Origin of the sequence: Halobacillus hunanensis (genome assembly GCF_900166655.1) — a bacterium.
Classification (GTDB): Bacteria; Bacillota; Bacilli; order Bacillales; family Halobacillaceae; genus Halobacillus_A; species Halobacillus_A hunanensis.
Window position 1 is genome coordinate 1,266,265 of sequence record NZ_FVZB01000007.1, and the last position, 115,343, is coordinate 1,381,607.

The following is a 115,343-nucleotide window of genomic DNA, read 5'->3' on the forward strand; positions in this document are numbered from 1 at the left end:
TTAAGCATTGTATTCACAGTCGGACTATTCATGCTCTCACCGCTTGTAGCTAACTACTTTTTAACCGATGAAAGAGCACTAGCTCCACTGCTCGCTATTACTCCGATTCTTCCGATTGTTGCGATTTCATCTGTATTAAGAGGCTACTTTCAGGGGCGGCAAAACATGAAGCCGCAAGCTATATCACAAGTTATTGAACAAGTCGTCCGAATTTCAGCTGTTTTTATTTTAACAAAACTTTTCTACCCATATGGAATTGAGTATGCAGCAGCCGGAGCTATGATTGCCGTCATCTTAGGTGAATTTGTTTCACTGATTTATATGACGAGACGATTTAACATTCATAAAAAATTCAAATTACGTAAAACGTGGAAAAAGCATGTCCAAGAAGGTAAAAACACACTGAATCAGCTCATGACAATTGCATTACCAACTACCGGAAGCCGCTTCATCGGTTCCATCACACACTTCTTTGAACCTATCTTAGTCGCTCAAAGTCTTGCTTTTGCAGGGTTAACAGCCATTGAATCAACAAAACAATACGGGGAGCTTACGGGATATATTTTGCCATTACTCTTCCTGCCGACATTTTTAACGCATGCTCTTTCTGCTGCATTAGTTCCTTCCATTAGTGAAGCAGCTGCTATGAGTAAAGGGAATACCATTCAATATCGGATTTTACAATCGATTCGTCTCTCTCTAGCTTCTGGTGGGCTCGTCACTATTATTTTCATGATATTTCCATCTATTATTTTAATGACGATTTACGGTACAAGCAATGCAGCATTCCTGCTGCAGTTTATGGCCCCGTTCTTTTTACTTCATTACATTCAAACACCATTGCAGGCAAGCTTGCAAGCGCTCGATCTGGCAAAGTCCGCCATGTGGAATACCCTGATTGGTGCATTGATAAAATTCGTAGTGCTCGTGGGCTTAGCGTCTAAACCTGAATTTGGTATTCACGGTGTAGCCATAGCCATGGTGGTAGGTGTAGTTGTAGTTACAATTCTGCATTTATCGGTCTTAATTCGCCATGCAAATTTCAGGTTGCCTCCTTTATTAGTACTTCGTTTCTCTACTGTGATTATTGCGACAGGCTGGATTGGTTACCAGCTTAAGGCACACTGGCTGGCCGCTAGTCAGCCTTTAACGCAGCTCATGGCGATGGGGATCGTATTAACCATTGTTTATCTCATTCTTTTATTTGTCTGCAGAATGCTCTATGTAAGTGAATGGAAACTTATCCCCTGGGGGAGAATATTCAAACAAAAGTAACCCGCATAAGTGCTTTGCGGGTTACTTTTTTAAGTATATTCGTCTTTCTCATCAATCCAGATTTCACCTTGGTCATTAATCGAACATAACGAAATGTCTTCGAACGATGTGTATCCTTGTTTTTTCACTTCATTCATTAACCATGCTTTGTTTTTTCTAGTTTGTTTTAAACCACTATACTGGACTTTACCATCTGCAATCAAGATGACGGCATACCCCGAATTTCCATCTTTTTCTCTCTCAAAAACTGATAATTTACCAGATGGTTCAAGAATGGCATAGGCCACCCTGTCAATTTGTTGTATTCCTTGTTCACGGAGCTGCAGAAGTAAATCCGAGAAATTGTACCGCTGCTTTCTCATTTCCCTTTCATCAATTCTTCCATGCTTTATTAGCATAGATGGCTTACCATCAAACCACGTTCTAAAGCGCTGGCTTTTTAAAGAAAAAAAGGCGCTTCCCCACTGAATTAATAAAAGAATCAGCATAGGAACTAATGCTTGCATTACAGAGGCTTCCGGCTTTTCAATTAGAGAAACTGCAATTTCTGCAAGCATGATAAAGACAACTAGATCCATAACACTCAACTCGCCAATTTCGCGCTTCCCCATCAAACGAAAGACAACCAGAATGATAACGTACGTAAATACGGTCCGAATAATCATCGCACTTAGAAACATACCACCATCAACCCTTCAATATCACCTGCTTCTTATAACATGACCTAAAATAAGCATATTTATGATAAAAAAGGGACCAAATAACGTAAGACCACATAAACCGTGCAAATCACTAGCGAAAGCAGCATAACAGGAATACCATAAAGCGCAAATTTCACGAAAGAAATAGGATGTTTATGACTCGCCGCTATGCCAGCCACTACAACATTCGCTGAAGCCCCTATGAGGGTAGCGTTACCTCCTAAGCAGGCCCCTAAAGCAAGAGACCACCACACCGGATCGACATTCATCATTCCATAACCTTGAAGTTCTTGAACAACAGGGATCATGGCTGCCACAAAAGGGATATTATCGACGATCCCCGATAACAAACCAGATGCCCAAAGCATCATAAGTGAGGTGACGGGCATATCACCGCCGGAAACGACCATCATACCCCGGGCAATTTCATCTATAATACCCACCTTTTCAAGTCCACCCACTAATATAAATAAGCCGATAAAGAAAAACAGAGTAACCCATTCAACTTCTTGGAAAACGCGTTCCGCTGCAAGCTGCTTGTCTGATAAAAATAATAATAGAAGAGCACCACTTACAGCTATGGTCGTAATGTCCATATGGATAAAAGGATGAAGCATAAAACCTGCAATTGTCAGTATCATCACAAGGACAGAATGAAACAGCAATTTATCCACGACTACATGCTCTCGGGCATTCATATCAAGTAATTGGTTTGCAAGTCGTTGGTTATAAGCCAGTTGGTTTTTAAAAAGAAACAGGACGAGTCCTAATACAACTACAAAAATAATCAGGACGACAGGCCCAAGATGATAAAGGAAGGAAAGGAAGGAAAAATGCTCCACCGCCTGTCCGATCATAATATTGGGCGGGTCGCCAATCAGTGTGGCAGTGCCTCCTATATTAGAGCAAAGAATCGTTGTCAGCAAATAAGGAAACGCTGGCAGATGAAGGCGTTCGATTAAGGTTAACAGCACTGGAACAAATAGCATCACTGTCGTCACATTATCTAAAAAGGCGGAACCAATTGCTGTAAACATTGCAGTAACGACAAGTAAAGGAATAGGTTTTCCTTGAACTGCCTGGGCCAGTTTTATAGCGGCAAATGTAAAAATCCCAGTCTTTTTTGTAATCGAAACAAGTACCATCATGGAGAACAGGAGAGCGACGGTTTCCCAGTCAATAAAGCCTAGCGCCTCTTCCCAATCCAATACTTGAGTAATAAGGAGCAACACTCCCCCAGCTAAAGCTATAAGTGCCCTATTCCACTTCTCCGTCATAATTAAGCAATAGCTAATCACAAAGATCAATAAAGCAAGTATTGTTGTCATACACATACTCCTTTTAAACGGTACTTTTCTTATACCTATTCAAAAGGTCAGTAAAATATCTACTTCTATCTATAGGGGATTTATGCATATAGTTTAGAAGACAAGCTAATAAAAGGGGATGATGTTCTTGAAGAAACTCCTGCAAGGTGTTCTTGGCTATGGCATAGGTTCGATACTGTTATTGATGGTAGTGGTTGCTGCTGTTCTAGCTATCCTACTGCGTTTTACAACTATTGATATCGATACCCTCAATCAAATTTCATTAGTAGCCGGCTTAACCATCCTGGCCTTTGGCGGCCTTATTGCCGCCTATAAAGCTGAACAGAAAGGATGGTTGTCTGGTATTTTAACAGGACTGATTTTCGCATTAGCTATGATTGGATTTCAATTAATATTTGAGAATTCGTGGGTTTCTCTCACACAGTTGAGCTATTTTGGAGGACTGGTAATTGCTGCATTATTAGGAGGGATGATCGGGGTCAATATGCCAAGAAGAACAACCGAGAAAAAATAGCTAGTGGCTAGTGAAGTGATTACTAATTTCCTTGAAAATACTAAAAAAAATCCCGCTGTTTGCGGGATTTTTCCATTAATCTTGATTAAGCTTTTCACGTACAGAGGAACGGTCAAACTTCATTTGTGTACCATCCTGTGAACTAATAATTAATGTAGCTTCGTCCAATGCATGGATTGTCCCATGTAGACCTCCAATGGTAATGATTCTATCTCCCTTTTGAAGTTCCGTCTGCATTTGCTGCACTTTCTTTTGCTTCTTCTGTTGTGGACGGATTAACAGGAAATAAAATATAACAAACATCAGAATAATCGGCAATAACCCAACTAATGTATCCATTCATATTCCCCCTTTCTAAAAGTTCTTTGCATTTGGTTTGTTGAAACCATACTGTTCAAAGAATTCTTCTCTAAAGTCACCGAGTCGATCTTCTCTAATGGCCTCACGAACTTGCCTCATTAATTTTAACAAAAAATACAGATTATGATAAGTAGTAAGCCTGAAGCCAAACGTTTCATTTGCTTTCACAAGATGACGGATGTAGGCACGGCTATAATTCCTGCATGTATGGCAATCACATTGTTCATCAATTGGACGAAAATCTCGGGCAAACTTTGCGTTTCTTACAACAAGACGCCCCTGTGAAGTCATACAGGTGCCATTCCTTGCAATTCGTGTAGGAAGTACACAGTCAAACATATCAATACCCCGAATAGAGCCATCAATAAGAGAATCTGGAGAGCCTACTCCCATAAGATAACGTGGTTTATGATCAGGTAAGAGCGGTGTGGTGAAATCAAGCACCTTGTTCATAACATCCTTTGGTTCACCAACAGATAATCCCCCAATGGCATAACCGGGGAAATCAAGGGAGGTAAGGTCTTTTGCACTTTGTTGACGCAAGTCCTCATATTCCCCTCCTTGTACAATGCCAAACAAGCCCTGGGTGTCAGGTTTTTGATGACCTTCTAAACAACGTTCTGCCCATCGGCTTGTACGCTCTACTGACTTTTTCATATAATCATGCTCAGCAGGATAGGGAGGACATTCATCAAAAGCCATCATAATATCGGCCCCGAGAGAGTTTTGAATGTGCATCGCTTTTTCAGGAGATAAGAATAATTTCTCACCGCTAATATGATTTCGGAAATGAACTCCTTCTTCTTCTATTTGGCGCAAGTCACTTAAACTAAAGACTTGAAAGCCGCCAGAATCAGTAAGGATGGAACCATTCCAATTCATAAATTTATGCAGCCCGCCTGCTTCCTCAACGATATCTTCTCCAGGTCTAAGCCATAGATGATACGTATTGGAGAGAATGATCGATGCCCCCATTCTCTCCAGTTCCTCAGGACTCATCGTTTTTACCGTAGCAAGTGTTCCTACTGGCATAAACATAGGCGTTTCAAACGAACCATGCGGTGTGTGTACACGACCAAGTCTCGCCCCTGTTTGTTTACATGTTTTAAGTAATTCATATCTAATTGCCATGATTTCGTTCCTTTCCTTCCTCGACTTATAAAATGAGCATGGCATCGCCAAAGCTAAAGAACCGATATTTTTCTTCCACCGCTTTATGATAAGCTTCTAAAATAAAGTCCCTTCCTGCTAAGGCACTGACGAGCATAATAAGTGTAGATTGCGGTAAATGAAAGTTTGTGATCAGGCCGTCGACGGCTTTTAACTGATAAGGTGGATAAATAAAAATATTCGTCCAGCCGCTTGCCTCTTTAAAACTTTCATGGTCACGTATAATGGTTTCCAATGTGCGGGTTGAAGTCGTCCCCACTGAGATTATCCTTCCGCCTGTCTCCTTTACACGTTGAAGCTGTTCAGCAGTTTCATGACTGAGTTGATAAAATTCGGCATGCATTTCATGTTCTTCAACATTTTCAACGCTGACAGGACGAAACGTCCCTAACCCTACGTGCAGCGTTAAATAGGCAATCTCAACACCGCTCTGCTCAATTTCTTCAAGCAGCTCCTTTGTAAAATGCAACCCCGCTGTTGGGGCAGCTGCTGATCCTTCTTCTCTCGCGTACACGGTTTGATAACGCTCCTGGTCCGGAAGCTGTTCCTTGATATATGGAGGAAGGGGCATCTCTCCTAGCGATTCAAGTACTTCAAGGAATATCCCTTCATAACTGAATCGTACTTTTCTCCCCCCATGTTCCTGAAGTCCAATACACTCTGCTACAAGTTTACCATCACCAAAAACAATTTTCGTCCCCAGTTTAACCTTTTTTGCAGGCTTAACTAGAACCTCCCATTCATCTTCATGATCCTGGTGTAAAAGCAGGACCTCTACCTTACCGCCCGTATCCTCTTTCGAACCATAGAGGCGGGCGGGCAGCACCCGGGTATCATTCAACACAAGGCAATCTCCAGGCTGTAAAAACTGTTTAATATCAGAAAAATGATGATGGCTGATTTCATGTTTGTCCCGATTCAGAACCATTAATCTAGAAGCTGACCGATCTAATAGTGGTACTTGCGCTATGAGTTCTTCCGGTAAATTAAAATCATATTGCTTAACGTCCATGTAAATCCCCTATTCTAATCTTAACGAATTTTGCCGATGATATAAAAAATGAGTGATAACACTATACTGACTACGATTGAAGTCATAATTGGAAAATAGAAAGTGACATTGCCTTTTTTAAAACTAATATCACCTGGCAGTTTACCAATCAGGCTCCAAATTATTCCGATAACGATAAACACAATCCCTATTACAATAAAGATTTTTCCAAACCCAGTCAAGCTTCTGGCACCTCTTTATTAAAATGGTTGTACGCTTTCGTCGTCACCATTCTGCCTCTTGGTGTCCGCTGAATAAAGCCCATTTGTAATAAAAATGGTTCGTAGACATCTTCAATCGTTTGCGATTCCTCCCCAATCGTAGCCGCAATCGTATCTAATCCTACAGGTCCTCCTTTGAAGCTGTCCATAATAGCCGTTAACAATTTATGGTCAATATGGTCAAGTCCCTCTCCGTCGACTTGCAGCATTTTCAACGCGGTCTTAGTCGTTTCCTCATTGATCATATCTTCCCCTTTTACTTGAGCAATATCACGTACCCGCTTCAATAAGCGGTTTGCAATTCGCGGCGTCCCCCGGGATCTGCGCGCAACTTCGACAGCAGCATCTCTTGCGATCCCTACGTGAAAGATGTCTGCTGTCCGTTCCACGATGTCACATAACGCACCTGGGTCATAAAAATCAAGGCGGCTATGCACGCCAAACCGGTCACGCAACGGGGCTGACAATAAGCCTGCTCGCGTCGTAGCACCAACAAGGGTGAATGGCGGAAGGTCCAGCCGAACGGACCTGGCGCTAGGACCACTCCCGACAACGATATCTAGACAGAAGTCCTCCATAGCGGGATAAAGAATTTCTTCTACAGAACGGGGCAGCCGATGAATTTCATCAATAAATAAAATATCCCCAGCTTCTAATGAGGATAAGATGGCTGCTAAATCCCCAGCACGTTCAATAGCCGGACCAGATGTGGAGCGAAATTGACCTTCCATTTCATTTGCAATAATTGAAGCAAGTGTTGTTTTACCAAGGCCAGGAGGACCATACAACAGAACGTGATCAAGTGGTTCATGACGCATCTTTGCAGCTTCGATAAAAATACGCAGGTTCTCCTTTGTTTTCTCTTGGCCAATATATTGATTGAGACTTTCTGGACGGAGGCTTAGCTCAATTTGCCGTTCTTCTCCTTGTAATTCTCCTGATATCATGCGTTCTTCCATAGATTTACCTCCTTCCCTCTATGATTTCATGAGCATCTGAAGTCCTTTTCTAACCAGATCATCAACCTGTCCCTGTTTTGACTTGAGCAGTTCACTGTGAACCGTTTTAAGCTCGCGATCAGAATAACCCAGTGCCTTCAAAGCTTCAAGCGCTTCTTCTATATGTACTCGTTTATCCTTCACAGCAGGATCTTCCTGATAGAAAAGCGAGTCTTCATTTTCTTCTTCTGGAAGCCAGACAATCAGTTTACCTTTCAAATCCAAAATCATCTGTCGGGCTGTCTTCTTGCCTACCCCGGGAAAACGGGTTAAGTATTTTTCATCTTCTTGTTCAATAGCCGAGACAAATTCTGGTACACTTACGGATCCCAATATGGCGAGTGCACCCTTTGGACCGATTCCAGAAACATTCAGAAGCTTTGCAAATAAAAGCTTGTCTTCTTTCTTTTTAAAGCCAAACAGTAACTGCTGATCTTCTCTTATATAATGAAAAGTATGGATTTTAACTTCCCGGTGCTTTTCGCTTTGAAAATGAAGGGGATTAGCGCAAAGAATTTCATACCCAACCCCTTGAGTTTCAACCGTAATTGAATCGTCCTCTACTGATGTCAGGAGGCCTTTTACATAAGCAATCATTCATCTATTTCCCTTCTGAACCTAAATTATCGTCACTCTGTTTATTGTAACACACAAGCACACGTTCGTATAAAAGAAAAACCGGACAGCAAAGTGGGAAATGAGAATAATTCTTAACGAAAAAGGATGTTCAGAAAACCTCTCCTGAACATCCTTTCGTCTATAGCATGGCCATGAATAGTTTCTATTCAGCAACACGGCCGGAAATTTAGTAGATCTATCAATTGTGTTACATATCTTCGGCCTCAGTATATTGACTGATGACTTGCTGAAAATGCTCAGAACTGGTTATTTTGATTCCATCCGCCAATATTAGTTTACTTTTTGCCTCAAGGGGCTTAAGTGGAATAGGATTAAATGACTCCATTACATTTCCTTCATTAGGTGTTCCTTGAAAGACTGCCAATTCTCCATCCTCTGTCACGCCAAAGTATCCCTGTTGTTCTGTAATCGGAGAAATTTTATTAACATGTTTAGAAAAAACCATATTCTCCAGCTCATGTTCTTCGATCGTCCAGTCGCTGTACTTGGCCCAGAAGTCTTCCATTGACCAAATGACCTCTTGTTCCTCAGTAATCTCTGTAACCCCGTCTATATAGTGCTTTTTAGTAATAACATGAAAGGTGACCGGCTCTTTGTGACTAGGTGCAGAAGATACCATTTCTGCTTTTCTCTCTACCGATCTTTGTTTAGGCACATCCTCCCCTGTTAACGTCTCATCGGTCCCGGAAAGCTGCCATATAGTAAACGAAAGAATAAGCATAACTCCATAAATCCATCGGAACATGTTGATCCTCCTCACAAATAAAATAGCTTCTGTTTCTAGTATGTACAGAAACAAAAGCTATTATTAGGAGGATTTCATCTTACGAGAGCTGTTCGAGTATTTCATCATCCGCATCTAGATTGTGATAGATGTCCTGCACGTCATCATGATCTTCAAGCATATCGATCAGCTTCAACATTTTTTCAACGCCTTCTTTATCCAGGGGCGTATAAGTGCTCGGGAACATCGTCACTTCTGAAGTTTGAAAGGTATATCCATCTTTTTCAAGGGATGCCTTAACTTCCGTAAAATCTTCAGGTGCTGTGAAAATTTCAAACTGCTCTTCACCAGTTTCCATTTCCTCTGCACCTGCTTCGATTACTTCCAGCATCAAGTCATCTTCACCTGCATCAGTTGATTGTCTATCGATGGCTAGATAACCTTTTCGGTCAAACATGAAGCTGACACAGCCATTTTCACCAAGATTCCCATCATTTTTATTAAAGGCATGACGAACATCGGCAGCAGTTCTGTTTTTATTATCGGTGAGTACTTTAACCATTACTGCTACACCGCCTGGTCCATAGCCTTCGTATGTGAACTCTTCATAATTTACGCCATCGAGATCGCCTGTAGCTTTTTTAATAGCCCGGTCTATATTATCGTTCGGCATATTGTTGGATTTCGCTTTTTCTACCGCTAAACGAAGGTTTGAATTCATTTCCTGATCTCCGCCGCCTTCTTTAGCAGCCATGAAGATTTCACGAGCGAGCTTCATAAACAGCTTACCACGCTTGGCATCCTGCGCCCCTTTTCGACGTTTAATATTGTTCCATTTTGAATGTCCAGCCATAGGTATTTCTCCTCTCTTGGAGCAAGTTTTCCCTATAACAATATATCACATTTGAAAACAGATATTAAACAATCAGGATTAATCGTTCTGCTGAAAAAAATGTTTGATTTTGTCTCTTAGGTTCTCTGGCAGTTGTTGAGCCTTCGACCTTGCATTCAAGTCTTTTACATCTTCCCACTGACTATTGTTTGAGTAAATCGTAACGGGAAGATCAGTCATGGGTTCTACCTTTTGACGTATCTTCCTAATCACCTTGCCGTTCCTGCGATCATGTGGGTTAATCATAACCGCTACATACACTCGTTCACCGTTTGTAAAAGTTTGGGTTTGAGTAACTTCTCTAAATTCATTAACGGCCTGGGTGATTTCCATGGAATCTTCATTATTGAAATCGTTATCGTGGGACCTGTTTGTTTCGCTATATTTTGTATCCCGCATTTCCTCATCTGCCCGTCGCTTAAAGTAGTTTTCCTCACCTGTTGGAATTTTCCCTTCTTGCTTCGGGGCATCTTCTTTTCCATATTCAACCGGTTCGTAAAAGTAACTTTCATTGCCTGTCTCAGCAGGTTCATCAGCTTGACAAGCAACGAGAAACATACTACTCAACAGAGAAACAGCAATTATTTTCCACATAAAAAACATTCTCCTTTTTCCATTACTATGGACTAAGAAGAATGTTTTACTCAGTTAATATTAGGTAATTGTTGGAGACGGTGCAGCCGGAAGCTGTCGTTTATGCTCCGAGCGTTTATGCAGGCGGTCAATAATGTCCTGATCTTTCTTAGGGATTTGTTCGCCTTTTAAGTATTTATCAATCATTTCATAACTTGTTCCCATCTCATTCTCATCCGTTTGCCCTTCCCACAGTCCGGCACTTGGCTGTTTATGAATTACTTCATCAGGGACCCCTAAGTGTTTAGCCATTTCTTTTACCTCGCCTTTAGTGAAATGAACAAGCGGAACAAGATCTACACCGCCATCACCAAATTTGGTGAAGTAGCCTGTATGCCATTCGGCAGCATTATCGGTTCCCACAACAAGGTAACGGTAATTTGTCGCAATTGTGTAAAGGGTGCTCATTCTGAGACGCGCACGTAAATTTGCATCAGCCAGCTGTTGCTGGACTTCATGTAATGTACCCGAGTCCCTTATCTGTTGCTGGATAGAGGGAAACAGCACACCGTGTGTTTCTGTTAGATCAATGGTGAGCGAAGATATACCGCACGACTCAATAACTTTATGAGCATGCTCTTGATCACTGGACCGGCTTTTACAAGGCATGATGACTCCTAGAGACTGCTCGGGACAAGCTTGTTTGATTAAGTGAGCAACAACTGCCGAATCAATTCCTCCGCTAATCCCTACAAGTAAGCCATCGACATTTGCTTCTTTAACCTTTTTGCGTAACCAGCTAACCAGCTGTTCTATATTTTCCTGCACGAGTTTGTTCATCCTTTCACACTAATAATGTTCAATAAGTTGACAAATGAGAACGTCGACAAAAAGCGTCACATTCTGTGACAAAGTCGACACTAGCACGTCCTGTGCGTCGCAAGAAGTTCGAGGCGTGAAAGTTTTGAGGACCACAGCGTATGCCATTAATACGTGAGGACCGGAAAAACCGAGCAACGAAGAAATTCGCCTTTTATCATTTAGTAACTTATTGAATATCCTCTAATAATGCTTTATTTTAGCATATATTCAGTGTAACGAACAAACTTCTTACGTCTCTGCCATGCATGATCTAATTTGTTTATGTGGGCAGATACAGAAGTCCCTTCTTCCAGACACTTCCGATATCCATAAAGCCATTCTCTCAATAAATCGGCAGGAACTAATACGCCTTGTAACCACAAACGAGGGTATTCCACTTTCTTGAAAAGTTTTAAAAAGTCGGATTTACACGCTTCCATATGGGGAAGAAACCTTTGGGCTAATTGGATATCATCATAGATCTTTGGGCCATTGTATAAGAGGTCAAAATCAATAATTTTAATATTATAATGAGCATCTATTATAAAATTATGATGAGCGACATCACCATGGAGCCATAAATGTTTCCTCCATGACCTTTCTTCCAGTTCCCCCCAGGGATGATCGGTAAAACGAGCAAGTTGTTTTGTCATTGTAATATGAATTTCATCATACAATGTTTTTTTGCGGTGGGTCATAAACACATCTTTCGTGTCTTCAAATTGTTTTAAGCGATGGCCCCACTTGATATATAAAGGGTCTCTAGGAATAGACACCATGGAAATTCCTTGTGTGCTTCTATGAAATTGTCTCATTATAGAGTATGTTTTATGCCGATCTTCCTCCAATTTAAAATCTGCATGTCTTCCTTCAATCCATTTAAATATTCCCCACTCCCAGCCGAAATTGTTTTTCGTATAGCTTCCATCTGGAAAAGGAACAGGTATAGCAGCCATCTCTTCAGCATCATACCAGCTGTTGAAAAACCGGATTTGTTGAGTTAGTACTCTCGATCGTCGATAGCCCTTAATAAGGACTGGTTTCCCATTATAATAAGCTTTATATATTTTAGGTTTAATCGTTGAATGATAGGAAACATTCATCGCTGCGACCGTATAAAGCCAATTAAAAAGGCGATCCGTAAAAGAATCGCCCTTTCTATCTCTACTCGTCATCTTCATCATCATCTCGCCATGACTGGTTTTCATTCCAATTTTCCATAGGACCACCAGAAAATGGAGCTCCCCCCATATTATTCGGATTCATTGGCGGCTGATGCCATCCCCCTACTTGCGGATTTTCATGACAAGGTTGATGTGGCCATCCTCCCATTTGCGGATCAGCAAACATCGGCTGGTGTGACCAACCACCCACTTGCGGATTCATAAATGGATCCGGGTAACCACCATTCATGTGTGGCTGAGGATATCCATGCATCATCGGATCGTTGTGTTCACTACAACCACACCCCGGATCCGGCATATGTTGTGCAGGCATGTTCATATGAGGCTGCGGAGGGAATCCCATTTCATTTCCCTGCCAGGGCATCATTTGCTGCGGATGGTAAGGCTGCTGCATCATTGGATGGGGCGGACAGCAATAACAATCACTGTAAACCAACTGACCTTGAGGCATCATTTGACCCTCAGGCATCATAGGGTATGTCGGCATTTGCTGCATCGGCATATAATATTCTTCTTGGTCCGGTGAATTCATCCCATTTTCTTGTTCATTAGCCTTTGCTGCTGGTTTTTGCTGGGGTGCATTCGGCATAGATGCTGGCTGTTGTTGAGGTTCATTCGGCATAGGTGCTTTTGATTCAGGCTTCTTCTGAAAATCTTTTGATGCCGGTTTTTGATCAGGTGCGTTAGGTGCAGGCATCTGTGGTAAGTGGAATGTTGTATAGTAATTATGCATTGGCTTCTCCTGGATAGGCATATTCATCGGCATCATGGGCTTTTCCTTAATTGGCTGAGATTTAGGCTCGTATTTAGGCTTAGACTTAGGCATTTTTTCATCTTCTTTTATAACAGGAATTGGTTTAGGAGATTGATCCTTGTAAGGGTGTTTGGCAGCGTTTTCTTTCTTCGCTGGAGCTTCTTTCTTCTTCTGGGCCTCTTTTTTTGGTGCTTCTTTCTTTTGAGCTTCCTTCTTTGGTGCTTCTTTCTTTTGAGCTTCCTTCTTTGGCGCTTCCTTCTTCACCGACTTTGTCCCTTGGGGAACCTTGATCTTCATTCCTGGCATAATCATATCAGGATTAGAAAGTTGAGAATTTAAAGCTTTGAGCTGTTCAAAATTAACTCCATACTTTTTTGATATTTTCCAAAGTGTATCACCTTTTTGTACAATGTGAATTCTCACAGTTGCAACTCCTTTCCTGTGATCTATAATCGAAAAGACAATAATAGCTTCATAACACTCTATGCAACTAAACAGGAAAGGTTGATGAAATTGCCTATATTTATTTTTGGAGATTCAAAACAAAAGCGTAGGCGTCCCCTTTTTCCTATACAAAAAAACCCACATTCCTCTTTAAAGAGAATAATGCGGGTTATCTGTTATTAATTCGCCACTGAATCCATTTCTAATAAATAGCTAGGGTAGGTTCCAAGCAGTTTAAACGTACATCCTAACATCTCAAGCTCAGCTTTTACTCCAGGAAACAATACTTCATCATAGGGTTGATCGACGTCTATTAAGAAGAAATAGTTGCCAAGCCCTGTTTTCATTGGTCTGGATTCAATTTTAGATAGGTTCATCTTTCGCCAGGAAAATGCTGAAAGCACTTGATGAAGGGCCCCTACATAATCCTTAGGCAACGTAATCATAACGGTAGTTTTCTGTTTTATCGGTTGATGGGCTCTCGTCTCAAGCGGCAGGGGTGTATTCTGAACCACAGCAAACCGTGTATGATTATTATCGTAATCATGAATATTATGGGTTAAAATGTTCAAACCGTTTTGCTCTGCAGCTAAATGATTTCCAATTGCAGCCGAATGGACTCCCTGTTCTACAACCACCTCGGCGGCTTTAGCTGTGGAGGCCGTATAGGCTATTTCAGCTTCAGGATAATTTCTATAAAGAAATTGTTGACATTGAGCAATCGCCTGGTTGTGTGAATAAATGTGTGTTAGTTCTTCGCCATTATAATCCGGATGAACTAGGAAATGCTGGCGGATTGGTACGGTTAACTCCGTAACTACAGCTTGGTTCACTTCATGAATCAAATAATCAATCGTTAAATGCACCGAACCTTCGATAGAGTTCTCAATTGGTACGACCCCTAAGTCCACATCCCCGCGCTCAACCGCTTCCAGGCATGCTGGAATGCTTTCATAGCCAATAAATGGTCCTTCTTCAAAGAAGGCGTCAACAGCCATTTTAGTGAATGTCCCTTTTGGTCCAAGGTATCCTACTCGTTGCATAAAGCCTTCACTTCTCCTCACCTTAAGCTCCTGAACTTAAAATCTCCACTCGATCTACGAAGTCCAATTTATGAAGCTTTTGTAATAATTTCTCGATAGTATAAGTCATACCCGTTGTGTTTAAAGACAACGTTACATTCGCTTTCCCTTGCAATGGAATTGTTTGATGAATGGTCAAGATATTACATCCTGAATCTGCAACCGTTAATAATAGGTTTGAAAGTGTTCCGGTACGATCTTCTAAATGAAAGAATAATGTAATCATCTGTTCCTTTACCATCGCTTGGAACGGAAAAACAGCATCCCTATACTTATAAAAAGCACTGCGGGAAAGACCGACATGTTGAACAGCTTCAAAAATGGATTCCGCTTTGCTGCGTTCCAGTAATTCTTTTGCTTCGATCGTTTTCCTCATAGCATCAGGGAGAATATCACTACGGACTAAATAAAATTGCTCATTGTAATCCGCCATTACACTACCCCCTTAATCAACAAATTCGAATTCATAATCAAGAAGTCTAACCGTATCTCCATCTTTAGCTCCTCGTTTTCTAAGTTCTTCATCCACACCCATGCCGCGCATCTGTCTGGCAAATCTATTTATGGACTGATCTCGAGAAAAATCAGTACGCCTGAACACAGACTCAATTTTCTCACCATAAAGCACGTAGGCTCCATCATCGGCACGAGTAACTTTAAATGGGGCTTCTTCTTTTTCAAATTTATAAACAACTCGTTCGTCTACTTCTTCAATGGGCTGTTCTTCATACTTTGGAATTTCCTCAAGACGATCAGCTACCGCATACAAGAGTTCATCCAACCCATCTCCTGTCACTGTAGAAATCGGGAAAATAGGTACATCGCCGACTTTTTCCTTGAAGGATGCTAAATTTTCTTCCGCTTCAGGGATATCCATTTTATTAGCAATAATGATTTGAGGGCGCTTGGCTAACCGTTGATCATAGGAGGATAATTCATGATTAATCGTCACGTAGTCCTCATAAGGATCACGTCCTTCAAGTGATGCCATATCGATGATGTGTAAGATTAAACGCGTCCTCTCAATATGTCTTAAAAACTGATGTCCCAGACCAACCCCTTCATGGGCCCCTTCGATCAACCCTGGTAAATCCGCTAACACGAAACTACGGTGATCCTGACTTTCAACTACCCCTAAATTTGGAGCTAGAGTAGTGAAATGGTAATCAGCAATCTTTGGCTTGGCTGCTGTGACGACCGATAGAAACGTTGATTTACCAACACTTGGAAAACCTACAAGCCCAACATCAGCGAGCAGCTTCAGTTCAACTTGTACGTCCAACGCTTCTCCAGGTTCCCCGTTTTCTGCTATTTCAGGCGCAGGGTTCCTCGGCGTTGCAAACCGGGCATTTCCGCGCCCTCCTCGACCGCCTTTAGCTATAACAGCTGTCTGTTTATGCTCTGTTAAATCTGCGATTACTCTTTCAGTCTCAACATCCTTTACTGTAGTGCCGGGTGGAACACTGACCACCAAGGGTTGAGCATTTTTTCCATGCTGCTTCTGATTCATTCCATTTTCCCCGCGTTTGGCTTTAAAATGATGTTGATAACGAAAGTCCATGAGCGTGTTTAAGCCTTCATCCACTTCAAAAACGACGTCGCCTCCGTTCCCCCCATCACCTCCGGCAGGACCGCCCATCGGAACATATTTTTCACGACGATAGGCAACTAACCCATTTCCACCATCGCCGCCTTTAACAAATACCTTGACCTGATCTACAAACATAGTGATCACCTCTTATTCTATCTTCATTTCAACGGAAAGTTCATCCTCTTCGCAATAAGCGATAAAACCTTCCTCTTCCAGTTTTCTATTTAATCGTTCGGGATCTGAAAAGGTTCCCTTCCATTCCCAGCTTATACCAAACTGACCACTATTTATCCCCTGATAAACTTGTACACTACCTTCATAAAGTTCATCTTTTATACTGAATTCATCCAACAAAGTAAGTAAACGTTTCGCATAAGCCGTCACCTTTTGGTCATGACGGGGTAAATCAACATTTTCATGGATCGAATATACTAAACGGTATTGCTCTTGATTCCAATTAAATGTAAGCAGCCAAACAGAGAATTCATAAGCCCCACTATTTAACAGTCTGCGTTCCTGTTCCGACTCCTGGGAGATCCTATTGAGTTGCATTTGGAGCTTATCCATCTTTCCCATAGAAGCATATCCTTGGATTAATTGGATTTGATTCATCCAGTCATGACGCTTATGCCTTAGTATGGCAATTATCTCTTCTTTACTCAAATAAAACAGCCCCTCTACCCTGCATATTATTAAAAAGTATAGCAAAGTTCGACGAGAAACTGAATGATTATTAACAATGAAAAGCCACTCTTTCGGTGGAACTGCCATATTTTTCACAAATTACAAGAAAAAGCCGCGCTTATGCAATAGGCATAGGCGCGACTTACATGACGTATGAAACCATACTATATCGAATTAAGCTTCCTGTGCTACAGGATAAACGCTGACTTTCTTGCGGTTACGTCCGTAACGTTCGAACTTAACAACACCGTCCACTTTTGCGAAGAGTGTGTCATCTCCTCCGCGTCCAACGTTTTCACCAGGATATACCTTTGTTCCACGTTGACGGTAAAGAATGGATCCACCCGTTACAGATTGTCCGTCAGCACGTTTCGCTCCAAGACGTTTAGACTCAGAGTCACGGCCGTTTTTTGTACTACTTACACCTTTTTTAGAGGCAAAAAACTGCAAATCTAGACGTAGCATGGCTTTGCACCTCCTTACATTTGTGTGATTTTAATATATTGGCTGTATTCATATTCTATCGTTTCAAGTGAAACCTGCATGCCTTCAAGTAAGGTCTGGGCCTTGGAATGGGCAACTCCATCCAAATTTCCCGGCAAAGTTATTTTTAAATAACCGCCTTCCCCGCCCTGTGTAACATCAGGATCAATTTCACAAAGACTTTCAATGGCATTCACTGCACCAAAGGTTACAGCAGAAACTGCAGCACACACTAAGTCATGGCCATAAGGTCCGCTCTCCGCATGTCCGGTAATTTCAAAACCTGTGATGTCTCCATGAGTGCGAAACATAGATACATTAATCATCGTCAGTGTCCCTTACGCCTTGATGCTCTCAACAACAAGTTTCGTGTACGGTTGACGGTGACCTTGTTTGCGTTTGTAGTTCTTTTTCGGCTTGTATTTAAAGACAGTCAATTTCTTCTGACGACCTTGTTTTTCAACTTTCGCCGTTACAGAAGCACCATCTACGAAAGGAGCTCCGACTTTTGTGTCGTCACCGCCTACGAAAAGAACTTTATCAAAAGTAACAGTTTCACCAGCTTCTCCGTTTACTTTCTCAACGTAGATTTCCTGGCCTTCCTGAACTTTGATTTGCTTACCACCAGTTTCAATAATTGCGTACATACTTGCACCTCCTTAAATTCACTCAGACTCGCCATTCAGGTACCGCTATACGGTTTCAAAACCTGTTCTGTGCGGTTGTAGCATGAAGTGCTACTTAAATAACATATCGATGTTACCACAGATCAAAACAAGTTGTCAACATAATACCCGCGCCGTTTGATGGCTTCGCGTATCATAGTTAATGACCCTTCAAGCTCTATTTGCCATCCCGGCACCTCAGATGCCTTTCTAACAAATAGCTCCTGTGGAATTTTACTAGAAATATCGTTAGAAAGCAATTGTTTTTTCCGTTCGTAAAGACTAGGGGAAATGGCTATAAGCACAGCTTCGCTCTGTATATTCTCGATCAGCTCACGTTCTAAACGAAAGAGAAGTGTATCCTCTGAAAAAGAAGGACTCTGCGAAGCCCTTAATTCACCAATTATGTTCGTCCACGTGCGTTTTCTGGTCATTTCCATTAATCCAAGTTTTGTCATCCCTAAAACCGTCACAACTACAGGATCTTTTTTGACAACCGTTTTCATGTAACGAAGCAGTTCTTTCTCATGTTTTGTTTCCCGCATAGAGATAAAGTCAATTAAAATCATACCTGAAATATTCCGCAATTGAATTTGCTTAGCCACTTCTTTCGCTGCTTCCTTATTCATTTCCAGCTTTTGAAAAGAAGACAGTGATTTCTGTTTATATTTGGAGCTGTTAACATCTATAACAGTCATGGCTTCTGTATGTTCAATAATCAATTCCATGCCCTGTTCAGTCCGAACAACAGGCTGAATAAGTTGAGACTGTACTTCATTAATTGATTTTCCAGTATAACTAGAAACAGTTTTAACCCACTTCACTTTTTCTGCAAGCAATGGATAACGATTTTTAATCGACTGACTTAATTGACTATTATCCACAACAATTTCTTTCACCTTGGATAGCGGGTGCTTGCGAATCAGTTGATCAGGTAATATTGGATCGTCAACCATTTTTCTTATTTTAGCAGTGGACTCCCGAAGCATAAGTGACTCCCATTGACTTCTCAACTGATTGATTTCATTCAAAATGATCGTGTCTGATACGTTCGCAGCGGCCGTACGTACGATCACTCCTTCTTCTGACCGAAGCTGTTCATTGACCAGTGACGTTAACTTTCCTGCCTGCACTGAATCCATTTTCTTTGATACTGATATTCTTTTTCCAAAAGGCTGATAAATGACTAACATTCCGGGAACAGTGATATCGGCACTTAGCTGAGCACCTTTCACCCCAATGGGTTCTTTAGTCACTTGTACGATTAGTGATTGTCCCTCAGTTAACGTACTTTCGATCGGGGCATGTGCCCATGGAATAGACTCCCTTCTTAAGAACCCCTTTCGTTCTTCCCCGATATCAATAAATGCTGCTTGCAGATCTTTGTTGACTTGACCGACTTTTCCTAAATAAATCGAACCCGAAAGTATTTTAACCTTCGGGTGAGTTGATATATATTCAATGATCTCGTTATTTTCGATCACAATACCTACTTGCTCGCTCGTCTGTGTTTGTACGGCAATTGTCCTCATCTGACCCCTCTTTTAGTGTAAAATTTTCGGAAGATCCCCCATTCGGAGGCTTGTCTTCTTCTGATCCATAAACATTCGAAGACATTCTTGTTCATCTACTATATATAAACCTGGTTTTCGTTTCAATATATAAAGATGCCTGCGATTCGCATGAACATTTTTTAAAACCCTGCGGATAGGGGTATTTGGGTCAATGGACAGGTACTCAATCTTTAATTTCTCTGGGTCTCTTTGAACACTGTACATTAGAAATCTCATGAATGTAAATGTTCGCCTCTTCCATTCCAAGCTGTTTTCTACAAGTAAAAAAACGGCTAATAGCATTCCGGCAAGAGTCATCCTTTCTTCTATCAGCAGGATGCCAATGGCGGATAGGATACAGGAAAAAGAGATCCATAAGGTTACCTTTATGCTTCTTTGGAAGGAGATCAATTGTGTTAGTACATAAAACAATAACTTGCCCCCATCAAGGGGCCAAATAGGTAATAAATTTAATAATAAGATGATCCGATTATAATGGACAGCGGTTTCTATGAGTGGGTGAGGGCCGATGAAAGATTGGAGTACGAAAAGCAGAACGGCTATCCATACGTGTTGAAATGGACCTGCCAAGATAACATGAACCTGCTCCTTAAATGGTTTGGCTGAATGTTCTTCGCTTACCACGGCACCGCCAAACAGCCAGAACTCAATATGGGAAACGCGCCAGCCATAGTAACGCGCTGCGGTAAAATGCCCCCATTCATGAAGGGCGACGATCGAAAATAAGACGATGAACTCATAAAACGCACCAGTAAGAAAGGCAGAAAAGGCCAGAAGGAAGAATAAAGGATGAATGCGCACTCTATTTATGATTAGTCAGACCCTTCATCCACTTTCATGGCTTGAATCGGATCTAGATATTGCTCGTCCCTTTTAACCGCAAAGAAAAACTCTTTGGTTTCCCCTTCTGCCGGGTCTAACTGCGCAATTGCCTCTTGTGCTTCTATATGCTCGTATAAGTGAACATTGATGGAAGATAAAAACCCATAAATCGTGTTTGTTCCATCTTTGTGCTGGACAATAATGGTTTTATTTGTTTGGTCATCATTCCCAGCAAATATGACAGTTCCTGACTTAACTGCCTTTACAGCTGACCCGCCATCTGTTGTCATGACAATTCCTCGACCATGATTTTGAAAGGGTTTTGTAACTGTTCCATTCACTGGTAAAGCTAACTCCTTGCTCTGGTTTCCATCTTTAGACTGAACTAGTTGCAATGGATCGCCGAACCGTTCGTTATACCAAGCAGTTACACTCGCAAATGGGAACTCCTCTTCAAGCTGATTTACCACCCATGTTTCAGGTGCTGCGGTAATGGCCAAATTCGTTTTTTGACTAACGAACATCCCTGTAAATAACAAAACTGAACACATAACTTGTACACCTAAATAAGAAGAGCGTTTTTTACTAGGAGTCTTTCCTCTAAACCCTCCCGTTACGATGGGAGGGAATCCATGCATCTCTTCATCTTGTGGAGGTGCAATTCTTCTGCTGGTTGGGTCATGCCCCGCTGACTTCACTTTATGTTTTTTGCGTTGAGCTATACTTTTACGTACATAGTCAATGTTTCGATTCACTCTAACCCCTTCTCTCTTCCATCTTTTCTATCATTCTATGGGGAGGAAATCGTGAATATGAGTCGTTTGATTTCAACAAACGTATAATTTCTTTCAGGAAGGTCAAGGGGTACTATAAATTCTCTTAAAAAAACGGCTTTCCAACACATTGCTGGAAAGCCGTTAATGTAACTGATGCTAAGCCCGTAAACCGAAGAAGCGTTTAACTTTGGCCATAAGAGTTAAATCTTCCTCTAGGCTTAGCAGCGGGACAGATTCCCCTAAGATTCGTCTCGCAATATTTCGATAAGCAAGCGAGGATTTTGTATTAGGCTGGAGCGCGACAGGTTCCCCTTTATTGGAGCCTGTTATGACCGCATCATCATCGATCACAATACCTAATAAGTCAATAGAAAGAATATTGACAATTTCATCTACATCCAGCATATCGCCATTCTTCATTAAATGATTTCGAATTCGATTGATTACGAGCTTTGGAGGTTCAATATCCTCCTGCTCCAATAACCCAATGATACGATCGGCATCGCGCACACTAGACTTCTCAGGCGTTGAAATGACGATGGCACGATCTGCACCAGATACCGCGTTTTTGTACCCCTGTTCGATTCCAGCAGGACAATCGATAATCACATAGTCATAATCTTGTTTTAATTCATCAACAATGGCTTTGATACCTTCTGGCGTAACTGCGGATTTGTCGGATGTCTGAGCGGCCGGCAATAGATGAAGACAGTCAAAACGTTTATCGGTAATTAAAGCTTGTTTCGTTTTACAGCGTTCCTCTACTACATCTACAATATCGTAAATGATGCGATTCTCAAGCCCCATCACTACATCTAAGTTTCTAAGCCCAATGTCGGTGTCCACAAGGCATACTTTCTTATTCTGAAGAGCCAGAGCGGTTCCCAAGTTAGCCGTAGTTGTCGTTTTACCAACTCCACCCTTTCCAGAAGTAATTACAATAGCCTCACCCATTAAGCATTCTCCTTTCAAAACTAGCCAAGTCCGGTCTTCTTCTCGTAACTTCCTGGAGGGAGTCGATTCGAATGCAGCCTTTCACTTCATCAATAAAGCCGCACTCCATGTAAACTCCCTCTGACTCATAATCAGGGGCGCGAGATAATTGATCCGCGATCCGAAGCTGATTAGGCTTCATGTAGGACGCTGCAATAATCGCCTCTTCATCACCTTCAGTCCCAGCATGAGCCACCCCTCTTAAACGCCCCATAATAAAGATATTACCTGTAGCCATCACTTGTCCTCCAGGATTTACATCCCCGATTAATAACATGTCGCCACGGACTTCAACGACTTGACCTGAGCGAATCGTTTTCAAAATAGGAGTGACTTCGGTATTTTCTTTCCATGCCAGCGCTTCTTTTTTTGTCATAACTTCCGATTCGATAGCTTCTACAACCAGCCTCTGTTTCTCACGAACAATTTCTTTTAAAGTTTCCTGTTGCTGCGTACTTAAATACCGTTTACCCAGCCGGATCGTAACACGGATCATGGGTTCATCATGATCCACTCCGTTAACGGAAAGCTTCTGTTCTAGTTCATGTATAATTGACTCAAATGAACATTGATCATTTAAGTTAAGAATTAATCCATCTCTTGTCCCTTTTATCGTTACTATTTGACCGTTCACTGCCACAAGCCCTCACCTCAAAGTCTTAAACAATTCTCTTTCTCTTTTCTACGCACTGGTTAACTCTTCTGACCATTGCTCTAAACGATTTTTCACACATGGATATAAAATGATGAAAAATATCATATTACCCGCCACTGTCGGAAGCAGACGCGATGTCGCGTAATTCCCCCATGAAATCGTCGTGACTTGTACGAAAGAATAGATCATGTACAGCATTGTGTCAGCTAGAGCCACGCTAAGTATCGCTAACAATGAAGCCACGATAAAATTCGCATGAACTAATTCCTTTAGCCCATGCAAAACATAGGCTGTCATCGCATATGTCGCCATATAAACTCCAAGCACTCCTGTATATACAACGTCAATTAACAGGCCAAAGATCATTCCATACCAAATGGCATGATATGTATGATCTTTATCGTAGAAAATAGCAATGATGACAATGAAGCACAGTACCCAGTGAGGAGTAACAAGTAAATCTGAATATACAATATTGGCTGGTAATAAACTCATGGCCATCCCCTGTATAGCGAGGAGGATGAACAGTACTGCAGGGATTATATAACGCCTCATTGTTGTTCTCCCCCACCTTGTTCTTCCTCCATAATAGTTTGCATGTCCCGATCAACGACCATGACGTGATTGATATCAAACAAGTCTGCAAAAGGTTCAACATATGCAGTTTTAGTTAAACCAAATTGATCGTTGACTACTTCATCGATCTTACCGATTCTAAGATTTTCAGGAAAAACACCGCCAAGGCCAGAGGATATCACTACATCACCTTTTTTAAGCTCAACATCCTGTTTAATCCCCTCTAAGAGAAGACGCCCGCTTTCCCTGTCATATCCTTCAATTAAACCAAACACATTATCTTCACCTTCTCGAACAACCCATGAAGAAATTTTGTTCGAACGGTCAAAACCACTTAACAGCTGGACAGTGGAGTGGAAAGCACCTACAGACTTGATTTTACCTACCATGCCCTCACTCGTAATGACAGCCATATCTTTAGCCACTCCGTGTTCTTCTCCTCTATTGATAGTCATTTGTTCAAACCATCGCTCAGAACTGCGGGCGATGACAGTAGCTTGAATAGGGGTGTAACCACTTAATGATTCTGTTTTATCAATTGTTGCTCTTAATTCTTCATTTTCTTTTTTCAACTGCTGATTTTTTTGAATAAGTCCCTTATATTCAGCAAGACGCGATTTCAGAACTTCATTTTGTTCATAAACATGGAACATATCTTGAATATTGTTTGTGGTATTTGTTACTAATTGGATCGGCGAGTGAAAAATAGATTGAGCCCAGCCCACCGTATCCTGGATAAACTTTTCCGGAACAGTTAATTCAGTACGATCTCTCATTGAAAAACCTATAAGTACTACTAAGATGACGAAACCGATTAATACGGTCATTAGTCTTTTTTTGCGAATAAAAGAAGGCATAAAAGCGTCTCCTTATTCCGGTTTCGGGCGAGACGCTACATTAGGTTGAGATCTAAAATGCTGAATGTATTCCAGAGATTTCCCTGTACCTATTGCTACACAGTCTAGGGGCTCATCCGCTATGAAGACAGGCATATTCGTTTCCTCGCTAATAATAGAGTCCATGTTATTTAGCAGAGCCCCGCCGCCCGTCAGGACGATTCCACGCTCCATAATATCTGAAGCCAGCTCTGGTGGTGTTTTCTCCAGGGTATTCTTCACAGTTTCCACAATGGATTCTACTGTATCCTGAAGAGCGACAACGATTTCCTCAGATTTAACGGTAATCGTTTTCGGTAAACCACTTAACAGATCACGCCCGCGAATATCCATTTCTTCATAACTCTTAAAATTACCTGCACCGCCAATTTCCATTTTTACTTCTTCCGCCGTTCTTTCTCCAATCATGAGGTTATACGTTTTACGGACATACTGAATAATCGCATCATCCATTTCATCACCAGCCACCCGGATGGATTGGCTCGTTACAATTCCACCTAAAGAAATGATGGCTACTTCAGTCGTACCTCCCCCGATATCGACGACCATACTACCCGTTGGCTCCCATACAGGCATGCCTGCTCCAATTGCTGCAGCAAATGGCTCCGCAATGGGAAAAGCATCTTTTGCACCTGCTTGCTTTGTTGCATCAATAACAGCTCGTTCTTCTACCATAGTAATGCCAGAGGGTACACAGACCATTACATTTGGCTTACTGGCAAACGTAGAACGTGTTTTTAAAGCCTGCTTAATATAATGCTTCATCATTTGAGCTGTTGTTTCATAGTCGGCAATAACCCCGTCTTTCATTGGTCGAACGACAGATATGTATCCGGGTGTGCGCCCAATCATATTTCTTGCGTCATTTCCTACCGCTTCAATATCTCCTGTATGAGCATTCTTCGCCACTACAGAAGGTTCTCGTAAAATAATACCTTTATTTTTTAAAAAAACTAATGTATTTGCAGTTCCCAGGTCAATTCCTAGATCTTGAGAAAATCCAAATAAACCCAATCTTATCTTCCTTTCTAAAACCCGTTTTACCAAACAGGAAGAACATCTATTTTTTATGAGAAGAAGCGCCAATTATAAGTTTATCCTTATAAATGGCGCTCATATAGTTCATCAATTTAATTATACGAAAAATCATAGAAAATAGATAGTGTTACAAGTATCCTTTTTCTTTTAATGAAATGAACTTTCTGTCACCAATGACAAGATGATCTAATAATTCTATCCCAATCATCTTACCACATTCCTGTAATCTCCTGGTAACTTGAATGTCTTCCTGGGATGGGGTAGGGTCGCCGGAAGGATGGTTATGAGCGCAAATAATTGAAGCAGCCGAACGTTTGACTGCTTCCTTAAAGACTTCACGCGGGTGTACGATCGAGGCGTTTAAACTTCCGATGAAAATCGTCTGACGGTGGAGAACCTGGTTTTTCGTGTTCAAAAATAAAACAATAAAATGTTCCTGCTTTAATTCACGCATTTCTTCCATTACAAAATCGGCCCCATCTTCTGGACTGCGAATCATATACCTTTGCACAGGTTTCATCTGCTGAATCCTTCGGCCAAGCTCAATTGCCGAAAGAATAAGAACTGCCTTAGCGGCTCCAATCCCTCGAATAGCCGTTAATTCTTCAATGGTCGCATCCTTTAAGAGTATGACTCCTTCGAAATGAATCAACAGCCTCTGAGCAAGTGAGGTGACGGATTCTTGTTTCGTACCACTTCCTAGTAAAATAGCCAGCAGTTCTTGGTTCGATAACTGACCTGCTCCAAGTTCTATTAATCTTTCTCTCGGCCGATCCTCTCTGGGTATATCCTTAATCATGATACTCGTTTCAGCCATTGATACTTCGCACCCCTTCTTATCCATTCCTCAAAAGAAAGGTGCTCAGCCAGGCGTGATCTTAAAGGCGGCCACCTCCCTCGTTAATCTGGAAAGTGGTAACCCGACAATATTAAAATAATCTCCTTCAATTTTTTCTACTAGAAGTGCTCCTGAACCTTGAATACCATATCCTCCGGCTTTGTCCAACGATTCCTGCTTGCTTAAATACCACTCAATCTGATCATACGACAATGTCCAAAAATATACGTTTGTACTCGCTACGAAGGAAACCCAGAGACGGCTGTCCCTAATCGAAACACCTGTATAGACTTTATGACATTTCCCACTCAATTGCTTCAACATAGAATAGGCCTCATCTTCGTTCATAGGTTTGCCCATCAATTGGCCACCCATATAAACAATTGTGTCGGCCGTCACCACCACTTCGTTTGGCGATCGTGAAATGGCTTCATTCTTCTGTTCTGCAAGGTTCTGTACAACATCTTCTGGCTTCAAATCTTCTGAAATCACTTCATTTACTGAACTTGAGCGAACTTCAAAAGAAAAACCAGCTTGTAACATAAGGTCTTTCCTTCGAGGTGAAGCCGAGCCTAATATAAGGTTAGGCAAAGAGGCACATCCTTTCTTTTGAGGTACTCATAGTTTACACAAAAACAAGTCTTCATAAGATAGCCTGCTTTCAATTTATGACAGCTCATATCTAAGGAGAAATAGTCAATTTCATAGGTGAAGGTTGATTTTTTAAACAGCTAAAGGAATCACTGTTTTGATTATTACTATTTTTTCATTTGCTCAAGGGCCTGTGCAAACCTAAGCCAGACAACCCCATTTTCTCCTTCATTTGCCCACGCTTTTAAAGCATTAGAGAAATCTCCATCTGCATGTTCTGTTTCTTGCCACGCCGTCAGGAGCTGCTCCCTTTCCTCCACAGGCACATCAGCAAAAGACTTTCCTTCCAGATGTTGTACGATCGTATTCACCACCGAAGACTGCGCCTCAGAAACTTCCACACTTCCCGCTGAAATGGACCATGTTTTCGTGTATGTTGGGATGTCATCAGCTGAAAGTTCGGCTGCAATCAGTTCAACTTCTGCTTGATTCGCTCCACTCCCTGCAAGTAAATAAAATTGTGAATCGCGTTCCCATATAACAGACGGCAAAGATTGTTCTGTTAAATTTGCTTGCCACTCATTGGCTTTACCTTCAGTTGAAAAAACACCAGCTTGGACAATTAGTTTATCTAATTCAGGAAAATCAACAGGGACGGTGTCTGCAGGTGCGGGTTGCACAGCCTTTGTATCTGCATTGGCCGCTCCGCTAGTTGTACTTGTATCATCTGTAACAGATACAAACATTCGCAATAATAAAAAACCAAGCGCTAAACTAATCACTAATGCTGTAACAATAGATAGTCCTATATTTTTCATAAACGGCGGACCGCTGGATTTCTTTCCCTTATACGGCATTTCATGTACATGCATCTGCGTCGGTTCTCCCCAATAATCATAGGAGTCTTTGGCATTGGTGGAAGCTGCCTGTTCTTTTTTAGCTTGAACAATTTCCTGTTTAATTGGATCTTCCTTTTTTCGTAACGAAATAGAGATTTTATTATTTCGGCTCATTCTATATCACTCCTGCTAGGGTTTCTACCAACCCTATCACAGGGATTATAAAAAACTAGCTGAATTTTGTCATGTGTCTTTCGACAAGTTCCCCTGTTAGAGAAAGAATCGATTTATATACCATTCCGTCATTTTTGTACCGTAGAAAAATGAAATAATCGTGCCGGCAGCGATAAAAGGGCCGAAAGGAAAGGGCTGATGTCTGGATATCAAACCAGAGCGAAGAAGAACGGAGCAAACAATTGCGCCCATTACAATGGCTGAAAAGAAAGCGACGAGTAACAGCTTTGTTCCTAAAGCGAATCCAACTAAGCCGAGCAGTTTCATATCTCCGCCTCCCATCCCTCCGCGGCTTAACATGATAATCATAGCAGTACCAAATAGACCAACTGAAGCGCCCAATAGAAAACCCCACCATAAACCTGATGGTACGAATATTCGATAAATCATGAGCAATACGAAAAAAAACACAAGGATGTTATCCGGGATAATCATATAATTTAAGTCACTCACAATAATGATATGAAGCAACGAGAGCAGTAATAGAGCTAAAACTAACCTTGGTTGAAATCCTAACAGTATAAAACTAAACATAAATGATATTCCGCTGGTACATTCCATTAGCGGATAAAGAAGAGGAATTTTCTGTTTACAGTAACGGCAGCGGGCGCCAAGGAGGAGGTAAGAAATGAGGGGAATGAGATCGAACCAGGACAATGAGTGAAGACACTTTGGACAATACGAGCGCTTTCGTTTGAGAAATTCTCTTTTCGGAACACGCAAACCGACAACATTGAAAAAAGAACCAAACAATAGGCCAAGTAATAAAAAGTAAAAGCTAAAAACAATAGTCATTATGCTTACACCTTTTTCTATTTAATTTTTATTAGAAGTACAAACGGTTGAACAATGTTATTCAACCGTCTGTCTCATGTTTTCATAGCCAGCCACACGATTACGACCGCTCTGTTTTGCTCCAACATACATTGCCCTGTCTGCCAATCTCGTTATTTCAATAAGTTCCTCACAGTGATCCGGATATGTCGCTACTCCTATACTTGCAGTAATATGTATTTTCTTTGGAGTTTGTCCGCTCAACATATGAGCGTAAGAAAGAAAAGATTCTCCACTGATAGCCTGACGAATTTTCTCAGCAAGACGAAGCGCTCTCTCTGTGGAGCACTGAGGAAGCAATATAACAAACTCTTCTCCGCCATAACGGGCCACGATGCCTTGAGAGCTAACTGCGTTTATTAATCGCTCGCCTAACTGACAAAGAATTTCATTGCCGCTTTCATGCCCATATGTATCATTGACGGATTTAAAATGATCAATATCAAGTAAGATCATTGAAGCCGGTTCTTTGATTTGAGCCTCCGCAAATTGATTAGACATTTCTGCAACATATTTTTCAAAAAAACGATAGTTGTAGAGTCCAGTTAGAGGACAGCGTTCGTTTTCGGATTTTGCTTTTTCATGATGACGTGCATTCTCTATAGCTACAGTCAGATAACTTCCAAGTATAGTTAGAATCATATACTGATACTTCATAAATGCTCGTTTTTTATTAGAATATAAAGTTATAATGCTTACGATCTCACTGTTCCGTGAAATAGGTATAGAAAGCACTGATTCTCCACCTTCAGGGGTGTACTCACTCTGTAGATGCTTCCAGTCCTTTTTAGCATGGTAATGTCTGCCTTTCTCCATTGCCCATGTATCTCCGCTAATGCTTTCACCAGGACCCAGCTCAATATTGGGGAAATTCATACGTCCTGAACGGTCATAGAATCTAATTAATTTAATACAGCGTCCAGGAACTACATCAAACACGTAAATATAGTCCAAAGGAAGCATACTGCTCACTCTATCGATGAATATGTCTAATATTTCTTTGACGCTATAATTGCCTGTTAACTCATGCCCAATGTCTCCTGTTTTTTGTAAGTACTCATTGACTCGTTTACTGTTGTGATACAACAGAAGCATGATAGAAATGAAAATAAAAGGTAAGCCAATAACATAAATTGCTGCAGCGCCAATTTGAGCATAAAGAATGTAGAGCATAAGGCCTACTGGGGCAACAAGCATAGTTGTAAGCAACTCCCAAATAACACCTTGATCGAACCATTTTGTCTCTTTTCCGTGTACATGTCTGCTTACTGAACTAATAAGCAATTGATTGATAATAATTTGAACAATCGGATAAGCAAGAATAGGTATAATATCTGAAAATGAATTCAATGCTTCTCTGCCATGATCCCCACCGAGTATGTAATAAATCAATGCTGAACAAACAGACACAACGAAGAACAGAAGTTGGTTAAGCGGAACACGATACAATCCAGCTAACCCGACTCTTACCTTAATCATTAAGATAATTAAGGCTATTTGAGTTACGAGCACTTCTACAAATAATCCAAAATATAAAAACACAGCAAAACTGATTCCGTGAGTGAAAAATACAGGGTGATCTCCAATTAGCAGAGGAAATAATGCAATAATGGAAGCAAGTACAATAAAAGAAATAATATCCAATTCATAACCAGAGTAGGTGAAGGAAGAATTTGTGTAGAGCGTGTACATCCCTATCGGCCATGTCATAAACCAAATTATGATGATCGAAAGCTTTTTACTAGAAGAAACCATTCATCCCCCACCCTCCGTAAGTCCTTTTTCCTATATGTAACTTTTCAGATCATTAATATAGTACCACACAAGGCCTTATTATTCAAAATTTTTCCTTATTTCGGAAATAAAGTACAAAGATCCCGTGATAAGCAGGACGTCTGATTCATTCATCGTTTGCCTGATTTCCTCCAGGGCTCGTTTATAATTCATACGAACGTACAGTCGATTATGTGAGATAAGTTGGGAGATTTCTTCCGCCTTCATTGCTTTAGGAAAATCAAATTGGGTCACCCATAACTCATCGGCTATTCCCTTTAGCTGTGTTAACATCTCCTCTACTGGCTTATCTCTTAAAGCAGCATACATAATGATAATCCTGTTATCATTATAATGTTTCATCATGGTCTTTATTAATGCTGTTGTTCCTTCCTGATTGTGAGCTCCATCCAGAATAATTTGAGGCTGCTCAGAAACTTTCTCAAAACGAGCTGGCCAAAAGGTCGACTCAATGCCCGTTTCATAATAGTCGCGATCCATTATAAAATCTGCAGCTTTAAGCAATTCCATAGCATAAAGAGCTAAGGAGGCATTTTTAATTTGATGTTCTCCCTTTAACCGTGAAAAGAGAGTAGATACTTCGTAATCAGAGGTGGTAAATGAAAAACACTCTCCATTTTGCACACTTTTTAGATGAGTGCTCGTAAAGCTTTTACCAAACATAAATACAGGAGCTTGCTGTTTCGCTGCCTTCTGATTTATAACCTGCATCACATCGTCTCTTTCTGCTCCAGTAATAACAGGAGTTTCCTCTTTTATAATCCCGGCCTTTTCATAAGCTATCTGTTCATAGCTGTCGCCCAGGATCCCCATATGATCTAACCCTATATTCGTAATAATGGATAAAACGGGCTGAATGATATTCGTTGAATCTAATCTTCCTCCAAGTCCTGCTTCAAACAGAGCAAAATCTAAAGAATGACGTGAGAAGTATAGAATAGCCATTGCTGTGATCACTTCAAACTCTGTAGGCTCTCCCCAAACTGTATCAGCTAATTGTTCTGCAAGTGGTTTAATATCGAGGACAAGTTCCGCGAGTTCTTCATCATCAATCTGAATTCCATTGATGCTAATCCTCTCATTAAAACGCGTGATATAAGGTGACGTAAAACTCCCCACAGCATACCCTTGTTTCTGTAACAGATTCCGTAAAAATGTCAATGTTGAACCTTTTCCATTCGTTCCTGCAATATGGATAGAAGTTATCTTTTTCTCCGGATGGCCCAACCTCTCCATCATCCATTTCATTCGGTTTAAACCAGGCTTAACTTTAAATTTTTCACGTGAATGAATCCATTGTAGGGCTTCATAATAATTCATCTATACAACCTTCCTTCAAAAAAGAGGAGAGCATTCGCTTGAATACCCTCCAATAACTTTATGCTTTAAGTTCTTTGATTCGAGCTTCTACTTTACCACGTTTATCCAGGTAATCCTGTTCTTTCTTACGTTCTTCTTCGACAACGTGCTCAGGAGCTTTATTCACAAATCCTTCATTTGAAAGTTTTTTCTGAACACGATCTACTTCTTTATCCCACTTGTGCCATTCGTTTTCTAAGCGTTTAATTTCGTCATCAATATTAATTAAGCCAGCAAGAGGAAGGTAAAGTTCCGCACCTGTTATTACCGCAGACATTGCTTTTCCAGGCGCTTTAAGATCAGTACCAATAGTAAGTTCACTAGGGTTACAGAAACGCTCCAAATAGCTTCGGTTTTTCTCGAGTTCTTCAGCCACAGTCTCGTCTTTGGCCTGAATCAACAATTGAATTTCCTTGGACATTGGTGTATCAACTTCAGCTCGGATATTACGGACAGAACGAATGATCGCTACTAAACGTTCCATTTCCGCAACGGCCGTTTTGTTGTGATGTTCCTTTTTCACCTGCGGCCAGGCAGCCTGCGTGATCGATTCTCCTTTATGAGGCAAGTGCTGCCAGATTTCTTCCGTAATAAACGGCATAAACGGATGGAGCATACGCATAATTTGATCTAAGGTGTATGCTAAGATCGAACGTGTTGTATGAATGCGGGCTTCATCTTCCCCGTAGAGTGGAAGTTTGGCCATTTCGATATACCAGTCACAAAACTCATCCCATATGAAGTTGTATAAGTGACGGCCTGCTTCTCCAAATTCATATTTGTCGATATTGCGCGTTACCTGATCAATTGTTTCATTTAAACGAGTGAGAATCCAATCATCAGCCACTGATTTTTCACCGGATAAATCAATGTCTTCATAGGTTAAATCACCCATATTCATTAAAGCAAACCGTGAAGCATTCCAAATCTTATTAGCAAAATTCCACGTGGACTCAACTTTCTCCCACTGGAAGCGCAGGTCCTGACCTGGAGCGGAGCCGGTGGAAAGGAAGTAACGCAATGAATCAGCCCCGTATTTCTCGATTACATCCATTGGGTCTACTCCGTTACCAAGCGACTTACTCATCTTGCGACCTTCTGCATCACGAACGAGTCCATGAATGAGCACATCTTCAAATGGACGACGGTCAGTAAATTCAATCGACTGAAAAATCATCCGGCTGACCCAGAAGAATATAATATCGTACCCTGTAACAAGCGCATTGGTAGGGAAGTATCGCTGGAAATCTGCATTATCTTCTGCAGGCCACCCCATCGTAGAGAACGGCCATAAAGCGGACGAAAACCAAGTATCAAGTACATCTTCATCCTGTTTCCAATTCTCAGGATCCGCAGGAGCTTTCTTTCCCACATAAATTTCGCCAGTTTCTTTATGGTACCAGGCAGGAATTCTATGTCCCCACCAAAGCTGACGGGAAATACACCAATCACGAATGTTCTCCATCCAGCGCAAGTATGTTTTCTCAAAACGGTCCGGGACGAAATGAACTTTATCATTACTGTTTTGTAAGTTTATGGCTTGTTTTGCGAGCGGCTCCATATTAACAAACCATTGTGTGGATAAATACGGTTCCACCACAGCTCCACTTCGCTCAGAATGACCAACAGAGTGCAGATGGTCTTCAATTTCAAAAAGAACGCCTTCTGCTTGCAAGTCCTTGACAATTTGTTTACGACACTCAAATCGATCCATACCCTGATATTGCGCAGCCTGATCATTCATCGTCCCATCTTCATTCATAACCAGGACACGTTTCAAATTATGGCGGTTACCAATTTCAAAATCATTAGGATCATGCGCTGGGGTAATTTTAACCGCTCCCGATCCAAATTCCATTTCCACATAGTCATCCGCCACGATTTCCAGTTCCCGCCCAATGATTGGCAGAATTGCTTTCTTACCAATGAGGTGTTTGTATCGATCATCCTCAGGGTGAACAGCAATTGCGGTATCTCCAAGCATTGTCTCCGGACGGGTTGTAGCAATCTCTATCGTACCTTCTCCATCCTTTAAAGGATAGCGCATGTGATAAAAAGCACCCTGGACATCCTTGTATTCCACCTCTATATCTGAGAGTGCTGTTTTTGTCGCTGGGTCCCAGTTGATTATATATTCTCCACGGTAAATCAAATCTTTTTCATAAAGTTTTACAAACACTTCCTTAACAGCATCTGATAATCCATCATCAAGTGTAAAGCGCTCACGTGAGTAATCGAGCCCTAGACCCAATTTTTCCCATTGGGTTCGAATAAATTGGGCGTATTCCTTCTTCCATTCCCATGACTTCTCTAGAAAGTCCTCTCGCCCAAGATCATAGCGAGTGGTGCCCTGTTCTTTAAGTTTCGCTTCCACCTTTGCCTGTGTAGCAATGCCGGCATGATCCATCCCAGGGAGCCAAAGCACGTCATATCCTTGCATGCGTTTAACGCGTGTCAAAATATCTTGTAATGTCGTATCCCAGGCATGACCTAAGTGCAGTTTACCGGTAACATTCGGCGGCGGAATAACAATAGTATAAGGTTCTTTATTTTTATCACCTGTCGCTTCAAAAAATTTGCCGTCTACCCAGTATTGGTAGCGATCCTTTTCGACTGCAGCCGGATCATATTTTGTTGGCATGGTTACATCATTTTGCTCCATGAATCTGTTCCTCCTTTAATACTTTCGTGAAATAAAAAAATCCCCTTCATCCTCAAAAAGGACGAAAGAGATTACTATCCGTGGTACCACCTTTATTCACAGGGAATTCCCTGCACACTTCATAAATTCTTAACGGCTTTGAACCGGCTTCTTCTACTTAACATTCAAAGAAACTGCATCCAGGGCGACCTTCCATCAATAAACTGACTAGGAAACTTCCAGCATATGTTTCCCTCTCTGAAGCGCTTATTCATGTACTCTTCCCTATCACGGCATTTCACATATAGGTATTCTTTTTCATATTGTATATAGAATTCACTGATAAAGTCAACTTTTTTTATTCTTTTAGGCTTTATTCTTTGTTTGATCAGCAAACCTGTGATTTAAATAACTGGTGCTATGCAAATTCATGAACGTTTAATTTTGACTAAGGAGGAACTCTCATGAGTCGATTTTATCGCTACCGGCTCCCGCCATGGTGCAGACATTGGCTGTTTATTATTGAAAGAGCTATTCTGCCCATTATGATTTATCAGCTGTTTCGAACCATATTTTGGCCAACTACACTTGATGTCTTCTTAACAGGTATTTTCATCGGTTTATATATAGCTTTCCATTTAAAATGGATTTAATGCGGAATATAAACGATTTGTCCTGGGCTTACATCTTCTTCGAGGTTATTAATCTTCTCGATTTGTTTAACAGGAACTTCATATCTTTCCGCAATCATTTCAACAGTTTCATTATCTTGTGCGATATACATTTTCATTTTCGTATAGGAATCTTCTCGGTTAGGAAAGAGATGTTTAAAAATTTGTTTAATCCCGTTCACACCAGCTGAGGGGGAGGTTTCTTCCCCGTTTTCATTTTCTTCCCCTTCTTGATATGAAGTGAAATTGGAATGGGGAGGGGCTTCACTCGCATGTACATGATTTGTGGTCCCTTCCCATTCACTAGTGCTTTCAGAGGAAATCTCCTGAATATGCTCGATTTTATTTTCTTTAAAATAATCCGATAAACTTTGTGACTTCTTATAAGTCCATCTTCCCTCTTCATTCTCCTGCTCTTCTACATCCTCTAATTGCTCAGGTTCCTGTAACTTGCGATGTTCCTGAATATCAAAAACCGGGGTATCAGGCCTCTCGGGTTCTTCTTGGTTAAAGTCCATTGGCCCAACCGTCAATGATTCATCAAATACTTCTTGCTCAGGAGCTGGCGAGGCCTGCTCTTGTCTCAAACCATTTATATTAAGTTGGGCTTCTAGTCTAAGATGGTGTTCAGCAGGAATTTCATAGTCAAAGCTTTCAATGTTAATATGAACATCGTCCGCGTCGTCTACCCTATCTGCAGGAATGGTCACTTCAACCGGAAAGGAATGAGAAAACTCGTAAACCCCTTCCTCCCCCCTCTCTACTAAATCTACTACCCGACCTGATTGAATCGGAGCCGTATCTGCATACTTATCCTCTTCTTGCCCTGGCATATATTCACCTGCCAGAATGACGGTTCCTTTTAACCGAACTTCATCCCCTAAATCTTCAAGCGTGATTTCCGGTTCTAAAGATATGCCGAGCAGTTCACGAACACCCTGTCCTCCCTTAAATTGTAAGGATTCATTTAAATAAAATGAAAAGACCTGTTCTTCTTGATTACCCACTCTATCGTCCCCTCCCTATTTAAAATCAACATAGTTGTTTAATACACCATATGCACAACTCTGTCTTATATACATCATTTAGCGAGAGAACAGCATTTTCGTTGCACAAAAAAAGAACACCATCTTTTACGATGATGTCCCTTTTGAGCAACTCTATAATGAGGCGAAAACTTTCTCAGCCGCTTTAATTGTATATTCAATATCTTCCTCTGTATGAGCAGCCGATAAGAAAATCCCTTCGAATTGAGATGGTGGCAGAAAGATTCCTTCTTCAATCATGCCACGATAGTAGGTAGAGAACATTTCCAAATCTGATGCATTAGCACTTTCAAAATTCGTGACTGGTTGATTTGTAAAAAAGAATCCAACCATAGAGCCTGCACGATTCACAGTTAAAGGAACCTGATGCTCTGTTGCTGCGGCAGTGAACCCTTCAATTAGACGATCCACTTTTTTACTGATTTGCTCGTATGCTTCCTCGTCCATTGCCTTCAAGGTCTCGTACCCAGCTGTCATAGCTAATGGGTTCCCCGATAGAGTCCCAGCCTGATAAATCTCTCCAACAGGTGCTACACTTTCCATGATTGCACGCTTTCCGCCGTAAGCACCTACAGGTAGCCCCCCGCCGATCACCTTACCTAGACAAGTCATATCAGGAGTAACGCCAAAATGTCCCTGGGCACTATTGTAACCTACGCGAAATCCTGTCATGACTTCGTCAAAAATAAGTACAGTTTCATGCTCTTGTGTTATTGACCGCAAGCCTGTTAGAAACTCTTCAGTAGGGGGCACAACACCCATATTACCTGAGACGGGCTCCACAATGACAGCTGCCAAGTCATCACCGTACTGTTCAAATACATAACGTACACTTTCCAGGTCATTATAAGGGACAGTAATCGTATTTTTAGCAATCGATTCCGGTACACCAGGTGAATCCGGCAGCCCTAGCGTAGCCACACCAGAACCTGCCTTAATCAACAAGGAATCACCGTGTCCATGGTAATTTCCTTCAAACTTAAGTATTTTGTTACGACCGGTATAACCTCTTGCCACCCGCAATGCACTCATCGTAGCCTCTGTTCCTGAGTTCACCATCCGGAGCATTTCGATCGATGGCACTCGGTCAATCACAAGCTGCGCTAACTTATTCTCAATTAAAGTTGGTGTACCAAAGCTTGTCCCAAGCTCTGTCGCTTTCTTAAGCGACTCTACAACCCGGTCATCCGCATGACCAAGAATTAAGGGGCCCCAGCTTAATACATAATCAATATACTCTTGCCCGTCGATGTCATTGATTTTAGACCCTTTTCCTCGCTCCATAAAAATTGGATTCATATTTACTGATTTAAAGGCACGGACGGGGGAGTTTACCCCTCCCGGCATTAAATCAACTGCCTCTTTATACGCATCTGTAGATCGATCAAAGTTCATCCTCAACACCCTTTCCTTCCAACAAAATTATTGATCTAAATAGCGAGCAACATCTTTTGCAAAATAAGTCACAATTAAATCGGCTCCTGCTCTCTTCATGGAGGTCAGTTTCTCAAGCACGATTTCTTGTTCGTTCACCCAGCCATTTTGAGCTGCAGCTTTTATCATGGAATACTCCCCGCTTACGTTGTAAGCCACCAATGGTAAATGATATCGGTCTTTCAATTCTCTCATAATATCCAGGTAAGACAAAGCTGGCTTCACAATTAAAAAGTCAGCACCTTCCTCAATATCTGATTCTGCTTCACGCAGGGCCTCTAAGCGATTGGCCGGATCCATCTGATAGGAGCGGCGGTCGCCAAATTGCGGAGAACTATGAGCTGCATCACGGAATGGTCCGTAGAATGCTGAAGCATATTTAACAGCATAAGACATGACAGGAATCTGGCTGTAACCGGCTTCATCTAATCCCTTGCGAATAGCAGCAACGAAGCCATCCATCATATTTGATGGTGCGATCACATCCGCACCTGCCTCCGCCTGGCTTACAGCAGTCCTCGTTATCAATTCAAGTGATTCATCATTAGCAATGTCACCATTTCTAATAACACCACAGTGACCATGGTCCGTATACTGACATAAACAAGTGTCAGCAATAACAGTTAGCGAGGTATGTTCTTTTTTAATATAACGAATCGCTTGTTGCACAATTCCTTCATGGTGATAAGCCTGTGTCCCAACCGCATCCTTCTCGTTCGGGACTCCAAAGACGATCACTGATCGCACACCCAGTTGCTCCAGTTCCGTCATTTCCTCTCCTAAGTAATCAAGAGAGACTTGATGTACTCCAGGCATAGAAGCAACGGCATTTTTAATCCTATCCCCTTCTACCACAAAGATCGGATAAATTAAGTCTTCTTTATGAAGATATGTTTCTCTAACAAGGGAGCGCATGGATTCTGTTTTTCTTAGCCTGCGATGACGTTTAAATTGTAATTGATTCATTAAGTATTATCCTTTCTTAGCAAAATGGTCTGCCATATTATCGACCATAGATTTAATTGTGTAGGTTTCGGGAACATACACCGTCTTAAAACCAGAGGATTTTGCAGCATCCCCGGTAGTAGGCCCAATGCAAAAGCAGGGGATATGCAAAGTACGTTCCTTCTGGTCCTTTGTCAGCTGCATAAATGCTTCTACAGTAGATGGACTTGTAAAACTCAACGCATCCAGCTTCTCTAGCTGAGCAGCCAGTAAATCATTTTCCTTTACTAATAGCGTATCATATACGGTAACTGTTTTGAAAAACACCCCTTGCTTTCTGAAGGCACGAGGCAATACTTCTCGAGACCGATTCCCCCGTACAAATAGAATCTTTCCGGGTTTCTCTACCTGCTCAAAAAATTGCTTGATCATAGATGACGCTTGATAATCAGACGGGATAAAATCTGGTGTTACACCGTACATTTCAAGCATATGAGCAGTTTTATCACCAACCACAGCCCACTTACAATGTTCAGGGATCTTAATCTTATATCGATTAATCAACTCGAAAAAAAACTTCACGCCATTAGAGCTTGTAAGAAAAACCCAGCTGAAATCGTGAAGTTTGGATAGAATGTGTTGATTGTCTAAAGAATCATTCAACTTAAACTGAAGGAGAGGTGCATGAAGCACCTTTCCTCCTAATCGTTCAACTTCTCTTGTTATAGATGAGGATTGAGAAGACGCCCTTGTTACTAGGATATTCTTCCCCGCTAGCGGTAACATTACTTGTCATACTCCTCGATGGCATCATCAACAATTTCCTGAGCTCCTTGACTCTTCAAACGTTGAGCCGCTTCTGTTCCTACAGCAATAGGATCTGTGCCTGATACTGTTTCGTGAAGAATTGTTGTACCATCGGGTTTACCTACCAGCGCTGTCAATGTTATCGTTTCTCCATCAAGATTGGCGTATCCCCCGATAGGCACCTGACAACCGCCATTTAAGTCGTGGAGAAATTTCCGCTCTGCAGCGACGGTAGTTTCAGTAGTTTGATGATTAATTTTCTGCAAGAAATCCAATAATTCCTTGTCATCTTCACGACATTGGATAGCCAGTGCACCTTGTCCCACAGCAGGAACGCAAATATCAGGCTCTAAAAACTCGGTAACAAGATCTTCACTCCAGCCCATTCGCTTCAGACCCGCTGCTGCCAGTACGATGGCATCATACTCCCCATCATTAAGCTTTTGAAGACGTGTATCGATATTTCCGCGAATCCATTTAATTTCCAGGTCAGGTCGGACCGCTTTAATCTGTGAGCCGCGTCGTAAACTGCTTGTGCCAACAATAGCACCTTCTTGCAGATCCTTTAAAGCTACGTGTCCATTCGACACAAATGCATCACGGTGGTCTTCACGTACCGGCACCGAAGCAACCGTTAACCCTTCAGCTACAACGGCAGGCATATCTTTCATACTGTGAACAGCTATATCAATTTCCTTATCATACATGGCTTGTTCAATTTCTTTAATAAACAAGCCTTTCCCGCCTACTTTATTTAGAGTAACGTCTAAAACACGATCACCCTTCGTAGATATCCTTTTAATTTCAAATTCATAAGAAGGATCTATTTTTTTTAACTGATCAATGACCCATTCTGTTTGCGTAATTGCTAAATTACTCTTTCGAGACCCTATTACTATTTTTCTCACAGTCACCCTCCTAGAAGAATTTTAGAAATGGAAATTCGACAACGAGCCGAATAAAAAGAAATTTATTAAAAGAATCAGAAATGACGCTGTATTAAACAACGAAATTGCCCGACCTTGATATCCTTTTACCACCCGTAAAAATAAATAGATGATATATACAAGGAGAACAATGAATGATCCGAGAGTTTTTGAATCGTACCAGTAAAACACATCTTCTGAAACATACCCCCATGTTACCCCAAGAATTACCGCAATTAGAAGCAATGGCACCCCAAGAATCACCGAAATATATGAAAAATGGTCCAGCTTGGTTAAATCACCGAGCCGAAGCAGCTTAGTATTCCATTTCTTCTGTTTAAGTAATCGGTACTGAAACAGGTACATGAGAGAAAAAATAAACGAGAATGTGAAAAAGCCATACGAAATGATGGCCAGTGTTATATGAGCTACAAGCATTTCATGAACTAATTCAATCCCCTGGTCATCAAGCACACTTTGGGCTCTCGTCGAGATATGGAGCAACATCACGAGAAACCCTACAACATTTGTAAAAAACACAAGGAAATCCACACGAAATAACCGATTAATAATTAAAGAAAAGGTTACTAAGATCCAGGCATAAAAGTAAAGACCATCATAAACAGTCATAACTGGAAAATTTTCTTCTACAAAAATCTGCCTTAACAAAAAAAGGGTTTGAAGCCCCCAAACCATACTAAGTAACCAGAAGGCTGCTCTATTAGCCTTCCGGTTATTTTGAATGAAATCAATAAAATATCCAATTAAGCTGCAACCATACAGGAAGAGAATTAACTCATAGACCCACTTAAACTCGAACATAGTAAACCTCCACCATTAAGAATTTACAGTCTGAGTAAGTGTGGGGAAGGAAATAGGATCATCAGAATCATTTACTGACTTTTTACTTTTCTTCTCCTGTTCCTTCACTTCCTCCTCAACCTCTTCTTGAATCCCGAAGATTTGAGTAAAGAGACGCAGAGATGCTTCAGCATCTGGCTGTGCAGCGAGTTCTTTTGCCTGAAGTATGGGATCTTTAAGCATCTGGTTGATAATACTCTTTGTATGCTTTCGCAATACTTTCTTTTCCCGTTCTGTTAACTCAGGCATTTTTCTTTCAATACTGCTCATAGTTTCTGACTGGATCCCCAATGCTTTAGCACGTAGTGCAGAAATCACAGGGATAACTCCAATTGTTTGAAGCCATTCTTTAAATTCTACAATTTCAGCTTCAATCATAAGTTCGATTTTTTCCGCAGCTTGTTTCCGTACAGCTAAGTTCGCATCTACGATTCCTTGTAAGTCATCAATATCATAAAGAAAGACGCTCTCAAGTTCTTCTAAACGCGGATCAAGATCCCTTGGAACAGCTATATCCACAAAGAAAAGCGGTTTGCCTTTTCTGGTACGGAGAATTGGTTCTACCTGTTCATGTGTAAGTACATATTCAGTTGAGCCGGTAGAACTGATCACGATATCAGCATCCATTAACACAGATTCTAAATCATCAATTGTGGAAGCTTGTCCATTAAACTGTTCAGCCACTACTTTAGCCTTGGACAACGTCCGGTTAAGCACCGTGACCTTTCTGACACCGAAACCGTGGAGGTTCTTGGCAGCCAGTTCTCCCATTTTCCCTGCCCCGATAATCACGATGTGTTTATGAACTAGATCACCAAAGATTTTACGCGCCAATTCTACGGCTGCATAACTAACAGACACAGCATTATCCCCAATACTTGTGTCTTTGTGAGCTTTCTTCGCCATAGTCACGGCTTGCTTAAATAGTTGATTAAAAATAGTCCCTGTGGTATTTGCCTCTTGAGCTTTCATGAAGACCTGCTTGACTTGACCCAGGATTTGCGTTTCACCCAGCACCATTGAATCAAGTCCAGACGTCACACGCATTAAATGGTCCATAGCTCCATCCGCTTCATAAATAGAAAGAAATGAAGAAAATTCTTCCTTATCAATATTAAACCAGTCAGCCAAAAACTGTTTAACATAATAGCGTCCAGTATGGAGTTGATCCACAACAGCAAAAATCTCTGTTCGATTGCATGTAGAAATGATTACATTTTCGAGTACGCTTTTTTGTGAATTAAGCTTTTGCATCGCTTCCGTTAAATGCTCATCTGAAAATGTAAGATTTTCTCGTATTTCCACAGGGGCTGTTTTATAATTAAGACCTACTGCTAAAATGTGCATTTCATCTACCCCCATATAACGTTCAAAACTATCTCATATAAATTGATTATAACATGAAACCTAATAATTTTTTTGTGAAAATATGAACAGATTTTGAATCCCTTGTGATAGGATACATTTAGGTCCATTGATCACGTCAGGTTCTTAGATTAGAAACACTCTAAATTAATAACTCGTCTGTAATATACCAGAACGCACAGGTAATCGCAAGAAATCAATTTTATAAAAGCTCACTGGACTTGAAATACTATGTTTTTCAAACCTAATTGCTATAGTTAAATTCTAGAACTAAGTATCTTTGGAGGTGTAATCATTTGAAAAACACTGACTCCTTTGCCGGTTTTTTACTAATCGGGCTCGGACTGTACTTTCTTCTTCGACAGTTTAATATACCCTTTTTAAACCCTTTTTACTCATGGCCCACAATACTTATGATCATTGGAGTTGCCTTTCTTTTACATAGTTACATAGCGCATGATTTTGCGAATATCTTCACAGGAGTTCTGCTCCTCGGTTTAGGCGTGCATTTTCACGGCCAGGCTCACTACTCTTTTTGGATTGACCACTGGGGTGTGTATCCCTTTATTATAGGAATCGCTTTACTGCTAAGATCTTTTAAAACTAAATCAGGTCTTTTGCCAGGTCTTATTTTAATGGCGATAGCGATCTTTGCGTTAGTCACCACTTCCAACCCCATTTGGTTTCGTGTTATTAACATACTGTTTGATTGGATTGAAAGCTTCTGGCCTATAGTATTGATCGGATTTGGTGCTTATTTAATTTATAAAAAGAGGTAGCTATTGACATACTTACCGGCTGGAAGCTACTTAAAAATCCCCGCTTCCGCAAGCGGGGATTTGACATTATAAAATAGAACTTAAAAAAGCCTGAGTTCGTTTTTCCTTAGGATTATCAAAAATTTCATTTGGCTGGCCTGCTTCAACAATTCTTCCATCGTGCATGTAGACGACGCGATCTGCCACCTCACGGGCAAACCCCATCTCGTGTGTCACCACAACCATCGTCATCCCTTCCCGAGCTAAGTCTTTCATTGTTTGTAACACTTCACCCACAAGCTCCGGGTCCAGAGCGGAGGTGGGCTCATCAAACAACATAATTTCTGGTTTCATAGCAAGAGCCCGTGCGATCGCAACTCGTTGCTTTTGGCCTCCAGACAAGCGGGATGGGTAGTCATTTGCTTTATCTTCCAGACCTACCTTGAGAAGCAATTCTTTACCTTCTTCCACTGCCTTAGCTTTCGGAATACTCTTAACCTGGATCGGTGCTTCGATAACGTTTTCCAACACTGTTTTATGAGGAAACAAATTAAAATGCTGAAATACCATACCTACTTTTTGCCTGACTTCATTTAAATTATCTTTCTTTGGGTCTACATCTTCTCCCCTGATAATAACTTCACCGCTGTTCTTCATTTCAAGGAAATTCAGACAGCGAAGCATGGTACTTTTCCCAGAGCCGCTAGCTCCAATTAAAACAACCACTTCACTTTCATTTACATTAAAGTCAATGTCTTTAAGAACATGTAAATCACCAAAATATTTATTTAATTGCTCTACACGAATCATTTCTTTAGTTTTAAGCAAAATACTCAACCTCCCCATTAATCACTTACTGCTAACTTCTTCTCGATTAAGCTTACTAAAATCGTAAGCAAGAATACAAGAATTAAATAATATACAGCACTAACAAGCAGCCATGTCATATAATCAAATGTATTAGCTCCCTGAGTTGTAGCGACAGCGAAAATTTCCGCAACACCCACAAACGCAGCTAAGGAGGAGTCCTTTAAGCCAATAATAAACTGGTTTCCAAGCGGAGGCAATGCGCGTCTAAAGGCCTGTGGTAAAATAATTCGACGCATCGTTAATGAACGACTCATTCCAAGTGAACGACCAGCCTCAGTTTGTCCCTTGCCAATCGATTGAATAGAACCTCGAAATATTTCCGCAATATAGGCCCCATTGTGAAACGCAAGTCCTAGAGATACAGCCCAGAAACCACTCATCATCCAAATTTCAGTAAGACCGTAGTAGAAAACAAAGATTTGCACAATAAGCGGAGTACCTCGAACAATGTAAATATATATATTTGCTACCCACACTAAGGGTCTAATTGCTGAAATCTTTAATAGGGCAAAAAGTAATCCAATAAAGACAGCTAAAAAAATGGAGACTGCTGTCAGCTTTAACGTCATAAAAGCAGCTTCGATAAAAATTCCACGACTTTCTACCAACGCTCCGAAGAAACCACTATATTCCATAACTCCACTCCCTTTCAAGTGAAAAAAGAGTACGCAAAGCGCACTCTTTATTCAGGTCTTATCCATAATTAAATAGTTCACTCAGGCACAGTTGTAATATCGTCATTAAAGTATTTTTCGCTAATCTCTTTTAACGTACCATTTTCGCGTAGGGTGTCTAAGGCAGCATTGATGTCCTCAAGTAGCTTATCCTTACCTTTGGCAACAGCAATTGCCTGGTCACTGCGTTCAATAATCTTTTTACCCTCAATTTCGAGTCCCTGGCCTATAGCTTCCTTCCCTGTTAAGAAATCAGTGATCACAGCATCATGTCTGCCTTTAGCTAAAGCTTGTAATGCTACAACATCACTATCATAAACTTTTACATTTTTCGTTACGTCTTCTGCAAACTTAACGTAAGTCGAACCTTTTGATACGGCTATTTCGAGACCTTCCAAATCTTTTAGTGTTTCATAATCACTACCTGGCCTCGTAAAGATTTGAGCCCCCGAATAATAATATGGAGTTGAAAAATTCACTTCTTTGGCACGTTCTTCTGTTATTGTATGACTGGCCACCGCAATGTCATATCGGCCCGTTTTAACCCCTTCAACAATAGCAGCAAATTTAGACTTCTCTTGGGCAGGCTCTAATCCCAGTTCTTTTGCTACTGCATTTCCGACATCAATGTCAAAACCTGTCATCTCTCCTCCAGTGGTCATGCTAAATGGACGAAATTCTCCAGAGGCAGCAAAAGTTAATTTCCCCTCTTCCACAAGATCATACCCAGAAGAAGATTCACCTGAACCATCTGAACTAGAAGCTGCTTCTTCTTCACCATTACTACCGCAAGCAGCAAGTGTGAAGATCATTAGACTTCCAAGCAAAATAGTAAATAATAATTTTTTCATAAGTTCTAAAATCTCCCCCCATTTTTATTGCGACACCTTTATAGTATATACTAAATTCTGATTTTTCACAAAATTTGAATTATACTAAAATCCTTTATAATGAGAAAAAATACATAGGTTCTTTTCCAATACCTGGACAATCCTCCTAAATCCCGCTGTATCCTTAAAATAACAAGTTTGAGTTAATCTCATAATAGATTCTTCCATAAATACAAAGGCTTGCAGAGGCTGGGACAAAAGCATTTTCACCAAATGAAAATCCGAACCAAGTAGAAACTATAATAACTGCACTCACTGGGAAAATAAAAAAGGAATCACCTACAAGGTGATCCCAGTTATCGATTAATTATTGCTATTTAAATATTCAAGCATTGTTGTCCAGGCCAAGTCCTTCCCTTCTCCTGTTTCAGAAGAGAAGGGAATAAGAACATCGTCCGATTCCATCTCAAGCGTTTCGTTTATTATTTTTAATTGTTTATTACGCTGTCCCTTTTTTATTTTATCCAGTTTAGTTGCGATGACCATAACCGGAAGCTCAAAATGCTTCAAATAATCATACATTAGGCAATCGTCTTCAGTAGGTTTGTGCCGGCTATCAATTACAAGAGCAGCGGCACGAAGCTGATCTCTTTCGGCAAAGTACTCCTCCATCATTTTGCCCCATTTGGCACGCTCTTTTTTTGATACTTTAGCATACCCATAGCCTGGGACATCTACAAAATGAAATTTTTCATTAATTCTATAGAAATTTAATGTTTGCGTTTTTCCTGGCTTGGAAGAGGTTCTTGCCAGGTTCTTTCTTTGTATCATCTTATTAATAAAAGAGGATTTCCCCACGTTAGAGCGGCCTGCTAATGCAATCTCTGGTATAGGTTCTTTTGGATATTGCTTCTTGCTCGCCGCACTAATTATTATTTCAGCTTGATTAACTTTCATGATTTTCAGCCGCCAATGCCTCATCAAGGACTTCATCTAAATGCTTCACAGGAATAAAGGTCAACCCTTCTCTTACACTCTCAGGGATATCCTCCAGGTCTTTCTCATTTTCAGAAGGGATAATTATAGTTGAGAGCCCTGCACGATGGGCACTTAAGGATTTTTGTTTTAGTCCACCTATAGGCAGAACTCGACCTCTTAGTGTTATTTCCCCAGTCATTCCTACTTCTTTTCGAACGGGACGACCTGTAAGAGCCGAAACGAGGGCAGTAGCCATCGTTATCCCCGCAGAAGGGCCATCTTTCGGAGTTGCTCCTTCAGGGACATGAATATGAATATCATTCTTCTCTACAAACTCGGGATCAATATGCAGGTCATCTGCCCTGGAGCGAATATAGCTAAAAGCAGCTTGTGCTGACTCTTTCATAACATCCCCAAGTTTACCTGTTAGCGTCAAGTTTCCTTTACCAGGATAAATGGATACTTCAATGGATAATGTATCTCCACCCGCTGTAGTGTAGGCTAAACCTGTTGCTGCGCCAACTTGGTCTTCCAATTCAGCTTGTCCATAACGAAATGGAGGACGGCCAAGAAGTTCTTCAAGTTGATTCTCCGTAACAATTACACGTTTTTTCTCTTTGGCCACAATAATCTTAGCAGCCTTTCGGCAGACACTAGCCAGTTGTCTTTCAAGATTACGGACACCTGCCTCACGCGTATATCTCCGGATCAGCTTTAAGATGGCTTGTTCCTTAAATTGAATCTGACTTTTAGTCAGTCCATTTTCTTTTACTTGTTTAGGAAGCAAATGTTCTTTAGCGATGTGGAGCTTTTCAACTTCAGTATAACCAGCAATCGAAATAACTTCCATGCGGTCAAGCAATGGCCCTGGAATAGAGGTCATCGTATTTGCAGTCGCCACAAACATCACTTTCGATAAATCATAATGCTCCTCGATAAAGTGATCACTAAAGGTGCTGTTTTGTTCTGGATCCAGTACTTCTAGCATAGCTGAGGAAGGATCTCCTCGAAAGTCACTGGCCATTTTATCAATTTCATCTAACAGGAACACGGGATTAACCGTTTCAGCACGCTTCATCCCCTGGATAATTCGTCCCGGCATCGCTCCAATATAGGTTCTTCTATGACCGCGGATTTCAGCTTCATCACGGATGCCGCCTAAAGATATTCTGACAAAATGGCGGTTAATCGCACGACTAATGGACTTGGCCAGGGACGTTTTGCCGACTCCCGGCGGCCCTACTAAACAAAGGATCGGGCCCTTAATGGATTGTGTAAGCTGTTGAACAGCCAAGTACTCCAAAACACGTTCTTTAACTTTCTCCAATCCATAATGGTCTTCATCGAGAATCTTCTCAGCATGAGTCACATCGAGGTTATCCTCCGTCTCCTCAGTCCAAGGCAGGGCTACTAGCCATTCGATATAATTTCGAATGACTGAACTTTCCGCAGAACTTTGCGGAACCTTTTCATACCTTCCTAATTCCTTTTCCGCAATCGCTTCTACTCTTTCCGGCATTTGAGCTTCTTCAATCTTTTCACGAAGCTGAGCTACTTCTCCGGTTTTACCGTCCTTGTCGCCCAGCTCACTCTGAATGGCTTTCATTTGTTCCCGTAAGTAATATTCTTTTTGTGTTTTCTCCATTGACTTTTTAACATGCTGGCCAATTTTTTGTTCAATCTGAAGAACATCACGTTCATTTCCGATGATCTCAATTAAATGTTTTAAACGTGCTTTCACATTTTCGATTTCTAAAACACTTTGCTTGTCTTTAATCTTAATAGGCAAGTGTGAGGAGATTAGATCTGCTAAATGGCTGGAGTCATCAATATCAGAAACTGTGTTATAGGTTTCCTGGCTGACTTTTTTAGAAACTTTTACATATTGTTCAAACTGACTAAGTAATGTTCTCATTAATGCTTCTTCTTCATTAGCATCTTCATGAACGTCATTCAGTTTTATAATATCTGCCTTATAAAGCTCTTCCCCTTCAGTAATATGTTCTATGGAAGCCCGATACAACCCTTCCACCAATACGCGGTTGGTACCGTTAGGAAGTTTCACCATTTGTTTCACAGTGGCTACCGTGCCTACGTTATAAAGATCTTCAGCAGTTGGTTCATCAATATTCATTTCTTTTTGTGAAACAAGAAACACTTCATTGTCATCCATCATTGCCTGTTCTAGAGCTTGAACAGATTTATCTCTGCCTACGTCAAGGTGCAATACCATCGATGGGTACACCAGTAATCCTCTTAAAGGTAGGAGGGGAATTTGCGTTCTCATTTGTTCTGTCAAAGCTTGCACCTCCGATTAATGCGAATTCGTATATTTATCATATAGAAATCTAATTAGAATGTAAAACGTTAGCCTTAGGGAAAAAGCCCTTAGACAAACGTGTTTTTAACACTTATTCTATGCCTATTATGAGCCAACAACTTGCAAATCATGCCTGTATGTACGAATACCTCTTCTGTAATATAGAAGCCGCGCTACATGCAAAACGTAGCGCGGCTTCTAGCTAAGAAGAGATGATGTTTAAAGTTTAGGCACTTTCTTTCGGTGTTTCCTTATTCTCATCCTCAACTGAACCATCTGTCAAAATCAATTTAGGATGACTTTTTTCAGCTGTTACCGTATCTTTTGTAATAATACATTTTTCAATATCATCTCGAGAAGGCAAATCATACATGACATCCAGCATGATCCCTTCAATAATTGAACGAAGTCCACGGGCTCCGGTTTTCCGCTCGATTGCCAACTTGGCAATTTCACGAAGAGCTTCTTCTTCAAATTCAAGTTCAACATGATCAATTTGCAGAAGCTTCTGATATTGTTTGACGAGAGCATTTTTTGGTTTTGTTAAAATTTCTACTAACGCGTCCTCATCGAGTTGCTCAAGACTTCCAATTACCGGCAAACGGCCAATGAATTCAGGAATAAGACCGTAACTTAACAGATCTTCTGGAAGAACTTTAGTCAATAATTCACTCTTCTCATCATCAACTTCCACCTGACCTGAACCAAAACCGATAACTTTCTTTCCTAAGCGGCGTTTAATGATTTGTTCAATTCCGTCAAATGCTCCACCCACAACAAACAATACGTTAGTCGTATCAATTTGAATAAATTCTTGATGAGGATGCTTTCTTCCGCCTTGAGGAGGCACGCTTGCCTGTGTACCTTCCAAAATTTTAAGCAAGGCTTGCTGTACACCTTCCCCTGAAACATCCCTTGTAATAGATGGATTTTCAGACTTACGGGCCACTTTGTCTATTTCATCGATATATATAATTCCTTTTTCGGCTTTCTCAACATCATAGTCAGCTGCCTGAATTAGTTTGAGTAAAATGTTCTCAACATCCTCCCCAACGTAACCAGCTTCTGTTAATGATGTGGCGTCAGCAATGGCAAATGGTACATTCAAGATCCGTGCAAGTGTCTGAGCAAGTAAAGTCTTACCGCTTCCCGTCGGGCCAAGCATAAGTATGTTACTTTTTGCCAGCTCAACTTCATCGTTCTTAACCCCGGCATTAATTCTCTTGTAATGGTTATAGACGGCTACAGACAAATTCTTTTTAGCCTGGTCCTGCCCGATCACATAATCATTAAGAATGCCGCGAATTTCTTGAGGTTTAGGAACTTCTTTAAACTCCACTTCCTCTTCATTACCCAGTTCTTCCTCAACGATTTCTGTACAAAGTTCAATACATTCATCACATATATAAACACCAGGCCCGGCTACAAGCTTACGGACTTGTTCCTGACTCTTACCGCAGAAAGAGCATTTAAGCTGACCTTTTTCTTCATTAAATTTAAACATTTCATTCACCCCTTAGTAAAATGACGCAATATGCGCCTGGTAATTATCCTAGGCATTCGAGCATCAGTTTCTTTTGCTCATCATACCAGATTCATGTAAAACAAAAAAGCAATACCTTTTCAGAGGTGTGCAAATCCCGATGCATCATCCTCATTATGTAGATTTGTAATCAATAAGTCAAACATTAGCCGCTCTACTATTATATGTAAAAAAACAGGTGATTCATTCATGTTTTAACTAATTTTTTATTCCTTTATGTAACAGGAATATATGAGAAGACAAGGAACAATCTGCCCCTTGTCTTCCCAGCTTACTATTCAGATTTACTGTTATCAACTAAAACCTCAATCGCTTTACGTACCTTAAGATCTTCTTTGATCATGTCAGTGTTTCCACCAAGCATTTGAGTGAGTTGTTCTACATCAGTCTGATACATAGAAGCCATGTTTTCAAGCTCTGACTTCACGTCTTCTTCAGAAGCTTCCACATTCTCTTCGATAGCAATAGCTTCTAGAGTAAGGTTTGTTTTCACGCGTTTGCCGGCATCTTCTGCCATTTGCTCACGTAGTGCATCTTCATCTTGACCTGTGAACTGGAAGTACATGTCTTTAGTCATGCCCTGCATTTGCAGACGCTGTTCAAATTCGCTAACCATGCGATCGAGTTCAGTATCAACCATGGCTTGAGGAATTTCAACTTCTGCATTTTCACTGGCTTTTTGTACAAGTGTATCACGCTTGTGATTGTCAGCTTCTGTTTTCTTTTGCTCCTCAAGACGCTCACGTGTTTTCTTCTTAAGTTCTTCTAAGGATTCTACTTCTTCATCGACATCTTTCGCTAATTCATCATCAAGTTCAGGAAGTTCTTTTCCTTTTACTTCATGAATTTTCACTTTGAAAGTAGCCTCTTTCCCAGCTAGCTCTTCAGCATGATATTCCTCTGGGAACGTGACTTCAACTTCTGTCTCTTCTCCAGATTTCTTACCTGAAAGCTGTTCTTCGAAGCCTGGAATAAAGGAACCGGAGCCGATTTCCAGTGAATAGTTATCAGCTTGTCCTCCTTCAAAAGCTTCTCCATCAACAAAGCCTTCAAAGTCCATCACGACAGTATCTCCGTCCTCTACTTCACCGTCTTCTTTCACAACTAGTTCAGCTTGTTTCTCCTGAAGTTGTTTCAGTTCATTCTCAACATCTTCATCCGTTACTTCTGTGCTAAGCTCTTCAACTTCAAGACCTTTATAGTCACCTAGTTTAACTTCAGGCTTAACTGTAACTTCTGCAGAGAAAACTAATGGTTCATTCTTCTCGATTTGTTTCACGTCAACTTCTGGACGATCAACTGGCTCAATTCCTGTTTCTTCCACAGCATCTGAGTATGCCTTCGGAAGAACAATGTCGAGAGCATCTTGATAAAGTGATTCTACTCCGAAGCGTTGTTCGAACAGTTTACGTGGTACTTTCCCTTTACGGAATCCAGGAACCTGTACCTGTTTTGCTACTTTTTTAAAAGCTTCATCAAGAGCCTTGTTGAAATCCTCTACAGGTACTTCAACTGTAAGTGTCCCCTGATTCCCTTCTTGCTTTTCCCATTTTGCTGACATAAAATTCCCTCCAACATCTATAAATTCCTTTTTTCGTCCAAAGACGACCATTAGGCGATTCTATGATTCTATATACACACGAATCTCATTTGCAACCCCTACATTATAACACAAACATATACGCTTTCAACATTTGAAATTGTTCATGCCTAAAATAGGGTAAACATCAATTACTCCCCCACCAGTAATACATAGTGCTGTTCACTTAATTCAATTTCCTCTTTATATTGCTGTATTTTCTCATCATTGCCGGACTGTGACTGATAAGGAATTTGCAAATAATCGTGGCCAAGCTGTTTTAAGGCTTCAACGATATGACCGACTTCCTCCTCACCAGGGTAAAAGGGATAGCGTACATAACAATAATGTTTCAATAGACGGTTGATCATCTCATACATGGTTGGATTGCTTTGCTCAACTGCCCCAAGCCTTAGCTGAATTTGCTGAATAATGTATTCAGACTCAAATGTATTTAACTCTGAAGGAATGATGAACATATCATTCGAAAATTTACGGACATGAACCGTGTGGTCAACTTTGTTATCTCTAAACCACTGGATTATTGCTGTTTTAATGATTGGGTGAGTTGACGTTTCAGTTAACAGGTTTTCAAACGGTGTTGTATCTGCTGAAACGGGTTGCTTATTTAACTGTTGGATAGATTTCCATTGATTATGTAAATCTTGACTATCGATAGCGGCGAAAAAAGATTGAAAATATTTCTCCTCGTCTTTCTTATGAGTGTCCTGAAGCAGTTTGTTACTGACTTCGTATATTTGCCATAATTGCGTACGACTTTGATGAGGAATAGATTCAGTCTCAAAAACTTCGTCTAATAAATCAATAAGTTCCTGGTAGCGATTATCTTGAAAAAGAATGGTTATGTAGATATGTAAGTAATGATAATAATGATCTTCATCAGTCTTCATCTGCTCTTGGCATAAATCTTCCGCTTGGCTGAAGTTTCCAAGTTCAATCCAGCTCATGAGCAATCCCGTAGTGACTTCATGAGAGGCAACCTCATAATTCACGAGGGGTAGAAGAAATTCTACAGCCTCTTGATAGTTTTTCTCTTCGACCGCTTTGAGACCTTTACTCTCTAACATTGTTTTCCACTTTGGGAACATTACGATATCCCCTGTTCGTTTTTCCATAGGACACCCTTCCTCTTTTTATTTTTATTACCCGTCTATTTTTACCTTTTTCAGTCGAAAATAAACCTACACATTTAAATGGACTATTTGCTGCTTTCTAAAAAAATTATTCAGGAACACCCTAAAGCTTTAAAGGATAAACGAAACTTGTGGATGTACCTCCCCTTAATAAAATATAGAAGAGAGACGTCCAAGGGACGTCTCTTTTCATGTCACATCCAACGCAGTATAGCGAAACTATATGTATATATATGAAACAATAATAAAATTATATCACAATGAAACGCTTATTTACCCCATCTCGATTCTCGCTCATCGTTTTTCACCTAGTTCCTTCATTAATATTGCAACCCATAATTGGGAAAACCACTTTTCTCCGATCACCCCTTTAACTAGTATTATAAGTTAGATTGAACTACAATATATGGTGGAGATTCTTCTTTACTATTTGAATTTCCATTCAAGATGTTAATGAATTTTTTAAGATTGAACTTGAAAGTGAAGATGTGGATACGATCTCCGGTTGGGTGTCCAACGAATTAATTGATGTACAGAAAGTGTCTCAATTATCTCATAATCCTTATCATTTAAAAGTGGTGGAAATCGAAGATCAGCAGATTGTAGCTATTACTGTCTGGGAAGAGTAAAACACAGAGGATATATCAGTAATAAAGAAACATGATTAAACAAAACAAAGCCCCCTTTTATGAGTAAAAGAGGGTTTCCTAAATTGTTCGTTCTGTTCCATTTGTAGCATCCAATAATATAAGCAGGGAAGGAGAAACTGTACTAACATCTATCAGGCCATCATCCTCTTCCTTTACCTTATCAAGCTGCTGAATAATATAATCATCTCTACATTTAAACTTTAACTGACCCGAACAGATTTTTCCTTTCAAGGAGAGTACTTCTTCATGCAGTGTAACTCTGTCCAAACCATCCACTCCTTTGTATTTTAGTGCCTAACCATTACCATGTCAGCATTCTACTCCTTCTTGCACAATATGACTGGCTGTTATTTACTTAGTATAGTCAGGACAATAACAATACATACATGTCATGAATCGTATGGACCTATCATATAAGCAGACTCTTTTAAAAATGTATAAATTCGTTATCTAAGCGAGGTGTAAAAAAAGCTGGACCAGTTATCTGACTAGCTAGCTATTATGAAATTAAGAAAAGTAACGTTCTTACTCATCATGTTCACCGGTTTTTCTATTGGTATTTATCAATCATTTCCCAGTACAATCACTCTGATTACACTCATTTTGTTTACCACTTCTACAATTATATTGATGATACGTGACCTGCTGAAGAATAACAGAAATTAGAACTAAGGAGTCGTTACCTATGTCGCTCATCCCGATCATGTTAAGTTTAAAAGGAAAAAAAGTAGTTGTAGTAGGCGGAGGGAAAGTGGCGAAAAGAAAAATCGATAGTCTTCTCATGAGCAAAGCTCAGCTTACAGTCGTCAGTCCAAAACTGACCGATGAGCTCAACTCCTACTATGAAACTGGGAGAATAGAATGGAAGCAAAAGAATTTCACGCCCGCTGATATAGAAGAGGCATTCCTGATTGTCGCAGCTACCAATAGTGAATCCGTCAATCATGACGTCATCAAGGCTGCCCCGGACGGTCGTTTACTCAATGCAGCTTCCAAAGTTCAGGACGGGAATATCAGTTTTCCCGCCCATTTCTCACGCGGAAGGTTGACCATTGCCATTTCAACAGCAGGTGCAAGTCCTTTGTTTGCAAAAAAAGTAAAAAAAGAATTATCTTGTCAATATGATGAAAAGTATGAACAATACCTGGATTTTTTATTTGATATTAGACACTTGCTTAAGAAAACTAATTTCTCTTCAGAAGAAAAAAACAACTGTTTACGTGAAGTTCTTTCAAATACTTACTTAGATACACAAAAACAAAAAGATATGCTCTATTGCATGGAGCACCATAAAACTTCGAAATGATTGATACAATAATTTCTTATGCTTTAAACACCTGACCTTGAAACTTCACCTTTATGATTTCGTACGAAAATGCGCATTTAATTGACCACGGATCATCTTCCTGCGCATTTGGGGCTCTCCCTCTCTCTTAGTTCTTTCCTTTTTCATACCTTGGCTTATTTCATATGACTGAACTCCTTCTTCTCGTTTTTCAGCTATCTTTACCAATGTTTCCACATCTGAAAATGAATATTTACGAGTCCCATTTTCGGTTCGCTCTGGGAAAATAAGCTTTCGCTCTTCATTGTATCTTATTTGCCGTTCAGAGAGGCCAGTTAATTCCTTAACCACCCCTATAGAAATTACCTTTTTACTCTTATAGTCATCGGTCAAAGCGCCCCCCACCTCTCCCTTATGCTCCGTCAGTCTTAAACAAAAGTTTAATACTTCAATTTTGATTAATTTTTAATAAAACTTTAAAACTATCATATTCATTTCTTCCTTATAATCGAGGCGATGGTCTATGCCCCTGTCTTCGTAGTTGGAGTTGACAAATATTCTGGATATCCGTAACCACCATGTTCACTCAAGTCAAGTCCCATGATTTCTTCTTCTTCCGTGACACGTATCCCCCCCATAACTTTTTCCATTAGCTTCAAAATAATAAAAGCTACAACAAATGCATAAAGACCACAAGTAACAACACCTAACAGTTGAACACCAAGCTGTTCAAAGCCACCACCATAAAATAAACCTGCCTGCCCCACAGTCGCTAATTCAGGCGTTGCAAATAATCCATTAGAAAGGGTCCCCCATACGCCAACTGTACCATGAACTGATAATGCGAAAATCGGGTCATCTATTTTCTTTTTATCAAAGAACCTCATACTGAAGAAAACAATAATTCCTCCAATCAGACCAATAAAGACCGCTGCCCATGGTTCAACAAATGCACAAGAAGCTGTAATGGCAACAAGTCCCGCTAAAGCTCCGTTCAAGGTTGTCGGTACATCCGCTTTACCTGTAGTTGCCCAGACGACAAGCATGGCTCCTACCGCCCCTGCACCTGCAGCTAATTGAGTGTTTAGTGCTACATAACCAAAGAAGGCATCAGCTACCCCAAATGTACTTCCCGCGTTAAATCCAAACCAGCCTACCCAGAGGATGAGTACACCTAATGCAGTAAATACTTGATTATGTCCAGCAATATCATTGGATGTTCCATCTTTATTATATTTACCGATACGCGGCTTTAAAATAATCGTAGCAGCTAAGGCAGCCATCGCTCCTGTTAAATGAACCACAGTTGAACCGGCAAAGTCTTGCTTTCCATGTTCTGCTAACCAGCCCCCTCCCCAAATCCAGTGAGCTATAACAGGATACACCATAACTGAAAATAATACCGCAAAAATTACATATGCTGATAATTTTGCCCGCTCAGCAAACCCGCCGAAGGCAATCGTCATAGCAATCGCAGCAAATGCCAGTTGAAAAAAGAAGTCTACAGACCCTGCCAATGCTTCTCCCATAGCGAATGCATCACTATAAAAGAAATTTGAAAAACCGATAAAAGTATTCCCTTCTCCATAAATTAATCCATATCCTGCAATCCAAAAAACAAGTGATACAATGCCGATTGTAAACACTGTCTTACCAGCAATGTGTCCAGCATTCTTCATTCTAGTTGAACCAGCCTCCAGCAAAATAAAACCAGCTTGCATGAATAAAACGAGTACGGTGCAGACAACAATCCAAACATTATTCATTAGAAAAATAGCATCCATTAATACTTATCCCCTTTGTGTAAAGTTTACTAACATAATCTGTTAAGTATTAATGTACCAGTATCGAAATATTCTAACAATAAAGCTGTAAGATAATCTAACAAGGTTTTGTAAACTAAAGACCCTATACCACCATAATTTTTAGACGACGGTATAAGGTCTTGGATCTAATGAGAAAGCAGTTCTTCTGCTATAAGCTTGTAGGATTGTATGCGTTCTTCATAATGGTGCGTAATCGTAACGATGATTATTTCATCTGCGTAATATAATCTTTGTATGTCTATTAGTTTTTGTTTTACTGCCTTAGGATTACCAATTATCATTTTCTTTCTCATCTTCTCAACCTTTTGTTGATCTTCTACACTGAAAGTATATCGTTTGGCTTCCTCCACAGAAGGAACGCCTTTTTCTCCTTCTCCTGTACTTCGCTGGATACTCCACAATATACTACTTAAAGCTATTTCCTCTGCTCGTTCGGTTGTTTCCGCACACACAACAGTTACCGCGAGAATAAACTGAGGCTGCTGCACTAAACCAGTTCGACTGAAATTTCGTTTATAAGTGTGCACAATCTCAGGGTCATTGTTATTACTCATGAAGTGTCCAAATGCATAGGCTGTTCCTTTTTGTGCTGCGAGTAAAGCACTTTTTTCACTCGTCCCCAACATCCAAACCTCTGGTAAAACTTCGGGTTGGGGTGATGCAGATACTTTAGAAAACAAATGATCTGAGGGGAAATCACTTTGCAGGAAATGAAGCAGATCATCAAAGGATTCAGGCATCCTTCTGACTTGATCCAAAAAGTTATCGGACAGAGCCATTGTTGCTTCGGCCGAGCCACCCGGAGCTCTCCCAATTCCAATATCAATACGCTCTGGGAACATAGTGGCTAGTAAATTATAAGTTTCAGCGATTCTGTATGGTTTGTAATGAGGGAGCAAGACTGCTCCGGCCCCAATTCGAATGGATTCTGTATGGGCTCCAATGTAACCTAACATGACTTCAGGAGCCGGACAAGATAATCCCGCAATATCATGGTGCTCCGCAATCCAATAGCGACTATACCCTAAGTTCTCACCTGTTTTTGCAAGTTTCATGGATTCTATAAGCGCCTGATGAGCTGTTGTCCCCGATGATACAGGTGATTGATCCAGTATACTCAGTTTCACATTTATCTTCCTCCATTCTCTGATCAGGGCTGCCGGGGCATCACTTCTTATTTAAATGTTAAATTCGATTACATTACCATCTGGGTCGCTCACGAATACTTGATGCCATTCCGTTTGATTATTAGGTTTATCCAATATCTCAACCTGGTGACTGTGCATTCTTTTAATAAAACCCTCCATATCCTGCACACGGATGGCAAAGTGGCCGTCTCTTGAGTCAATAGAGGTCACGCCTCTTAAAGTTTTCCCCTCTTTATGTACAATAAGGTGAATTTGTGTTTCCCCGACTTGATACCATGCCCCGGGAAAACCAAAATCAGGACGTTCATTACTTTCCTGAAATCCAAGCACCTCTCCATAAAACCTCTTTGCCCTCTCTATGTCTGTTACGAGCAACGATACGTGATGAATACCTTTGTACATATTACCAATTCCCTTCGTTTCATAATTTTAGCTAATAATCCCATTCTAACACCTTTCTGATTAATTCATGGTTTCTAGCTGTCTTTAGTGTTAATGAAAGGAAACAAATCTAGAAAAAACGCTGCCCTCTTTAATACAAGAGGGTGTCAGCGTTCTTCTAACAGCTTTTTAAAATTTCGCTATTCATACAAGTTAAGTAGTCAATTTGGATATCCATCCCATAATAAAAACAATAATATCATTAAAAGAAGGGGCAGCTGCGATAATACTATTCCACTTATACAGTGGCTTTTATGAAAGATATCTTTTTTGTTTCAAATAGTTAACGATCACTTGCACAGATTCTTCTAGTGTTTGATGATCTGTTTCTATAGTGATCTCGGGGTTAATAGGTTCTTCATACGGTGCATCAATTCCGGTAAAACCTTTAATTTCACCAGTACGCGCTTTCTTATATAAACCTTTAGGATCACGTTCTTCGCATTCTTCTACACGGCATTTCACATATACTTCGATAAACTCTTTTTCACCTAACAATTCTCTAACACTATCTCGATCCTCACGATATGGAGAAATAAACGCCGTCAAGGTTACTAGTCCTGCATCAACCATCAGATGAGCTACTTCTCCAATACGGCGAATATTCTCTTGCCGATCTTCGGGACTAAAACCTAAATTCTTATTTAAACCATGGCGAACGTTATCTCCATCCAAGCGATAGGTGTGGATTCCCAATTCATGCAGTTCTTTTTCTAATGCTGTTGATACCGTAGATTTCCCTGATCCGGATAAGCCCGTGAACCATAAGGCAGCACTCTTATGATTGTTCAACTTTCGCCGGTCCAGCTTGGTTACTTCTGAATCATGCCATACGATGTTTGTTGATTCAGTCATCTTCACCCTCCTAAGTAAACATTATTTTTTTCTCATCCCTTTAATAAGAACCTCTGCAACTTCGGGGCGCGAGAATTCTTTCGGTGGTTTTTCCCCATTACGAAGTTTTTCACGTACCTTCGTACCACTAAGGTGCACATGATCTTCTTTTTGGTGCGGACACGTTTTGGCCGTTCCCATGTTTTCACATTTCGTACAATAAAACGCATGCTCAAACTTGAATACTTGGATGCCCAATTCTCTTTCAAATTTAGCAATGAAATCTTGAGCTTCGTATGTTCCATAATAGTCCCCTACACCTGCGTGATCACGACCTACAATAAAGTGTGTACAACCATAATTTTTGCGGACAATTGCATGTAAAATAGCTTCTTTAGGTCCCGCGTACCGCATCGCTGCAGGATAGATTACAAGACGCGTACGATCTGCCGGGTAGTAATGGTTTAAGATGACTTGATAACTTTCCATACGGATGTCTGCTGGTATATCATCTGATTTGGTCTCACCAACCAGTGGATTTAATAACAATCCATCCACAGCTTCGAGGGCACATTTTTGAATATATTCATGGGCACGATGAACTGGATTACGTGTCTGAAATCCGACAACTGTATTCCAGCCTAGATCGGAAAATATCTTCCGTGTTTGCGAGGGATCAAAATAAAAATCCTCAAATTCACCATGACTGGGACGATTTATTAGGTAAATCGGGCCTGCAAGATGAACTTCACCTTTATTAAATACATTTTTCACGCCAGGATGAGCTTCATCCGTCGTCCCATAAACATGACGTGCCTCTTTTTCTTTATCATAGGTGTACTTTTCTTCCAATTCCAGTACACCATAAACAACATCATCGTCCCCCACTAGGGCAATTTCAGAACCAATTTCATATTCATCCGCTTGCTCCTGAGTGACGTGTAAGGTAATCGGAATACTCCAAACTGTTCCGTCTTTAAGTCGCATCTCCTCAACAACTCGATTGTAGTCCGCTTTCCCCATAAAACCGCTTAACGGACTGAATCCTCCGATAGCAATAAGTTCTAAATCTGAAAGGCTCCAAGCATTTAAGGTTAAAGATTTCAATGAATCTGCTTTGTTTAAGTAACCTTCACGTTGTGAACCAGTCAATTCCCGTATAACCAGTTCACCTCCGTGAGGCGAAATGGTAGTGTGTTCTGTTTGAGTTGTTGTCATAATCGAACCTCCCTGTAATTAATCGAATTGCTTAAATTTGCAGCTTGATATCAAATTATGAATGAAAGTTAAGGCCGGAAGTGACTTCTTCCACATAACCAGCTCGAACAACATAGTCTCCAAAGTGTTCATTTTCTTGGCGTCTTTTTCCATATTGCAAAAGGATAGGCTTCAACGTTTCTAAAATCTCTTCTTCTCCAATATTTTCTCGATATAGCTTGTTTAGTCGATCTCCGGTGAATCCAGCACCCAAATACATATTGTATTTTCCAGGAGCTTTGCCGATAAAAGCAATTTCGCCTAGGCCCGGGCGTGAACAACCATTAGGGCACCCTGACATCCGAATGATAATATCCTCATCTCTGATTCCTGCCTCATCAAGGATGTTCTCAATCTTGTCTAAAAGTTCCGGAAGATAACGCTCTGATTCAGCCATTGCCAGCCCACAAGTTGGAAAGGCGACACAAGCCATAGAATTTCTTCGTAAGGCTGAATTTTGTTTGCCATCTGTTAGTCCATACTTGGTGACTAATTCCACGATCGCAGGCTTCATTTCTTCCGTGACATTGGCAATGATTAGATTTTGATTCGGTGTGAGCCTGAAATCTCCAGTATGAATTTTAGCAATCTCCCTTATTCCAGTCATTAATGGATAATCTTCAGAATCTTTAATGCGTCCATTCTGGATAAATAGATTCAAATGCCATTTTCCACTGCCTTTGATCCAGCCATAGCGGTCGCCATTATTCTCAAAGTGGTATGGTTTTGCTTCACCAAGATCCCAGCCCAGTCTAGCTTGCAGTTCTTGCAAAAACCACTCGACCCCATATCTATCAATTGTATACTTGAAGCGTGCGTTTTTTCGGTCTGAGCGGTTGCCATAATCACGTTGAATCGTGATGACCTTCTCTGCTACCTCAACAATTTGATCAACTGAACAGAAGCCAATTACTCGAGACAATTGAGGATAGGTATTGGTATCCCCATGAGTCATCCCCATGCCTCCTCCTACAGCAACATTGAACCCTATTAACTTACCCTCCTCCATGATCGCAATGAAACCGAGATCATGAGAGAAAATATCCACATCATTGGAAGGAGGCACAGCAATACCGATTTTGAATTTTCTCGGCAAATATAAAGGTCCATACATTGGCTCTCTATCACCTTCTGAGTCGCGGCTGTCCAGCACTTTCTCTTCATCAAGCCAAATTTCATGGTAGGCTTTGGTTTTTGGTAAAAGTTCTTCACTCAATTTTTGTGCCCACCCATAGACTTCAGCGTGGAAGTCTGATTGATCTGGATTAACATTGCACATTACATTTCTGTTCACATCCCCACAAGCAGCAATAGTATCTAACAGAGCTGCATTGATTTTCTGCATACTTTTTTTCATGTTCCATTTTAATACGCCGTGCAGTTGGAACGTCTGGCGGGTAGTCAGTTTTAATGTACCGTTCCCGTAATTATTGGCTAGATTATCCATTGTCAGCCACTGATCAGGTGTCGCTACCCCTCCTGGTAAACGAACACGAACCATATATTGATACGCTGGTTCTAGCTTTTGCTGCTTTCGCTCATTTCGCAGGTCTCTGTCATCTTGCTGATAGCTTCCGTGGAACTTTAATAACTTAGTGTCTTCATCTGGAATTCCTGCCGTAATACGATCTGCAAAGTTTTCTGCAATGGAACCACGCAGATAATTACTCTCATCCTTGATCTTCTCCATGTCACTCGGTGGTCCGTGCAGGTGGGTATGTGCTTTGTTTGTCATAATTAACTCCTTCCCTATGAAACTGCAATTCTACTGGTTCACGGCTGAACAAAGCCGCTGAATGATATTCGATGCCTATGAGCTGGTTAGTATACGTCACGCTGGTAACGTTTCTGCTTACGCAGTTCGGTGAGATATGTTTCGGCTTCCTCTTTATTCATATTCCCTTCTTGCTGCAAAATGGTTAACAAAACAGCTTCTACGTCTTTAGCCATATATTTTTCATCCCCACATACATAAATAACAGCTCCAGCTTGCAGCCATTGATACAAGTCGTGGCTCTTCTCCCGCATACGATGCTGTACGTACACCTTCTCAGAAGTATCACGAGAAAAGGCAACATCCATTCTGGTTAGGACACCTTCACTGAGCCACTTTTGCCATTCAACTTGATAAAGGAAATCGGTAACAAAGTGCTGATCCCCAAAGAATAACCATGCTTCCCCTCCTGCACCCGTCTCCTCTCGTTCTTCCAGAAAAGCACGATAAGGAGCAATCCCTGTGCCAGCCCCGATCATAATGACAGGAGTATCTGGGTTTTCAGGAAGCTTAAAGTTTGAATTGTGCTGAATAAAAACCGGCAGTGCGTCTCCAGGCTGTGATCGTTCAGCACACTGACCAGAACAGACCCCCGTTCGTTTACGTCCATGTGCATCATACCTTAATGCACCGATCGTAAGGTGAACTTCATCGGGATTAGCCTTTAAGCTGCTAGCAATTGAATAAAGACGAGGTGGAATTTTGCGTAAGATCCCCGTAAATTCTTCTGCTGTAACATTCCATGGACCAAAATCCTGAACTAAGTCAATTAAATCCCGCCCGTATAAGTAGGCTTTCAGTTCTTCCTGTTGCTCTGAGATGATCAGCTTATTCAGTTCTTTATTAGCAGTAAGCTGTGCTGCTTTTTCCAGCAACGGTTTCGTTAATCCGGTAATATCGAAGATTGAAGTTAAGGCATCGCGCAATGGCCGCAATTCCCCCTGCTTATTTACAGGAACATGCTCTTCTGGATTCCATTCCATTTCTTCGATTAGTTTAGCTACTAGAGAAGGATCATTTTCCGGAAAAATCCCAAGACTGTCTCCCGGTTCAAACTCTAGATTCGCTCCTTCTAAATCTAATTCAAGGTGGCGATTCTCTTTGTTTGAGCCCCGTCCATTTAAATTCAAGTTCTCCAATATTTCTGCCTTAAAAGGATTTGTTCTGGAATACATCGGTTTATTCATGACCTTATCTGTTTGATCTTGCTGAACGTCATTTCTCCCCTCAACACTCACCTGTTTTGCATTATTTAATGTAGCTAGGACTCCGTCAAACCATTCTTCTGCTGGCTCCTCAAAGTCCAGGTCACAGTCTATACGAGGGTAGATCCTTTTTCCTCCTAATTCCTCCAGTCTTTCATCAAACTCCTTACCCGTTTGACAAAAGAACTCATAAGAGCTATCACCCAATGAAAGGACGGAGTATCTGAGATCATCTAAAGCTGGTGCCCTTTTGCTATGTATAAAGTCATAAAAAGCCATCGCATTGTCTGGTGGATCTCCATCACCGTGGGTGCTCGTCAAGATAAGTAAATCCTGAACCTTTTTTATGGCCTTTGGTTTAAAGTCGTCCATCACCGATAGTGTGACTTTGTAATCTTGCTGTTTCAGCTTTTCAGAGATTTCCCCAGCCAGCGCTTCACAATTTCCCGTGTGCGAGCCGAAAAGGATTGTCACTTCTCTTGTTGCATTTTGAACGCCAGCTTGAGTTGATGCTTCGGTCTGCAAAACATTTTCTATAACTGGATCGGCTGTTGCTGTAGTCGACGATACCTGAGAATTAGCTAAATACCCGCTTAGCCAAATTTTTTGATTCTCTGTCATTGACGGTAGGACCTGATTTAACAAGTCTGCCTGTTCTTGTTTAAAAGGACTATTCATTACCTGGAACTGCAAAAATACCCACCTCACTATTTATCCGTATATTTTTTAACCTTTAATCTAGCGCTCACGTTCTAACATGAACGTCCACCCTCGAATCCAATCAATAGTTGTGCGTGTTCATTTTTTGGTAGTAACGTTCAAGAGTTTGCACCATTGGTCCCATTTTAGGTTGATCAGGCTGAAGAACGTATAATATCCCGTTCTCCTTTAACTCGTTTGCCGTAACTTTTCCAACAGCCACAGCCAACACATGGTTATTGAAAGCCTGAATGATTTCATGGTTGTCACGTTGATTCTTAACTAAATTTTTGACCTGTGTTTTACTTGTAAAGACAACAGCATGCAGTAGTTGAGTCTTAATAGCTTTTCCCAGATTGTCCAGCACCTGAGTATCTGGTTCTTCATAGGAGTAGGGCTGAGACAGATAAACCTGACAGCCAGCTTTCTTTAATTCCTTTTTCAGCTTTGCATCATTATGACTATAAGCTTGCAGAAAAACACGTTGGAAATTGCGATCTATTTGTTCTTCTGAAAAAGTCTTTACGAGATGTTCCATTGTTCCATCTTCAGATATTATGCTTGCTCTAACACCGTTTTTCTGGCACCAATTCAATGTCTTTTTCCCGCGAATTGCCACTCGCGTATTGTTTAATTTTTCAATAAAAGCCCTATAGAGTTCCGATTTTATGGAGGTGTCCTCCAACGTTTGAGCGCCTATTCCTGTTGTGAAAATTGCCCAATCAAAAGATTTAGAAAGAAAATCTTCAATATTATCTTGACTGGTTTGTTCATTTAAAATTTGCTTCCCTTGAATCGAATAGACTGCTGGTGTGCCACCTTTTTTCTGGATCAAGCTACTGAGTGAAGTTGCACTTCGATCAGCCGCTACTCCAATAACCTTTCCTGTTAATCCATTCATGGGCCACCCTTCCTTTTCACGAAAGCTCCGTTTATTGCAGTGCTGGCTTATACATTCAGTTCTTTGTATCCTACTCTATTTGCTCAAACTGCTTTCATTATGCAAGGTTTCATAAACTCGATCAGTCAAAGCGTCCACCATTGCCCTATGGCTGCCAAGGTATTGACACAGCACGACCTGCCGATCTGTCTGTTCTATCTCATTAATTTTTTCTTGCATTGAACGGATAAGCACTCCGGTGAACCAGAGATAAGGTACGACGAAGGTTTGGGACCATCCTTCTCTTAACGATGCTTGCAGTCCTTCTTCAAATGAGGGTGAACAGGCTGCTAAATAACTGACTGATATTTTAGCTGCGTTCATTTTCCTCTGTAATTTCCAAGCGATTTGTTCGATCGATTCTTTAGTCTCTTGATGACGGCTGCCTCTTCCTACCAGCAGGATATTAGCATCAACATGAGGAACCACCTTTGTTTCGCGTGTACGCTGAACAAGAACATCAACCACTCGATCCTGAACCCCTATCGTTTGACCGTACACAAAATCAACGTGGGGATAACGAAGTTGCGCATGACTGATCTCTTTCGGTATATCCTTGTAGTAATGACCAGCACTCAACAATAAGACAGGGATAACAGCAATCTTTGTCGCACCACGTTCGATGAGATTCTCGATCCCTTGCCCCATATCGGGTTTTGCAAGTTCTAAGAAGCATATTTCTTGTAATGGAATGTCAACCCTGTATTGGACGGATTGAATAAAGGAAACAGCTTCTTTACGTGCCTTCTCGACTCGGCTCCCATGACTTACATATAAAACAGTTTCCATGCAAATGGCTCCTTCCTTTTACCCCACAATTGAGGGAACAAGTAGTTCAGCATCATTTTTAAGCTGTTCAAACCATTGCAGCTGATCCCGAAGCTTCACGACCTCTCCCACAATAATCATCGAAGGATTCTTGAGTTCACTAGCTCTTCCCTCAATATTCTTGAGGCTGCCTGTAACAGTACGCTGATGTTCTGTAGTGCCCCACTCCACCAAAGCTATCGGTGTTTCAGGATCACGACCATGACGAATTAGCCTTTCACAAATTTCGGGAAGCTTTTTAACACCCATATAAATACACAAGGTGTCCATACTTTTTACAACGTGCTCCCAATATTCTTCCTGATCACAGCCAAGTTTGCTAACCCCTGACAGAAAGGCTACAGACGAGCTATAGTTACGATGTGTAACTGGAATACCTGCATAAGCCGGTGCCGCTACCCCAGAGGAAATTCCGGGAACGATTTCATAAGGAACCTTATTTTTTGCTAACACTTCCGCTTCCTCTCCACCTCTTCCGAAAACAAAGGGATCACCGCCCTTTAAACGCGTCACCGATTTACCCTGTTGAGCATAGCTGCAAAGAAGTTCGTTAATGGCAGCTTGGTCTAACGAATGATGGTCAGGACGTTTACCGCAATAAATCAGTTCTGCTTCAACTCTCGCTTCCTCCAGTAAGTCCGGGTTAATCAACCGATCATATAAAATGACATCTGCTTGTTGAATTCTCTTCAAGCCCTTCACTGTAATTAATTCAGGATCACCCGGCCCAGCACCAACGATATAAACTTTGTTCATGAGTCCCCCCTCTTTCCTTGTTCGAGTTCCAACCACATTCCTAAATGACTGGCGGCCATACCTCTCAACATGTAACCCAATAAATTCCTGTAACGAAAAGCCACCAGATTTGGCTTTACAACAATAGTCTTCTTATTCAATCAAATTGGTATCTTGATCATTTAATTCATAGTAATCCCAGATAATTAGTTGGAAATCATGCCGCACTTTTTCTCATATCCTTGGATTCACTTTCTGGATTTCAACCCTTTCCTTTTACATCCCACCTAACTTTTAGTTTTGTCACACTAAAAAAACCTCTCTTCTTATCAACAATAAGAAGAGAGGCTTTAACACATACATTTAACTACCCATCTTCTTATCTTTCAAATGCCTAAAAAAGCATCTGCTGGAATTGGCACAGTTTTCTGATGGTAATTCACCAGATCCGTTGCCGAGGCTTCAAAGGGCCAGTCCCTCCACCTCTCACGATAAGAATGTGAAAATTTGTTATTGAATTATTGGTATATATACTATCCACGTTTAGAAAAAATGTCAATAGACTATGGGAAAATTAATAACATTTATTATTTTCTGTTATAACGAACTAAGTTTTCCGATCAACTGATTCCGCTTTAATTCTGGATATCTACTAGTGATTTAACATCATTTAAAATGATTAGTGAAAGAGTCAGCTATCGATGAACTTACCTGATAACGAGGCTTAAAGACAACATAAAACGCTTAACCTCTTTATTCAAAAGAGATTAAGCGTTTTTTGGTTAGCGTCCCAGGCAGGATTCGAACCTGCGACCCACAGCTTAGAAGGCTGTTGCTCTATCCAGCTGAGCTACTGGGACAAGTACTAGATTTTAATATTATGTAAGCTTGGATTGGAGCGGGTGAAGGGAATCGAACCCTCATCATCAGCTTGGAAGGCTGAGGTTTTACCACTAAACTACACCCGCAAAACAATAAAGTTATGAACGAATTGTTTTTCCGACAAAGATAATTATAGTAAAACACTTTGTATTTGTCAACAACTCTGCAGCAAAGAGTTAATTCTTTGCTGCTAGAGATGTTTCCATTCTCAACGCTGGCATAGGCTTCCCAGTCACTTGATAATATTGAAGTTCAATATTATCAAGTGTTTCCCATTCCAGAATTGCGTAAGTCGGTTCTTCTCGATCCCTCGGCAGTCTGGCACTCCCTGGATTAATGAACAGTTTGCCATTCACTTTTTCCGCTCCTGCCATATGCGAATGTCCAAAACAAGCTACTTGAGCTCCAAGTTCATCTGCCCGGTAGGATAGGGGCATTAAAGTTGACTTAATTTGATGTAAATGGCCATGTACAACCAGAATAGACACGTCTCCAATTTTAACAATTTGTTCATTCTCCATGTGGGTGTCGAAATCACAATTCCCCTTGGCATAATGAAAACCCTCTAACTCTTCAGACTGGGAACTAAGTTCCGAATCACCACAATGAATGAGTTCATCCACTTCTTGCTGGTGGCGCTGTTTAATCTCCATTACTTCATTAGTTAATCCGTGAGTATCACTAATAATTAATACTTTCGGCATCATAAACACCTCTTTTATGATAAATCCTGTAACCATTGCTCTATTTTTAGGATAGCATGCTTTCGGTGACTAATTGAATTTTTTTCATCAGAAGTATACTCTGCCATTGTTCGATCAGAACCACTTGGAATAAATATAGGGTCATATCCGAAACCATTATCGCCTGCTGGTGCCATCGAAATCCGCCCTTCACAGGTGCCTCTTTCCACAAAAGTTTTCTGTCCAGGACGAGCAACAGCAACTGCACAAACGAAACGAGCCGTCCGATCTTGTTCGGGAACATTACTCAATTCATTCATAACTTTTTCTACGTTCTTGAAGTCATCCTTTTTTTCACCCGCATAACGAGCGGAGTAAATACCAGGGGCACCGTTTAGAGCATCAATTTCAAGACCAGAATCGTCTGCAACGACAGGAATTTGGAATTGCTCTGCAATTGTCTCAGCTTTGATGATTGCATTTTCTTCGAAAGTATCGCCATCTTCGATGATATCAGCGACCTTCTGATCAAAATCCATCAATGATTTTACTGTGATATGATATTTCGCAAACATTTCCTTAAACTCATCAACTTTTCCTTTATTCTTTGTAGCAATAACTAATTCCTTCATAGGGTTATTTCTCCGTAACGGCTGATGACTTTTCAATAATATCAGCCCATTTTCCAATTGCATCTTTTTGCAGCTGAGTGAGCTCTGTTACGCCTTCTTGGGCCAATGATATCATTGTCTGTAGCTGTTTCATGGAAAATGTGGCTTCTTCTCCAGTTCCTTGAAGCTCTACAAATTCTCCCTGACCTGTCATGACAATATTCATATCCACGTGGGCTTTGCTGTCTTCTTCATAACAAAGATCCAAAATTTCTTCTCCATCAGGAAGGACTCCAACTGAAATAGCTGTTAAAAAGTCATTAATCGGAAGTTTTTTCAATACGCCTTTTTCAACTAACTTGCCAAATGCCAGTACAACTGCAACGAAAGCACCAGTAATGGAGGCCGTTCTTGTTCCACCGTCTGCCTGAATTACATCACAATCCACCCATAAGGTACGTTCGCCTATACTGTCCAAGTCAACGACTGCTCGTAAGGCGCGACCAATAAGACGCTGAATCTCCATCGTTCTTCCGGAAACCTTTCCTTTTGAAGATTCTCGAATATTTCGCTGTTCTGTAGCACGCGGCAGCATAGCATATTCTGCTGTAATCCAGCCTTTTCCCTGTCCGCGTAGAAATGGAGGAACTCGATCCTCTACGCTTGCATTACAGATCACTTTAGTGTCCCCGAAACTTATTAATACAGACCCTTCTGGGTGTTTAACATAATCTGTTTCTATTGTAATATTCCTTAATTCATTGACTGCGCGTCCGCTTCTCATCGGTATGTCCTCCCTTTCGTTCTTTCCAACTATACCTAGCCCATCTTAACATAAATAAAGGTCTATAGACAGGCGGCACTCTTTGAGGTCTTATGTAAAAAATGGACCACTACGTCATTATAGTGGCCCGTGGTTTTCTTTTTTATAAGCTTCCAGGTTCATTCGCTCCATTGATATCTGAGCGTGTTACAGGTTCAGCCAGTGGCTTCCCTGCTTCATTTAAGACTTGTTCAACCCCCTCAACTTTTACTTCAACCGCTTCCACATCATTCATATTTGTTAAACTCATAACAAGGCTGGCAAGAGCTTGTTTAGACACAGCTTTAGATTCTTGTCCATTTAACAGAGCCTCATTGAAGGTTACACTCAACACACCTTCATTGAGTTTAGCACTTGTCACTTGCGCTCCTTCACTGAAAGGTTGAAGCAGGGATGTTCCAAGTGCTGGTCCATCGAGGAGTGTTTGTACCAAAGAAGTATACAAATCACCCTCTGTGTTTACTCTCGTTGTTACCGGTACTTGATATACTTCTCCGTCACCCTGTTGTGATGGGAAGTACACCGTTACGGCTTTACTTCCCACCACGTCAGTTTGGTCGCCAACATGGACGTTAATCCCGTCTGAACGGGAAACTCCTCCATTAATCGGAGTCCCGTTCACAGGCATTTCCTTAAGTTCATGTCCATTAATCCACAGCTTCATTCGGTCCACATTATCAAACTGGGTAACTGTATACGTCATAGCTTGCAAAATCTTTTGTTCCTCACCAGCCTGATAATTTTTAAATTCTTTGGAGACGTCGACCACCATCGTGCCATTATCCTTTAAGTTCAGCCCTAAAATTTCCGTTCCAGCAGGCAATACTGCCTTAAAGCCTGTTGGCAATAAACTTGAGATTGGTCCGTCTTTAACTAAGTATTCTAGTGCTTGGGTAGCTACCTCCTTAGACGCTGGAAGTTCTACAGTCTGAGGAACAACCATTCCATTAGAATCAATTAAGAATAATTCTCTTGCCACTGTTTCTGCAGCTTCTTCCTGCCCTTCTTCTTCAACACTTGCTTCACCACTGCCTTTTTCTGGCGGTGACTCCTTTGTATTCGTTTCAGGAGTTGCTGCCGTCTCCTCTTCTGGAGGAGCATCCATCTCCTCTAGTGCTTGCTCCCCTTCAAATAAGCAACCCGACAGCAATCCTGTACTTAATAGTACGGCAATCGATAAGGGCTTAATTCCGCATGTTTTCATGCTATTCCCTCCCATGATAGTTTGTACTACCATATATACGAGCCATAATGAAGTTTAGACCACTGATTTTATGTTGCAGGGCAAGAATTTTAAGAGAATTAGTGTTATCGTAAGGGTACTTAATAGACTAACGAGTTCTGAAGGACGTAAATAACCTTCAAGCTTTGAGCAAAACTTGAAGGTTAAACTTTTATTCTTAATGAAGATGTACTTAGAGTAAGCTGCTTCAGGTTACAAAAAAAAGGTATGAGATCAACAGCTTGTCTATTTATTAATCAATCCTTCAGAAAAATTAACTATGATCACAAGTCATTGCAAAACTTCCAGATTACTTTGCCGTCTTCTCGAATTGTTCAAGTTCAATAAGCTTTAGTACTCGGATCGGCTCCTCAAACCACCTATTAGCCACTAGCCTGAATTTTTCCATGTCCCCTGTCGTATAAAACTCATGAACAGGGAGTTTATCTTCCTGTTCTAAAAGGTTGTGGTATGCCAGGATTAAACTAGTTTCGCTGGCGGTTTCTTCACCAGAGCTAATTACATTAATGTGGCTTCCCATTTCCTTCTGTACTAAATCCTTAATGAGTGGATAATGGGTGCATCCGAGAATTAATGTATCAATATGGTTCATCTCTTTTAAAGGTAATAAAGTCGATCTTACGGTCCCTTCCGCTTTCGGCCCTTCTAAGATTCCATTCTCCACCATAGGGACAAATGGAGGACAGGCAAGACCATTTACTCGTATAGATTGATCAATTGCCTTGAGAGCTTCTGGGTATGCTTGGCTTTTTATCGTACCTTCTGTCCCGATTACACCTACCCGTTTATTTCTGCTGCCTTTAATTGCGGCCCGAGCTCCCGGTTCAATCACACCAATTACCGGAATCGACAAGGAGGACTGAAGTTCATTTAATGTGTACGCGGTCGCTGTATTGCAAGCAATAATAAGCATTTTAATGTCACGTCGCATTAGATAATGTACCATCTGCCAGGTAAATTCCTTCACCTGATCTTTAGGCCGTGGTCCATAAGGGCACCTCAACGTGTCACCCAAGTATATAAATTTTTCTTTAGGGAGTTGACGCATCAATTCGCGGGCAACGGTCAATCCTCCAACTCCGGAATCAATCACACCTATCGGCTGTCCCATGAAATCCCTCATTTCTGTTTTTCCTTAGATGTTTCTCGCATATTTTCATGAAGTACATGTAATAAACGGATTAATTGGTTCATTTCATCTTCTGAAACATCCTTGAGAACTTCTTGTAAATAGTGTTGGCGTTTTTCTATTACCTCATGAATAATGTGTGTACCTTTTTCTAAGAGATGTGTACGGACAACCCGACGATCCCTAGAATCGCGGACCCTCTCCACTAACTCATTTTTTTCGAGACGATCGACAAGGTCCGTGGTAGTGCTGCACGCTAAATGAAGATGCCTTGAAAGCTCGCCTATTGTCAAATCTCCTTTATCAAGCAGCCACTGTAAAGCTACAAACTGCGGAGTGGTAATCGGGTAATGATTTAAGATTTCACGCCCTTGATGCTTTATGATACCTGATATGTACCGTAATTCTTTTTCAACATCAGCAATTGATGATGCTGCATGCGATTCTGTCACGATCAGCACTCCCCACACAATAAAATGTATTCCTAATACTGCCGTTTTATTTTGAGAAATTCAAGAATTTTTATCGAATTGTCTAAAAAACGTCAGAAAATTGTCTTTTCTTGTTAAAAACCCTTTCAGGTATGGAGTGAAATTTTCATCCATTACCTGAAAGGCCCTACCCATTCCTCATACCAACACATCTACCTTTAGAGTTCAAGTTCCCCCATCCGTAATAACTCGACTACGGCTTGGGATCTTCCTTTAACCCCAAGCTTCTGCATAGCATTCGAAATGTGATTCCGAACTGTTTTCTCAGAAATAAACAGTTCATTAGCAATTTCTTTCGTAGTTTTGTCTTGCACTAGAAGCTCGAAAACTTCTCGCTCTCGCTTGGTTAGAATTTGTGTTGGCCTGTAGCCGTCTTCCTTCACAAGCGTACCCCTCCCTTGTTGTCTAGCTATTATTTTGAGGGGAATTATTTAGTCATCATATCTTATGTGCAAAAACATGGCCTCGTGTCGGCCGTTTACGATTTAGATACCAGTCCAAGTTCTTGAGCTTTAAATAAGGCCTCAGTCCGCGATTTGACCGTCAACTTGTTAAAAATTCCTGTTAACGTGTACTCGACACTCCGCTGAGACATATGCAGTGACTGAGCAATTTCACGATTTGTTAATCCTGAGGCCACTTCCTTAAGGATAGACTGCTCTTTTTCATTAAGAGATGGCCCTGCTCCTTCATTCTTATTGACAGAGTGACTAATGCTCGCTTCTGACCTTCTCAACTGTTTAAACAGATGAAGAGGGATCACCACTTCATCTCGAAGTGCACATCGAATGGCTGTGATCAGTTGTTCACTTGTAGCTGTTTTACTGACAAATCCATTAATATTAGCTTCAACCATCATATTAAAGTGGGTGTTCAGATCAAAGCCAGTATAAATCAGAATGGTTAGATCCGGAGAAGACCTCTTCAGTTTCTTCGCAAGATCTACTCCGCTAATCCCAGGCATATATAAGTCAAGCAGCATAATATCGTATGAATGATTCTTTATTAGCTTTTCTACTTCGCTCGCCTGGTCTGTGACATCGACTTTCATATCTTTTTCTTGTTCAAGCATCGCTTTTGTCCCGGCTCCTACAGCCGGATGGTCATCGACAATCAATATACGGGTCATATTCCTACCTCCTTTGATAATTCATAAGGAAAGGTAATGATTGATTTAAAACCTTCTCCTGGTGCTGTTTCTATTTCAAGGTGACCATTTAATCCGTTTACCCGCTGTTCAATGCCTGATAGACCGATGTGAGAAAATAGGTCTCTCTGGAGGGAGTAATCCATTCCTTGGCCATCATCAGAATATAACAGCATGATTTGATGTGGATTGTTGGATAAACTTAGCTTTACAATTTTTGCATTTGAATGTTTAGCTGCATTGGTTAGCAGTTCCTGGACCACCCGAAAAATAGCTAGTACATACTCCTGATCAAGCTTGGCGTCAAACCCGTCACTAGTAAAATAGACCGTAAAGTTTGAACGTAATTGATATTGTTCTATTAAGTTCTCTAGAGAATGAACCAAACCCATCTCTTCAATAAAAGCCGGCCGTAATTCATTACATGTTTCACGTATGAGATGAATACTGTCTAAAAGTGATTCTTTATAAATAGAAAGCTCTGCTTCCAAGGTCTTCGGTAACCCTGGCCTTTTGTTAATTAAATCATCCATCCTTCTGTATAAATATAACTGTTCTTGTAAGACTGTGTCATGAAGATCAATCGACAACTGTTTTCTCTGATTCTCTGCAATCGTAAATAACAATCTTGAGAGCCAGGTAGGAGATTTATGAGTTTGATCGCTTCGTAATGTTCGTAACTCTTTTACCAAATCCTCAATTAAGTTCATATTCTCAATGGCAATATTGGCATTATGAGAAATAGTCTGTAAATACGTTTTTTCATCTCGGTTTAAATTCGTATAGTCTTTCTTCCCTCTGCACCAAAGCATGGTTACTTTATCTAAAGTAAAACCTACTATTACGCCAAATCCCTTATCTGTTTCCAAAATTGAGCCAATATCATATTGCCGGTTCGGAAAGTAATCGTCAAAATGATCAAGTATATCAGTAGGGATAGGATCATACACACAATACATTTTTCGATGATTATGAATAGAATATATATACATCTCCCGTACTTTTAAAACATTTCCTATTTCCTTTCGCATTACTTTCATTAAGTCAACGGCATTTGACTGTTCTTTCATATCTTTGGACATTCTATGCATACTCTCTTGATAACTGTATTTAGCCACGAACAAGAACTTTTGCAAACGGAAGTCCAGTCCTTCTTTGACCGATAACAATAAAATGAGCAGAACATGTGCAGCCAGATAGATTTGCAAATAATCAATCATTGCAAATTCTCCCTCTATATAAATAGAGAGAATGCAAGGTATTAATACACTTGGAAGTGCAGATAACAAGGCATAATAGCGAATACGACCTATGACAAAGGTGATGTCAATTAACCTTTCTCTCGTCACTAAATACATAAATGTAATGGGTAAGGCGATCAAAAATAAAGCAGCTATTTCCAGGGGAATAATTTTCTCCTTAATCGTCAGCGCAGGAGTTAAATATAGAAAAATGTATGGAAAGAAAGCTACCGACATCCCTACACTCATGTACTTAAAAATAGTTCCAACAGAAGTATCCTTGTAACTATGCAACCCTTTATAAATAATGAAAAATAATATGATGTAAAGGCCTAGCAGTGAAAAGGGGGGCACATTGTAAAAAAAACTAGGGTAATTAGTCGTTATAAGAAAGTAACTTTCCAGTACTGTTACCAAACTGACAATAACATACAAAATTTGATAAATTTTCTTTGAGAACCAATATACTTTCAACTCGGCAAAGTAATTATAAAGAAATTGAATGAGTACTACGGGTGATAGAATAAAGAGAATAGAATTAAGAAAAATACTGTATAAATCATCCCGAACTGCTCCACTATTACTTAAGTATCCTAAAGCAATGAGCAAAAAATAGAGTATTAATTGATTAGCTGAAAAACGCTTTTCCACTTTTTTCTGCACAATCCTTGAGATCCAAAATGCTGCAATTAAAAATAATATAGGCAAAAGAATAAATAAAGTCCAATGCAGCAAGGTAGATTCATTAATAGAAGAATAAGTCACTTGTTTGTTTGATTTTTCAACGGTAAACGATTCAGTGTTTTCCAATTCATGGAACATCCGGACCGTATAATAGTCCTCAGGTGATTTCCCTTCAACTGCGGTTAATACAGCTCCAACTTCTATCCCATTTTCATCGGCCCAAGAGCCTTCTTTAATTTCAGAAATGACCAGATCTCCATTATGATTTCTTTCTAAATCAACTCCAATTAAGGGCTGAGACAGAGATATTAGGATAATATAACAAGCTGATAGTAATATGAATGATACAAGTGCAGTTTGTTTCCAATTTGACATGCTCATTTTCACCTCTGCATGAATTCAATCCTATCTATTATACTATGACATTTCAATTCTTTAAACAAAGAAGTGCCCTAGCCTAACATTGTAGTTAGACTAGGGCACTTCTGTACATTTCGCTAATTAAACTCGTTCATCACTTCCAAAGAAGCTCTTGAACGATTCAATGGCTGTATCACGATTAAGTGCAGCAATTGAAGTTGTCAAAGGAATTCCTTTAGGACATGATTCCACACAGTTCTGCGCGTTTCCGCATCCCATCAGACCTTCCTCGTCCATGATCGTTTGCAATCTTTCACTCTTATTCATTGCCCCTGTTGGGTGAGCGTTTTTCAGGCGAACCTGAGAAAGTGATGCTGGTCCAATAAAATCAGACTTACTATTTACATTGGGACAAGCTTCTAAGCAGACCCCACATGTCATACATTTAGATAGTTCATATGCCCACTGACGCTTGCTTTCCGGCATTTTTGGTCCAGGCCCAAGATCGTAAGTCCCATCGATTGGCACCCAGGCTTTTACCTTTTTCAAGGAGTCAAACATACGGCTTCTATCTACAGCTAAGTCACGGTTTACCGGAAATGTTGTCATCGGAGCTAATTTGATTGGCTGCTCTAACTGATCCACAAGTGCTGTACAGGATTGTCTAGGCGTTCCATTTATAACCATAGAACATGCGCCGCAAACTTCCTCCAGACATCCCATCTCCCAAAATACCGGCGTTGTTTCTTTTCCATCAGCATTCACTGGATTTCTACGGATCTCCATTAATGCGGAAATAACGTTCATATTTTGACGATAGGGAATGTTAAATGTTTCTTCGTAAGGACTAGATTCGGGATCGTCTTGGCGCGTAATGACAAACGTAACCGTTTTATTTTCGCTCATGATCATTGTCCTCCTTTATTTACTTTTCGAGTAATCGCGTTTACGCGGCTCGAGTAAGGATGTGTCTACTTTCTCATAGCTAATTACAGGTTTATTATTTTCTCTATCGTAACTTGCTATTGTTGTTTTCAGAAATTCTTCGTCATTACGTTCAGGGTATTCTGGTTTGTAGTGAGCCCCTCGGCTCTCGTTACGATTGTAGGCGCCCTGAGTAATCACACGAGCTAATTGAAGCATGTTCCATAGCTGGCGTGTAAACATTGCACCCTGGTTGCTCCAGCGTGAAGTATCATTAATATTGATTCGCTCATAACGTTCCATCAGTTCAACGATTTTTTCATCTGTTTTAAGCAGCTTGTCATTTTCGCGAACAACAGTCACGTTGTCTGTCATCCATTCACCAAGCTCTTTATGGATCTGGTAGGCATTTTCATCCCCGTCCATGCTCATAATCTTTTCAAATTTCTCTTGCTCTTCCTTCACTTTTTCATCAAATAGAGCTGAAGTCATATCATCAGATATAGTTTCAAGGCCTTCCGTATATTTAACTGCATTAGGTCCAGCTACCATTCCGCCATAGATTGCAGACAGCAAAGAATTAGCTCCCAGGCGGTTTCCACCGTGTTGACTAAAATCACACTCTCCGGCTGCAAAGATACCAGGAATATTTGTCATTTGATCAAAATCTACCCACATGCCGCCCATAGAATAGTGCACGGCAGGGAAAATTTTCATCGGTACTTTTTTAGGATCGTCTCCTACAAATTTCTCGTAAATCTCAATAATTCCGCCTAGCTTAACATCCAATTCTTTAGGATCTTTATGAGACAGATCAAGATAAACCATGTTTTCACCATTGATACCGAGCTTCTGATTTACACACACATCAAAAATTTCCCGTGTAGCAATATCACGAGGAACTAAGTTACCATATGCTGGGTACTTCTCCTCTAAGAAATACCACGGCTCACCATCTTTATAAGTCCAGATTCGTCCACCTTCACCACGAGCTGACTCACTCATTAGGCGCAGCTTATCGTCACCAGGAATAGCAGTTGGATGAATCTGAATGAATTCACCATTCGCATATTTTACCCCCTGCTGATAAAGCGAACCCGCTGCAGAACCAGTATTGATTACAGAGTTCGTTGATTTACCAAATATAATTCCAGGTCCTCCTGACGCCATGATAACAGCGTCTGCCGGGAATGCTTTGATTTCATGATCTTTAAGGTTTTGTCCAACGACTCCACGGCCAATTCCATCTTCATCAATAATAGCAGAAAGGAATTCCCAGTTCTCGTATTTAGTCACGAGACCATTAACTTCATGACGGCGAACTTGCTCATCAAGAGCGTACAACAATTGTTGTCCAGTTGTAGCTCCGGCAAATGCAGTACGGTGATGCTGTGTTCCGCCAAAGCGTCGGAAATCAAGCAAACCTTCAGGCGTACGGTTAAACATAACACCCATACGGTCCAATAGATGAATGATACTTGGTGCTGCATCGCACATAGCCTTAACAGGCGGCTGGTTAGCTAAAAAGTCGCCACCATAAACTGTATCATCAAAGTGTTCCCAAGGTGAATCACCCTCACCTTTTGTATTAACAGCGCCGTTAATACCGCCTTGAGCACAAACAGAGTGAGAACGCTTTACCGGCACTAGTGACAGCATATCGACATGTACACCCTGCTCTGCTGCCTTAATAGCTGCCATAAGTCCCGCAAGACCTCCACCAACTATAACAATATTTTTATTCGACATGATTGAACCTCACTCCCTTAACTTTCAATAGATCAACGTTCAAGTAAATTAAATGCTTTAAATACCATAAGCGAACTGAATTAACGTACGAACACCTACGTAGGAAATCGCTACGAAAATGATAATGCTCGCATAAGTCATAATACGCTGTGAACGCGGGGAAACTGTAATACCCCAGCTGACAAAGAATGACCAAAGCCCATTAGAGAAGTGGAATGTAGTTGAAATGACCCCTACTATGTAGAACCAGAAAAAGAATGGCTCACTAAGAATGCCTTCCATCAACTGATAGTTAAGGTCTGCCCAGCCGAGTCCGATGGCAATTCGAGTCTCCCATACATGCCACGCAATAAAAATAAGCGTAATGATCCCAGTAAAACGTTGTAACATGAACATCCAGTTTCTAAAAAACCCAAAGTTCGACAAATTACTCTTCGCTGTGAATGCAATATATACTCCGTAAATTGCATGGAATAATAGTGGTAAAAAGATAACAAATATCTCCAGTACGTAACGATAAGGCAAGCTCTCCATAACATGAGCTGCTGAGTTAAACGCCTCTGGTCCACGAGTTGCAAAAAAGTTCACAGTTAAGTGCTGGATCAGAAATATCCCGATCGGGAGTACTCCTAATAATGAATGTAATCTCCTGTTAACATATCCGCGTGTTCCTGCCATGTTTACCCCCCTCGAGATGATAACGATTAGTATATGTACATTTTTCAGATAGTAAAGCGCTTTAAAAACGCATTTAAAATATAGGAAAACCCCTTCTCCTCGATAAAAACTGCCAAATGTACAATTTGTGACACGTTTATTGTACTTCTATCATTTCATAGCGTCAAGAAAACGAACTATAATTTACTTAAAAATACACATTTTTTCTAATTGATAAAATCTAAGATTACTGTTGCTACTTTTTTAAATTCAAGCGATAATAATTGTGTAGAAAGGAATGAGCGTCATGAGAGAAACAGCTAAGCTATCCACCCTAAACATCTCATCGCTAGTGTCTACTGGCGCAGGGTTTGATTTGCTGCGTTACTATACGTTGCCCGATTTTCTTGGAAAAGATGCCCCTTACCTCTTATATTTTATGGGGAAAAACATCGCTCGCGAAACAACCCTTGAGACATGGGATGACCTTTACGAATTTTTTCAATATATGGGATGGGGCGAACTCCAGCTGATCAAAGAAAAGAAAAAAGAATTTATATTTCATTTATCAGGTCACATCATTGAAAAGCGTTTGACACAGAAACTATACAACGTTGATTTTCGATTAGAGTGTGGATTTTTAGCTCAGATAATCCAAGTTATTACCAGTGATACATATGAATGCTTTGAACAAATAAATAAGAAAGAAAATACGGTTGAAATAACCGCAATTAAAGGATAGAAGCCACCTGATTACTCAGCTGGCTTCTCTTCATTTAGATGACTTAATATTTGATCGGCTACCGGTTCTGGTATTCCTAAGCGAGTTAAGTCCATAGGTGCTGCCTCTTTAATCTCTTTGACAGATTTGAAATGACGTAACAGCAGTCTTCTGCGTTTTTGCCCCACACCAGGAATGTCATCAAGCTCGGATTGTATAGCACCTTTACCACGCAGTTGTCTATGAAAAGAAATGGCAAAGCGGTGCACTTCGTCCTGAATTCGCTGCACTAAATAAAATTCTTGTGAATTTCTATCTAAATTAACCAACACAGGTGGGACTCCATACAAAAGCTCACTCGTCTTATGCTGATCATCTTTTGCCAATCCACATAAGGGGATATCCAGCCCAAGCTCATTTTCGAGAATGTCCATAGCTGCACTCATCTGCCCTTTCCCTCCATCTACAACAATAAGGTCGGGTAAGGCGAGACCTTCTTTTAGTACACGAGTATACCTTCTGCGGATAACTTCCCGCATTGTGTCATAATCATCAGGACCCTTGACATCACGAACTTTATATTTTCGATAGTCCTTTTTGCTTGGTTTTCCATCAATAAATGTAATCATAGCCGAAACAGGATCGGTCCCTTGGATATTTGAATTGTCAAAGGCTTCAATACGGTGAGGAGTTTCTATATTCAAATGATTCCCGAGCGACTCCACAGCTTTAATAGTCCGCTCCTCATCTCGTTCAATTAGAGCAAATTTTTCTTCAAGAGCAATACTTGCATTCTTCTTAGCTAACTCCACTAACTCTTTCTTTCTCCCTCTCATAGGAATGAGAACCTTCGTATCGATTGCTCCTTCTAATACTTCTCTGTTCGTCCCTACAGGCACGAGGATTTGTTTCGGGTAAGGGTGATTCTGATGCAAATAGAATCGTCCAATGTAACTTAGAAACGTCTCTTCTGGATCATCAAAGAATGGAAATAAAGCTACATCGCGCTCAATCAATTTACCTTGTCTTATAAAAAATACCTGGACACACATCCAGCCTTTATCATAAGAATAGCCGAATACATCACGGTCTACCTCATCATTTAAAGTCATTTTCTGCTGCTCCATGACTGATTCAATATGTTCAATTTGATCTCGTAATTCTTTTGCTCTTTCAAAATCTAGCTCTTCAGAAGCCACATACATTTGCCGTTGCAAATCTTTCTTAATTTCTTTATGGCCTCCGTTTAAAAAGGACGTAATATTCTGTACAATTTCCTGATTTGTTTCTTCAGACACGGGAAACTCACAAGGGCCCAGACATTGATGCATATGATAATAAAGACAAACACGATCGGGCATCGTGTTACACTTTCTTAGTGGATATAATCGATCGAGCAGCTTTTTAGTTTCCCTAGCCGCAATCACATTAGGGTAAGGACCGTAATATTTCCCTTTATCTTTTTTAACTTTTCTCGTAACAATTAACCTAGGATGCCTTTCAGCCGTAACTTTTAAATAAGGGTAAGATTTATCATCTTTTAAGAGTACATTGTATTTAGGATCATGCTTTTTTATTAAATTCATTTCTAGAATGAGAGCTTCCATATCTGAAGTTGTTACGATATATTCAAAATCATTAATTTCTCTTACAAGCCGTTGGGTTTTCCCATCATGAGCTCCGGTAAAATAAGAACGGACCCGGTTTTTGAGCACCTTAGATTTACCTACATAAATAATGGTGTCATTCTTATCTTTCATAAGATAACACCCTGGCTGATCAGGCAAAACCGCTAACTTTTCTTTAATAGTTGTGTTCATTATCACTTCACTCCAACTTATTAGACATGCCTATAGCCAATCCATCACACTTTTAGTCCAAAAGGGGAGTTATGAATAAATTCCTTCGAAAAAAAGCCACGCTGCAGGGCAACGCGGCTACTGACACTTCTACTTTAACTAAGAATGTTTAGTAACTAATTCAGCTAATGCTTCTTTAGGTTGAAAGCCGATTACTTGATCAACGACTTTGCCATCTTTAAAGAGAAGTAGTGTTGGAATACTCATAACACCGAACTTACTTGCTGTTTCCTGGTTTTCATCAACATCCAATTTTACGATTTTCACTTGATCGCTCATTTCTTCATCTAGTTCTTCAAGCACTGGAGCGATCATTTTACAAGGACCACACCAAGGTGCCCAGAAATCTGCTATTACAAGACCTTCGTTTGTTTCTTCGGTAAAGTTTTGATCTGTTCCTTTTACAATTGCCATCGTAAATTCCTCCTCGATCATGTATTCTGTTAAGAGTATATCATTTTCTATTTTACGTGACTAACAATATGTTTTTAATAATGGAGGCCGACCTTGCTCGGTTAACATGAATGAGAATTTAAAAAAGCCAAAGCAAGCAAGGCTTAGCTTTGGCTTATTCTTTATAATTATGCATTTACTTTCAATTGTTTCACTTCTTCAACAAGTTTTGGTACGACATCAAAGAGATCCCCGACAATTCCGTAATCGGCAACGTTAAAGATGTTAGCTTCTGGATCTTTGTTGATTGCGACTATCACTTTTGAGTTGGACATACCAGCTAAATGCTGAATTGCCCCCGATATTCCGCATGCAATATATAAATCTGGTGTTACCACTTTACCAGTCTGGCCAATTTGTAGTGAATAGTCACAATAGCCCGCATCACATGCGCCTCTTGAAGCGCCTACAGTCCCACCGAGAACTTGAGCAAGCTCTTCAAGTGGTTCGAAGCCTTCCTCACTTTTCACACCACGTCCACCAGCCACAATAACTTTCGCTTCGGAGAGATCGACTCCATCAGATGATTTACGAATGATATCTTTAATAATGGTACGAATATCCTTAATATCAACATCCTTTGCCGTTACTTCTCCCTCTAAAGCTTCATTCTTTTCGAGGGATGGGATGTTATTCGGACGGATTGTTGCAAAGACCAAACCATCGGTGATTTCTTTCTTCTCAAAGGCTTTACCTGAATAAATCGGTCTAGTGAATACAATGGTCCCGTCTTCAGCCGCAACTTCCGTAGCATCGGAAATCAGCCCGGATTCAAGTTTGCTTGCAAGTTTTGGTGTTAAATCCTTTCCTTGTGAAGTATGTCCCATAATAATTCCTTCTGGTGACTCTTCCTCAATTACAGGGTAAATTGCTTGCGCATGACCTTCAGATGTTTTCAAATTATCATGTGAAACCGTTACAACTCGGTCAGCACCATAGTACACCATTTCCTCACCCATCTCATTCAAATCTCCTGCACCGCTTAGAACACCAACTACTTCTCCTCCATCACTAACAGTCCTTGCTGCAGCAATAGCCTCGAAGGTGACATTTCTAAGTGACCCTTCACGTATTTCACCGATTACTAATACCTTTTTACCCATAACAAATCTCCTTCCTGTCTCGATTATTTAAAGTACTTTCGCTTCAGTTTTCAATAAGGATACAAGCTCTTTTACCTGATCTTCTGTTTCACCTTCCAACACCTTGCCTGCTTGTTTTTCAGGTGGTAGGAAGATTTCTGTCGTTTTTGTTTTTGGTTCAACATCATCTTCATCTAGATCTAGGTCATCAATCTCTAACTCTTCTAGCGGTTTCTTTTTAGCTTTCATAATCCCCGGTAATGAAGGATAGCGAGGTTCATTTAGACCTTGTTGACAAGTTACTAGAAGTGGCAATGAAGTTTCTACCTTCTCTACGTCCCCCTCCACATCACGTTCGATGTTAACGGTTTCACCATCAACCGAAATACTAGTAATTGTAGTAACACAAGGGATATCCAAACGTTCAGCCAATCGAGGACCCACTTGCCCGCTTGCCTCATCGATGGCTACATTTCCTCCTAAAATAATATCTATCTCTCGATCAGCAAAAAATGCTTCTAAAATTTTGACTGTTGAGAACTGGTCTCCGTCTTCTAAATCATCTTCCGTATTTATTAAGACCGCCTTATCTGCTCCCATTGCAAGGGCAGTACGCAGTTGTTTCTCAGATTCCTCTTCTCCAATTGTTACAACGGTAACTTCCCCACCGTGTTCATCCCTAAGATTAATCGCTTCCTCGACAGCGTATTCGTCGTAAGGGTTAATAATAAATTCTGCGCCATCCTCTTCAATACGCCCGCTATTAATCGAAATTTTTTCTTCAGTGTCAAAAGTACGTTTTAGTAATACGTAAATGTTCATTATGATTCCTCCTAATCTATTGGTCTTTAAATACTGGTTTCCTTTTCTCAATAAATGCCTGTATGCCTTCTTTAGCATCTTCGTTGCCAAAGACTTCACCAAACGCTGCTGCTTCAGCTTTGTTACCATCCGAAAACTGACCAGTGTGAGCATATGGAATTAATTTCATTATTTGATGAATAGCAGGACCGCTTTTGGCAGAGACCTGTGCAGCGAGTTTCTCCGCTGCTTCAAATAACTCTTCCACGGAAAAGCTCTGATTAGCAAGTCCGGCATCAACTGCTTCTTTGCCACTGATAGGAACGCCTGAAAGGATCATTTCATAAGCCTTCGCAGTACCAACATATCGAGGCAGGCGCTGTGAGCCTGCAAAACCAGGCAGAATTCCTAAGTTAAGCTCTGGTAACCCTAATTTTGCATCCTCTGCTACGTAGCGTATGTGACAAGCCATTGCAAGCTCTAGACCTCCTCCAAGTGCTGCGCCATGAATAGCAGCTATGATGGGGATGTGAAAGTTTTCCATACGGTTAAACAACTGTTGGCCTTTCCTTGAGAGCTGCTCAAAATCAGAGGCACCCTGTAACGATGTGAATTCCTTAATATCCGCACCTGCTGAGAAGAACTTATCCTTTCCTTTTATAAGGATAGCTTTAATGCTGTTATCTATCTCTACTTCATCAAGTACTTTAGATAAGTCATTTAATAGTGTACTAGATAAAGCATTAGCTGGAGGGCTTTGAATCGTAATTCGTGCAAGGTGGTTTTCTTTCTGTAAATAGACGGTAGACACTAGTATCACTCCTTTTACGATTTATGCAGTGCCAGTCCGTTGATAATAAAACTATGGACTTCTTTTGCTTGATCTCCTATGTCATAACGAAGGTCCTTCATAACCCAATTGGTTACCGCTTCATCCATCATGCCAAAGATAAGCTGACGAACGAGTTTCCGGTTTAAATCATCACGAAACAACCCCTCTTTTATTCCTTCTTCCAATATTTGATCAATCACAGCTAAATATTTCTTTAACACCTGATTAATCTTGGATCGTAATTCTTTATTGGATTGGCGAAGTTCAAGCTGTGTAACAATTGCTAAGTGATGATCGGCAGCCAGCTGCTCGAAATGAGTTTCCACCAGGGTAAGCAGTTTCTCTTCAGCTGTCTGCCTCGAAGTTGTTTCTTGCTCAATTCTTTCAATGAACTGTCCCATCTTATCCTGAAATAAAGAGATTAAAATATCCTCTTTATTTTTAAAATAGAGGTAAATGGTCCCATCAGCCACCCCCGCTTTTTTGGCGATTTTTGAAACTTGCGAAGAGTGGTACCCATTTTCAGCAATAACGACAACTGCTGCGTCGATAATCTGTTTATATTTTGGTTTGTCTTTTTTCATAAATTTCCCTGCCTTTATTGTGAAAATGAATGAATGGTCATTCATACCTCATATTACATATTTGTATTCATTCTGTCAACAATCTATGAAACTATGAGTTTTGCAGATTATTTTCTTTCAGCTTCCTATTCTCTTCGTCAACAAGTGTCCGGCGCAGGATTTTACCCACTGCTGTTTTAGGCAGTTCATCACGAAATTCATAAATACGCGGAACTTTAAAGGCTGCCATATGTTTACGGCAGAACTCATTCAATTCTTCCTCTGTTACGTTATGGTTCTTCTTTCTCACTATAAATGCTTTAACGGTTTCCCCTCGATAGGCGTCCGGCACTCCGATTATAACTGCTTCCTGGACTGATTCATGCTCGTAGAGGGTTTCTTCTACTTCACGAGGGTAAATATTGTAGCCTCCAGCAATAATCATGTCTTTCTTCCGGTCAACAACAAAGAAATAGCCATCTTCATCCATTCGCCCCATATCACCAGTACGGAACCACCCTTCTTCATTGAGTACTTGATCCGTGTCCTCTTTTCGGTTCCAATACCCTTTCATGACTTGCGGACCTTTTACGACGATTTCTCCTATCTCCCCTATCGGAACTTCTTCGCCCGCTTCCATACTGACAATCTTAGCCTCGGTATTAGGCCATGGTACTCCAATACTTCCGCTTATACGATTTCCCCAAATAAAATTTGAATGTGTTACAGGAGATGTTTCTGTTAAGCCATACCCCTCTACCAGTCTCCCTCCGGTAACGCTCTCAAAATCCTCCTGCACTTCAACGGGAAGCGGTGCTGATCCGCTAATACAAGCCTCGATTGACGAAAGATCATACTTTTTCAAGTCAGGATGATTTAAGAGGGCAATATAAATAGTTGGGGCACCCGGAAATAGGGAAGGCCTTTGCTTTTCAATCGTTTTTAGTACATTTCCTGGTTCAAATTTAGGCACTAAGATCATTTTTGACCCCATCATAACAGACAGATTCATGACAGAGGTCATCCCATAAACATGAAAGAATGGTAAGACGGCAAGCACTACTTCTTTCCCCTTTTCACACTTATACATCCATGTCATTGCCATCTGTGTGTTTACAACTAAATTATAGTGACTTAACATTACCCCTTTTGGAGACCCCGTTGTACCGCCTGTGTATTGTAACAGGGCTATATCCTCAACCGGATCAACTTCCACTGGAGATACTTGCCCACTGCTATTATCCAAAATATGTTTCCACAAATGAGTGTCGGATGATTGCTCAGGTTTAACGAGGACCTGGTGCTGCCGCTTTTGCACGAAAGGGTATAGTTTGTTTTTCGGAAAAGGGAGGTAATCCTTCACACCGGTAACGATAATATGTTCCAGAGAGGTGTTCGGTTTAACATTTGCCGCCTTCGGATATAAAATATCCAGACAGACAATCATCTTTGCATCAGAATCCTTCAATTGGTATTCAAGTTCTCGCTCCATATACAATGGGTTGGTCTGAACTACAATACCGCCAGCCATTAAGATCGCATAATAAGCGATCACCGACTGAGGACAGTTAGGCAGCATTACGGATACACGATCGCCTTTTTCTAACCCTAACTTCTGTAAGTAACTCGCAAAGCTTCGGGTCTCGTCAAAAATCTCCTGAAAGGTCATTTCCTTTCCCATGAAATAAAGCGCTTTCTTTTTGCCGTATAGCGTTGCGCTTTCCTCCAAGAAGCTGTGAAGCGGACGCTTATCATAGTCTACTGATGCAGGAATTTCAGGCGGATAATTTTTGAGCCAGGGACGTCGACCACTCTCCATAAGAAAACCTCCCTCTTTGTAATACTTTTATTATACCGTTATCGACTTAAAATTAAAAATATATAATTAAAATTTTGCAAATATTTACTTAAAAAAGCAAGTCCTTTCAAAAAGAACATGCTTATAACAAAACATATACAATCCCAATCACAATAAAAAGTGAAGCAATTACGATCAATACTTTTGCTAAAGTCTCCATACTTTTCCACCCTTCATATGATGTTAGCCCCGATGACATATGACAATCCTACTGAAATAATAAATGAAATAAAACCAACAGCCCGGTTATCTTCAGCAATCTCGTCATCAATTCTGAAGGAAGGAGTAAGAAATTCAAATATGAAGTATCCGATTAACAAAAGAATAAATCCGAACAACCCCCACCCCATAGTTTGGAGAAGGGAGTCATTCTCTTGAATGGAAAATCGAAAAATATTGGCAATGCCAAATATTTTTCCTCCGGTCGCCATAGCTACTGCTAAATTACCATTCTGAATTTCTCTCCAATTATTATACGTGGTTACTAATTCAAATACAGCCATAAATACAACAACACACAGAACTACAACACTATAGCTTGCTGCGGTTTCAATTAAGGCATGTTCCCAGAATCCTGTCATAACAAGCTCTCCCCTTGTACGAATTTACTTTAATTCAAGCACGGTAACCCCGCTGCCGCCTTCATTCATCCCGCCAGCTCGGTATGAGTCAATCTGGCGATGATTTTTCGCATAATTTTGGACAGCTGTTCTCAATGCGCCTGTTCCTTTCCCATGGATGATGGAAACACGCGGATAATTCGCCAATAATGCGTCATCAATATATTTTTCCAACTGATTTAAAGCCTCTTCGTAACGTTCCCCTCTTAGATCAAGTTCTGTTTTAACATGGTAGCCTTTCCCTTTCACAGTAGCCATCGGTTTTTCCTTATATGGTTGTTGAGCTTTTACAAACTCTAATTCGTTTCGTTTTGCCTTTACCTTCATCATGCCCACCTGGACCTGGTATTCATTGCTGTTGGTTTGCTCCAGTATAACCCCTTGCTGATTTAACGTAAGTAATTTCACTTCGTCACCAGCCTTTAACTCTTTATTTTCCTGTTTAGATACTGATTTCTTACTGGTGTTTTTCTTATTTGCCAGGTTTGGCGTGGTTTCATCCAATGCTTTTCTAGCTTCAATCAATTCGTGGTCTTTAATCTCAGCTTGGTGCTTCATTTGTCGAAGCTGATGAACAATCTCTTCGGATTCTTGCCTGGCTTTTTCGACTGCTTTCTCAGCTTTTGTTTCAGCCTTAGTATATAACCGTTCTCGTTTCTCCTCAAATTGTTTCCACTGCGTTTGCAAATCACGATACAATTCTTCTGCTTTTGTTAACGTTTCTTCCGCTTCATTGTAGTCTCTTTCCGCATTTCTCGTTGATTCTTCCAGTGAAGCAATCATATTCTCCACGCTTTGCGAATCAATTCCGACTTGCTGCTTAGCGGTTTCTATAATCGTTTCATCTAAGCCAAGCCTTCTTGAGATCTCAAACGCGTTACTGCGGCCCGGAACTCCGATAAGGAGGCGATAGGTCGGTTTTAGTGTCTGGATATCAAACTCTACGGAAGCGTTTGTAACTCCCTCCCTGTTGTAGCCATACGCTTTGAGTTCTGGATAGTGGGTCGTTGCAACCACCCGAGCCCTGCGACCAACAACCTCATCCAAAATGGACATGGCTAAGGCAGCACCTTCCTGTGGGTCTGTCCCTGCCCCTAACTCATCGAATAAAACTAAGGTGCGTTCATTGACATGCTTCAATATTTCCACAATATTAGTCATATGAGAGGAAAAGGTTGATAAGCTTTGTTCGATGGACTGCTCGTCCCCAATATCTGCATAAACCTGTTCGAACACAGCCAATTCGCACCCATCCATTGCAGGTACCTGGAGACCAGACTGGGCCATTAGTGTAAATAAGCCTAGCAGCTTCAAGGTAACTGTTTTACCTCCAGTGTTTGGCCCAGTAATGACAATTGAAGTAAAATCAACTCCCAATTCAATATCATTAGGGACAACTTCCTCCGGATCTATAAGGGGATGTCTTGCCTGTTTAAGACGAATGCGGCCTTCATCGTTCATAGTTGGCATAGCGCCTTTCATTTCACTGCCTAGTTTTGCCCGGGCAAACATAAAGTCAACATATGCAAGTATCTCAACATTGGAATAGAGGAAGGATTGCTCTTCAGATATAGCAGTAGACAAATCTGTTAATATACGCTCGACTTCCTGGCGCTCTTGTACTTTTGATTCTTGTAACTGATTATTTAAATCTACTACCACTTGTGGTTCGATGAATAAGGTTGCTCCTGATGCAGATTGATCGTGAACAATCCCACCTATGGAACCTCGATATTCTTGTTTTACAGGTAATACATAGCGTTCATTTCTAATCGTTACGATGGCATCTGATAACATATTCGTTTTCGACCTTGTGAAAGTCTCCATCTTATCACGGACACGACTTTCTGAGGTTCTAATTTTCGAGCGGATCGTTCTCAGTTTATCAGAAGCACCATCCATCACTCCCCCGTGCTCATCAATACAGGTTCTAATTTTCCTTTCTAGTTCTGTGAGAGGAACGATCCCTTCGACAAGGTCTCTCAAAATAGGCATATCATGTTCATCCAGCTCTTCAACAAATCGTTTCAGCTGCTTTCCCCCGTTTATCGTGCTGGCAATGTCAAGACATTCGATGGCACTAAGCACGCCTCCAATAGTTGTGCGCTGAATGCTCGGTTTAATATCGAAAATTCCGCCCAACGGAATGTATCCTTTTAGACGGATGACCTGGGCCGCTTCATCTGTCTCTTTTTGCCACTGTGTGACTTCCGCAAGTTCAGTTGAGGGTTTCAATGCAAGCGCACGTTCCTTACCAAGTGAGGAAGCTGCCTGTTCTGCTAATTGTTCAATAATTTTTTTATATTCTAAAACATGAAGGATTCGTTTGTTCATGTTAATAATTCTCCTTTATTCATAACTAATCCCTGCCAAGTCGTTTCATCAGCTGCTTTGTCGTCATTGTGTTTAGAACGGATTCCTTACGCAGCCACCCTTTTCTGGCGGAGCCTACGCCAATTTCCATATGGTCAAGCATTGGATAGCTATGGGCATCCGTATTAATGGCAATCGTTACACCAGCATCCTGTGCTTTCATTAACCATTCCCAGCTTAAGTCCAGACGATTAGGGTTCGCATTAAGTTCCAAAATAGTTCCCGTCTGCCGAGCCCCTTCAATTAACTTCTCTAATTGTACTTGATAACCAGATCTGCGACCAATTAATCGTCCAGTTGGATGAGCGATCATATCAACATGCGGATTTTGAAGCGCTGTGTTAAGCCGATGCATAATCTGATCTTCAGATTGATTAAAGCTGGAATGGATAGAAGCAATAACAAAGTCCATGTCTTTTAGAAAAGCGTCTTCGAAGTCTAATGAGCCATCTGGAAGGATATCCATTTCAACTCCGGCAAAAATATGGAAGCCTTCCATTTCATTATTAATTTTATCAATCTCCTGCCTTTGCATTCGCAAACGCTCTTCGTTTAACCCGTTAGCAATCCTTAAATACTTGGAATGATCTGTTATAGCGATGTAATCATATCCCATATTTTTGCTTCGTTCTGCCATTTCTCTAATTGATTGAGCCCCATCACTCCAAGTTGAGTGCATATGAAGGTCGCCGCGAATATCATTTGATTCAACAAAGGGGACAGATTCTTGGAATGCTTCAACTTCTCCTTTATTTTCACGTACTTCAGGAGGGATGTAGTGGAGTCCAAAATGATGAAAGAACTGTTCTTCTGTTTCAAAGGTCACCACTTCACCTGTCTCTGCGTTTTCTACTCCATATTCACTTATTTTTTCTTGCTTTTGCTTGGCCAGCTGTCTCATGGCTACATTGTGTTCCTTTGATCCGGTAAAATGGTGCAAGGTAGAAGCAAACTGTTTAGGCTCGACAATGCGAAAATCCACGCCTATATCATATCCTTCATCGACTATAATCGAAACTTTTGTATCACCGGAGGAAATGATTTCTTTTAATCCCGAGTAGGCCAGTAATTCTTCTTTCGTTTGTTCAGGATGTTTTGAAGCAATAATAAAATCGAGATCTTTAATCGTTTCTCGCTTTCTCCTTAAGCTTCCTGCTATAGAAAAGGTTCTTATCGTTTCACATTGATTCAAGAAGGCTTCAATTTTCTCTGCAATCGGCAGCATAAAAGAAATTGGAAGTCTTTCAGGCCTTGAACCATACTCCTCTAGCGTTTTCAATATTTTCTCTGCAGATTTCTTTCCAAAGCCTTCAAGCTGTTCTACTCTTCCTTCCTCAAGGGCTTCCTTCAGAGATTCAGCATCGGTTACTCCTAATTGTTGATAAAGCTTGGCAAGTTTCTTTCCACCTAAGCCCTGTATATCAAGCAGGGGAACTAAGCCCGCCGGTACCTCTGCCTGCAATTGTTTTAACGTTTCAGATTCACCTTCATCAACGTACTCTTGAATGACCGATGCAGTGCCTTTACCAATGCCTTTGATCTTAGTAAAGTCGTTGATTTCATTCAACGAATGGTCGTTTCTTTCTAATGCCTGAGCAGCTTTCCGGTAAGCTGATACTTTAAACGAATTTTCACCTTTCAATTCAAGATAAACTGCAATGGTTTCAAGTAATTGAATCACTTTCTTTTTATCAATTGTCATCTCCTTGTCCACCTTTCACATTTAAACAGTTGACGATACAAAGAAAAGGCCGCTATGAAATTTTCACAGCGACCTTTTCATAACTAGCAATTAATAGGTGAGCAGCCACATCAAACTTAACTGATCTTCCCTTCAACTTCGAATCACTCACATGTAAACCATGGAGTAACAATTCGTACTACTGCAGCAAGCTTATCATATGATCCACCCACATCGTTTTGATTTGACTGGATAGGATGGGAGTACTCTCAATAATAAACTGGGCTAAAAACGAACCGTCCAAAGCGTTCTGGACAACACTTAAAGGTACTAATGCCGCTATGTATAATAGAATAAACAAGAGAAAGTATCTTTCTACAAACCCTAAAATGCCGCCTAACAGGCTATTTATGGAACTGAGGACGGGTAGTTCTGCAACAAAGTCCAGCATAGAGGCAATAATCTGCAAGATAATTTTAACCCCAAAAAATAAAATAGCGAAGGCTGCAGCATTATAAAACGCTTGTTCTAAAGGCAGGTTTTCCGCAAATACTGCCCAGGTGGTTCCCTCAGGGAGTTCTGGGTAAGGAACCCACAAAATAAGTTTAGGTGCTAGATTGTCGTAATACATTACAGCGACGATAAAAGCGGCTATAAATCCTATCAGATGAAATAACTGAAGGATAAACCCCCTTCGAATGCCTACCATAACGCCAAAGAATAAAATAATCAAAAGCAATATATCAATCATGTTAGTCGTCGTCCTCTTTCTCTATCTTGTCAATATAATTCATTAATTCCGTACACTCTTCTTTAAGTTTAATATATTCATTCATTGTATTAACCGCTGTCAGGACTGCAAGTTTAGATGTATCTAAACTTGGATTAGCCTCATGTATTTCACGCATTTTCTGATCCACAAGACTAGATACCATGCGGATATGGTGCGGCTCTTCATGTCCAACAATAGTGTACGAGCGATTGTTAATCTCAACGGTGATTCTTCTTCTATTTTTATCTGATTGGGACACATCCATACCCCCTTGATTCTCAAGTCCTAAGCATAATAGTAACATGAAGCTGAACATTTGGGAAACCAAAAAGTATTATTAACTCTGTTCTGTTCATGTTTCTAATTTGCTATACTAATTTTATACTTTTTCAATAGAAGGGACTTAACTATGTCACAAGTTGTTCTAACCTTACCTAAAGAAAAACTTCAGGAAATGCAAAGTTATTATAAACAAAGTCTAAAAGCCACACCACAGAATGCTGCCTTTGCAGCGAAAACACCAAATTGTACAATCACAGCTTACAATTCTGGAAAAGTGCTCTTCCAGGGAAAAGCTCCGCAACAGGAATCCAATAAATGGGGGAATTCTACCGCTCAAAACTCTTCTGAAAAGTCAGCACCAAAACCCACTCATCGATTTCATCCTGATAAAGCGTTGTTTACACAATCTCATATCGGGTCAGATGAAGCCGGAACGGGAGACTTCTTCGGTCCAATAACCGTTGCAGCAGCGTATGTAAAAGAGCATCAAATTGGCCAATTGAAAGCAATCGGGGTAAAAGATTCAAAACATCTCAGTGACAAACAAATCACGCACATCGCTAAACAAATCGTAGAAATGAATATTCCATACAGCCTTTTGCGCTTAGATAATTTGAAATATAATCAATGGCAGGAAAAGGGCTGGACACAAGGTAAAATGAAGACAATGCTTCACCATAAAGCACTAGAAAGCTTACTTGTAAAAGTAGCACCCGAGCAGCCGGCTATTCTTGTTGACCAATTCTCTCAGCCAGACGTTTATGCAAAACACTTAAACTCTGAACGCAAACAGCTCCAGAAGGACATATTTTTTATGACCAAAGCGGAAAGCTATTCCACATCTGTTGCTGTTGCTTCAATCATTGCCAGATCGAGCTTCGTTAAAGCGATGAATCAAATTGAGATGGACACGGGGCTACCTGTCCCTAAAGGGGCATCAGGAGCCGTCGACAAAGCTGCAGCAAAGATTATAACCATTTACGGAGAAGATAAACTACGCGAAATTGCCAAGATACATTTTGCTACTTTAGAGAAAGCCCGAAAATTAACGTAACAACAAACAAAAGGGGCTGGGACATAACTAGCCTGAAATAATAAAAAAGGTTCCGATCATCGGTTTTTGATGATCGGAACCTTTTTTTATTGAATGAGGAAAGTTATTGGCCTTACTCTGCTGCCTTTGAGCGGTGTACTTTCTCAAGTTCACCGCCATGAAGGCAAATCCTAATTCATTCTTCACACTCTCCTGACCCCTTACGGACATTCGAGTGAAACGCAAATTAGCCTTCAGAAATCCAAAAAATGGTTCTACATCGACTTTACGTTTACCATAAAGTTCGCCCATTTTCTCTTCTGAAAGCAGTTCTCTGACCATATGTTTTTGTTCTTCCCATTTTTCATTGTAATAGATCTTGCGATTGTTGCCTTCTTTAGCCTTGGTACATTGACTACGGAGAGGGCAACCGGAACAGTCTTCACACTCGTACACCTTAAACTTCCGGACAAAGCCATAACGATCAGTCTTGTGGGAAAAATACCGGAACGTCAGTTGTTTTCCGTTCGGACAAATGAATGCATCATCTTCTTCGCTGTACTCCCAATTGGCTGAATGAAATGCCTTCTTTTTAAAACTTTTCTTCTTCTCTTTGCGGTACGTATTGTACGTGATCAATGGCGTGCGCTTGCGATTCTCCTGGACTTCTTCATAATTTTCTTCGCTTCCATACCCACTATCGGCGACAAGATGATCGGGTAGTTCAAAGAAGTGTTGTTCGATGTGATCCAGGAAAGGAAGGAACGTGCGCGTATCCGTTGGGTTCGGAAAAACATCATAAGCGAGCGCATATTGGCCTTCGGTCGCCACCTGTATATTATAACCGGCTTTCAGTTGCCCGTTCTTCATATAATCATCTTTCATTCGCATAAACGTGGCGTCATGGTCGGTCTTGGAATAACTGTTTCGTTCTCCAAAGATTTCCGTGTCGCTTTCGTATTTCTGCTTGCGCGCCGCAAAATCCTGAAACTGTTTATGGGATTGCTTTGGCTCTTTGCGCTCGGAACGAAGTTGTTTCCGTTCGCTCACTTCTTCGCTCTCTTCGATTTTCTGGCTCCATTCTTCGACCTTTTCTTCCAACCTTTCAGCTATATCTGTAAGCTCTTTGACCGATAATTCTTCCGGATTTTCCCGTACGATTTCTGGGATGATTTCCTTTTCAACCAATTCATCATACATGCGGTTGGACTTTTCGATCAGATTGGCGTTGTAATTTTCCACAGCCTTACGCCAGACAAATGTAAACTTATTGGCATTGGCTTCAATCTTGGTTCCATCGATGAAAATCGCTTCGTCATCAATCAACTCTTCCTGAACAAGTTGGCAACGGAACTGGACAAAGCACTCACGGAGGAGGGCTTGCACGTCGGGGTGGACACGGAATCGATTAATGGTTCGATAGCTCGGTTCATAACCTTGAGCTAACCACATCATGCGGACACTATCTTGGAGAAGCGCTTCGATTTTCCTTCCGGAGAAAACCGATTGCGTGTAGGCGCATACAATGATTTTCATCATCATTCGGGGATGGTAAGCCGGACAGCCCGTCTTCCGTAAGAAAGCAGCGAAGGCTTCGTTTGGAATCTGTTCGACTAGATCGTGGACGGCATAGGCGATATCATTTTCTTGGAGTTTCATTTCTAAATCCAGGGGCAAAATCACTTGATTCATGTTATACTGTTTAAACATAAGGACACCTCCGATGGTTATTGTGTGGTAACTATAATTTTATCAGAGTGTGTCCTTATTTTGTTTTCAAAATAGAATTTATTTAGATTAAAATAAAAGAGTAGCCCGCCGAACAAAAACTTTGTTCGGCGGGCTACTCTTCGTTTAGGAGACTGGGTTTTGTCCCACCCTCTTTGTTACGCTCTACTACTTACGAACTAACCACGCAGTTCAGCACGATGAGTTTGCTTAACAGCATCAAGAATTTGATTATGAGCTTCTTCCACTTCTTTATCCTTTAATGTTCGTTCAGGATTTAAATACACTAAATTAAAGGCCAATGATTTCTTTCCATCGTCAAGATGGTCGCCCTGGTAAACGTCAAAGACTTGCACAATTTGAATGAGTGGATCTCCTGCTTCGACAATCGTCTTTTCAATTTCAGCCGCAGGAATAGATTCTTCAACAACTAAGGCGATGTCACGACTCACTTCTGGGTATTTAGGTATCGGTCGGAAACCTTCAACTTTCGTGTACATGTTGAAGAGCTCCTCAACATTCAGATCAAACACATACGTCTCTTTTAACCCCATTTCCTTCTGGAGTTTCGGATGAACTTGCCCCAGGAATCCAAGCGTTCTCTCCCCAGATTTAATGATAGCTGTCCTTCCGGGATGCATATGCTCAATTTTTCCTTTTTCAAATGAAACAGACAGATCCAGCTTAGCAGCCAGCCCCTCTACAATTCCTTTAACGACGAAAAAATCAACTGGCTTCTTCTCTTGCTGCCATAGATGACTTACCCATTCACCTGTTAATGCTCCTGATGCTCGCAGTGTTTCAACAGGCTGTTTTGTAACACGTTCTTCTTCGTTGATGAAAACTTTCCCAATCTCATAATAGCCCAGGTTATTTTGTTTACGTGCAGTATTATAGGCTAGAGATTGAAGCATTTCAGGGAGTAAGCTTAATCGAAGATGACTATGGTCTTCACTCATGGGCATAGCCAATTTGACAGGATGATTGGCCTGATTAGCAATTTCCTCGCTTACAAGCATGGCGGCTCTTGATTCACTAGTAAGTGAATACGTAATAGCCTCATTTAAACCTGCTCCTTCAAAGTATGTCTTGATGTCACGCTTTAACTTTTGAATTCGCGATAGCCCGCCTGCTTGTGAAGCACCTTGCGGGAGAGTGTACGGCAGATGATCATACCCGTAGATACGAGCTATCTCTTCAAGCATATCTTCAAACTGGGTCACGTCTCCCCGTCTCGTCGGTACAGAAATATCAAAATTATCCCCGGAGTTAGTAAATGTAAACTGAAGACGCTTTAGGATATCGGCAATCTCTTGATTAGAAATATCTGTTCCTAACCGTTCATTTATGCGCTGTGACTGCACGGTGACTTCTCGCTCAGTCCGATCTAGTTGATCAAAGCTAACTACTCCAGAAAGAACACTGGCTCCTGTGTATCTTTCTAAAAGTTCACAGGCTCGTTTGCCGGCTCGTTCTACCCGATTTGGATCCACACCTTTCTCAAAACGGGTGCTTGATTCACTACGCAGGCCGTGATCCTTAGAAGACTGCCTCACAACAGCAGGGTCAAAATAAGCAGCTTCAAGCAAAATCGTTGTCGTGTTCTCGTTAACTTCGGATTCGGCCCCTCCCATTACTCCTGCAATAGCCTGAGGTTTCGTTCCGTTTGTAATGACTAAATGATCAGTTGTTAATGTCCTTTCCTGATCATCTAATGTCACAATTGTTTCACCATCTTCTGCTTTACGAGTCACGATTTCTTTGGACCCGAAACGGTCGTAGTCAAAGGCGTGAAGCGGCTGTCCATATTCAAGCAGCACATAGTTTGTGATGTCCACTACATTATTGATTGGGCGGATGCCAGCGGCTGTTAACTTATTTTGCATCCATAACGGAGACTTCCCTACATTTACATCTTTGATTATGAAAGCACCATAATAAGGATTGGCCTCTTGATCTTGAACTGACACAGAAAGATACTCTGATGCTTTCTCTGAAACAGGATGGACTTCTTCTCCAGCCAATTTATACTCACGATCCAGAGCAGCTGCCACTTCATAAGCTACCCCAGCCATACTTAGACAGTCTGCCCTGTTTGGCGTTAGCCCAAGTTCGATGATCATATCATCCAGATTCAGCAATGATACAGCATTTTCACCTGCTTGCACATCCTCAGGAAAAACAAATATCCCATTCTGGTATTCTTTGGGAACATCCTTTTCATCTACACCTAATTCTTGTAAGGAACAAACCATCCCGTTTGATTCTTCGCCACGAAGGTTGGTTTTCTTTATTTTAAAATTGCCCGGCAGTACTGCTCCTGGAACAGCAACCGGAACATACTGACCTTGTGCTATATTAGGAGCACCACAAACAATCTGTAATGTTTCTGTTCCTACGTCAATTTGACATAGTGACAATTTATCTGCATTTGGGTGTTGCTCACATGAAGTAACATAGCCGACAACAACCCCTTTAACTTCTTCCGCAACAGGTTCTACACTCTCTACTTCTATGCCTGTTTTCGTTATAATTTCAGCAAGGTCTTCCGGCTGATAATCGCGAACATCAATATATTCATTTAGCCAATTTAAGGATACTAACATTTCCTTAACCTCCCTACGCTTTATGGTATTGTTTTAAAAATCGTTGATCGTTTGTATAGAAATGACGAATATCATCCACGCCATACTTCAGCATTGCAATTCGTTCTGGTCCCATTCCAAAGGCAAAGCCGGAGTATTCATCTGGATCGTACCCCGCCATTTCAAGTACATTAGGGTGCACCATGCCAGCCCCCAGAATTTCGATCCATCCTGTTCCTTTACAAACAGAACATCCGCTTCCCCCGCACATTTTACAGGAAATATCCATCTCTACTGAAGGTTCAGTAAACGGGAAGAAACTAGGGCGCAGCCTGATTTCCCGCTCGGCTCCAAACATTTGCTTAGCAAATGCATCCAGCACTCCTTTTAAATCGCTCATTCGTACATGTTTATCAACTAGCAATCCTTCTATTTGAGTAAACTGATGGGAGTGGGTCGCGTCATCTGTATCTCGGCGATACACTTTTCCTGGGCAAATCATACGTACAGGTTCTGATCCATTTTTCTGCCCCATCGTTCTCGCCTGTACGGGAGACGTGTGGGTTCTAAGTAAAAGTTCCTCAGTAATGTAAAACGAATCTTGCATATCGCGAGCCGGGTGACCCTTAGGCAGATTCAGTGCTTCAAAATTGTAATAATCTGTTTCCACTTCAGGTCCCTCTTTAATTTCAAAACCCATTCCGATAAACAAATCTTCAATTTCCTCTACAATTGAAGTTAACAAATGAGGCCCGCCAACTTGGATAGGACGTCCCGGCAATGTCACATCAATACTTTCCGCCTCTAGTTGTTTCTCAAGTGCCTCGTCTTCAAGGCGGGTTTGCTTAGATTCGATTGCATGGGCTATCTCTTCTCGAACATCATTTGCAAGCTGACCGATAATCGGGCGCTCCTCTTTAGAGAGCTTCCCCATCCCTCGCAATACTTCTGTAATTGGGCCTTTCTTGCCTAAGTATTCTACACGAATATCTTTAAGGGCTTGCACTTCTTCGGAATGTTGGACTTTACTTAATGCTTCTTGCTTCAATTCCTGTAAACGTTCCTTCATGGATTGCTCCTCCTTCAATATCAAAATAAAAAAAGCCTCGTCCCTTATAAAAAATAAAAAGGGACGAGACTTATTCAATCGTTTCGCGGTACCACCCTTGTTGACACATCCGTTGTGCCCACTCAAGTTCTTAGATAACGGATTTGAATCCGGTACACCTGTCACAGGTGCCAGCTCCAGAGTTGAAATTTCAATAATGGCCACGATAGAAATGCTTTCAGTCTAAGGCATTTCTTCCCTCAATCGATGCTGCCCTTATTTACTTGGCTCCTTCTTCACTATTTACTATATAACTGTTCATTAATTATAGAGAAAGACAATGAGTTATGCAAGCCTATCCTTTTAAATGATACATTAAAATGCCAGCAGCGATTGCCACATTTAATGACTCTGCCCTGCCATAAATCGGGATATAGACTCTCTCACTAGCATAAGATAACAATTCATCTCGAACACCCTGCCCCTCATTACCGACAATTAGAGCAGCTTTCTCAGGCTGCGGTACCTTTTTATAAGGCTCAGCATCCTGAAGAGCCGAGGCCCAAACTGTAACACCGGCAGCCTTCAGATCTCGTATAACTTCTTGTAATTCTCCTTGATAAATCGGGATATGAAATAACGACCCTTGCGTTGAGCGGATCGTCTTTTCATTAAGAGGATCCACGCATCCTTCTCCAATCACGACATGATTAAAACCAGCCGCATCAGCCGTGCGAATTAACGTGCCGAGGTTCCCCGGGTCTTGCACAGCATCAATGATCAATGTCAAAGCTTGAGACTGGAAGGATTCAACTTTTCGCTCAACTACCGCTGCGATTCCTTGCGGAGTTTGCGTTTGCGAGATAGCCTGAAACACTTGCTCGCTTACATCAGTAACTGGCAATTCTGAGCCCGGAACAAAAGATTCCCCTTCTCTCCTTATTAGTTCTACTACTTTCCAGTCACTTTTTTGTGCCTCCTCTACCAAATGGCGGCCTTCGACTAGAAATGTTCCGGTTCTCTCTCTAAACTTGCGCTTATGTAACTTTTTCCATTCTTTCACTTTTGAATTACTAACAGATGTTAACATATTTTGGTTTCCCTCGTTTAAATTGAAGTTTTCTTTAATCATACATAGCTTATTCTCATTTGGTCAAACTAAACATAATTCAAAAGTGGAGGTAGACAATAAATGGACTTAAACTTAAGAAAAGCAATCCTTTCTAACGTTTCAGGACACAATACGGAGCAGCTTGAAGCTACGATTGTCGACGCTGTACAAAACGGCGAAGAAAAGATGCTCCCTGGTCTTGGCGTTCTATTTGAAATGATTTGGAAAGAAGCTAACGAAGGTGATAAACAGGAAATGCTTGAAACCTTAGAACAAAGTCTGCAAAAGCAAGCATAAAAGCCACCCCTTTGGGGATGGCTTTTTTTGTTTTAATCAAACGTAATTTCTTTTACTTTCTTATCGTCTAGTTGTTTAATGACTTCTACAATTAATTGAACGGCATTCTCGAAGTCATCCCGATGAAGCATAGCCGCATGTGAATGTATATAACGTGTAGCAATGGTTATGGATAGAGCAGGCACCCCATCATGGGTTAAATGAATAGCTCCTGAATCTGTGCCGCCTCCAGCCATGGAATCAAATTGATACGGGATAGCATTTTCATCCGCTGTGTCGACTACAAAATCTCTTAGTCCTTTATGAGATACCATAGAGGCATCATAAAGAATAATTTGCGGACCATCTCCCATTTTACTTTGAGCATCCCGCTCAGAAACACCTGGCGTATCTCCTGCAATACCTACATCCACGCCAAATGCGATATCCGGATTAATTAGATGAGCGGACGTACGGGCACCTCTTAGGCCAACTTCTTCTTGTACCGTCCCGACACCATATACAATGTTCGGATGTTTCTCAGACTTCAGACGTTTAAGTACTTCGATCGCAATAGCACAGCCGATTCGGTTGTCCCAAGCTTTGGCAAGCAGCATTTTTTCATTTTTCATTTGTGTGAATTCAAAATATGGAACGATAGAATCTCCCGGTACTACGCCAAATTCTTTTGCTTCCTCTTTACTAGAAGCCCCGATATCAATAAACATGTCTTTAATTTCGACAGCTTTCTTACGCTGATCAGCAGGTAGAATATGTGGCGGTTTAGAACCGATAATTCCAGTTAGATTCCCTTCACGCGTCATGATGGTTACGCGTTGAGCAAGCATCACCTGACTCCACCATCCACCGACGGGCTGAAAGTAAATGTAGCCTTTGTCATCGATACGGGTCACCATGAAGCCTACTTCATCCAAATGACCTGCAACCATGACTTTCGGGCCTTTTTTATTTCCAACCTTTTTAGCTACCAGGCTGCCGAGATTATCTGTATATACCTCATCTGCATAAGGGGTGATATACTTAGTCATGACATCCCGGGCTTCGCGTTCGTGCCCTGGAATTCCATTCGCATCCGTTAAATCTTTGAGCATTGTTAGTGTTTCATCTTTTTTAGCCATATGTATAATTCCTCCTTTTGTCTCACTATTCCCTATTATATAGTTTTTATTATGAATTCACAAAAAATTACGTCTAATATCCTTGATCCTGCCGCTCAAAGTTCACTTCATTTTTGTCGATATACGCCTTCTGTAATTCCTCGGCTTGAAAGCCAAGCGTTTTTCCCAGTGATAGAAAGGCTTCAAACAACTCAACATAGCTTGTCTTATCTTTTTGCAGTTTGAAATTCTCGATAGCAGTGAAAATAGAAAGAAAAGCTTCCGTTTGATTCCTCTTCTCATTAAGTGCAGTGCCCTGATAACGAAAGCCGAGGTCTAATCCCAGCGAAAGGATGAAATGTAACCCATCCACGTACTCTTCCAGCACAACTTCTTTTGGACTCGCTGGCTTATTACTCCAGAATTTAAAACAACGGGTTTCGTTCGCTAACTCACCGATTTCAACTAACAGGGCAAGTATTTTATGATCTACAACATTAACCTCTTGCAAATCATGTGTATGCGTAATGTAATCATCAAGTTTTTGCTGCATGTGATAAAAAGATTCCCACTTCATAATGATCCCCCTAAAAAAATTCTTCACCACAAATGTATCACTTTTTGAAACAAAAGGGGACCGTTACACGTACATGTGCTAATAATCAATCTCAGGGAGAAGGTATCTATGATAATTATACTCTTTCGAATCCTATTAATTATAGCCATACTGTTTATTATTTACACAGTCTACAAATTCATGATAAACCCAAGAAGAAAGCTCGATCATGCTCAACAAAAAAATGAGTTTTACTTTCACGATGCCCCCGAAAATACGAAGCAGAATTTCTTAATCACCTATAAAGGGCTGGTGTTTGAAGGGGAAAAGTACCTCGGAACTACCGAAGAAGCCTTTGAAGTTGTCACCATTAATATTTTCACTCAACACCCGGAAAAGCTGCAAGGGTTAGAGAGGAATGATCTATACTTCCTTGAAGAGCAAGTTTTAATGAGGTATCCCTATGCAAGAATTGAATGGAAATATCCGATAAACCGATTAAATATACGCCCTATTCATGATGACCAATAATGCATGAACAGCTTATATTCCCTTAGAATGACAGCTTATAAAAATAAGGTCAGTACCCTAAACAGTTGGTACTGACCTTGTTTTATTAACTAGTTTGAAAGAAATCCTGCCAAATCAATACTTCATATTTCTTCCTTAACAAGTAACATGCAAGGGCCATAAATCCAGAGAATAAAAACAGCATAGGGATGGATAAGAGGGTAATCCATTGTCCTACTGAAGTGTATACAACAGCCAAAGGAAAGTTGGCCACCAGCGATGATTTAGTATAATCCTTAAAATCTTTACTCATTTCAATTAAACAATAAGACAATAAATGAAAATGAATGAATGGAATTAAACGGAGAATAGCAATCTGTCTGACCGTTAAGTGAGCTTTTCGTTTATTCCACTTTTGATACATAGCCTGCATCTTCTTTAGCCCAAAGGGAACGAGTCGAATCATACGATAAAATATGACACTGGAAAGCAAGGTTCCAATTACTGAATAAGCAGTTCCGGCAACTGGACCGAATAACATACCACCTGTGATACAAACGAGCATGACCGGCAAAAATAATAAAGGTCGTAACAAATGGATCCCAATAAATAATAGTGGTGCCCATGCTCCTTGATGTTCTACCCATGCCAGAACGGCAATTGATGTTTCGGCCATCCACTTCGCCTCCCTGCCTACAGATTATGACAGTATTATGGAAAATAGAACCACATCAACGTGAAGAGACCTAACAGCTGGATCACTGCGATTATGGGCCACCCGATACTGAAACGGGAATAATTCGCCTTATGTCGAAATACTTTTATGCCGACTGCTCCGCCACATGCTCCCCCTGTTAAAGCTAGAAACCACAAACGCTTTTCAGACACTCGCCACTGTCTCTTTCTTGCTTTGCTTTTGTCATACCCCATTAAGATAAACAACGCAGTGCTAGATAGAATAAAAACAAACAGAACCCAGTAAAATACGACCATTATTATTCCTCCGTCCATCACGAAAAAAGCCATTTCCAGGCGAACGGAAATGGCTCCTTGTATTTAATAATTTTCTTTATTTAAGTGCCGATTTTGCTTGCTCAGCTAAACTTGCGAATCCTTTTTCGTCCTGGACAGCAAGTTCCGCAAGCATTTTGCGGTTCACTTCAACACCAGCAAGCTTAAGTCCATGCATCAAGCGGCTGTAGGAAATGTCATTCATACGAGCTGCTGCATTAATACGCGCAATCCAAAGTTTGCGAAAGTCGCGTTTTTTCTGACGACGGTCACGGTATGCATACTGACCTGACTTCATTACTTGTTGTTTTGCTGTTTTGAATAGAGCGTGCTTTGAACCATAATAACCTTTTGCTAGTTTAAGGACACGATTACGACGTTTACGTGTCACTGTTCCACCTTTAACTCGTGGCATTGGAATTCCCTCCTATATGAATCTGCATTCTTTAATTATTTTTTCGGAAGCATATGCTTGATACGACGGAAGTCTCCGGCAGATACCAATGTTGCCTTACGCAATTTGCGCTTTTGCTTCGTAGATTTATTGGCAAATAAGTGGCTTGTGAACGCATGAGAGCGTTTCACCTTTCCACTACCAGTTTTTTTGAAACGTTTCTGAGAACCTTTATGGGTTTTCATCTTAGGCATTGACAATTTCCTCCTTTAACTGATTCAGCTTACTTCTCCGCAAGAGGAGCAAGCATCATAAACATATTTCGACCTTCCATTTTTGGTTTGGTCTCAATAGTAGCGACGTCCTGGCATTCATCAGCCAGACGTTCAAGAACTTTCTGTCCAAGTTCTTTGTGAGTAATCGCACGTCCGCGGAAACGAACAGATGCTTTCACCTTATCGCCTTTTGTTAAGAATTTACGAGCATTACGAAGCTTCGTATTAAAGTCATGCTCTTCAATCCCTGGGCTTAAACGCACTTCTTTAAGCTTGATAATCGTTTGATTTTTACGAGCTTCTTTTTCTTTCTTCTGCTGCTCATAACGGTACTTACCGTAATCCATGATTCGGCAAACCGGAGGCTTCGCATTCGGAGCCACCATGACAAGGTCAAGGTTCGCATTTGCCGCAATGTCAAGTGCTTCATTACGGGACTTAACTCCGAGTTGCTCACCGTTTACATCAATGAGTCTTACTTCACGTGCGCGAATTTTCTCATTAACATTCATGTTATCCTTGCTAATAGTCAGCCACCTCCAACATAATTTTGAAACTTATATAAGATCCGTCATCGACAAGTGGTTTTGAATCCATAAAAAAAGTGTCGGCACACAGACTGCACCCACACGTTTCCCTTATAGAATACAAAGGATAAATAACCTGCCAACTGCACATGTATGCGTCGATCAGGTGAGAAGCGGGTGCTTCTTCTTGTCTCAGATCCGTTCATTCAGTTACCTAAATAATAGTAGCACGCTGTTTACTATATGTCAACAGCTATTGTTTTGCTTTCCATCGTTAAATCGTATGAAGTTTTTCCGAAAGGCTCTTTTCGTAAATTTTGTTGCTTCAAGACACAAAACTGCGTCTGAAAGTACGGCTCCGGGAATACACTACGCTTTCCGCGGCATCACAAGAGGTAAGTTCGCTCGATGTGGGCACATATCCCGTAGGACGCGGGGTAGTTCGGTATTGGAACTTGACGTGCCGGTTTTTACCGAACTTCCTTGTTTATACAGCTTCCTCGCTTGCAAAGAACGCTCACTACGGGAAATCATCGTTTTCGCTTTCCTGCAGGAGATTAGCTGGTATGTCGGTTGATTGAAGCGTAGGGCAGTCGACTCCTGCGGGAAAAGCAACAGCTGAAGATCCCACAGGAAGCGGTTTTTGCTTCCGAGGAAGCTGAAGCGTTGCCCGCGGAAAGCGACTGCCCGAAGTGAAAATCTACCACGTTGTTCGGGTAAAAGTTTTACTAAAAAGCTCAACTGGCAATACTTTTCACACCACTATTTATTTAAAAGCTTTAAATCAATCTCATTACGAATTTCATCCTTAAAGGTAGACACAGTCTTCGTTTCTGACTTTTGTTCACCGTAACGGCGGACATTTACAGCATGATCTTCAATCTCTTTATCCCCAACGACAAGCTGGAATGGAATTTTTTGAGTTTGGGCTTCGCGAATCTTATACCCTATTTTTTCATTACGCTCATCCACTTCAACTCTTACTCCTGCTTCCCGGAGTTCATCTTCAAGCTGTTTTGCATAGTCAAGGTGAACTTCAGCCGAAACAGGTATAATTTTGGCCTGAACTGGGGCGAGCCAGGTTGGAAAAGCTCCTTTATACTCCTCGATTAAGAACGCCACGAATCGCTCCATCGTTGAAACAACACCGCGGTGAATAACAACCGGGCGGTGGTCCTTCCCATCCTCGCCAACATATGTCAGATCAAATCGTTCAGGAAGGTGGAAGTCCAATTGAACAGTGGACAGTGTTTCTTCTTTTCCTAGTGCTGTTTTTACTTGAACATCAAGTTTCGGACCATAAAACGCTGCTTCCCCTTCGGCTTCCACATATTCAAGCTCCATGTCTTCCATTGTTTCCTTTAACATAGCCTGAGCTTTGTTCCACATTTCATCATTATCTACATACTTTTCTTTATCCTCGGGATCACGATAAGAAAGGCGGAAACGGTAATCATTGATACCGAAATCACGGTAAACCTCTTGCACGAGACGAACAACACGTTTAAATTCATCCTTCAGCTGATCCGGCCGTGCAAAGATATGAGCATCGTTTAGGGTCATGGCGCGGACACGCTGTAAGCCAGCAAGAGCTCCTGACATCTCATGCCGGTGCATTGTTCCCAATTCAGCAATACGGACAGGGAGATTACGATAACTATAAAATTCATTTTTATACACCATCATATGATGCGGGCAGTTCATCGGGCGCAGAACTAAGTCTTCATTATCCATTTCTAATGTCGGGAACATATCCTCCTGATAGTGGTCCCAGTGCCCACTTGTTTTATAAAGATCAACACTACCCAGTACAGGTGTGTATACATGGTCATAACCTAAACGTTCTTCTGTATCCACTATATAGCGCTCGATATTACGTCGGATTGTCGCACCTTTCGGTAACCAGAGCGGCAAACCTTGCCCGACTTTTTGATTAACTGTAAAGAGACCTAGCTCCTTACCTAATTTACGATGATCTCGTTCTTTTGCTTCCTCCAGAAGGTGAAGATACTCCTCGAGCTGTGCTTTTTTCTCAAATGCTGTTCCATAAATTCGCTGAAGCATCTTATTATCACTGTCCCCACGCCAATAAGCTCCAGAGATGTTCAATAATTTAAATATTTTAATTTTACTCGTTTGAGGAACATGAACGCCACGGCAAAGGTCAAAAAACTCCCCTTGCTTATAGATGGTAAGCGTCTCACCTTCTGGAATATCCTGAATAAGCTCAAGTTTTAAATCATCACCAAGCTCTTTATATTTTTCTATCGCTTCTTCACGAGTCAGTTCAATTCGCTCAATCTCCAGGTTCTCATCAACAATTCGCTGCATTTCTTTCTCAATTTTCGGCAAATCCTCAGGTGTTAAGGAAACATCAAGATCGATATCGTAGTAAAACCCATTTTCAATCACAGGGCCGACTCCAAGCTTGACCTCGCCATACAGACGTTTAATGGCTTGTGCCATTAAATGGGCTGTAGAATGACGCAGGATATCAATTCCCTCCAGATTTTTGTAAGTTAGAATCTCAACTGCACCATCCTGTTCAATGGGACGTCTCAAATCGTAATCTTGCCCGTCTAATTTAATAGCTAATGACTGTTTTTTCAGCCCCGGCGAAATCGACTGGGCAATCTCTTCTCCAGTTGTTCCTAGAGGAAATTCCTTTTTATTACCGTCTGGAAATGTAATGTGAATTGCTTCTGCCATGTTGCCACTCCTTTTTTCATAAAATTAAAAAAACGCTCGCCCCTTTTGCTTTATCAGCAAAAGGGGCGAGCGTGTTACTCGCGGTTCCACCCATTTCCCACAAAGTGCACTTTGTGGCTTCATTCACCCTTAACGCGGACCATACGCTGTTTACTACTCATTTCTTTTCATAAACAGAGCTCAGAGGTGGTAAACAGCTAATTCGTCAAGGAAGAGTTTTCAGCCGATGACTCTTCTCTCTATTCAAGCGTCCATTAGAGTTCTTGTCCTCATCAGTGCAGTTAAATATATGTAGGTATTATAGCGGTAAACAAGAACGAAATCAAGCCCAATCGAAAGGAAATTCCGAATGGGGCTTACAGGACGCTTTTTCCTCAAACAAATTTGTTAGCAAATCAAGCTTTGAATCTTCCAAGTGGTCAGAATAAATAATAAGCTCGTCCGGTGCAAAAATAAGAGCTGGGGTAATTCCAAAATTAATTGGTAATTGTGTTAGAAACGGATCTGGATATTGCTTTAAATAAAGAATGAGTTCATCTCGACTTACCTTATTTCCCTCATTATGAAAGTAATGAAGCGTATCGTCATGGAATACATGTAATACCTGAACTCCCGTGTCTCTATTATTGACCCCGCGTCTCCATGAATCAACCATTAGTTGATGAGCCTCTTCCAGCTTGTACTCATCCAATACTTTCCCTGTAAAATCCACTAATTCTTCATATATTTCTTCCAGACAAAAAGCACTTAACCAGTCAAAGTCAACATAGAAACGGCCAGGCAGCTTTTTACTTACACATGTTTCGATGGCCTTTTCTAAATCAGGGATTATAATTCCTGCTGGAGGTTCCAGCCTGAGCTCATTGCTTAACTCTATAATCCGTTTGATCTCCTGCTTTTCTTTATAGTGAAATACATGCTTGAGTACACCCTCTGTCCATGGTGACAGCTTTTGATCTGTAATTACTCTTGTCACACTTTGAACAAAGTCATTAATAACCTCACTCAACATCAGCTCGGTTTCTATTAATAACTTGTTATGTGAGATATCCTTAACCATCCAGGGGCAGGAGTAATCTATTTGAAGTTCTGTTATCACCTGATGGAAATAAAAAGCCACTTTTCGACTGGAAAACTGTATACATACCAACACACTTCCCCCTCATCACAAAAACATCCCCACCTTCAGTGAGCATTTATTAGACTATTACGTCTTATACATATGATAAGAAGGAATGAAACATGCCTATTGACCTCTTCGATTCTGTCCCTCAACAGGGACACTATCACTTAACTGCCGTACACGTTCTGTGATTCTCTGGGCTTTAACCTGGTCAATTTCTCCTCTATTGCTCGTCATTAAAACTTTCTCCAGTTCATTAAGCGAATAATTAGAAGTGAAAAATACCGGGAGGCGTTCCATCATTCGATATTGTAATATGGACCCCAGAATTTCGTCTCGAAACCAGGCAGATTGAGATTCTGCCCCTATATCATCCAGCATGAGCACAGGTGTTTTTTTAAAGGCATCAATCTTGTTATTCATAGAATCATCTTTTATGGAGGCTTTCATCTCCCGAACAAATTCAGGCATATAGATGACCATCGAAGCAATATTTTTTTTCATTAACTCGTTTGCAATGACACCTAGGAAAAAAGTCTTTCCCACCCCAAACGGGCCGTGAAAATACAACCCCTTGCTCGGAAGCTGCTCATCTATTTTTTCAAGGTACTGCACGGTATTTTGGATAGCCTGGCCGCGAGCATCATCATTAAAGTCTAACCGCTCAAGATTAGCTTCCAAAATTTCCTTTGGAATATGAAGGCTGCTTATTAAAGAGCGCTGATGCCGTTGTTGTTCTTGTTGCAGTTCTCTACAACATTTATTATAGACAAGCTTGATCTCTGTACCTGTCACCTCTAACTGAGGAACGTGGCCTGGTAGAATATTGATACATGCTTCGCGAGAAGGACACTTTTCACAGTCCTTTGACTGTGTTTGGTACTCATATAGTTTAATGAGCTGTTTTTCCAGCACGTCTTCAGTTAGGGAAGGATGGTCCCTGACCAGCTGTTTTATCTCTGTTGAATTCAGAACTTCCCGCTTCATATGGCTTAAACGTTGTTGAAATTGTTTATGATTTCGCATCCACTTTTGTAAAGATTGTTGAATGGGTTCCACGAATTACTACACCTCACGATCCATTTCCTTTATTCGACAGCTTACGTATCCGCTCAGCAATATCCTGCTTGTTGATCTGAACCGCAGGCTGTTTCTCTTTAGGCTCCCCGCGCTTGTTAAACCAATCCGGGATGACTTCCTGATTCTTTTTCCGATATGTGTTCTTTTGTTTTCCCCATTGCTGATACTTCTGATGTTCAGCCTTGGCCAGGTTCATTGCCTGTCTTACAGTAGATACATTCTTACGTGCCCAATGACTGGCGATCTTTTCAAGATAAGGTTTCGATAATTTCATATCCGTTTTTAACAACACATAGTGAATCAGTACATTCATAACCCCGGGCTTGAGGCCTTGTTCCGTCATAATATCGCGGATTATTTTCATCTCCTGCTCAGAGGCTTGATTACCGCTAGATAAATCCTCTAACAGTTCTCTTGGTGAAATTTCCTCAAGTAATTGAATGAATTGTTCTTCCTTACTCTCGGATTCCTTGCTGGAGCCAGGAACTTTCTCACGCTCGTCTATACTTCCATTGTCTCCAGCGGGGCGATCTTTTATAAAATCATGACAGGCAGCTTTAAGTTCCTCGACAATCAATTCATTCTCCTCATTAATCGCCCAGATAATTGCCCGCTCAATTTCACTGGACGTTAAGTTATATAACGCTACAAGCTGTGAAATAATCCGGCGGTGATCCCCCGTAAGAATTTTTTCACTCGGATACATTCTCTGCTTTAAGGCATGGTGCAGCCAATTGAAATCTACACGGCTGTCCAAAATGGCTGGACCGCGAGTCCCAGTACCCTCTCTGCGCTGCGCGAATTGTTTTTGTTGATCCAGTAAAGCTGAAGAGGGATAGACTCCATGAAATACACGATCAAATGTCTCCGTTACTTCTTCATAATCTTCCAAAGAAATAGAGGGCTTAGAAAAACGACTGCGCAATGAATTAAATTTATCTTCACCCATCTCATGTCTCAACAACAAGGAAAGCATATCATCATTAAAAAATTCCTCCGGGGAAAATGGGGATCTGATTTCATATAGGTAAACAGTTGTTGATTCCTTTTTAGATAAATATGTTCGCAATAGACCTAACGCCTCGAGCTTTTGCCTGGCCTTATAGATTTGATCTAAAGGGGTCGACAGAAATGCCATGACTGCATGGTGGGATTGGACAAGCCCCTGGTCGCACGTTTCCTCTTCATTTACTAAAAATTGATATAAGGAAATAGCAAGCTTTCCTATTAGAGGTTGATATAAATGGGTTAACGACGATTGAGCGGATTGAGGAGCTGAACCTGTTTGAATGATTGTAAATCCGTCTATTGGTAAAAGCTTTCCTATATATCGATCCATGGGTAAGATCCCCCCTTTATCTGAAAAAGAAAATGAGCCACAGTCCGGCTCATCCTTTATCTTCATGTTTAATTAATTCTTTCAGTTCATCTATAAAAACATTAATATCTTTAAATTGACGATATACTGAGGCAAAACGAACATAAGCAACCTCATCAATTCCTGAAAGGCGCCCCATAATCATTTCACCAATATCTTTGCTTTGTACTTCTGAGACTCCGCGATTTCTCAATTCCTTCTCAATATCAAGAGTCACAGCTTCCAATTCCTCAACAGCAACCGGTCTTTTTTCACAAGCACGTATTAGTCCACGCATAAGTTTCTCACGGCTGAATTCTTCTCTAGTTCCTTCTTTTTTTACGACGATTAAGGGAACTTCCTCAATCCTTTCAAAGGTCGTAAAACGAAAATCACACTGTTCGCATTCCCTTCTCCGCCTGATCGAATGTCCTTCCTCGATTGGCCTCGAATCCAGCACCTTCGTACTTTTATAGTGGCAATTTGGGCATTTCAATACAATCAACTCCACATGTTCTTCGATTCATTCTCATCTTTCCGGCGATTTCAGGGAAGGAAACTGACGATCAAGCTGTTCATAAAGCTGGAGAATTAATCTGTCGCTGAATCCAAAGTCTACCGGGCCGCCTGAATCACTCGTCACAGAAAAATCAACAGAGGTTTGAAATGGGCGCACCATAATAATGGTTGCTACGATAAAAGCTTTTCTGCTTCCCTTATAGTTCACAGTAATCTCACCACGTTCATTTGAAACAGCTGCTTTCTCGGATGGAGCAGGAAATAAATCTATTACCGCTCTGAACACATCATCCTTCTTGGCTTTATAATAGTTTGTCTTGAGTCTCTTATCATAAGGATCTTCCCCTGTTTCTGCATGATTACTTAAATACCTGGAAATAAATGATTTCACATACCTTACTCCTTCAAAACAAATTCGACATCATCTGATTATATTTTAACACGTTTTAGTAAAAAGAAAAGTGAAGGTTACCGAGGAAGGCACGGAACTTAAAAGGTGTAATCATGACCAATTCAACCAACAAAAAAGCCGCACAGTATAAACTGTACGACTTCAAAATCCCTATAGAGCACGAGACTGCTGCACTTCAACAGGCCCCATTCCTCTTGGAACTTCCACTGTTTCATTGCGGCCAGCCTCTAACGCTTTGATAATAAATTCTGCTGCAACATTAGGGTCGATACGATCACCACAAGTATACACATCAATACTTGCATATCCATGCTCTGGAAAGCTATGGATCGTTAAGTGTGACTCTGAAATAATAACAACCCCGCTGACCCCGTGTGGAGCAAATTTATGAAAGGCAACCTCCCTCACTTCCGCTCCTGCTTTAAGTGCTGCATCTACAAAAGTTTGTTCGATATATGACATATCGTTTAATTTATCTTCATTACAATCCCATAATTCGGCAATAACATGTCTTCCCATTGTATCCATTTTAGGATCCCCCTTTTGATCACTAGCAAATTCACTTCCAAATGTCCAACATGCTCTACCACGGGGGAAAGTTAGTCCTGAGAGGTCCTAACCCTTTGAGCAGACATGAGGTCAAATAATATTCAGAAGTTCAAAAAAAGTATATATGGTTTCCTGCATTAATGCAAGACACATTTTCTATTCTCTCACGGGGTGGTTCCCATTATAGATACAAAGACATGTTAATTCCACTAATTAAGATACTCTAACCTTTTTATCCTGGCTTAAAAAGCTGCCGACATATTTAGCTAAATCTACAACTCGGCAAGAGTAACCCCACTCATTATCGTACCAAGCTAACACTTTAACCTTACGATCCTCGATAACTTGTGTAGACAAGCCGTCAATTATAGCTGAGGAATCTGAAGTTGTATAATCAACGGAGACAAGTGGTTCATCACTATATTCAAGAATCCCCTTCATTTTGTCATCAGCCACTTTTGAAAAAGCAGCATTTATTTGTTCTTCTGTTACATCTACTTTAAGGTCAACTACTAAATCAACTAAAGAAACATTTGGTGTAGGGACCCTTAAGGCCATACCATTTAATTTCCCTTGCATGGATGGGATAACCTCACCAAGAGCCTTAGCAGCACCCGTGGATGTTGGAATAATAGATTGTGTGCATCCTCGCGCACGACGAAGATCCTTATGCGGATTATCCAGGTTCTTCTGGTCGTTGGTAAAGGCATGAACCGTCGTCATCAGTCCATTTTCAATGCCAAATTGATCTTCTAACACTTTAACGACTGGGGCTAAACAATTAGTCGTGCAAGAAGCGTTTGAAATTACGTCGTGCTGTCCTGGTTCATACGCTTCCTCATTTACTCCCATCACAATTGTCGCATCCACTTCTTTACCTGGGGCTGTAATGATAACTTTCTTTGCTCCAGACTGGATATGCAGCGATGCTTCTTCTTGTGTTTTAAACTTACCTGTCGCTTCAATCACAATATCTACATCTAATTCATCCCACGGCAATTCTAAAGGATTTCGAGTTGCACAGAGTCTTATTTTTTTTCCATTAACAACAATCCCATGATCTATCGCTTTAATGCTCCCCTCAAAACGTCCATGAACACTATCATATTTCACCATGTGTGCAATTGTTTCAGCAGGATAACTCGCATTAACAGCAACTAATTCAATCGTGTCGTCTAACACAGCCTTTCGAAAGACCATACGACCTATTCTGCCTAACCCATTTATTGCGATTCGTGTTTTCCCCATAAAGCAAGCCCCCTATATATGATATACTTTTAATCATTTTCACAAAATTAGTATAGCACATTGAAAGCGGTTTTGCAGAAATATCATCATTTTTTTTTTGAAAAAAACTAACCTGATCAAGAAAGAATTCTTGTCAGGTTAGTTTATGATATTCCAATTCTCAAGTATGATTTTTAATTGCTTAAAACTTTCTTCGACGCTTCCAGAATTATCAACTACAGCGTCAGCTATCTCTGCTTTTTCAGCGACGGGGATTTGAGAACTCATTCGTTGCTTGGCATCTTCCACGCTTGACCCATCACGCTCCACCAGCCTTTGTAATTGCGTGTCCTCATCTACGTATACGACAAGCGTCCGATCGGCGTAATGGGCCAGTTTACTTTCGAATAATAACGGAATATCAAGCACAACGGCGGAATGTTTGTCTTTTTTATAATGATCTCTTTGTCGGAGCATCTCTTTTCGGACTTCAGGATGCACAATTTGATTCAATATGTCACGTTTTTCTTTGCTTTCAAACACTATTTTCCCCAATCGTTTTCGATTGATCGTCTTATCTTCATGCAATACTTCATTCCCAAAAGCATCAATAATTTTTTGATAAGCAGACTCTCCA

Annotated in this window: 117 protein-coding genes, 2 tRNA genes, 1 riboswitch and 4 other annotated features (2 of these 124 only partly in view); of the genes, 10 read left to right on the forward strand and 109 right to left on the reverse strand. The window is 40.8% G+C overall.

The annotated features are described in order from the left end of the window. Positions 1-1,275, forward strand: the 3' portion of a protein-coding gene (gene spoVB / locus B5354_RS19150; protein ID WP_079530384.1) for a stage V sporulation protein B. Its footprint begins 282 nt before the window's first position; the window shows 1,275 of its 1,557 coding nt (coding positions 283-1,557); its start codon lies off the left edge, out of view; it ends in the stop codon at positions 1,273-1,275. A 29-nt stretch (positions 1,276-1,304) separates the two neighbouring features. On the opposite strand, the gene B5354_RS19155 is transcribed toward spoVB, so the two are convergent. Both B5354_RS19155 and B5354_RS19160 read right to left on the reverse strand, forming a co-directional pair. Beyond that, positions 1,305-1,955: a DUF421 domain-containing protein gene (locus tag B5354_RS19155; RefSeq protein ID WP_079530385.1), complete on the reverse strand. Its 651-nt coding sequence runs from the start codon at positions 1,953-1,955 to the stop codon at positions 1,305-1,307. Between the two features lie 59 nt (positions 1,956-2,014). Continuing rightward, a complete protein-coding gene (locus tag B5354_RS19160; protein ID WP_079530386.1) occupies positions 2,015-3,304 on the reverse strand; it encodes an ArsB/NhaD family transporter in 1,290 nt (429 codons plus the stop codon). 127 nt (positions 3,305-3,431) lie between these two features. Here B5354_RS19160 and B5354_RS19165 point away from each other — a divergent pair, with 127 nt between their 5' ends. Then, entirely contained in the window at positions 3,432-3,818 is a 387-nt protein-coding gene (locus B5354_RS19165) for a TIGR04086 family membrane protein (protein WP_079530387.1), read from the forward strand. 75 nt (positions 3,819-3,893) lie between these two features. Here the strand turns inward: B5354_RS19165 and yajC are convergent, their stop codons facing one another. From yajC to B5354_RS19335, 34 genes are all read right to left on the reverse strand, one after another. Continuing rightward, on the reverse strand, positions 3,894-4,157 hold the full coding sequence (gene yajC / locus B5354_RS19170; RefSeq protein ID WP_079530388.1) for a preprotein translocase subunit YajC: 264 nt from the start codon (positions 4,155-4,157) through the stop codon (positions 3,894-3,896). 15 nt (positions 4,158-4,172) lie between these two features. Next, entirely contained in the window at positions 4,173-5,309 is a 1,137-nt protein-coding gene (gene tgt, locus B5354_RS19175) for a tRNA guanosine(34) transglycosylase Tgt (protein WP_079530389.1), read from the reverse strand. A 25-nt stretch (positions 5,310-5,334) separates the two neighbouring features. Continuing rightward, complete coding sequence (gene queA, locus B5354_RS19180) at positions 5,335-6,360, reverse strand: tRNA preQ1(34) S-adenosylmethionine ribosyltransferase-isomerase QueA (RefSeq protein WP_079530390.1); 1,026 nt, start codon at positions 6,358-6,360, stop codon at positions 5,335-5,337. A gap of 20 nt (positions 6,361-6,380) precedes the next feature. Then, positions 6,381-6,581, reverse strand: a complete 201-nt coding sequence (locus B5354_RS19185) for a DUF2905 domain-containing protein (RefSeq protein WP_079530391.1) — start codon at positions 6,579-6,581, stop codon at positions 6,381-6,383. Continuing rightward, the gene (gene ruvB, locus B5354_RS19190) at positions 6,578-7,579 is read right to left on the reverse strand and encodes a Holliday junction branch migration DNA helicase RuvB (protein WP_079530392.1); all 1,002 of its coding nucleotides are present in this window, start codon (positions 7,577-7,579) and stop codon (positions 6,578-6,580) included. The genes B5354_RS19185 and ruvB overlap by 4 nt, the downstream gene beginning before the upstream one ends. Positions 7,580-7,597: 18 nt before the next feature. Further along, entirely contained in the window at positions 7,598-8,215 is a 618-nt protein-coding gene (gene ruvA, locus B5354_RS19195) for a Holliday junction branch migration protein RuvA (protein WP_079530393.1), read from the reverse strand. A gap of 229 nt (positions 8,216-8,444) precedes the next feature. Further along, positions 8,445-9,002 (reverse strand): BofC C-terminal domain-containing protein, encoded by a 558-nt coding sequence (locus B5354_RS19200; protein WP_079530394.1) that lies wholly within the window; start codon positions 9,000-9,002, stop codon positions 8,445-8,447. 79 nt (positions 9,003-9,081) lie between these two features. Continuing rightward, on the reverse strand, positions 9,082-9,834 hold the full coding sequence (locus tag B5354_RS19205) for a YebC/PmpR family DNA-binding transcriptional regulator (protein ID WP_079530395.1): 753 nt from the start codon (positions 9,832-9,834) through the stop codon (positions 9,082-9,084). A 78-nt stretch (positions 9,835-9,912) separates the two neighbouring features. Continuing rightward, positions 9,913-10,467 carry a YhcN/YlaJ family sporulation lipoprotein gene (locus B5354_RS19210; RefSeq protein ID WP_079530396.1) on the reverse strand — a complete coding sequence of 185 codons (555 nt, stop codon included), beginning with the start codon at positions 10,465-10,467 and terminating at the stop codon, positions 9,913-9,915. Positions 10,468-10,527: 60 nt separating this feature from the next. After that, the gene (nadE, locus tag B5354_RS19215; protein WP_079530397.1) at positions 10,528-11,274 is read right to left on the reverse strand and encodes an NAD(+) synthase; all 747 of its coding nucleotides are present in this window, start codon (positions 11,272-11,274) and stop codon (positions 10,528-10,530) included. Positions 11,275-11,519: 245 nt separating this feature from the next. Next, positions 11,520-12,515, reverse strand: coding sequence for a phosphotransferase (locus B5354_RS19220; protein ID WP_245804826.1), 996 nt, complete (start codon positions 12,513-12,515; stop codon positions 11,520-11,522). Then, positions 12,472-13,668: a SafA/ExsA family spore coat assembly protein gene (safA, locus tag B5354_RS19225; protein WP_079530398.1), complete on the reverse strand. Its 1,197-nt coding sequence runs from the start codon at positions 13,666-13,668 to the stop codon at positions 12,472-12,474. Before safA ends, B5354_RS19220 begins: the two co-directional genes overlap by 44 nt. A gap of 200 nt (positions 13,669-13,868) precedes the next feature. Beyond that, positions 13,869-14,732, reverse strand: coding sequence for a prephenate dehydratase (gene pheA, locus B5354_RS19230; protein ID WP_079530645.1), 864 nt, complete (start codon positions 14,730-14,732; stop codon positions 13,869-13,871). Between the two features lie 22 nt (positions 14,733-14,754). Further along, a complete protein-coding gene (locus B5354_RS19235) occupies positions 14,755-15,204 on the reverse strand; it encodes an ACT domain-containing protein (RefSeq protein WP_079530399.1) in 450 nt (149 codons plus the stop codon). 12 nt (positions 15,205-15,216) lie between these two features. After that, complete coding sequence (gene obgE / locus B5354_RS19240; protein ID WP_079530400.1) at positions 15,217-16,497, reverse strand: GTPase ObgE; 1,281 nt, start codon at positions 16,495-16,497, stop codon at positions 15,217-15,219. Between the two features lie 12 nt (positions 16,498-16,509). Beyond that, a complete protein-coding gene (locus B5354_RS19245) occupies positions 16,510-17,025 on the reverse strand; it encodes a Spo0B domain-containing protein (protein ID WP_139377174.1) in 516 nt (171 codons plus the stop codon). A 195-nt stretch (positions 17,026-17,220) separates the two neighbouring features. After that, positions 17,221-17,511 carry a 50S ribosomal protein L27 gene (gene rpmA / locus B5354_RS19250; protein ID WP_079530402.1) on the reverse strand — a complete coding sequence of 97 codons (291 nt, stop codon included), beginning with the start codon at positions 17,509-17,511 and terminating at the stop codon, positions 17,221-17,223. Positions 17,512-17,525: 14 nt separating this feature from the next. Next, on the reverse strand, positions 17,526-17,855 hold the full coding sequence (locus B5354_RS19255; RefSeq protein WP_079530403.1) for a ribosomal-processing cysteine protease Prp: 330 nt from the start codon (positions 17,853-17,855) through the stop codon (positions 17,526-17,528). A 12-nt stretch (positions 17,856-17,867) separates the two neighbouring features. Next, positions 17,868-18,176, reverse strand: coding sequence for a 50S ribosomal protein L21 (gene rplU / locus B5354_RS19260; RefSeq protein WP_079530404.1), 309 nt, complete (start codon positions 18,174-18,176; stop codon positions 17,868-17,870). Positions 18,177-18,190: 14 nt separating this feature from the next. Further along, positions 18,191-18,263: a sequence feature (ribosomal protein L21 leader region), on the reverse strand. Positions 18,264-18,298: 35 nt separating this feature from the next. After that, the gene (locus tag B5354_RS19265; RefSeq protein WP_079530405.1) at positions 18,299-19,726 is read right to left on the reverse strand and encodes a ribonuclease E/G; all 1,428 of its coding nucleotides are present in this window, start codon (positions 19,724-19,726) and stop codon (positions 18,299-18,301) included. A 12-nt stretch (positions 19,727-19,738) separates the two neighbouring features. Next, entirely contained in the window at positions 19,739-20,569 is an 831-nt protein-coding gene (locus B5354_RS19270) for a site-2 protease family protein (RefSeq protein WP_079530406.1), read from the reverse strand. 11 nt (positions 20,570-20,580) lie between these two features. Beyond that, positions 20,581-21,345 (reverse strand): M23 family metallopeptidase, encoded by a 765-nt coding sequence (locus tag B5354_RS19275; protein WP_079530407.1) that lies wholly within the window; start codon positions 21,343-21,345, stop codon positions 20,581-20,583. 177 nt (positions 21,346-21,522) lie between these two features. Further along, positions 21,523-22,320: a septum site-determining protein MinD gene (gene minD, locus B5354_RS19280; RefSeq protein WP_079530408.1), complete on the reverse strand. Its 798-nt coding sequence runs from the start codon at positions 22,318-22,320 to the stop codon at positions 21,523-21,525. After that, positions 22,313-22,999, reverse strand: a complete 687-nt coding sequence (gene minC, locus B5354_RS19285) for a septum site-determining protein MinC (RefSeq protein WP_079530409.1) — start codon at positions 22,997-22,999, stop codon at positions 22,313-22,315. The genes minD and minC overlap by 8 nt, the downstream gene beginning before the upstream one ends. 42 nt (positions 23,000-23,041) lie before the next feature. After that, a complete protein-coding gene (gene mreD / locus B5354_RS19290; RefSeq protein ID WP_079530410.1) occupies positions 23,042-23,569 on the reverse strand; it encodes a rod shape-determining protein MreD in 528 nt (175 codons plus the stop codon). Next, positions 23,566-24,447, reverse strand: coding sequence for a rod shape-determining protein MreC (mreC, locus tag B5354_RS19295; RefSeq protein WP_079530411.1), 882 nt, complete (start codon positions 24,445-24,447; stop codon positions 23,566-23,568). The genes mreD and mreC overlap by 4 nt, the downstream gene beginning before the upstream one ends. Positions 24,448-24,459: 12 nt before the next feature. Continuing rightward, the gene (locus tag B5354_RS19300; protein WP_079530412.1) at positions 24,460-25,500 is read right to left on the reverse strand and encodes a rod shape-determining protein; all 1,041 of its coding nucleotides are present in this window, start codon (positions 25,498-25,500) and stop codon (positions 24,460-24,462) included. A gap of 151 nt (positions 25,501-25,651) precedes the next feature. Further along, positions 25,652-26,341, reverse strand: a complete 690-nt coding sequence (gene radC, locus B5354_RS19305) for a RadC family protein (RefSeq protein ID WP_079530413.1) — start codon at positions 26,339-26,341, stop codon at positions 25,652-25,654. A 45-nt stretch (positions 26,342-26,386) separates the two neighbouring features. After that, positions 26,387-26,953 carry a Maf family protein gene (locus tag B5354_RS19310; protein WP_281252766.1) on the reverse strand — a complete coding sequence of 189 codons (567 nt, stop codon included), beginning with the start codon at positions 26,951-26,953 and terminating at the stop codon, positions 26,387-26,389. A 167-nt stretch (positions 26,954-27,120) separates the two neighbouring features. Next, positions 27,121-27,966 (reverse strand): hypothetical protein, encoded by an 846-nt coding sequence (locus tag B5354_RS19315; protein ID WP_079530415.1) that lies wholly within the window; start codon positions 27,964-27,966, stop codon positions 27,121-27,123. A 96-nt stretch (positions 27,967-28,062) separates the two neighbouring features. Beyond that, on the reverse strand, positions 28,063-28,821 hold the full coding sequence (locus tag B5354_RS19320; RefSeq protein WP_079530416.1) for a prepilin peptidase: 759 nt from the start codon (positions 28,819-28,821) through the stop codon (positions 28,063-28,065). 57 nt (positions 28,822-28,878) lie between these two features. After that, positions 28,879-30,615, reverse strand: coding sequence for a sensor domain-containing diguanylate cyclase (locus B5354_RS19325; protein WP_079530417.1), 1,737 nt, complete (start codon positions 30,613-30,615; stop codon positions 28,879-28,881). Positions 30,616-30,693: 78 nt separating this feature from the next. Next, complete coding sequence (locus tag B5354_RS19330) at positions 30,694-31,974, reverse strand: bifunctional folylpolyglutamate synthase/dihydrofolate synthase (protein ID WP_079530418.1); 1,281 nt, start codon at positions 31,972-31,974, stop codon at positions 30,694-30,696. A gap of 58 nt (positions 31,975-32,032) precedes the next feature. Continuing rightward, positions 32,033-34,675 (reverse strand): valine--tRNA ligase, encoded by a 2,643-nt coding sequence (locus B5354_RS19335; protein WP_079530419.1) that lies wholly within the window; start codon positions 34,673-34,675, stop codon positions 32,033-32,035. Positions 34,676-34,729: 54 nt separating this feature from the next. Further along, positions 34,730-34,955: a binding site (T-box leader), on the reverse strand. Positions 34,956-35,118: 163 nt separating this feature from the next. On the opposite strand from B5354_RS19335, the gene B5354_RS19340 reads away from it, so the two are divergent. Then, entirely contained in the window at positions 35,119-35,307 is a 189-nt protein-coding gene (locus tag B5354_RS19340; protein ID WP_079530420.1) for a hypothetical protein, read from the forward strand. Here the strand turns inward: B5354_RS19340 and spoVID are convergent. From spoVID to hemA, 7 genes are all read right to left on the reverse strand, one after another. After that, positions 35,304-36,332 (reverse strand): stage VI sporulation protein D, encoded by a 1,029-nt coding sequence (gene spoVID, locus B5354_RS19345; RefSeq protein ID WP_079530421.1) that lies wholly within the window; start codon positions 36,330-36,332, stop codon positions 35,304-35,306. The two genes, B5354_RS19340 and spoVID, sit on opposite strands and share 4 nt — an antisense overlap. Before the next feature lie 153 nt (positions 36,333-36,485). Further along, positions 36,486-37,766, reverse strand: a complete 1,281-nt coding sequence (gene hemL, locus B5354_RS19350; protein WP_079530422.1) for a glutamate-1-semialdehyde 2,1-aminomutase — start codon at positions 37,764-37,766, stop codon at positions 36,486-36,488. Positions 37,767-37,793: 27 nt separating this feature from the next. Beyond that, the gene (gene hemB / locus B5354_RS19355) at positions 37,794-38,771 is read right to left on the reverse strand and encodes a porphobilinogen synthase (protein ID WP_079530423.1); all 978 of its coding nucleotides are present in this window, start codon (positions 38,769-38,771) and stop codon (positions 37,794-37,796) included. Positions 38,772-38,777: 6 nt separating this feature from the next. Beyond that, on the reverse strand, positions 38,778-39,536 hold the full coding sequence (locus B5354_RS19360) for a uroporphyrinogen-III synthase (protein ID WP_079530424.1): 759 nt from the start codon (positions 39,534-39,536) through the stop codon (positions 38,778-38,780). Next, complete coding sequence (gene hemC, locus B5354_RS19365; protein ID WP_079530425.1) at positions 39,536-40,465, reverse strand: hydroxymethylbilane synthase; 930 nt, start codon at positions 40,463-40,465, stop codon at positions 39,536-39,538. The genes B5354_RS19360 and hemC overlap by 1 nt, the downstream gene beginning before the upstream one ends. A gap of 21 nt (positions 40,466-40,486) precedes the next feature. Then, positions 40,487-41,305, reverse strand: a complete 819-nt coding sequence (locus B5354_RS19370; protein WP_079530426.1) for a cytochrome c biogenesis protein — start codon at positions 41,303-41,305, stop codon at positions 40,487-40,489. 15 nt (positions 41,306-41,320) lie between these two features. Then, on the reverse strand, positions 41,321-42,691 hold the full coding sequence (hemA, locus tag B5354_RS19375; RefSeq protein WP_079530427.1) for a glutamyl-tRNA reductase: 1,371 nt from the start codon (positions 42,689-42,691) through the stop codon (positions 41,321-41,323). Between the two features lie 314 nt (positions 42,692-43,005). Here hemA and B5354_RS19380 point away from each other — a divergent pair, with 314 nt between their 5' ends. Next, a complete protein-coding gene (locus tag B5354_RS19380) occupies positions 43,006-43,488 on the forward strand; it encodes a LiaI-LiaF-like domain-containing protein (protein ID WP_079530428.1) in 483 nt (160 codons plus the stop codon). Between the two features lie 66 nt (positions 43,489-43,554). On the opposite strand, the gene B5354_RS19385 is transcribed toward B5354_RS19380, so the two are convergent. The 8 genes from B5354_RS19385 to B5354_RS19420 all read right to left on the reverse strand — a co-directional run bounded on the left by B5354_RS19385 (position 43,555) and on the right by B5354_RS19420 (position 53,397). Next, positions 43,555-44,277: an amino acid ABC transporter ATP-binding protein gene (locus B5354_RS19385; protein WP_079530646.1), complete on the reverse strand. Its 723-nt coding sequence runs from the start codon at positions 44,275-44,277 to the stop codon at positions 43,555-43,557. A gap of 35 nt (positions 44,278-44,312) precedes the next feature. Then, positions 44,313-44,972 carry an amino acid ABC transporter permease gene (locus B5354_RS19390; protein ID WP_079530429.1) on the reverse strand — a complete coding sequence of 220 codons (660 nt, stop codon included), beginning with the start codon at positions 44,970-44,972 and terminating at the stop codon, positions 44,313-44,315. A 77-nt stretch (positions 44,973-45,049) separates the two neighbouring features. Continuing rightward, positions 45,050-45,862, reverse strand: coding sequence for a transporter substrate-binding domain-containing protein (locus tag B5354_RS19395; RefSeq protein WP_079530430.1), 813 nt, complete (start codon positions 45,860-45,862; stop codon positions 45,050-45,052). A 342-nt stretch (positions 45,863-46,204) separates the two neighbouring features. Then, the gene (gene yihA, locus B5354_RS19400) at positions 46,205-46,798 is read right to left on the reverse strand and encodes a ribosome biogenesis GTP-binding protein YihA/YsxC (protein WP_079530431.1); all 594 of its coding nucleotides are present in this window, start codon (positions 46,796-46,798) and stop codon (positions 46,205-46,207) included. Beyond that, positions 46,788-49,106, reverse strand: coding sequence for an endopeptidase La (gene lon / locus B5354_RS19405; RefSeq protein ID WP_176142554.1), 2,319 nt, complete (start codon positions 49,104-49,106; stop codon positions 46,788-46,790). Before lon ends, yihA begins: the two co-directional genes overlap by 11 nt. Positions 49,107-49,365: 259 nt before the next feature. Then, entirely contained in the window at positions 49,366-50,643 is a 1,278-nt protein-coding gene (clpX, locus tag B5354_RS19410) for an ATP-dependent protease ATP-binding subunit ClpX (RefSeq protein WP_079530433.1), read from the reverse strand. A 313-nt stretch (positions 50,644-50,956) separates the two neighbouring features. Next, entirely contained in the window at positions 50,957-52,243 is a 1,287-nt protein-coding gene (gene tig / locus B5354_RS19415) for a trigger factor (RefSeq protein ID WP_079530434.1), read from the reverse strand. A gap of 170 nt (positions 52,244-52,413) precedes the next feature. Then, positions 52,414-53,397, reverse strand: coding sequence for a tetratricopeptide repeat protein (locus B5354_RS19420; RefSeq protein WP_079530435.1), 984 nt, complete (start codon positions 53,395-53,397; stop codon positions 52,414-52,416). Positions 53,398-53,855: 458 nt separating this feature from the next. On the opposite strand from B5354_RS19420, the gene B5354_RS19425 reads away from it, so the two are divergent. After that, positions 53,856-54,044: an HlyC/CorC family transporter associated domain-containing protein gene (locus B5354_RS19425; RefSeq protein WP_281252775.1), complete on the forward strand. Its 189-nt coding sequence runs from the start codon at positions 53,856-53,858 to the stop codon at positions 54,042-54,044. A gap of 78 nt (positions 54,045-54,122) precedes the next feature. On the opposite strand, the gene B5354_RS19430 is transcribed toward B5354_RS19425, so the two are convergent. Next, positions 54,123-54,332 carry a hypothetical protein gene (locus tag B5354_RS19430; protein WP_079530437.1) on the reverse strand — a complete coding sequence of 70 codons (210 nt, stop codon included), beginning with the start codon at positions 54,330-54,332 and terminating at the stop codon, positions 54,123-54,125. A 418-nt stretch (positions 54,333-54,750) separates the two neighbouring features. On the opposite strand from B5354_RS19430, the gene B5354_RS19435 reads away from it, so the two are divergent. Beyond that, entirely contained in the window at positions 54,751-55,371 is a 621-nt protein-coding gene (locus tag B5354_RS19435; protein WP_079530438.1) for an NAD(P)-binding protein, read from the forward strand. Positions 55,372-55,422: 51 nt separating this feature from the next. Here the strand turns inward: B5354_RS19435 and B5354_RS19440 are convergent, their stop codons facing one another. The 25 genes from B5354_RS19440 to B5354_RS19560 form a co-directional block, all read right to left on the reverse strand. Continuing rightward, positions 55,423-55,743, reverse strand: coding sequence for a MerR family transcriptional regulator (locus tag B5354_RS19440; protein ID WP_079530439.1), 321 nt, complete (start codon positions 55,741-55,743; stop codon positions 55,423-55,425). 128 nt (positions 55,744-55,871) lie between these two features. Beyond that, positions 55,872-57,134, reverse strand: coding sequence for an ammonium transporter (locus B5354_RS19445; RefSeq protein WP_079530440.1), 1,263 nt, complete (start codon positions 57,132-57,134; stop codon positions 55,872-55,874). Between the two features lie 167 nt (positions 57,135-57,301). Then, positions 57,302-58,303 (reverse strand): LLM class flavin-dependent oxidoreductase, encoded by a 1,002-nt coding sequence (locus tag B5354_RS19450; RefSeq protein WP_079530441.1) that lies wholly within the window; start codon positions 58,301-58,303, stop codon positions 57,302-57,304. A 51-nt stretch (positions 58,304-58,354) separates the two neighbouring features. After that, on the reverse strand, positions 58,355-58,726 hold the full coding sequence (locus tag B5354_RS19455) for a VOC family protein (RefSeq protein WP_079530442.1): 372 nt from the start codon (positions 58,724-58,726) through the stop codon (positions 58,355-58,357). A gap of 291 nt (positions 58,727-59,017) precedes the next feature. After that, the gene (cysC, locus tag B5354_RS19460) at positions 59,018-59,620 is read right to left on the reverse strand and encodes an adenylyl-sulfate kinase (protein ID WP_079530443.1); all 603 of its coding nucleotides are present in this window, start codon (positions 59,618-59,620) and stop codon (positions 59,018-59,020) included. A 21-nt stretch (positions 59,621-59,641) separates the two neighbouring features. Next, positions 59,642-60,817: a sulfate adenylyltransferase gene (gene sat, locus B5354_RS19465; protein WP_176142540.1), complete on the reverse strand. Its 1,176-nt coding sequence runs from the start codon at positions 60,815-60,817 to the stop codon at positions 59,642-59,644. A gap of 55 nt (positions 60,818-60,872) precedes the next feature. Next, positions 60,873-62,591: an assimilatory sulfite reductase (NADPH) hemoprotein subunit gene (cysI, locus tag B5354_RS19470; RefSeq protein ID WP_079530445.1), complete on the reverse strand. Its 1,719-nt coding sequence runs from the start codon at positions 62,589-62,591 to the stop codon at positions 60,873-60,875. A gap of 86 nt (positions 62,592-62,677) precedes the next feature. Then, positions 62,678-64,528, reverse strand: a complete 1,851-nt coding sequence (locus B5354_RS19475) for an assimilatory sulfite reductase (NADPH) flavoprotein subunit (protein ID WP_079530446.1) — start codon at positions 64,526-64,528, stop codon at positions 62,678-62,680. An 88-nt stretch (positions 64,529-64,616) separates the two neighbouring features. Continuing rightward, on the reverse strand, positions 64,617-65,435 hold the full coding sequence (locus tag B5354_RS19480) for a uroporphyrinogen-III synthase (RefSeq protein ID WP_079530447.1): 819 nt from the start codon (positions 65,433-65,435) through the stop codon (positions 64,617-64,619). A 75-nt stretch (positions 65,436-65,510) separates the two neighbouring features. Beyond that, a complete protein-coding gene (locus B5354_RS19485) occupies positions 65,511-66,263 on the reverse strand; it encodes a sirohydrochlorin chelatase (RefSeq protein ID WP_079530448.1) in 753 nt (250 codons plus the stop codon). 18 nt (positions 66,264-66,281) lie between these two features. Beyond that, on the reverse strand, positions 66,282-67,058 hold the full coding sequence (gene cobA / locus B5354_RS19490; RefSeq protein WP_079530449.1) for a uroporphyrinogen-III C-methyltransferase: 777 nt from the start codon (positions 67,056-67,058) through the stop codon (positions 66,282-66,284). A 355-nt stretch (positions 67,059-67,413) separates the two neighbouring features. Then, positions 67,414-67,535: riboswitch (SAM riboswitch) on the reverse strand. 288 nt (positions 67,536-67,823) lie between these two features. Continuing rightward, a tRNA-Arg gene (locus tag B5354_RS19495) sits at positions 67,824-67,897 on the reverse strand. A gap of 34 nt (positions 67,898-67,931) precedes the next feature. After that, positions 67,932-68,005 (reverse strand) — tRNA-Gly (locus B5354_RS19500). 90 nt (positions 68,006-68,095) lie between these two features. Then, complete coding sequence (locus B5354_RS19505; protein WP_079530450.1) at positions 68,096-68,623, reverse strand: metallophosphoesterase family protein; 528 nt, start codon at positions 68,621-68,623, stop codon at positions 68,096-68,098. A gap of 14 nt (positions 68,624-68,637) precedes the next feature. Then, on the reverse strand, positions 68,638-69,234 hold the full coding sequence (locus B5354_RS19510; protein WP_079530451.1) for an XTP/dITP diphosphatase: 597 nt from the start codon (positions 69,232-69,234) through the stop codon (positions 68,638-68,640). Between the two features lie 4 nt (positions 69,235-69,238). Then, entirely contained in the window at positions 69,239-69,997 is a 759-nt protein-coding gene (rph, locus tag B5354_RS19515) for a ribonuclease PH (protein ID WP_079530452.1), read from the reverse strand. A 142-nt stretch (positions 69,998-70,139) separates the two neighbouring features. Beyond that, positions 70,140-71,240, reverse strand: coding sequence for a GerMN domain-containing protein (locus B5354_RS19520; RefSeq protein WP_079530453.1), 1,101 nt, complete (start codon positions 71,238-71,240; stop codon positions 70,140-70,142). A gap of 328 nt (positions 71,241-71,568) precedes the next feature. Further along, positions 71,569-72,390 carry a glutamate racemase gene (gene racE / locus B5354_RS19525; RefSeq protein ID WP_079530647.1) on the reverse strand — a complete coding sequence of 274 codons (822 nt, stop codon included), beginning with the start codon at positions 72,388-72,390 and terminating at the stop codon, positions 71,569-71,571. An 8-nt stretch (positions 72,391-72,398) separates the two neighbouring features. Then, a complete protein-coding gene (locus B5354_RS19530) occupies positions 72,399-72,860 on the reverse strand; it encodes a MarR family winged helix-turn-helix transcriptional regulator (RefSeq protein WP_079530454.1) in 462 nt (153 codons plus the stop codon). Positions 72,861-73,057: 197 nt separating this feature from the next. Then, positions 73,058-73,282: a helix-turn-helix domain-containing protein gene (locus B5354_RS19535; RefSeq protein WP_079530455.1), complete on the reverse strand. Its 225-nt coding sequence runs from the start codon at positions 73,280-73,282 to the stop codon at positions 73,058-73,060. A gap of 95 nt (positions 73,283-73,377) precedes the next feature. Then, on the reverse strand, positions 73,378-74,028 hold the full coding sequence (locus B5354_RS19540; protein ID WP_079530456.1) for a response regulator transcription factor: 651 nt from the start codon (positions 74,026-74,028) through the stop codon (positions 73,378-73,380). Further along, positions 74,025-76,346 (reverse strand): ATP-binding protein, encoded by a 2,322-nt coding sequence (locus B5354_RS19545; protein ID WP_079530457.1) that lies wholly within the window; start codon positions 76,344-76,346, stop codon positions 74,025-74,027. Before B5354_RS19545 ends, B5354_RS19540 begins: the two co-directional genes overlap by 4 nt. A gap of 126 nt (positions 76,347-76,472) precedes the next feature. Then, a complete protein-coding gene (sdhB, locus tag B5354_RS19550) occupies positions 76,473-77,237 on the reverse strand; it encodes a succinate dehydrogenase iron-sulfur subunit (protein WP_079530458.1) in 765 nt (254 codons plus the stop codon). A gap of 15 nt (positions 77,238-77,252) precedes the next feature. Next, positions 77,253-79,004: a succinate dehydrogenase flavoprotein subunit gene (sdhA, locus tag B5354_RS19555; protein WP_079530459.1), complete on the reverse strand. Its 1,752-nt coding sequence runs from the start codon at positions 79,002-79,004 to the stop codon at positions 77,253-77,255. A 57-nt stretch (positions 79,005-79,061) separates the two neighbouring features. Beyond that, the gene (locus B5354_RS19560; protein WP_079530460.1) at positions 79,062-79,682 is read right to left on the reverse strand and encodes a succinate dehydrogenase cytochrome b558 subunit; all 621 of its coding nucleotides are present in this window, start codon (positions 79,680-79,682) and stop codon (positions 79,062-79,064) included. Positions 79,683-79,968: 286 nt separating this feature from the next. Here B5354_RS19560 and B5354_RS19565 point away from each other — a divergent pair, with 286 nt between their 5' ends. Continuing rightward, positions 79,969-80,403, forward strand: a complete 435-nt coding sequence (locus tag B5354_RS19565; protein WP_245804828.1) for a YslB family protein — start codon at positions 79,969-79,971, stop codon at positions 80,401-80,403. Positions 80,404-80,414: 11 nt separating this feature from the next. Here B5354_RS19565 and uvrC read toward each other — a convergent pair whose 3' ends face one another. From uvrC to zapA, 12 genes are all read right to left on the reverse strand, one after another. Continuing rightward, positions 80,415-82,202 carry an excinuclease ABC subunit UvrC gene (gene uvrC / locus B5354_RS19570; RefSeq protein WP_079530462.1) on the reverse strand — a complete coding sequence of 596 codons (1,788 nt, stop codon included), beginning with the start codon at positions 82,200-82,202 and terminating at the stop codon, positions 80,415-80,417. A 138-nt stretch (positions 82,203-82,340) separates the two neighbouring features. Beyond that, positions 82,341-82,655, reverse strand: coding sequence for a thioredoxin (gene trxA, locus B5354_RS19575; RefSeq protein WP_079530463.1), 315 nt, complete (start codon positions 82,653-82,655; stop codon positions 82,341-82,343). 167 nt (positions 82,656-82,822) lie between these two features. Beyond that, entirely contained in the window at positions 82,823-83,797 is a 975-nt protein-coding gene (locus B5354_RS19580; protein WP_079530464.1) for an electron transfer flavoprotein subunit alpha/FixB family protein, read from the reverse strand. Positions 83,798-83,824: 27 nt separating this feature from the next. Next, on the reverse strand, positions 83,825-84,598 hold the full coding sequence (locus B5354_RS19585; protein WP_079530465.1) for an electron transfer flavoprotein subunit beta/FixA family protein: 774 nt from the start codon (positions 84,596-84,598) through the stop codon (positions 83,825-83,827). A gap of 16 nt (positions 84,599-84,614) precedes the next feature. Next, positions 84,615-85,388, reverse strand: a complete 774-nt coding sequence (locus B5354_RS19590; RefSeq protein WP_079530466.1) for an enoyl-CoA hydratase — start codon at positions 85,386-85,388, stop codon at positions 84,615-84,617. A 14-nt stretch (positions 85,389-85,402) separates the two neighbouring features. After that, positions 85,403-85,993 carry a fatty acid metabolism transcriptional regulator FadR gene (locus B5354_RS19595; RefSeq protein WP_079530648.1) on the reverse strand — a complete coding sequence of 197 codons (591 nt, stop codon included), beginning with the start codon at positions 85,991-85,993 and terminating at the stop codon, positions 85,403-85,405. A 91-nt stretch (positions 85,994-86,084) separates the two neighbouring features. Then, positions 86,085-87,791, reverse strand: coding sequence for a long-chain-fatty-acid--CoA ligase (locus B5354_RS19600; RefSeq protein ID WP_079530467.1), 1,707 nt, complete (start codon positions 87,789-87,791; stop codon positions 86,085-86,087). Between the two features lie 212 nt (positions 87,792-88,003). Further along, positions 88,004-88,411: a DUF350 domain-containing protein gene (locus B5354_RS19605; RefSeq protein ID WP_079530468.1), complete on the reverse strand. Its 408-nt coding sequence runs from the start codon at positions 88,409-88,411 to the stop codon at positions 88,004-88,006. A gap of 24 nt (positions 88,412-88,435) precedes the next feature. Continuing rightward, positions 88,436-90,784: an endonuclease MutS2 gene (locus B5354_RS19610; RefSeq protein WP_079530469.1), complete on the reverse strand. Its 2,349-nt coding sequence runs from the start codon at positions 90,782-90,784 to the stop codon at positions 88,436-88,438. Positions 90,785-90,809: 25 nt separating this feature from the next. Next, positions 90,810-92,525 carry a DNA polymerase/3'-5' exonuclease PolX gene (gene polX, locus B5354_RS19615; protein ID WP_079530470.1) on the reverse strand — a complete coding sequence of 572 codons (1,716 nt, stop codon included), beginning with the start codon at positions 92,523-92,525 and terminating at the stop codon, positions 90,810-90,812. A gap of 178 nt (positions 92,526-92,703) precedes the next feature. Next, positions 92,704-93,255: a CvpA family protein gene (locus B5354_RS19620; protein ID WP_079530471.1), complete on the reverse strand. Its 552-nt coding sequence runs from the start codon at positions 93,253-93,255 to the stop codon at positions 92,704-92,706. Between the two features lies 1 nt (position 93,256). Further along, a complete protein-coding gene (gene zapA / locus B5354_RS19625) occupies positions 93,257-93,541 on the reverse strand; it encodes a cell division protein ZapA (RefSeq protein WP_390307260.1) in 285 nt (94 codons plus the stop codon). Positions 93,542-93,685: 144 nt separating this feature from the next. Here zapA and rnhC point away from each other — a divergent pair, with 144 nt between their 5' ends. Next, positions 93,686-94,612 (forward strand): ribonuclease HIII, encoded by a 927-nt coding sequence (gene rnhC, locus B5354_RS19630; protein WP_079530473.1) that lies wholly within the window; start codon positions 93,686-93,688, stop codon positions 94,610-94,612. Positions 94,613-94,639: 27 nt separating this feature from the next. Here rnhC and B5354_RS19635 read toward each other — a convergent pair whose 3' ends face one another. The 4 genes from B5354_RS19635 to B5354_RS19650 all read right to left on the reverse strand — a co-directional run bounded on the left by B5354_RS19635 (position 94,640) and on the right by B5354_RS19650 (position 101,042). Next, positions 94,640-96,301 (reverse strand): IS1182 family transposase, encoded by a 1,662-nt coding sequence (locus B5354_RS19635; protein WP_245029576.1) that lies wholly within the window; start codon positions 96,299-96,301, stop codon positions 94,640-94,642. A 197-nt stretch (positions 96,302-96,498) separates the two neighbouring features. After that, positions 96,499-98,925 (reverse strand): phenylalanine--tRNA ligase subunit beta, encoded by a 2,427-nt coding sequence (pheT, locus tag B5354_RS19640; protein ID WP_079530474.1) that lies wholly within the window; start codon positions 98,923-98,925, stop codon positions 96,499-96,501. A 13-nt stretch (positions 98,926-98,938) separates the two neighbouring features. Then, a complete protein-coding gene (pheS, locus tag B5354_RS19645; RefSeq protein WP_079530475.1) occupies positions 98,939-99,973 on the reverse strand; it encodes a phenylalanine--tRNA ligase subunit alpha in 1,035 nt (344 codons plus the stop codon). Between the two features lie 334 nt (positions 99,974-100,307). Next, positions 100,308-101,042, reverse strand: coding sequence for a TrmH family RNA methyltransferase (locus tag B5354_RS19650; protein ID WP_079530649.1), 735 nt, complete (start codon positions 101,040-101,042; stop codon positions 100,308-100,310). A 102-nt stretch (positions 101,043-101,144) separates the two neighbouring features. Here B5354_RS19650 and sspI point away from each other — a divergent pair, with 102 nt between their 5' ends. Beyond that, complete coding sequence (gene sspI / locus B5354_RS19655) at positions 101,145-101,360, forward strand: small acid-soluble spore protein SspI (protein WP_079530476.1); 216 nt, start codon at positions 101,145-101,147, stop codon at positions 101,358-101,360. Positions 101,361-101,392: 32 nt separating this feature from the next. Here sspI and B5354_RS19660 read toward each other — a convergent pair whose 3' ends face one another. Next, on the reverse strand, positions 101,393-102,478 hold the full coding sequence (locus B5354_RS19660; protein ID WP_079530477.1) for a M42 family metallopeptidase: 1,086 nt from the start codon (positions 102,476-102,478) through the stop codon (positions 101,393-101,395). Positions 102,479-102,551: 73 nt separating this feature from the next. Then, positions 102,552-103,034 (reverse strand): dUTP diphosphatase, encoded by a 483-nt coding sequence (locus tag B5354_RS19665; protein WP_079530478.1) that lies wholly within the window; start codon positions 103,032-103,034, stop codon positions 102,552-102,554. 108 nt (positions 103,035-103,142) lie between these two features. Here B5354_RS19665 and B5354_RS19670 point away from each other — a divergent pair, with 108 nt between their 5' ends. Continuing rightward, positions 103,143-103,544 (forward strand): sigma-w pathway protein ysdB, encoded by a 402-nt coding sequence (locus B5354_RS19670; protein ID WP_079530479.1) that lies wholly within the window; start codon positions 103,143-103,145, stop codon positions 103,542-103,544. Positions 103,545-103,629: 85 nt separating this feature from the next. On the opposite strand, the gene B5354_RS19675 is transcribed toward B5354_RS19670, so the two are convergent. The 14 genes from B5354_RS19675 to coaE all read right to left on the reverse strand — a co-directional run. Then, on the reverse strand, positions 103,630-104,199 hold the full coding sequence (locus B5354_RS19675) for a TVP38/TMEM64 family protein (RefSeq protein ID WP_079530480.1): 570 nt from the start codon (positions 104,197-104,199) through the stop codon (positions 103,630-103,632). A gap of 35 nt (positions 104,200-104,234) precedes the next feature. After that, positions 104,235-104,516 (reverse strand): DUF1294 domain-containing protein, encoded by a 282-nt coding sequence (locus B5354_RS19680; RefSeq protein WP_139377176.1) that lies wholly within the window; start codon positions 104,514-104,516, stop codon positions 104,235-104,237. 76 nt (positions 104,517-104,592) lie between these two features. Further along, positions 104,593-104,949, reverse strand: coding sequence for a 50S ribosomal protein L20 (gene rplT, locus B5354_RS19685; RefSeq protein WP_079530482.1), 357 nt, complete (start codon positions 104,947-104,949; stop codon positions 104,593-104,595). A 35-nt stretch (positions 104,950-104,984) separates the two neighbouring features. Then, positions 104,985-105,182, reverse strand: coding sequence for a 50S ribosomal protein L35 (rpmI, locus tag B5354_RS19690; RefSeq protein WP_079530483.1), 198 nt, complete (start codon positions 105,180-105,182; stop codon positions 104,985-104,987). 29 nt (positions 105,183-105,211) lie between these two features. Continuing rightward, positions 105,212-105,715, reverse strand: a complete 504-nt coding sequence (infC, locus tag B5354_RS19695) for a translation initiation factor IF-3 (protein ID WP_139377177.1) — start codon at positions 105,713-105,715, stop codon at positions 105,212-105,214. Positions 105,716-105,795: 80 nt separating this feature from the next. Further along, positions 105,796-105,925: a sequence feature (ribosomal protein L20 leader region), on the reverse strand. A gap of 567 nt (positions 105,926-106,492) precedes the next feature. Beyond that, positions 106,493-108,439, reverse strand: coding sequence for a threonine--tRNA ligase (thrS, locus tag B5354_RS19700; RefSeq protein ID WP_079530485.1), 1,947 nt, complete (start codon positions 108,437-108,439; stop codon positions 106,493-106,495). Between the two features lie 58 nt (positions 108,440-108,497). Beyond that, positions 108,498-108,724 (reverse strand) — a binding site (T-box leader). Positions 108,725-108,761: 37 nt separating this feature from the next. After that, on the reverse strand, positions 108,762-109,589 hold the full coding sequence (gene ytxC / locus B5354_RS19705) for a sporulation protein YtxC (RefSeq protein WP_079530486.1): 828 nt from the start codon (positions 109,587-109,589) through the stop codon (positions 108,762-108,764). Between the two features lie 96 nt (positions 109,590-109,685). Further along, positions 109,686-110,621, reverse strand: coding sequence for a primosomal protein DnaI (gene dnaI / locus B5354_RS19710; RefSeq protein ID WP_079530487.1), 936 nt, complete (start codon positions 110,619-110,621; stop codon positions 109,686-109,688). 13 nt (positions 110,622-110,634) lie between these two features. Then, entirely contained in the window at positions 110,635-111,981 is a 1,347-nt protein-coding gene (locus tag B5354_RS19715; RefSeq protein WP_079530488.1) for a replication initiation and membrane attachment family protein, read from the reverse strand. A gap of 49 nt (positions 111,982-112,030) precedes the next feature. After that, complete coding sequence (gene nrdR / locus B5354_RS19720; protein WP_079530489.1) at positions 112,031-112,495, reverse strand: transcriptional regulator NrdR; 465 nt, start codon at positions 112,493-112,495, stop codon at positions 112,031-112,033. A gap of 33 nt (positions 112,496-112,528) precedes the next feature. Continuing rightward, the gene (locus B5354_RS19725; RefSeq protein WP_079530490.1) at positions 112,529-112,909 is read right to left on the reverse strand and encodes a cytosolic protein; all 381 of its coding nucleotides are present in this window, start codon (positions 112,907-112,909) and stop codon (positions 112,529-112,531) included. 171 nt (positions 112,910-113,080) lie between these two features. Continuing rightward, positions 113,081-113,458, reverse strand: a complete 378-nt coding sequence (speD, locus tag B5354_RS19730) for an adenosylmethionine decarboxylase (RefSeq protein ID WP_079530491.1) — start codon at positions 113,456-113,458, stop codon at positions 113,081-113,083. Between the two features lie 234 nt (positions 113,459-113,692). After that, positions 113,693-114,727, reverse strand: a complete 1,035-nt coding sequence (locus tag B5354_RS19735; protein WP_079530492.1) for a glyceraldehyde-3-phosphate dehydrogenase — start codon at positions 114,725-114,727, stop codon at positions 113,693-113,695. 138 nt (positions 114,728-114,865) lie between these two features. Then, a protein-coding gene (coaE, locus tag B5354_RS19740) for a dephospho-CoA kinase (RefSeq protein ID WP_079530493.1) crosses the window boundary here: on the reverse strand, positions 114,866-115,343 show its 3' portion. It continues 125 nt past the right edge of the window; the window shows 478 of its 603 coding nt (coding positions 126-603); its start codon lies beyond the right edge, outside the window; it ends in the stop codon at positions 114,866-114,868.

Coding starts and splice junctions, on each gene's coding strand:
- B5354_RS19670 (WP_079530479.1), top strand. CDS start 103,143: ATGATAATTATACTCTTTCGAATCCTATTAATTATAGCCATACTGTTT.
- zapA (WP_390307260.1), bottom strand. CDS start 93,541: ATGGATGTGTCCCAATCAGATAAAAATAGAAGAAGAATCACCGTTGAG.
- B5354_RS19390 (WP_079530429.1), bottom strand. CDS start 44,972: ATGGAATATAGTGGTTTCTTCGGAGCGTTGGTAGAAAGTCGTGGAATT.
- B5354_RS19330 (WP_079530418.1), bottom strand. CDS start 31,974: ATGAATTATTATGAAGCCCTACAATGGATTCATTCACGTGAAAAATTT.
- pheT (WP_079530474.1), bottom strand. CDS start 98,925: ATGTTAGTATCCTTAAATTGGCTAAATGAATATATTGATGTTCGCGAT.
- B5354_RS19510 (WP_079530451.1), bottom strand. CDS start 69,234: ATGAAGGAATTAGTTATTGCTACAAAGAATAAAGGAAAAGTTGATGAG.
- sdhB (WP_079530458.1), bottom strand. CDS start 77,237: ATGAGCGAAAATAAAACGGTTACGTTTGTCATTACGCGCCAAGACGAT.
- trxA (WP_079530463.1), bottom strand. CDS start 82,655: ATGGCAATTGTAAAAGGAACAGATCAAAACTTTACCGAAGAAACAAAC.
- B5354_RS19360 (WP_079530424.1), bottom strand. CDS start 39,536: ATGTTACCGCTAGCGGGGAAGAATATCCTAGTAACAAGGGCGTCTTCT.
- obgE (WP_079530400.1), bottom strand. CDS start 16,497: ATGTTTGTAGATCAGGTCAAGGTATTTGTTAAAGGCGGCGATGGTGGA.
- B5354_RS19560 (WP_079530460.1), bottom strand. CDS start 79,682: ATGGCAGGAACACGCGGATATGTTAACAGGAGATTACATTCATTATTA.
- B5354_RS19650 (WP_079530649.1), bottom strand. CDS start 101,042: ATGTTAACATCTGTTAGTAATTCAAAAGTGAAAGAATGGAAAAAGTTA.
- B5354_RS19600 (WP_079530467.1), bottom strand. CDS start 87,791: ATGGAGAGTGGTCGACGTCCCTGGCTCAAAAATTATCCGCCTGAAATT.
- sspI (WP_079530476.1), top strand. CDS start 101,145: ATGGACTTAAACTTAAGAAAAGCAATCCTTTCTAACGTTTCAGGACAC.
- polX (WP_079530470.1), bottom strand. CDS start 92,525: ATGACAATTGATAAAAAGAAAGTGATTCAATTACTTGAAACCATTGCA.
- B5354_RS19205 (WP_079530395.1), bottom strand. CDS start 9,834: ATGGCTGGACATTCAAAATGGAACAATATTAAACGTCGAAAAGGGGCG.
- rplU (WP_079530404.1), bottom strand. CDS start 18,176: ATGTACGCAATTATTGAAACTGGTGGTAAGCAAATCAAAGTTCAGGAA.
- mreC (WP_079530411.1), bottom strand. CDS start 24,447: ATGCCTTCTTTTATTCGCAAAAAAAGACTAATGACCGTATTAATCGGT.
- speD (WP_079530491.1), bottom strand. CDS start 113,458: ATGGATACAATGGGAAGACATGTTATTGCCGAATTATGGGATTGTAAT.
- B5354_RS19315 (WP_079530415.1), bottom strand. CDS start 27,966: ATGAGCCGAAATAATAAAATCTCTATTTCGTTACGAAAAAAGGAAGAT.
- B5354_RS19610 (WP_079530469.1), bottom strand. CDS start 90,784: ATGAACAAACGAATCCTTCATGTTTTAGAATATAAAAAAATTATTGAA.
- B5354_RS19505 (WP_079530450.1), bottom strand. CDS start 68,623: ATGCCGAAAGTATTAATTATTAGTGATACTCACGGATTAACTAATGAA.
- B5354_RS19665 (WP_079530478.1), bottom strand. CDS start 103,034: ATGAAGTGGGAATCTTTTTATCACATGCAGCAAAAACTTGATGATTAC.
- cysI (WP_079530445.1), bottom strand. CDS start 62,591: ATGACAAACAAAGCACATACCCACCTGCACGGACCACCGAGTGACATG.
- B5354_RS19325 (WP_079530417.1), bottom strand. CDS start 30,615: ATGGTTTCTTCTAGTAAAAAGCTTTCGATCATCATAATTTGGTTTATG.
- B5354_RS19160 (WP_079530386.1), bottom strand. CDS start 3,304: ATGACAACAATACTTGCTTTATTGATCTTTGTGATTAGCTATTGCTTA.
- minD (WP_079530408.1), bottom strand. CDS start 22,320: ATGGGTGAGGCTATTGTAATTACTTCTGGAAAGGGTGGAGTTGGTAAA.
- infC (WP_139377177.1), bottom strand. CDS start 105,715: ATGAATGTTAATGAGAAAATTCGCGCACGTGAAGTAAGACTCATTGAT.
- B5354_RS19265 (WP_079530405.1), bottom strand. CDS start 19,726: ATGAGGACAATTGCCGTACAAACACAGACGAGCGAGCAAGTAGGTATT.
- B5354_RS19210 (WP_079530396.1), bottom strand. CDS start 10,467: ATGTGGAAAATAATTGCTGTTTCTCTGTTGAGTAGTATGTTTCTCGTT.
- B5354_RS19635 (WP_245029576.1), bottom strand. CDS start 96,301: ATGTTTAAACAGTATAACATGAATCAAGTGATTTTGCCCCTGGATTTA.
- B5354_RS19335 (WP_079530419.1), bottom strand. CDS start 34,675: ATGGAGCAAAATGATGTAACCATGCCAACAAAATATGATCCGGCTGCA.
- radC (WP_079530413.1), bottom strand. CDS start 26,341: ATGGCTGAAACGAGTATCATGATTAAGGATATACCCAGAGAGGATCGG.
- sdhA (WP_079530459.1), bottom strand. CDS start 79,004: ATGTCGAATAAAAATATTGTTATAGTTGGTGGAGGTCTTGCGGGACTT.
- B5354_RS19340 (WP_079530420.1), top strand. CDS start 35,119: ATGAGTCGATTTTATCGCTACCGGCTCCCGCCATGGTGCAGACATTGG.
- B5354_RS19445 (WP_079530440.1), bottom strand. CDS start 57,134: ATGGATGCTATTTTTCTAATGAATAATGTTTGGATTGTTGTCTGCACC.
- B5354_RS19675 (WP_079530480.1), bottom strand. CDS start 104,199: ATGGCCGAAACATCAATTGCCGTTCTGGCATGGGTAGAACATCAAGGA.
- B5354_RS19595 (WP_079530648.1), bottom strand. CDS start 85,993: ATGAAAAAAGACAAACCAAAATATAAACAGATTATCGACGCAGCAGTT.
- B5354_RS19220 (WP_245804826.1), bottom strand. CDS start 12,515: ATGAAAACCAGTCATGGCGAGATGATGATGAAGATGACGAGTAGAGAT.
- B5354_RS19520 (WP_079530453.1), bottom strand. CDS start 71,240: ATGAAAACATGCGGAATTAAGCCCTTATCGATTGCCGTACTATTAAGT.
- pheA (WP_079530645.1), bottom strand. CDS start 14,732: ATGCAACGAGTAGGATACCTTGGACCAAAAGGGACATTCACTAAAATG.
- thrS (WP_079530485.1), bottom strand. CDS start 108,439: ATGGCAGAAGCAATTCACATTACATTTCCAGACGGTAATAAAAAGGAA.
- racE (WP_079530647.1), bottom strand. CDS start 72,390: ATGGGACAGCCGATAGGTGTGATTGATTCCGGAGTTGGAGGATTGACC.
- lon (WP_176142554.1), bottom strand. CDS start 49,106: ATGAGAACGCAAATTCCCCTCCTACCTTTAAGAGGATTACTGGTGTAC.
- B5354_RS19585 (WP_079530465.1), bottom strand. CDS start 84,598: ATGAACATTTACGTATTACTAAAACGTACTTTTGACACTGAAGAAAAA.
- mreD (WP_079530410.1), bottom strand. CDS start 23,569: ATGAGGCGTTATATAATCCCTGCAGTACTGTTCATCCTCCTCGCTATA.
- rplT (WP_079530482.1), bottom strand. CDS start 104,949: ATGCCACGAGTTAAAGGTGGAACAGTGACACGTAAACGTCGTAATCGT.
- queA (WP_079530390.1), bottom strand. CDS start 6,360: ATGGACGTTAAGCAATATGATTTTAATTTACCGGAAGAACTCATAGCG.
- B5354_RS19200 (WP_079530394.1), bottom strand. CDS start 9,002: ATGTTCCGATGGATTTATGGAGTTATGCTTATTCTTTCGTTTACTATA.
- cobA (WP_079530449.1), bottom strand. CDS start 67,058: ATGAACAAAGTTTATATCGTTGGTGCTGGGCCGGGTGATCCTGAATTA.
- B5354_RS19565 (WP_245804828.1), top strand. CDS start 79,969: ATGAGAGAAACAGCTAAGCTATCCACCCTAAACATCTCATCGCTAGTG.
- B5354_RS19485 (WP_079530448.1), bottom strand. CDS start 66,263: ATGGAAACTGTTTTATATGTAAGTCATGGGAGCCGAGTCGAGAAGGCA.
- uvrC (WP_079530462.1), bottom strand. CDS start 82,202: ATGAACACAACTATTAAAGAAAAGTTAGCGGTTTTGCCTGATCAGCCA.
- B5354_RS19455 (WP_079530442.1), bottom strand. CDS start 58,726: ATGTACAAAGGTATTCATCACGTATCGTTGCTCGTAACAGACATAGAG.
- B5354_RS19540 (WP_079530456.1), bottom strand. CDS start 74,028: ATGACCCGTATATTGATTGTCGATGACCATCCGGCTGTAGGAGCCGGG.
- B5354_RS19420 (WP_079530435.1), bottom strand. CDS start 53,397: ATGGAAAAACGAACAGGGGATATCGTAATGTTCCCAAAGTGGAAAACA.
- rnhC (WP_079530473.1), top strand. CDS start 93,686: ATGTCACAAGTTGTTCTAACCTTACCTAAAGAAAAACTTCAGGAAATG.
- B5354_RS19235 (WP_079530399.1), bottom strand. CDS start 15,204: ATGGCGGATTACAATGAGCAATTTTATTTAGTCCGTAGTGATATTCTC.
- rpmA (WP_079530402.1), bottom strand. CDS start 17,511: ATGCTACGTCTAGATTTGCAGTTTTTTGCCTCTAAAAAAGGTGTAAGT.
- hemL (WP_079530422.1), bottom strand. CDS start 37,766: ATGAACTTTGATCGATCTACAGATGCGTATAAAGAGGCAGTTGATTTA.
- B5354_RS19620 (WP_079530471.1), bottom strand. CDS start 93,255: ATGATTGATATATTGCTTTTGATTATTTTATTCTTTGGCGTTATGGTA.
- yajC (WP_079530388.1), bottom strand. CDS start 4,157: ATGGATACATTAGTTGGGTTATTGCCGATTATTCTGATGTTTGTTATA.
- sat (WP_176142540.1), bottom strand. CDS start 60,817: ATGACAACAACTCAAACAGAACACACTACCATTTCGCCTCACGGAGGT.
- hemB (WP_079530423.1), bottom strand. CDS start 38,771: ATGAATCAATTACAATTTAAACGTCATCGCAGGCTAAGAAAAACAGAA.
- B5354_RS19435 (WP_079530438.1), top strand. CDS start 54,751: ATGTCGCTCATCCCGATCATGTTAAGTTTAAAAGGAAAAAAAGTAGTT.
- B5354_RS19370 (WP_079530426.1), bottom strand. CDS start 41,305: ATGTTCGAGTTTAAGTGGGTCTATGAGTTAATTCTCTTCCTGTATGGT.
- B5354_RS19395 (WP_079530430.1), bottom strand. CDS start 45,862: ATGAAAAAATTATTATTTACTATTTTGCTTGGAAGTCTAATGATCTTC.
- cysC (WP_079530443.1), bottom strand. CDS start 59,620: ATGACTGAATCAACAAACATCGTATGGCATGATTCAGAAGTAACCAAG.
- B5354_RS19385 (WP_079530646.1), bottom strand. CDS start 44,277: ATGATTCGTGTAGAGCAATTAAATAAATATTTTGGTGATTTACATGTT.
- B5354_RS19320 (WP_079530416.1), bottom strand. CDS start 28,821: ATGACTATTGTTTTTAGCTTTTACTTTTTATTACTTGGCCTATTGTTT.
- B5354_RS19660 (WP_079530477.1), bottom strand. CDS start 102,478: ATGGCTAAAAAAGATGAAACACTAACAATGCTCAAAGATTTAACGGAT.
- B5354_RS19480 (WP_079530447.1), bottom strand. CDS start 65,435: ATGAATGGATTAACAGGAAAGGTTATTGGAGTAGCGGCTGATCGAAGT.
- clpX (WP_079530433.1), bottom strand. CDS start 50,643: ATGTTTAAATTTAATGAAGAAAAAGGTCAGCTTAAATGCTCTTTCTGC.
- B5354_RS19545 (WP_079530457.1), bottom strand. CDS start 76,346: ATGTCAAATTGGAAACAAACTGCACTTGTATCATTCATATTACTATCA.
- tig (WP_079530434.1), bottom strand. CDS start 52,243: ATGTCAGCAAAATGGGAAAAGCAAGAAGGGAATCAGGGGACACTTACA.
- B5354_RS19255 (WP_079530403.1), bottom strand. CDS start 17,855: ATGATTAATGTATCTATGTTTCGCACTCATGGAGACATCACAGGTTTT.
- B5354_RS19715 (WP_079530488.1), bottom strand. CDS start 111,981: ATGGATCGATATATAGGAAAGCTTTTACCAATAGACGGATTTACAATC.
- rpmI (WP_079530483.1), bottom strand. CDS start 105,182: ATGCCTAAGATGAAAACCCATAAAGGTTCTCAGAAACGTTTCAAAAAA.
- B5354_RS19155 (WP_079530385.1), bottom strand. CDS start 1,955: ATGTTTCTAAGTGCGATGATTATTCGGACCGTATTTACGTACGTTATC.
- B5354_RS19580 (WP_079530464.1), bottom strand. CDS start 83,797: ATGGGTAAAAAGGTATTAGTAATCGGTGAAATACGTGAAGGGTCACTT.
- yihA (WP_079530431.1), bottom strand. CDS start 46,798: ATGAAAGTTAATCAAGCTGAAATAATAATTAGTGCGGCGAGCAAGAAG.
- ruvA (WP_079530393.1), bottom strand. CDS start 8,215: ATGATTGCTTATGTAAAAGGCCTCCTGACATCAGTAGAGGACGATTCA.
- pheS (WP_079530475.1), bottom strand. CDS start 99,973: ATGAAGGAACGTTTACAGGAATTGAAGCAAGAAGCATTAAGTAAAGTC.
- ruvB (WP_079530392.1), bottom strand. CDS start 7,579: ATGGAAGAACGCATGATATCAGGAGAATTACAAGGAGAAGAACGGCAA.
- tgt (WP_079530389.1), bottom strand. CDS start 5,309: ATGGCAATTAGATATGAATTACTTAAAACATGTAAACAAACAGGGGCG.
- rph (WP_079530452.1), bottom strand. CDS start 69,997: ATGAGAAGCGGACGCGCAGTCAATGAATTAAGGAATATTACAATAGAA.
- hemA (WP_079530427.1), bottom strand. CDS start 42,691: ATGCACATTTTAGCAGTAGGTCTTAATTATAAAACAGCCCCTGTGGAA.
- B5354_RS19605 (WP_079530468.1), bottom strand. CDS start 88,411: ATGACAGGATTCTGGGAACATGCCTTAATTGAAACCGCAGCAAGCTAT.
- B5354_RS19680 (WP_139377176.1), bottom strand. CDS start 104,516: ATGGTCGTATTTTACTGGGTTCTGTTTGTTTTTATTCTATCTAGCACT.
- B5354_RS19735 (WP_079530492.1), bottom strand. CDS start 114,727: ATGGGGAAAACACGAATCGCAATAAATGGGTTAGGCAGAATAGGTCGT.